Below are 114,277 nucleotides of genomic sequence, written 5' to 3'. Positions count from 1 at the left end.
GTCAGTCGGGGACGTGGACGGTGTGCCGGCGCTGCCAGCGCAGCCGGACGCGGGTGCCGCGGTAGGCGGTGACGTCCTCGGCGGAGGTGTCGAGGTTCTGCTGGAGCGCGGTGAGCCGGCCGCCGCCGTCCAGGTCGACGAGGAAGCGGGTGGCGTCGCCGAGGTAGACCACCTCGGCGACGGTGCCGAGGGCGCTGACGTGCCCTTCCGCATCCGGGTCGGCGGTCTCGGCGCCGTCGTCGAGGACCCGGATCTTCTCCGGGCGGACGCTGTGGGTGCCGCTCTCGCCGAGCACGCGCAGGGCGGTCTCGCCGGTGAGCAGGTTGGAGGTGCCGACGAAGGAGGCGACGAACCGGGTCTCGGGGCGTTCGTAGATCTCGGCGGGGGTGCCGACCTGTTCGATGCGGCCCTGGTGGAAGACGGCGACGCGGTCGCTCATGGTCAGGGCCTCCTCCTGGTCGTGGGTGACGAAGACGAAGGTGATGCCGACCTCGCGTTGCAGGGCCTTGAGTTCGATCTGCATCTGCTCGCGCAGTTTGAGGTCGAGGGCGCCGAGGGGTTCGTCGAGGAGCAGGACGCGGGGGCGTCCGACGAGGGCGCGGGCGAGGGCGACGCGCTGGCGCTGGCCGCCGGAGAGCTGGGAGGGGCGGCGGGTGCCGTAGCCGTCGAGGCGGACCTCGGTGAGGGCCTTGCGGGCGCGGACCAGGCGTTCGGCCTTGGGGACGCCGCGGACCTTGAGGGAGTAGGCGACGTTCTGTTCGACGCTCATGTGCGGGAACAGGGCGTAGTCCTGGAAGACGGTGTGCACGTCGCGTTCGAAGGGGGCGCGGCGGGTGACGTCCTGCCCGGCGAGTTCGATCGTGCCCGAGGTGGGGGTCTCGAAGCCGGCGATCAGGCGGAGCACGGTGGTCTTGCCGGAGCCGGACGGGCCGAGCATGGAGAAGAACTCGCCGTCGTGGATCTCCAGGTCGACGCCGGACACGGCGCTCGTGTCGCCGAACGACTTCCGCAGATCCCGCAACCGGATCGCGCTGGCCTCCATGGGCGGGAACCTCTCTGCCGTTCTCGTGCGTTGCACCTGGTGACCGGAAAGATATGAAGTCATAGTTCACAGCTCAAGACCCTTCCGAGGTAAAGGTTGGGTCAACGCATAGGGTGGTGGGCCGTGAGACAGCACCAGACGGCGGGCGGCGCCCGAAAGGCCGTCTTCGCCCCCGTGGACGGCGGGGCCCGGGTCGACGCCGTGGTCCGCCGGATCGGCGACGCCATCGAGCTCGGCCTGCTCTCGGACGGCGAGCAGCTGCCGGGCGAGACCGAACTGGCCGGACAGCTCGGGGTGTCCACGGTGACCCTGCGGGAGGCGCTGATGGCGCTGCGCCAGCAGGGGTTGGTGGTCACCCGCCGGGGCCGGGGCGGCGGCAGCTTCGTCTCCTCCCCCGAAGTGCCCGACCGGGAGCGGCTCCTGGCGCGGCTGCGCGGCTGGAGCCCCGAGGAGCTGCGCGACCTCGGCGACCACTGGGCCGCTCTGTCCGGCACCGCCGCCGACCTCGCCGCGCAGCGCACCGAGGACCACGACCTCGACCAGCTCCGCCGGACCACCGAGGAACTGCGCGGGGCGCCGGACGCGGCGGCGCGCAGCCGGGTGTACGGCCGCTTCCACGTGGAGCTGGCCGCCGCCGCCCAGTCGGCCCGGCTCACCCGCGAACAGGTGGCGCTGCAGACGGAGATCGGGGCGCTGCTCTGCCTTGTGCTGGGCGACGACGAATATCGTGAAGAGGTGGCGGACCGTCACCGGTCCGTAATCTCGGCCGTGCAGGATGGGGCGCACACATCGGCCAGGGAGCTGGCCGAGCGGTGCGTACGGGACTCGACGGCACGGCTCATCGCCCTGCGGCTGGCCCTGTAGCCGCGCCGCGCCCGCTCCCCCGTCCGCCGGAGGGCACCATGAGCCGCGGCACCGTCCCCTCCGGTCCGGCGGCGGCCACGCTCGACGCCGCCGAGGAGTACGTGGCCGCACGGGTCGGTCACGCCCTGGAGGCGGTGTTCGACGCCGTCGCGGCGACCCGCGCCGACACGGCCGCGCTGCTGGCCCGGGTGGCCGCCGAGGGCCGCCGGCCGGTGACCGCTGACCTGGCCGCGCTCCGCCCCGGACTCCATCTGCGGCTGGCCCGGCAGGAGCTGGTCTCCGGTGTCGGGTTCGTGGCCGCGCCCGGCGTGCTGGCCGACGTCCCGGCGTGGCTGGAGTGGTGGCAGAGCGACGCCTACGGGGACGTACGGCCGCTCCTCCTCGACCTGGACCCGCGCACCTCGGCGTACTCCGACTACACGCACTGGGACTGGTTCGCGCTGCCCCGGGAGACCGGGCGGCGGGCGGTGGCCGGGCCGTACGTCGACTACCTCTGCTCGGACGAGTACAGCCTCACGCTGTCCGCGCCGGTGGAGGTCGGCGGCCGGTTCCTGGGCGTGGCCGCGGCGGACGTGTACCTGCGGCACTTCGAGACCGCCGCGCTGCCGCTGCTGCGCGAGCTGTCGGGACCCGCGCGGCTGGTCAACGCCCGCGGCCGGGTGGCGGCCTCGGCGGACCCGGCCCGGCTGGCCGGTTCGCTGGACAGGGGGCCGGACTTCGCGGCGGTCCTGGAGAGCGGGCGGCCGGGAACGTCCGGCGGGCTGCGGCTGGTGCCGTGCCGGGGCGTGCCGCTGGTGCTGGTGGTGGCGGGCGGCTGAGACGGGCTGAGACGACGGGGCCGGGGCGGGACCTCGCCGGCGTCCGGCCCGGCGCCGTCGGCGACCTGAACGCCGACGGTGCCGGGTCAGCCTTCGGGGGCCGGGACGACGGCGAGATGGGCGCCCAGCCCGCCGGGCCGCCGGGAGCGGCGCGGGGCGGGGGGGCGGGGGACGGCGCGCAGCACCAGGGTGTAACGCGCGTAGCCCATGTCCTGGAGGGTCTTGGGGGTTTCGCCGACGACCCGGCACTCGGTGGCGCCCAGCAGCGGGTCCGGGTGCAGCAGCGGCCGGACGGCTCCGTCGAGCTGCGCGCCGTCCTCGCCGACCGCGCGCAGCCAGTGCGGCAGGCCCTGCCGGAAGGCGGCCTCCATGATGGGGTCCTGGGCGATCTCCCGGCGGACCGCCTGGAGTTCGTGGTCGTGGCCGTACCGCTCCAGGGCGGTTTTGAACTGCGCCAGCAGCGGCAGGCACCAGCCCGCCTCGTGGGCGCCGAGAACCGTTCCGGCATCCGGGTGGAACAGGACGAAACGCAGGAAGTTGTCCCCGGGCATCGCGGTGGGATGCGGGGCGACCGCCCGGAAAAGTGTCTCGAACGCGCCGTTGGCCAGCACCACGTCCCAGCGGTGGTCCACCACCAGCGACGGGAAGGGGACGGAGTCCAGCAGGAGCGCGTAGTCCTGGAGGTACGCCTGGGCCTCAAGGCCTTCGGGGACGGGGCGCGGCGCCGGCCGCCGCCCACCTGCCTGATATGCCATCGGGAGGTCACCCCTCTTGCCTATGCGGCCTTCTCGCGGCGATGTGATCCTGCTGCCCCACCCTGAGTCATGTCAACTATCGTGGCATTTCATGCCTGTTGACGTCCGAAATTGGCCACAGTTGTGGCGAGACCTGGATGTGAGTTCGAACGACCCGCTAATCTCCGGGGGGTCGTGCGGGTGCCGGGACGTTCACGGCGCAGCTTGTGAGAAGCCCCTGATTCCCCTGAGAGACGTAGGAGTTCTGTCGGTGACGGATGGCTACGAGGATCCGGGCGCCACGGCGACCGCCCAGCTGCCGGCCGCCGTCGCCCGCGTCTCCGCACTCGCCGACCGGCTCGGCGTCCCGCACGCCGAGGTCCTCCACGTCGGACGGCTATCGCACGCCTGCGGTGTTCCTGAGCCCGTGGTCCGGGCCCTGCTGACCGGCCGCCCGGCGGGCGAGCCCGACGTCCAGGCCCGCTTCCTGCAACGCCTGGACCTGCTGCGCCGCACCCGGCTCAAGCCGAACGGCCGCAAGCACACCCAGCAGGAGATCGCCGACGGCGCCGGCATGTCCCGGCAGCAGGCGGGCGCCCTCATCAACGGTGACCGGCGGCCGACCATGGAGCACTGCGACGCCCTGCAGCGCTACTTCCGCGTGCACGCGGGATTCCTCACGGCCGAGGATCCCGAGGCCCTCGCCGGCGCCCTGCAGCGGGTGGAGCAGGAGCTGCTGCAGAAGCTGGCCGACCGGGAGCGGGCCGCGGCAGAGGCCGCCGAGGACCCGCTGGAGCGGCTGCTGCAGGACCACGGGGTGCGCGGCATCGCCTGGCGGGCCGCCCAGCTTCCCACCGACCAGCACCGGGACAAGGTCGCGGAGTGGCTGGACATGCTCCTGGAAAGCGTCAAGCGGCCCGAGTCGTGAGCCGAGAGTCGTGACCCGAGGGAGGAAAGTGGGCATCGGCAGGGACATGCGCCGGCTGAGCGGTGAGCTGGTCGGGGGACTCACCCTGCCCACGCCCGCGCCGCCGCAGGAACTGTACCGGGCGCTGTGCGACGCGCTGGGCCGCCGCCGCGGCCGCCCCGTCCAGTTCCGTACGGCCGTCTTCCCGCCCGGCACGGCCAGCGGGCTGTGGCTGGACCTGGCCGACCGCGACCTGGTCGTCGTCGAGGAACGCACCGTTCCCGACCACCAGTTGGTGATCCTCGGTCACGAGCTGTGGCACATGCACGCCGAGCACTGCGGCCATGACGTGGACGGGGTCGGGGTGGCCGCGCGGCTCCTCGGCACTGCCACCGGCACCGGCACCGACGCGGGCACCGAGGCGGACCAGGCCGCGCTCCAGGCCGCCGTCCAGCGGGTGGCCGCCCGTACCCGCTTCGACCGCGCCGAGGAACGGGACGCGGAGACCTTCGGGCTGCTGCTGGCCAGCAAGTGCCGCACCTGGCTCGCGGGTTCGGCGCTGCGCGGGCCGGTACGGCGGCACGACGTGGCGGGCCGCATCGAGGCGTCGCTGGGCTACCTGGGGAAGTGAGTCCGGCCCGGCCGCACGTCCGCTGAGTGGGCGAACCGGGGTGTGGCCGGACGGCGTTGTCAGTGGTGACCGGCAAGCTGGGGGGTGCGCACCGCACACCCGGTGAGCCCGCGCCGTCCGGGCGCGTGACCACGACGACCGACGGGGAGAGCCGACCGATGCACACCGCCGTACTGACCGACCGTGAACGCGCCGCCGTCCAGGCCTATCTGCGGCTGCTGCACACCGTGCGCGCGGCCTTCGACGGCCCGCCCGACGCCCCGCGCCCGTTCGTGGTGCCGCCGGCCGTGCTCGCCGAGGCCGAGCAGGCACTGACCGGAGCCGGACTGGCCGGCAACGAGGAGGCGTTCTTCCGGCTGCTGCACGACTGGTGCCCACCCACCTGAGCCGGGCGCGGCGCGTCAGGGGTGCGGCACGACCACGGCCGAGGTCAGCATGCCGTGCCCCACGCTCCAGCGGCCCTCGAAGACCTGCAGCCGCCGCCCGCCGACCTCCGGACCGGGGACCAGGAGGCGGGCGCGCAGGATGCCGTGCGGCCGTTCACCGGGCTCCGGGACGAGCTCTATGTCGGCCTCCGTGAAGTCCAGCCACTTCCCGGTGAGGGGGAACCACGCCTTGTAGACGGATTCCTTGGCGCTGAACAGCAGCCGGTCCCAGTGCACGCCGGGCCGGTCGGCCGCGAGCACGGCGAGCCGCTGCCGCTCCGCGGGCAGCAGCACGGCCTCGCCGACCCCCTCGGGGAGCGCGGCGTGCGGTTCGGCGTCGATGCCGAGGGCGGCCAGGTCGGTGGCGCGGACCAGCGCGGCGGCGCAGTACCCCTCGCAGTGGGTCATGCTGCCGACCAGCCCGTCCGGCCAGCGCGGGGCGCCCCGCTCGCCGCTCACCACGGGCTGCGGCGGGACTCCCAGCTTCTCCATGGCATCGCGGGCGCAGGCGCGCACGGCGGCGAACTCGCGGCGGCGCTTGGGCACGGCCCGGGCGACCAGCGCCGCCTCCTCGGGGTAGAGCGGGGCCTCGCGGATCGCTTCGTCACCGAGCATCTCCACGGCCACCACCGACTCCGGGAGCAGCTCCTCGATCACCGGTTCCGACCTCCATCGGCAGAATGCGGCGCAGCCGGCCCGGGTCTCCGGAACGCTTGCGCCACTCGCGGGGATATCCCACGGAGACCTCTTCGAAGCGGACCCCGTCGAGCCAGGTGGTCCGGGGGATGTGCAGATGACCGTAGACCATGGTGGTGACACGGAACCGGCGGTGCCAGTCGGCGGTGCGGGTGGTGCCGCACCACATGGCGAACTCCGGGTACCAGAGCACGTCGGTGGGGTGCCGGTCCAGCGGGTAGTGCCCGGCCAGCACGGTCGGCAGCTCCTCCGGCAGTTCGGCGAGCCGACGTTCGGTCTCCTCGACCCGGGCCCGGCACCAGTCCTCGCGGGTCGGATAGGGGTCGGGGTGCAGCAGGTACTCGTCGTTGCAGACGATGCCGGTGCCGTGCGCGTAGGCGAGGCCCTCCTCCTTGGTGGCGCAGCCGGCCGGCAGGAAGGAGTAGTCGTACAGCAGGAAGAGCGGTGCCACGGCGACCGGGCCGCCGGGGCCCTCCCAGACCGGGTACGGGTCCTCGGGGGTGACCACGCCCAGCTCCCGGCAGAGGCCGACGAGGTGCTCGTAGCGGGCGACTCCGCGCAGCGTGACCGGGTCCTTGGGGTGGGTCCACAGGTCGTGGTTGCCGGGCGCCCACAGCACCTTGCGGAAGCGGCCGGCGAAGGTCTCCAGCACCCAGCGGATGTCCGCGACGGTCTCCGCGACGTCACCGGCCACGATCAGCCAGTCCTCGTCCGACTCCGGACGCATCTTCTCGACGAGCTCGCGGTTCTCCGGGTACGAGATGTGCAGGTCGCTGATGGCCAGCAGCTGCCCGGCACCGGCCGTGGACTCCACCCCGTACCCCTTCCGATCATGTCGTCGGCACCCACCACAACACATTTCGGGTGCCGGGAACAAGAGCGCCCGGCCGGGCGCGGCGCCGGGTTTCGGGCCGTCAAGGAAACCGGCGCGGACGGTGCAGGAAAACGCGCGTGGACAGCACGGGGAAATCCGTAACACTCGCGTTGCACGCGGGGCCCCTTGAAAGCCGTATGATCCCCCCAACACCACCGCCACGAACTTCCCTTCGCCCAGGGCGGTTTGGTGTCCCTCCAACCACCCTGCCCGGGCACGGGCCCGCTGAGCCCTGCCCGAAAACCCCGAAAGGCGGCATTAATGCGCTCTCGCGTACGCGTCTGGCTCAACCGCACGTACGCGGAGAACGTGTTCTTCATGGATCAGCTGCGGAGAAATCCCAGCGACCGGGCGGTCGAGATCCATGCGACGCACGGTGACGCCGACTCCCCCGTGCTGGCCGCCGCCGACACCGCCGACCTGGAGCCTGCGGGCCTGTCCCCGGCCGGCTACGTCGAGTACGCCCTCGACCAGTGCCAGCGCCGTGGCATCGATGTCTTCGTGCCCCGGCTGCACCAGTCGGCCATCGTGGCCCACCGGAGCGACTTCGAGGCGATCGGTACGGCCCTGCTGGCGCCGACGCCGGAGGCGACCGCCGTCTTCGAGGACAAGGCGACCGCGTACGAGGCGGTGAGCTCGGTGGGCGTCCCGGTGCCGCCGTGGTCGCGGGTCCGCACGGCGGACGAACTGGTCGCCGCCGTCGAGGAGTTGGAGGCCGGTGGGCACAAGGCCTGCTTCAAGCCGGCCGCTGGTGCGGGTGGCGTGGGTTTCCGCGTGATCACGCGCGCCCCCTTCTCGCTCTTTCACCTCAACGGGTTCCCCGGGCCGTACGTCCAGTTCGACCTGGTCGTGGACGCGCTGCGCCGCGCGGACCAGCCGGTGGACTGGCTGGTGATGCCGCGTCTGGAGGAGCCGGAGGTGTCCGTCGATTGCCTCACCGGGCCCGACAACCAGGTCCGGCTGGCCGTGGGCCGCACCAAGAAGGGCCGCCGGCGCGGGTTCACCCTCGACGACCAGTGGCTGAAGCCGGCGCGGATCATCGCCGAGGGCTTCGGGCTGCACTACCTGTCCAACATCCAGTTCCGGATGTACGGCGACCAGCCGGTGCTGCTCGACGTCAACACGCGGCCGGCGGGCGGGCTGCACCAGCTGTCGCTCTGCGGGATCAACGCGCCGTGGGCGGCCGTGCAGTTGGCGCTGGGCGAGGACCCCGGGGTGATCGAGCCGCCGTTCCTGGGGCAGGACTACGCGGTGGTGTCCGGGCCGAAGCCTGTACTGCCGTCGGTTCCCGTGCAGCGGGAGGACGCCGACGTGGTGCTGGCGCCGGCGTTGCCCGTGGAAGTGGAGTCGGTTGACGCTGCGGCTGCGGTGTTGCCGCTCTAGGTTGTCGGCCGGGTGCGGCGCCTTCGTGGTTGCTCGCGCAGTCCCCGCGCCCCTACGTAATTCACCTCACCGGTATGGACCAATTCACGTCCGTCTCCTTGACACGTGGATTGGTCCATACCAACTTGGTTGCGCACCCCCCTGCACCTTCGTGCAACTCCCGAACACCCCCATTCCTTCAGGGAGATCGCGTGCGCAACTCGCTCAGACGTTCCAGACGTCGGATACTCGCCCTGCTCGGGTCCGCCGCTCTCGCGCTCGCCGGGGCCATCGCGCTGCCCGGCACCGCGCAGGCGGCCAACGTCCTGTCCAACCCCGGCTTCGAGTCGGGGAGTCTGTCGCCGTGGTCCTGCTCCGGGAACCTCGGCTCCGTCGTGTCCTCGCCCGTGCACGGCGGCTCGAAGGCACTCGCGGGTGCCGCGAGCGCCAGTGACAACGCGCAGTGCACGCAGACCGTCGCCGTGCAGCCCAACACGACGTACTCGCTCAGCGGCTGGGTCCGCGGCTCGTACGTCTACCTCGGGGTGACCGGCGGGGCGTCGACCTGGACCACCTCGGCGTCCCAGTACAGCCAGCTGACGGTCTCCTTCACCACCGGGGCCTCGCAGACCAGCGCCCAGATCTACGTCCACGGGTGGTACGCCCAGGGGACGTACTACGCCGACGACATCAGCCTCGACGGGCCCGGCGGCAGCTCGGACACCCAGGCGCCCACCGCGCCGACGAACCTGACCTCCACCGGGAAGACCTCGTCGAGCGTGTCCCTGTCGTGGTCGGCCGCGACCGACAACGTCGGGGTGGCGGCGTACGACGTCTACCGCGGATCGACCCTGGCGACGAGCGTCTCGGGGACCTCCGCCACGGTGAGCGGACTGTCGGCCAGTACGGCGTACACGTTCACGGTGAAGGCGCGGGACGCGGCCGGGAACGTGTCGGCGGCCTCCAACTCCGTGTCGGTGACGACGAGCGCCGGCAGCGGCGGCGGGACCGGCTTCAAGCAGGCCGCGCCCTACCTCTACGAGGGCTGGGGCGACCCGCCGAACCCGACGACCGTGATGAACGCGACCGGCATCAAGAACTTCACCATGGCCTTCGTCCTCGACTCGGGCGGCTGCACCCCGGCCTGGGACGGCAGCCGGGCGCTGACCGGCGGCGCCGACCAGACCGCGGTCAACCAGATCCGGGCGGCCGGCGGTGACGTCACCCCGTCGTTCGGCGGCTGGCAGGGCAGCAAGCTCGGCGCCAACTGCTCCTCGGCGAGCGCGCTGGCCGGGGCGATCCAGAAGGTGATCGACGCCTACGGTCTCAAGTCCGTGGACATGGACATCGAGAACACGGACGAGTTCGAGAACGAGGCCGTGCAGGCAAAAATCCTGACCGCCCTGAAGACGGTCAAGGCCAACAACGCCGGCCTGAAGACGATCGTCACCTTCGGGACGTCCACCACCGGTCCGACGTACTACGGCAACCGGCTCATCGAGCAGGCCCAGTCGATCGGCGCCGACATCGACGTCTTCACGATCATGCCGTTCGACTTCGGCGGCGGCTCCGACATGTACGGCAACACCGTGGCCGCGGCCGAGGGGCTGAAGACCAAGCTGAAGTCCACGTTCGGCTGGGACGACGCGACGGCGTACGCGCACATCGGGATCTCCGGCATGAACGGACTGTCCGACCAGCAGGAGAACACCACTCCGGCGATCTGGACGCAGATCCGCGACTGGGGGAACTCGCACCACATCGCCCGGCTCGCCTTCTGGGCGGCGAACCGGGACCGCGGCTGCGCGGGCGGCGGCGTGGTGAGCAACTGCTCCGGGATCAGCCAGAGCGACTGGCAGTTCACCTCGATCACGGCCGGCTTCACCGGCTGAGCGACCGGGATCAGCGGCGTGGGGGCTATCCGACCGGGTACCCCCACGCCTTCGCTATCTCCGCGAGGCGGGGCGGGAGCTCGGCGGTGGGGTCGGCCTGGCGGGCGGCCTGGATGCGACCGGACTTGATCTCGTTGCTCCAGTCGCCGAGCTTGGGCCGGAAGGTGCCGTGGTCCTGGGTGCCGTAGTCGAGCATCCCGCTCTCCCAGGGGACGCCGAGGTACGCGCACAGGCCGCGGGTGACCTGCTCCGGCTCGGAGGTCAGGTCCTCGTACGTGATCACATGGGCGTCGGGGAGCTGCTGCCGGGCCTCCTCCAGCTTCTCGGCGTAGCCGAGGACCTCGCCGTGGATCTGGCTGAGATCCGGTTCGGCGCGGCGGCTGATCAGGGACTGGATGACCGCGCCGGGGTGGCGCAGCAGCAGGACGAACCGGGCGTCGGGCCAACATCGGTGCAGCCGTGGCCAGATGAGGGTGTTCGGCGGGGTCTTGTCGACGATGACGTCCTTGCCGCTGCGGCTGAGTTCGAGGTGCAGCACCCGGTCCCACAGGACGTGCTCCAGCTCGTCCTTGTCCAGGGCGAGTTCCGCCATGGCGTCGGCCGTGAAGTCCCGCGACATGCGGACGTGGACCGTGCGCAGGTGCATCTCGTGCGGGGCGCGGATACGGCTGTGGCTGTTGAGCAGGACCCGCAGCAGCGTGGAGCCGGAGCGCACCGAGGACAGCACGAAGACGGGCTTCTCCACCAGGCGCGGGGCACGTGGGGCCACGTAGGCCTCGGTGACCGGCTTGACCGCGGGCTGGGTGGGGATGGCGTCCAGGGTCTTGCGCGGCGGGCTCACCGCCTGCGCCATGAGCCGGCCCCGGCGCTTCAGCCCCTTGGCGATCGCTGACATTCGCGGGTCTCGCACGGTGATGCCTTTCTGTCGTCCCTGCCGTCCCGCATCCCAGGGGTGTCAGGCGAACTCAAGGTGTCCAGGAGGGAAACCGGCAGGTTCACGGCGACCCGAAAAGCCGCCGTGACCAGCCTACTTACCCTTCTCTTAATTCTTCATATAAGAAATCCAGACTTATAGCCCGAAACGGGTCAGAACCGCCCGGATCCGCGGTACAGCGCCAGCTCCCCGTCCAGTTCGACGGCGAGCACGGTGGCGTACGGGTCGAGGTCGGCCGCGGCCGGCGGGTCGATCCACAGCACGCCGACCGCCTCGTGCAGCCCGCCGGTCACCCGGTGGCCGAGCTCGGTGCCGGTGCCGAGGACGGTGACCCTGTTCACCCCGCTCGCCAGGCCCCGGACGCCGATCTCGGCGCGCGGGACGTCGAACAGGGTGAGGTAGAGGGTGCGCCGGTCGGCGGAGAGGGTGCTCGGGCCGTAGTGGTGCCCGGCCGGCAGGCCGCGCCCGGTCCCGTAGACCGCCTCCGCGTGCCTGCAGATCCACTCCCCCAGCCCCTCCAGGCGCTCCACCTGCGGCTGCGGGATGGTGCCGTCCTCCATGGGACCGACGTCGAGGAGCAGGTTGCCGCCGCCCCCGATGGTCTCGGTGAAGTAGCGGATCAGCTGGGTGAGGGACTTGTGGTTGTGGTCGTGGTGCTGGTATCCCCACGAGTCGTTGATCGTGAGGCACAGCTCCCACGGACCGTCCGGCGGCACGACGGGGGCACCCTGCTCCGGGGTCGCGTAGTCCCCTTCGCCGAGCATCCGCGCGTTGAAGACGACGTGCGGGACGTAGGAGCGGATCAGCGCGGCGAGTTCGGGGATCCGCCACTGCTCCTCGCTGCGGTCCCACTCCCCGTCGAACCACATCAGGTCCGGCCGGAAGCGGGAGGCCAGCTCCGTCATCTGGCCGTCCCGGTAGGCGATGAAGCGTTCCCAGGCGGCCAGGTCCTCGTGCTCGGCGGCCACCTCGGAGTAGCGGTTGTCCTCCAGCTCCGGCGGCCGGCCCGGCTTGCGGGTGGAGGCGTAGTCGGGGTGGTTCCAGTCGGAGTGCGAGTAGTAGAGGCCGACCTTGAGACCCTTCTCGCGCAGGGCCTCGGCGTAGGGGCCGAGGTAGTCCTTGCCGAGGTTGAGGTCGCCGTACTCCGTGTCCCAGAGGGCCACACCGTCGTGGTGACGGCTGGTGAGCACGGCGTACCGGGCGCCGGCGCGGGCGAACAGGTCCGCCCACGCCTTCGGGTCGTACTTGGCGCCGGTGAAGCGGCCCAGCTGGGACATGTACTGGTCGTGCGGCACGATGTCGTCGTAGAAGGACCAGGACTCCTGGACCCCGTCCACGGCGTAGATGCCCCAGTGCACGAAGATCCCCAGCTTGGCGTCGGTGAACCAGGGTTGCATGGCCATCCGGTCAGCTCCTCTGCAGCCGCAGGGTGAGGATCTGGAAGGGGCGCAGCGCCACGGAGACGGTGTCGCCGTCCACGTCGGCGTCGGCGTCCTCCAGGGGGCGCTCCAGGAGGTCGGTGACCTGGGCGCCGGCCAGCGGGAAGCCGGTGCGCAGGACGCCCTGGGCACGGCCGCCCCGGGACTCGTAGAGGCGGACCACGACATCGCCGGAGCCGTCGTCCGCGAGCTTGAGGGCCTCGACGGTCACGCCCTCGCCGTCCACGGCGACGACCGGCCGCGGCTCGCCCGCCGCGTCGGCCACCCGCAGCGGGAGGTTGAGCGCGTAGCCCTCGGCGACGGCGTCCCCGATGGTGGCGCCGGGCAGCAGCGAGTACGTGATGCGGTGGCGGCCCTGGTCGGCGCCCGGGTCCGGGATGCGCGGGGCGCGCACCAGGGAGAGCCGGACCGTGGTGGTCGTGCCGCCGTCCTCGCGGACCGTGCGGGAGACGTCGTGACCGTACGTGGAGTCGTTGAGGACGGCGACGCCGTAGCCGGGCTCCCCGACGTGCACCCAGCGGTGGCCGGAGACCTCGAAGCGGGCCGCCTCCCAGCTGGTGTTGGTGTGCGTGGGCCGCTGGACGTGGCCGAACTGGATCTCGGCGGAGGAGTGCGCGGCGCGGACGTCCACCGGGAAGCCGGCCTTGAGGAACTTCTCGGCCTCGTGCCAGTCGATGTCCGTCTCGAAGTCGATCCGGGGGCTGCCGGCGCGCACGGTGACCGTCTGGGTGATCGTCGAGCCGTTGCCGAACGGGCGCGTGATCCGGATCGAGCCGAGCAGCGGGTCCGCGTCGGCGACCGTGATCTCCGAGGGGTCCAGGAGGTCGGTGTAGCGGTTCCTGTAGTGCTTGTCGACGTCCCAGGCGTCCCAGTAGTTCGGGAGGTCGGTGTGCAGGCGGAGCAGGTTGCCCTGCCCGGCGAGGACCTCGCGGTTCGCGCGGAGGTCGTACACCGACGACAGGGTGCCGTCTTCGGCGATCTCCACCCGGACGAGCCCGTTGTCGAGGACGCGGCCCTCGACCGTCACCGGCTGCGGGGCCTCGGCGGCGGCCGTCAGCGGCGCGCTGCCGCCCGCGGGGACCTCGACGTACACCGGAGTGCCCGCGGCGTCCCGGACGACCTCCGCACGGCCGTAGGGGCTGGTGTTGAAGACACGGGCCGCGCCGCCGCCCAAGGCGGTGACCGCCTCGGTGGTGAGCGCCTCCAGCTCCCCGGCGACGCGGGCGTACTCGGCCTCGGCCTCGCGGTGCACCCAGGCGATCGAGGAGCCGGGCAGGATGTCGTGGAACTGGTGCAGCAGGACCGTCTTCCAGAGCCGGTCGAGCTTCTCGTGCGGGTAGCTGTAGCCGGGCGCGTGCAGGGCGGCCGTGGTCGCCCACAGCTCGGCCTCGCGCAGCCTGTGCTCGCTGCGCCGGTTGCCCTGCTTGGTGCGGGCCTGCGAGGTGTAGGTGGCGCGGTGCAGCTCCAGGTAGAGCTCGCCGACCCAGACCGGGGCGTCCTCGTACTCGGCGCGGGCCTTGGCGAAGAAGGCGTCCGGATGCTCGACCTCGACCTTCGCGGAGCCCTCCAGGTCCTTCAGGCGGCGGGCCCGCTCCATGATCTCGCGGGTGGGGCCGCCACCGCCGTCGCCCCAGCCGAACGGGGCCAGCGAGCGGGTGGCGCCGCCCTTCTCGGCGTAGTTGCGGACCGCGCGGGACATCTCCTCGCCGCTGAAGCGGGCGTTGTAGGTGTCGACGGGCGGGAAGTGCGTGAAGATGCGGGTGCCGTCGATGCCCTCCCACCAGAAGGTGTGGTGGGGGAACTTGTTGGTCTGGTTCCAGGAGATCTTCTGGGTGAGGAACCAGTCGTTGCCGGCGAGCTTGGCGATCTGCGGGTAGGCCGCGTTGTAGCCGAAGGAGTCCGGCAGCCACACGCCCTTGGTCTCGACCCCGAAGTGGTCCATGAAGAACCGCTTGCCGTGCACGAACTGGCGGGCGACCGCCTCGCCGCCCGGCAGGTTGCCGTCCGACTCCACCCACATGCCGCCGACCGGCGCCCACTGGCCCTTCTTGACCGACTCCTGGATCCGGGCCCAGACCTGCGGGTAGTTGTCGCGCACCCACTCGTACTGCTGGGCCTGCGAGCAGGCGAAGACGAACTCGTCGTACTCCTCGGCGAGCGAGGTGACGTTGGAGAAGGTCCGGGACGTCTTGCGCTTGGTCTCGCGGATCGGCCAGAGCCAGGCCGAGTCGATGTGCGCGTGGCCGACCCCGGAGATGCGGTGGGCGCTGGCGTGCGCGGGCTTGGCGAGGGCCGGCTTCAGGGCCTCGCGGACGGCGGCGGCCGACCCGGAGATGTCGTCCAGGTCGAGCAGGTCCATCGCGTGGTCGAGGGCGTGCGCGATCTCGTGGCGGCGGGGGTCGTGCTCGCCCAGCTCCAGCATCAGCTCGCGCAGCACCTGGATGTCCAGGTCGAGGTGCCAGACGTCCTCGTCGAGGACGGCGATGTCGGCGCGCTTGAACGTGTAGAGCGGCTGGTCGCCCGCGGTCAGCACGTCGCCGAGGGGCGTGGGCTCGCGGAAGTCGTTGGCGAGGATGTCGGGGTTGGAGGCGGCCTCGACCAGGTAGTCGATCACCTCGCCGCCGGTGGCCGGGTTCGCGATCCGTACGTACTGGTTGAGCGGGTTGACCGCCTTCAGCGGGGTGCCGTCGGTCAGGTGGACCAGGGCCTCGGCCTGGTTGCCGGGCCAGTCGCCGACGAAGCCGAGGTCGATGACGGCCTCGACACGGCGGCCCGCGAACTCCTCGGGCACCCGGCCGTGCATCCGGAACCAGGTGGTGCCCCAGGGCGGGCCCCACGGAGTGTCCATCGCGAACGGCTCGTACGCGGCGGCCGCGGCCTCCTCGAAGGGCACCGGCTCCCCGGGGGCCTGCCAGGCGGACACCTCGAAGGGGACGGTGGCCGCGTAGACCGCAGGCCTGATGCGCTGGTTCTGGAGGCGCTCTACGCGCTCCTCGATCCGGCGGCGTTCGTCGTGCATGGAAGTCTCCAGAAGAAGGATGGAAAGCGCTTTCCGGGCGGCTGGCTACTTAAGATACGCGAGGCCCGGGTGGACCTCGGTGTACCCCTCCACCAGCCGGCGGGCCACGTTGACCGAGTCGACCAGCGGGTGCAGCGCGAACGCCTTCACGGCCGTCGTACGGGAGCCGGACTCCGCGGCGGCGAGCACCTCGCGCTCGACCGCCTTGACCGCGCAGACGAGGCCGGTGGCGTGGTCGGGCAGCGGGGCGACGGCGACCGGGTGGGCGCCGTTGGCGTCGACCAGGCAGGGCACCTCGATGACGGCCTCGCCGTCGAGGACCGAGAGGGTGGAGCGGTTGCGGACGTTGAGGATCAGGGTGGTGCGCTCGTCGCGGGCGATGGCCCGCATCAGGGCGAGGGCGACCTTCTCGTAGCCGCCGGAGAGGTCGTCGGCGTCGCGTTCGCCGGCGCCGGCCGTCTCGCGGTTCTCGGACATGTAGGTGGCCTCGCGCTCGGCGCGGGTGCGGCCCCAGGTCTCCAGGGCCCTGGCACCCGGGTCGGTGACCGCCTCGTAGAAGTGCGCCTGCTGGTCGCGCAGGAAGGCGCCGCGGGTCTTCTCGGCCTGCTGGTAGGCGCGGACGGCCTCGCGGTTGAAGTAGTAGTAGTGCAGGTACTCGTTGGGGATGGCGCCGAGGGACTGGAGCCAGTCGACGCCGAAGAGCTTGCCCTCCTCGAAGGAGCCGAGCAGGTCGGGGTCGGCGAGCAGGCGCGGGAGCTCGTCGCGGCCCTCGATGTGCAGGCCGCGGACCCAGCCGAGGTGGTTGAGGCCGACGTAGTCGATCCAGGCCTCCTTCGGGTTCCCGCCGAGCACCCGGGCGATCCGGCGGCCGAGCCCCACCGGGGAGTCGCAGATGCCGATGACGCGGTCGCCGAGGTGGCGGGACATGGCCTCGGTGACCAGGCCCGCGGGGTTGGTGAAGTTGATGACCCAGGCGTCGGGGGCGAGCCGCGCGACCCGCCGGGCGATGTCGACGGCGACCGGCACGGTCCGCAGGCCGTAGGCGATACCGCCGGCGCCGACCGTCTCCTGGCCGAGGACGCCCTCGGCGAGGGCCACCCGCTCGTCGTTCGCCCTGCCCTCCAGGCCGCCGACCCGGATCGCCGAGAAGACGAAGTCGGCGCCGGTGAGGGCCTCGTCCAGGTCGGTCGTGGCGGTCACGGCGGGGGCGTCCGGGACGCCCGCCGCCTGTTCGGCCAGGACCCGGGCGACCGCGGACAGCCGGCCGGCGTCGAGATCGTGCAGCACGACCTCGGTGACCCGCCCCTCGGCCCGGTCCGTCAGCAGTGCGCCGTACACCAGCGGCACGCGGAACCCGCCGCCGCCCAGAATCGTCAGTTTCACGCTTCAGCCTTTCCTGCCAGGACCACCTCGACACCGGCCTCCTCAAGGGCGGCTCGGGTCGCCGGATCCACCGGCGCGTTGGTCACCACCATGTCCAGGTCCCCGGGACCGCAGACCTTCGCCATGCCCGTGCCCGGGAACTTGGCGGCATCGGCGAGCAGCACGACCTTGTCGCTCGCCCCGATCATGGCGCGCTTGACCGGCACCTCCACGACCGTCGTGTCCATCACCTGCCCGCCCGGCCGCACCCCGCTGGTGCCGAGGAACAGCCAGTCGGCGTGCAGCTGGCGCAGGTTGTCCTCGGTGAGGAACCCGACCAGCGAGCGGTACTCGCGGCGCAGCATGCCGCCGAGCAGCACCAGCTCGATGCCCTCGTCGTCGGCCAGTTCCTCGTAGACGACGAGGTTGCTGGTGATGACGGTGAGGCGGCGGCCGTGCAGTTGGCGGGCGAGCCGGAAGGCGGTGGTGCCGATGTCGAGCAGCACCGACTGGCCGTCCTCGACCAGTGCCGCCGCACGTGCGGCTATCGCGTCCTTCTCGGCCACGCGCACCTCGGCGACCTCGGCGAAGGGCTGATCGCCCTCGTCGGCGACGGCGCCGCCGTGGACACGTGTGAGCAGCCCGTCCTCCTCCAGCTTGACCAGGTCGCGCCGGATGGTGGCCGGACTCACGCTCAGCTGCTCGGAGAGGTCGGTCACAGAAGCGGGGCCACCGGCGCGCAGGGCCCGCAGGATGAGTTGGTGTCGTCGTTCTGCCAGCACGCGGCGAACACTACTCGTCATCTTCAATCAAATCCATGCTCAGTTCTGCTCGGGTATTGACCAATCTCTCCGAGCGGCGCACGATTCCCGTCATCGAAAATGACGAGTTTTGACGAGAGGCTGCGCACGTGGACGACGACAGGCCCGATGTGCTGCTGACCGGACTGCTCTTCTACGACCTCGTCCTCACGGGGCTGGGCAAACCGCCGACACCCGGCGAGGAGATCTGGACGGCCGGCATGGGCTGCGGCCCCGGCGGCATCGCCAACCTCGCGGTGGCCGCGGCCCGTTTCGGCCTGCGCACCTCGCTGGCCACGGTCTTCGGGGACGACTTCTACGGCGAGTACTGCCGGGACGTCCTGTGCGACCAGGAGGACATCGACCTCTCGCTCTCCCGCACCGCGGACGGCTGGCCCACCCCCGTCACCGTCTCGCTCGCCGCCGGCCACGACCGGGCCCTCGTCACCCACGGCCAGGAACCCCCGTACTCACAGGACGCGCTGATGGGCGACCCGCCCGAGGCGCGCACCGCGCTCGTGCACATCGAGGCCGAGCCGCGCGAGTGGATCGCCAAGGCGGCCGCGGGCGGCACCCACGTCTACGCCGACGTCGGCTGGGACCCCACCCAGGAGTGGTCCCGCGACCTCCTCGACCAGCTCGCCCTGTGCCACGCCTTCCTCCCCAACGAGACCGAGGCGATGGCCTACACCCGCACCGACAGTGCCGTCGCGGCCCTCGGCACGCTCGCGGAGCTGGTGCCGGTGGCGGTCGTCACCCGGGGCGGGGACGGTGCGGTCGCCGTCGACCAGACCACCGGCGAGTACGCCGAGGTCCCGGCCCTCGCCGTCGACGTCCTGGACGCCACGGGCGCCGGGGACGTGTTCGGGGCGAGCTTCGTCACCGCCTCCCTCGGCGGCTGGCCGCTGGCCGAGCGGCTGCGGTTCGCCGTCCTGGCGGCCGGTCTCTCCGTACAGCACCACGGCGGCGCCCTCGCGGCCCCCGGCTGGTACGGCGTCGACCGCTGGTGGCGCTCGCTGACCGACCCCGAACTGAAGAAGACCTACGGCTTCCTCGCCGACCGGCTGCCGGCGGACACGGGCCCCCCGGTGCACCACGCCCCGGTCACCCCGCCCGCCCGCCACCTCTGACCCGCACCCGCACCCGATCCACTCTGACCCGCACCCGCACCCGATCCACCGCCCGGCACCCCGCGGCCCGACGCCCCACAGCCCCCACGATCCACAGCACCAACGCCCCTCAGTACCACGAACAGGAACAACAGGAGTGACCCGTGGACCTTTCACGTAGAGGCTTCCTCCAGGCCGCCGCGCTCACCGCGGCCGCGTCCGGCCTGACCGTCGCATGCGGCGGCTCCGGATCGGGCGGTACCAAGAACGGCAAGAACCTCACCCTGTGGTACTGGGGCGGTGCGCTCAGCGACAAGGTGGTCGCGGAGGCGAAGACCCACTTCGCCGGCGCGGTCAAGCTGACCGCCTCGTCCATCGGCGGCGACTTCAAGCAGAAGCTCACCACCACCCTCGCCGCGGGCGGCTCCTCCGTGCCCGACATCACCGGCATCAAGGGCGAGGACATGGCGTCCTTCCTGCCCAACGCCTCCCGCTTCCTCGACCTGAACGACCTGGGCTTCAAGAAGATCTCCTCGCAGTACCTGGGCTGGAAGACCAAGCTCGCCCAGACCAGCGACGGCAAGCAGATCGGCTTCCCGATCGACATCGGCCCGACCGCGCTCTTCTACCGCGAGGACCTGTTCGCCAAGGCCGGCGTGGCCACCGACCCCGACAAGGTCGCCGCCCTGGTCACGACCTGGGACGACTACTTCACGCTCGGCACCGAGCTGCAGAAGAAGAACCCCGGAAGCTACCTGGTCAACAACATCAGCTCCGTCTTCAACATCGCGGTCGGCCAGGGCACCCAGCGGTTCATCGACAAGAACAACCACTTCATCGGCGACCAGGACCACATCCGCAGCGCGTGGACCACGGCCGTCCGGCCCTACACCCTGGGCATCGACGCCAAGATCAACGACAACAGCTGGAACGCCGCCGTCGGCAAGAACCTCCTCACCGAGCTCGGTGCGGCCTGGCACGCGCTGGACATCGAGCAGGCCGCGCCGCAGACCAAGGGCAAGTGGCGGGTCTGCGCGAACCCGGTGGGACCGGCCAACCAGGGCGGCTCCTACCTGGCGCTGCCCAGGCAGTGCCGCAACCCCGAGGAAGCCTTCAAGATCATCAGCTGGATCCTCAGCCCCACCAACGACGCCCGCGGCTTCACCGACGCCGCGATCTTCCCGGCCGCCCCGGCCGCGTACGCCATGCCGGCCATGACCGGCCCGGACGCCTTCTTCGGCGGCCAGAAGATCATCGACGTCTTCGGCCCGGCCGCCAAGGCCATCCCGGACAGCTACGAGGCGCCGGCCGACGCCGCCGTCATGGCCCCGTACCTGACGGAGCTGACCAACATCGAGGCCAAGGGCAAGAAGCCCGACGACGCCTGGAACGACGCGGTCAGCCAGGCCAAGCAGATCGCCCGGCGCCAGGGGGTGAACTGAGGTGACGTCACCTCCGGTCACCGGTCCGGCCGCGGTGCCCGAGCACCGCGGCCGGCCGGGCCCGGCCCGGTTCCGCCCGCGGCGCGCCACGCCCGCCGGCACCACCGTCCGGCCCAGGCGGCGCGGGCCGCTGTCGTACTGGCGGCAGTACCTCGCGATCTCGCCGTTCTACCTGGTCTTCGCCGCGTTCTCCTTCTTCCCGGTCTTCTATTCGCTGTACCTGGCCTTCCAGCGCTGGGACGGGCTCGGCGACATGCAGTTCGTGGGTCTGCAGCAGTTCCGCTTCCTGTGGTCGGACCCGGTCTTCTGGCTGTCGATCCGCAACACCCTGGTGATCTGGGTGCTGTCCACCGTGCCCACCCTGCTGGGCGCCCTGGTGCTGGCGACGCTGCTGCACTCGGTGCGCCGCTTCAAGGGCTTCTACCGGATCGCCCTCTACCTGCCGAACGTCACCTCGATCGTCGCGGTGGCGATCTTCTTCGGCGCGGTGTTCAGCAACAACTTCGGCCTGGTCAACGCGATCCTGGGCACGGTCGGCATCTCACCGGTGCCGTGGCTGAGCAACCCGTGGCTGATCAAGGTGGTCATCTCGCTGCTGATGACCTGGATGTGGACCGGCTACAACATGATCATCTACCTGGCCGGTCTGCAGGCGATACCGGCCTCGATCTACGAGGCGGCGAAGGTCGACGGCGCCGGCCCGGTCCGCACGTTCTTCCAGATCACCATCCCGATCATGCGGCCGATCATCCTGTTCACCGTCATCATCTCGACCATCAACGGCCTGCAGAGCTTCAGCGAACCCCAGGTGCTGTTCGCCAGCAACGCCGCCAACGCGAACCTCGGCGGCCCCGGACAGGCCGGTCTGACCACGCTGCTGTACTTCTACCAGTCGGCCTTCCTCAACAACGACTACGGCTATGGCGCGGCCATCGTGTGGGCCTTCTTCCTGCTGATCATCGTCCTCGTCGCCGTCAACTGGCGCATCACCCAACGAGGGAGGAAGCCGTGACCACAGCCGACACCACGGCCGTCCCGCCGGCCGACCCGACGCGGCCGGCCCCGCGCGCGCGGCGGCTGCGCCGCCCCAGGGGCCTGACCGCGCACATCGTCCTCATGGTGGCCGTCCTGCTCTCGGTCTTCCCGTTCGCGTGGACGATCGTCATGGCGACCAACACCACCCAGGACATCTACAAGAGCCCGCCGAAGTTCACCTTCGGCTCCCACCTGCTGGAGAACATCCGGCACGTGCTGAACACCATCGATTTCTTCGGGTCGATGCTCAACACGGTCATCGTCGCGACCGTCACCACCGTCCTGGTGCTGTTCATCGACTCACTGGCGGCGTTCACCTTCGCCAAGTTCGACTTCCCCGGCCGCAAGGTGCTCTTCGGCACGCTGCTGCTGTTCATGATGCTGCCGCTGCAACTGGCGATCCTGCCGCAGTTCATCCTCATGTCGAACATCGGCTGGGTCGGCATGCTCAAGGCACTGGTCCCGCCCGCCCTGGCCAACGCCTTCGGCATCTTCTGGCTGCGCCAGTACATCGAGAACGGCGTGCCCGACGAACTCCTCGACGCCGCGCGGATCGACGGCGCCGGGTTCTTCCGCCAGTACTGGAACATCGCGCTGCCGATGATCAGGCCCGCACTGTCCTTCCTCGCCATCTACGCCTTCGTCGGCGCCTGGAACGACTACGTCTGGCCGCTCATCGTGCTCACCAACCCCGACCACGTGACCCTCCAGGTGGAGCTCGCCCAGCTCAACGTCGGCCACACCACCGACTACAGCATGGTCATGGCCGGGGTGCTGATGGCCTCCCTGCCGCTGGTGCTGGTCTTCGCCATCTTCGCCCGCGGCTTCATCGCGGGCGCCACCGAGGGCGCGGTCCAGGGCACCTGACCCGCGCGGGCCGGTCCGGCCCGCGCGGCACGCGCGAGACAGAGGAGGGCTCCGGTGCGGGACATCGGCCGGGACGGCAGGGTGCTCGTGGTGGGCATGGACGGGCTGCGCCACGACCGGCTGACCCGGCCCGATGCCCGCGCGCCCGTCCTGCACGGCCTCATGGCGGCGGGCGCCCACGGCACCAGCCTGCTGCCGTACGGTGAGGCGGACGGCCAGGCCGGCGCCGGGCCGTCGACGAGCATGGCCTACACCGACTCCGGCCCCGGCTGGTCGAGCGTGCTGACCGGGGTGTGGCCCGACCGGCACGGCGTGACCGGCAACGACTTCGCCGGCGCCGACTACACCCGCCACCCCGACTTCCTCAGCCGCGCGGCCACCGCCCGCCCCGGCCTGCGCACCGCCGCCGCGGTGTCCTGGCCGGAGCTGGTCCACCGCGGCACCCTCGGCCCCGCCATCGGCCGCCGGGTCCATTTCGACGGCGAGACCGACGGCTACGCGACCGCGGACGACCTGGTCGCCCGCACCGCCGCCCGCTGGCTCACCGAGCACGACCCGCACCTGGTGTTCGTGTACTTCGGCGCCACCGACGAGGCCGGCCACGCCACCGGCCCGCTCTCCCCCGCCTACGACGCCGCCCTGCTCGCCCAGGACACCCACCTCGGGCAGCTGCTGGCGGCGATCGAAGCCCGCCGCTCCGGCGAGCGGTGGACCGTACTCGTCACCACCGACCACGGGCACCTCGACACCGGCGGCCACGGCGGCGACACGGACGCGGAGCGCGAGGTGTTCGTCATCCTCGCCGAGCCCGGCGCGCCGGGCGGCGCCCTCCTCGACACCCCCCGCCTCGTCGACATCGCCCCCACCGTCCTGGACCGGGTCGGCATCCCCGTCGACCCCGCCTGGGGCTGGGCAGGACGCGTCCTGCCCGGACCCGCCACGCCACCCACGTCAGCAGAGAAGTGAGCCATCCGCCGATGAACGGTCCGTCGATCCCCGGGCCCCGGTCCGCCGATCCCCTGATCGCCCTCCGCCCCTGGGAGGCCCCCGAGGTGACCTCCTGGGGGCGCCTCCCCATGAACGCCGTCGACCGGCGCACCGGAGCACTCCCCCTGGACGGCGACTGGCGCTTCCGGCTGCTGCCCACTCCGGACGCGCCGGTCGGCGGCTCCTGGTCCACGGCGCACGTCCCGGGCGCCTGGACCGTGCAGGACACCGGCGACCTGCCCCAGTACACGAACGTCACCATGCCGTTCCGCGAGTTCCCGCCGCACTCCCCCGCCGGCAACCCGACCGGGGTCTACGAGCGCGACCTGGACGTGCCCGCCGAGTGGGCCGGGCGCCGGATCGTGCTGCAGGTCGGCGCCGCCGAGAGCGTGCTCCTCGTGCACGTAGACGGGCGGCCGGTGGGCGTCTCCAAGGACTCGCACCTGGCGGCCGAGTTCGACCTGACCGACGCCGTCCGCCCCGGCGCGCGGTCGGTCCTCAGGCTCACCGTCGTCAAGTGGTCCGACGCCACGCACATCGAGGACCAGGACCACTGGTGGCACGGCGGGATCACCCGTTCCGTGCTGCTGTACGCGACCGACCCGTTCCGGCTCGCGGACGTGACCGTCCGGGCCCGGCGGGACGGCGAGCTGCGCGTGGACTGCCAGGTGCGCAACACCGCGGGCGACGGGGCGCTGCCCGGCGGGTGGTACGTCACCGCGGACCTGGACGGCGAACCGCTCGCGCAGGACGCCGAGTTCGACCGGCTCAACACCGAGGACGACCGGGTCTCCGACTTCCTCGGCGAGGCCCGCATCCGCGCCGTCGTGCCCGAGGTGCGCACCTGGAACGCGGAGCAGCCCGAGCTGTACGGGCTGACCGTCCGGCTGCACCGCGCCGACGGCACGGTCGCCGACACCTCGTACCACCGCGTCGGCTTCCGGGACGTCGAGATCACCGGCCGGGACCTGCTCGTCAACGGCGAGCGGGTGTTCGTCCGGGGCGTGAACCGGCACGACTTCCACCCGCTGACCGGGCGGACGGTGTCGTACGACGACATGCGCGCCGACCTGGTGGTGCTGAAGCGGTTCGGGTTCAACGCGATCCGCACCTCGCACTACCCGAACGACCCGGCCCTGTACGACCTCGCCGACGAACTGGGCTTCTACGTCGTCGACGAGGCGGACATCGAGTCCCACGACCACGCCCACGAGATCGCCGACGACCCGCGCTACCTGAACGCCTTCGTGGACCGCGTCTCACGCATGGTGCTGCGCGACAAGAACCACCCCTCGGTCATCATCTGGTCGCTGGGCAACGAGTCCGACTACGGCGCCAACCACGACGCGGCGGCCGGCTGGGTGCGGCGGCACGACCCGACCCGGCCGATCCAGTACGAGGGGGCGGCCAAGCGCGGCTGGGCCGACCCGGACGTGGCCTCCGACATCGCCTGCCCGATGTACGCGCCACTGGAGGACTGTGTCGCCCACGCCCTGTCCGGGGAGCAGACCAAGCCGCTGATCCAGTGCGAGTACTCCCACGCGATGGGCAACAGCAACGGCACGCTGGCCGACCACTGGGCCGCCATCGAGTCCACTCCGGGGCTTCAGGGCGGGTTCATCTGGGAGTTCTGGGACCACGGAATTCTCCAGCGGGTGAGCGACGGAAGACCGGTCGGGCGCACGGGCGCCGGACTGTACGACAACGGTGTCGCCGCGCCCGGCCACCGCTGGGCGTACGGCGGCGACTTCGGCGAGGCCCTGCACGACGGGGCGTTCGTCGCGGACGGCATCGTCTTCCCCGACCGCACCCCCAAGCCCGCCATGTACGAGCACCGGGAGATCGCGGCGCCGGTCCGCATCCGGTGCTTCCGGCACGAGGGCATCGTGCTCGCCAACCACCAGCACTTCCGGGGCTTCGACTGGCTGACCGGCACCTGGGAGCTGGCGCTGGCCGACGGCCGTACCCTGACCGGCCCGGCCGAGCTGCCCGAGCTGTGCCCCGGTGAGACGGCGGCCGTACCGCTGCCGTTCGAGGTGCCGGCGGACGGCGGTGAGGCGTGGCTGACGCTGCGGGTGACGGTCGCCGAGGACCAGGCGTGGGCACCGGCCGGTACCGAGATCTGCGCGCCGCAGATCCGGCTCCGGGCGGCGGACCCGCTCGGGCCGCCGGTGCCGTCGGGCCCGGCCGTCGAGGTGGACGGCGAGGGGCTGCTGCGGCACCCGCTGCTGACCGCGGCACCGGCGCTGTCGCTGTGGCGGGCGCCCACCGACAACGACGAGCTGGGCGGGACGGCGCCGCGCTGGCGCGCCTGGGGCCTGGACCGGCTGGTGCGCAAGGTGGTCTCGGTGCGCCGGGCCGGCGCCCGGGTGACCGTGCTCGCGGAGTACGCCGGCACGGTCGGGGTGGTACGGCACCGGCAGGAGTTCACGCCGGTCGAGGGCGGGGTCCGGGTCGACGAGTCGGCCGAGCTGCCCGAGGAGTTCGCGGACGTGGCCCGGGTCGGCTCGGTCTTCGAGACGGTGGCCGGGCTCGATCTGCTGGAGTGGTTCGGTCAGGGTCCCTGGGAGTCGTACCCCGACCGCGCCGCCGGAGCCCCGGTCGGCCACCACTCCCTCCCGGTGGACGCGCTGTTCACCCCGTATCTGCGGCCCCAGGAGAGCGGCGGCCGGCACGGTGTACGGCGGTTCACGCTGTCGGCGCCGGACGCCACCGGACTCGCGGTCGAGCTGGACGAACCCCGCCAGGTATCCGTCAGCCGCTACCGCGCCGAGGACCTCACCGCCGTCGCGCACCACGACGAGCTCGTGCCGCGGGCCGGCTGCGTGGTCCACATCGACGCCGCGCACCGGGGCCTCGGTACGGCGTCGTGCGGCCCCGACACCTTCCCCTCCTACCTCGTCGCACCGGGCCTCCACCGCTGGAGCTGGACCCTGCGCGTCCTCTGAGATCCGTACTGCCGAGATCCGTCTGCCGAGATCCCCCCACGCCCTTCGCCGTCACTTCCGCTTACCCACGGAGCACACGTGTGTACTTCGCATGACCACCCTCAGGGCGAGGCCGCGCAGGCCGGAGCCGGACGCCGCAGTTTCCTGCGCGCGACCGCACTGCTCGGCGCCGCCGCCACCGCCGGGGTCGCGCTGCCCGCCGTCGCCGAGGCGTCCTCCGGCTCCGGCCGGCGGCCCGACCCGGACAGCCGGCGCTTCACCCTCGCGGTGATGCCCGACACCCAGTACCTCTTCGACGGGCCGAGCATCAACCCGGCGCCCATCGAGGCCTCGCTGCGCTACCTGCTGGAGCACGGCGGCGAGTCCGACGACAACATCGTCTTCCTGTCCCACCTCGGCGACCTCACCCAGAACGGGGCGGCGGAGGAGTTCGCCGCGATCGGCAAGGCGTTCGAGATCCTCGACCGGCGCGGGGTCGGCTACAGCGTGCTGGCCGGCAACCACGACATCAGGTCCTCCACGGACGACCAGCGCGGCGCCACGCCGTACCTGGACGTCTTCGGCCCGCAGCGCTTCAAGGACAAGCCGACGTTCGGCGGGGCCTCCGCGGACGGCTACAACACCTACCACTTGTTCAAGGCTGCCGGACGCGAGTGGCTCGTGCTGGCGCTGGACTGGCGGCTGTCGGCCAAGGGGTACGCCTGGGCGAAGGACGTCATCGCCGCGCACCCGAAGGCGCCGGTCATCCTCACCACCCACGAACTGGTCGTGGACGACGACGAACTGTCGTCGTACGGGCAGCAGCTGTGGGACCAGCTGGTCGACGAGCACGACCAGATCTTCCTCACCCTCAACGGCCACTACTGGCCGGCCCGCCGCGCGACCCGCAAGAACGCGGCCGGCAACGACGTGCACCTGCACCTGACGAACTACCAGAACCGGTACTTCGGCGGCGCGGCGATGATCCGCCTCTACCACTTCGACCTGGACCGCGACGTCATCGACGTGGAGACGGTCTCGCCGTGGATCCTCGGCCGGGCCAAGAAGGGCCTGAACGAGCTGGAGCGGCAGGAGATGGAGCTGAGCGGCGACGGGGACCGCTTCTCCGTCGACATCGACTTCGCGGCCCGCTTCGAGGGCTTCGCCCCGGTGCCGGTCCGCCCGGCGCGGCCCGCCGCGCAGCTGCTGGTCCGGGGCACGGCCGCCTACTGGCGGTTCGACTCGGCGGTCTCCGGCACGGTCCGCGACCTGTCCGGCAACGGCAACGACCTCACCGTGGTCTCGGTGGGCGGCGGCACCCTCGGCTGGTCGGCGGACCACCACCCGGACCAGCCGGGCCACGGCAGCCTGGAGTTCACCGGCTACAAGTCGCCGCTCAAGGGCGCCTACCTGCGGACCGTCGACGGCGCGCCGCTCAACTCGGCGACCTTCAAGGACGGTTACACCATCGAGGCGTTCTACCGGCTGCCCGCCGACTGGAACTCCTCGCACAACGCCTGGTCCGGACTGGTCAGCCGCACCGGCCGCAACGGCTCGGTCGGCACCGTCACCGACGACCCGGACGAGCCGCTCGCCACGCTCTCCCTCTCCGACGGGCCGGGCCCGCAGTGGGCCGTCCACCCGCTCAACCAGCAGCAGCTGGCCACCAACTGGGGCGACGAGACCGACCCGGAGATCTGGTGGCACGTCGCCGTCGTCAATGACGGCAAGCACACCACGATGTACGTGCAGGGCTGCCCGGTGGCCCGCAACCCGCACGCCGCCGCGGTCGGCATCGCCTCGTCCGGCAAGCCCTGGCTGCTCGGCGGCTACGAGTACGCCGACAAGATCGACCAGATCCTGTACGGCCGCCTCGGCGACGTCCGGATCGTCTCCCGGGCCCTGCCCGTCTCCTCCTTCATGACCCACTGAGCCCCGTTACGAGGATCATCTTCATGACCGAGCAACAGCTCCCCACCTGGGCCGACCCTGCCGTCTCCCCCGCCGACCTGGACGCCCAGGGCGTGTCGAGGCGCGGACTCCTGCGCCGCGCGGGCCTGTTCGGCGCCGCGTTCGCGCTCGGGTCGGCGGCGACCCCGGCCCTCGCCGCGTCCGGGCGCGGCCTGGGCGGCGAGGACCCGCGCCTCGCCTACCTGGTCGGCGACCACCACGTGCACTCCGTGTACAGCCACGACGCCAAGTACACGTTCTCCCAGCAGGCCCGGGCCGCCGCCAAGTACGGCCTGGACTGGATGGTGTTCAACGAGCACTCCAACTTCGGGCACGCCTACTACGGCGCGAAGATGGAGCACGCGGAGATCCTCAAGGCGCGTGCCGAGAACCCGCGCCAGCTGATCTTCCAGGGCCTGGAGTGGTACATCCCGGCCGCCGAGCACTGCACGGTGTTCGCCGCGCCGGGACCGCACGAGACCGACCTGCTCACGCAGTTCGAGCTGGCCTACGACGGCAAGCTCCTCGGCTACACCGAGGGCTCGGCCGGCGCCACGGACACCGCCCGCAACGAGGCGCACGCCGTCAAGGCCATCCAGTGGCTGGCCGAGCAGCGCCGCACCGGCTACGTCGACGACGTCCTCGTCCTCGCCAACCACCCGCTGCGGCTCGGCATCGACTCCCCGCACGAGATACGCAACTGGCGGGACGCAGGGTGGGGTGGCGGGAACGAGGAGGCCGCCGAGATCATGATCGGCATGGAGGGCGCGCCCGGCGCCCAGGGTGCCGCGATCCCCGGCTGGGGCAGCGCGACCGCGATCCGCGGCGAGTACCAGAACAGCCGGTCGGCCCAGTCCTGGGCGGGCTTCCCCGCGGGCGCCTACGTCACGTACGGCGGTTTCGACTGGGCGACCGCAACGGTCGGCGGCCTGTGGGACGCGATGCTGTCGGAGGGCAGGCTCTTCACGATCACCACCAACTCCGACAACCACCGCACGGTCTTCGACACCTGGAAGAACGGCGACTGGCCGGCCGGGCAGAACTTCGACAACACCGGCAAGCTGCCCGACCCGGTCAACACCGACACCACGCAGCCCGGTTCCGACTTCTGGCCCGGCGAGTTCAGCCGCACCCACGTCGGCGTGACCGGGTACGGCTACCGCGCGGTGATGGCGGGCCTGCGCGCGGGCCGGGTCTGGCTGGACCACGGCCACCTGCTGGACGGCCTCGACGTCCGGCTGAAGCGGGACTGCGACCACGGCCGGGGCGTCACCCTCGGCGGACGGCTGCGGGTCCGCAAGGGCGAGCGCCTCACCCTCGAGGTGACGGTGACGAGCGCGTCGAGGGCCAACACCCACGGCGTCCTGCCCCAGTTGGCGCACGTCGACGTCATCCGGGGCGCGGTGCGCGGCCCGGTCGCCGACCGCGACGCCTGGCAGGCGCCCGACACCAGGGTCGTCCGGACGCAGGACGTCTCCGGCCGCAAGGGCACGTACACGCTCCGCTTCCCGGTCACCGCGGGCGACGAGTCGTTCTACGTCCGGCTGCGCGGCAGCGACGGCAAGCGCAACGGCACGGGCTACCTGGGCGCGTCGATCGACCCGCACGGCCCGATCCCGCACGAGCCGGGCAACGGCGACCCGTGGGCGGACACCTGGTTCTACTCGAACCCGGTCTTCGTGGACGTGGTGAACTGAGCTGAGTGAAGCGCCCCCTCAGGGGCGCGGGGAACTGCGCGACCGGCCCCCACCGGTCCGCAGTTCCCCACTACGCATAGAACCGCGACAGGCTCTGCAGCACAGCCGCGGGCTTGGTCCCGCCCTCGATCTCGATCGTCCCGTCGACGGCGATCTGTACGCCGCCCGGCACGTCCTCGACCTCCGCGAGCCGGGCGGCCAGCCGGATGCGGGAGCCGACCTTCACCGGGGACGGGAAACGCACCTTGTTCAGGCCGTAGTTGACCTTCGTGGTGACGCCCTGGACGTCGAGGAGTCCGGTGAACAGGGGGATGAACAGGGACAGGGTGAGGTAGCCGTGCGCGATCGGGGCGCCGAACGGGCCGTCGGCCGCGCGCTCCGGGTCGACGTGGATCCACTGGTGGTCGCCGGTCGCGTCGGCGAAGGTGTCGATGCGGTCCTGGGTGACCTCGATCCAGTCGCTGCTGCCCAGGTCGCTGCCCGCGAGCTTCTTCAGTTCGTCGAGGCCGTTGACGGTGATGCCCATGGGGTTCCGTTCCTTACTGGTTGCCGTAGCGCTTGCGCACCCGGGACTTGAGGAGCTTTCCGGAGGCGGTGCGCGGGAGTTCGTCGGCGAGCACCACCGATTTGGGGAGCTTGTACTTGGCGAGCCGCCCGGCCAGCGAGGCGAGCACCTCGTCGGGGTCGAGGGCGGTGCCCTCGCGGGGCACGACCACCGCGCGCGGCACCTCGCCCCACTTGTCGTCCGGTACGCCGATCACCGCGCACTCCGCGATGCCGGGGTGGGCGAGGAGCAGGTCCTCGATCTCGGCGGGATAGACGTTCTCGCCCCCGGAGATGATCATGTCCTTGATGCGGTCGACGACGAAGACGTAGCCGTCCTCGTCGACCGTGGCCGCGTCCCCGCTGCGGAACCAGCCGTCCGCGAAGGAGGCCGCGGTCTCCTCCGGCAGGCCCCAGTAGCCGGGCATGACATGGGGTCCGCGGACCGTGATCTCGCCGGGCTCGCCGACCTGGACCGGGGTCAGGTCGGGCCGGACGACCCGTACGTCGCTGAAGAAGTGCGGCACGCCGGCCGAGCCCGCCTTGCTGATCGCGTGCTCGGCGTCGAGGAACAGCGTGCCGGGGGACGCCTCCGTCATGCCGTAGCCCTGGAGGAAGGTCAGGCCGCGCTCCTGGTACGCGGCGATCAGGGGCGTCGGGACCGGGGAGCCGCCGCAGGTCAGGATGCGGAGGGAGGACAGGTCCGCGTCGGCCCAGCGCGGGTGCCGGGCCACCTGCTCGAACATCGTCGGGACGCCGAACATGAAGGTGATCCGGTGTCGTTCGATCAGGTCGAGGGTCGCCTCCGGGTCGAAGGCCTCGACCAGGACGCAGGTGCCGCCCTTCAGGAGGACCGGCAGCGTCAGCATGTTCAGGCCGGCGGTGTGGAACAGCGGGGCCGAGACGAGCGCGCGTTCGTCGGCGATCAGGTCGGTGTCGACCAGGACGTTGACGGCGTTCCAGGTCAGGTTGGCGTGGGTGAGCATGGCGCCCTTGGGGCGGCCGGTCGTCCCCGAGGTGTACATGATGATGCAGGTGTCGTCGGGGGCGACCGGTTCGTCGATCGGGTCGTCGGACGCGGCCGACAGCAGCTCCTCGTAACTCGGGCCGACCTCGACGTACGTCCGGACGTCGGTGGTGCCGGGCAGGCCGGCGACGAGGCCGGCGTGCGAGGGTCCGTAGAGGAGGGCCCTGGCGCCGGAGTCGCCGAGCTGGTAGGCGATCTCGGGGCCGGCCAGGCGGGTGTTGAGGGGGACGAAGACCGCGCCGAGGACGCCGGCCGCGAACAGGGTCTCCAGGTAGGCGGGGTGGTTGGGGCCGAGGTAGGCGACGCGGTCGCCGCGGCGGATGCCCAGGGCGCGCAGGGCGTGGGCCAGCCGGGTGGTGCGGGCGTGCAGGGCGCCGTAGTCGGTCGACTGCCCGCCGGAGATCAGTGCCGTGCGGTGCGGGGTCTTGCGGGCCCGGCGTGCGGGCCATGACCCCAGTCCCTCGTTGCGCATCTGCGGCCCCTTATGGCTTGGTCAGCCCGAGCAGTCGGGCGGCGTTCTCCTTGAGGATCTTCGGCCGGACCTCGTCCTTGATCGGCAGCTTCGCGAAGTCGGCGAGCCACCGGTCGGGGGTGAGGACGGGGAAGTCGGAGCCGAACAGGACCTTGTCCTTGAGCAGCGTGTTGGCGTACTGCACCAGCTGCGGCGGGAAGTACTTCGGGGACCAGCCGGACAGGTCGATGTGCACGCCCGGCTTGTGGGTGGCGACGGCGAGGGCCTCGTCCTGCCAGGGGAACGACGGGTGCGCCAGGATGATCTTCAGGTGCGGGAAGTCGGCCGCCACGTCGTCCACGTGCAGCGGGTTGCTGTACTTCAGCCGGATCCCGCCGCCGCCCGGGACGCCGGCGCCGATGCCGGTCTGGCCGGTGTGGAAGAGGGCGATGGCGCCGGTCTCCTCGATCACCTCGTAGAGGCCGTAGGCCACCGCGCGGTCGTTCGGGAAGAACCCCTGGATGCTGGGGTGGAACTTGAAGCCCTTCACCCCGTACTCCTCGACCAGGCGGCGGGCCTGCCGTACCCCCGCCTTCCCCCGGAAGGGGTCGATCGAGGCGAAGGGGATCAGCACGTCCGCGTTGGCCGCGGCGGCCTCCGCGACCTCCTCGTTCGGTACCGGCACGGTGCCGGTGGCGGACTCGGCGTCCACCGTGAAGATCACGGCGGCCATGTCCCGCTCCCGGTAGTAGGCGGCCGTCTCCTCGATGGTCGGCTTCCGCTTCCCCTCGACCTTGAAGTAGGCGGCGGAGGCGTCGTGCAGGTCGTCGTCGAGGGAGGAGTGCCCGCGGGAGGAGACCTCGGCGTGCGTGTGGACGTCGATCGCGGTGAGGGCCTCGATGTCCATCACGCCTCCGGGAGCTTGGGCGCCGGGATGCCGACCGTCTGGAGTTCGGCGCCGACCGAGGTGGGGAAGGCGTCGGCCAGGGTGTCGGGGGTCCAGCCGCCGTCGGCGTAGGCCGCCCGGATCTCCTGGGGGTGCGACCAGAGTGCCACCTTGTCGCCGCCGATGCCGATGGCCTGGCCGGTGATCGAGCGGGCGGCCTCGGAGGCCAGGAAGGGGACGAGGGCCGCGCAGTCCTCGGGGGTGCCGAAGCCCTCGCCCTTGCGCAGGAAGCCGGGGAGCGGTTCGCCGTTCTTCATGGCCTCGATGTACGGCGCGAAGGCGGGGATGGTCTCGGTCATGGCGGTGGCGGCCACCGGGACGATCGCGTTGACGGTGATGCCCGCCCGGCCCAGCTCCATCGACCAGGTGCGGGCCATGGCGGCGATGCCGGCCTTGGCGGCGGCGTAGTTGGTCTGGCCGAAGTTGCCGCGCTGCCCGGCCGGGGAGCCGACCAGGATCAGGGTGCCGCCCTCGCCCTGCTCGCGCATCCGGACGGCGGCGGCGCGGGCGCAGGTGAAGGTGCCCTTGAGGTGGGTGGTGACGACGGCGTCGAAGTCGTCGTCGGTCATCTTCCACAGCACCTTGTCGCGCAGGATGCCCGCGTTGGTGACCAGGACGTCGAGGCGGCCGAACTCCTCGACGGCCCGGTTCACGAGCCGGTCCGCGGCCTCGGCGGTGCCGACCGGGACCACCTCGGCGACGGCGGTGCCGCCGGCCTCGGCGATGGACTTCACGGCCTGTTCGGCGACGGTCTCGTCCACGTCGTTGACGACCACCGAGGCGCCGTGGGCGGCGAGGGCGTGGGCATAGGCGAGGCCGAGGCCCCGGCCGCTGCCGGTGACGACGGCGGCCTTGCCGGTGAGATCGATGGTGGGCACGGTCGGTCCCTTCGCAGACGACGACGGTGGCCCTGGGCCACCTGCGGCTTTCGAGATCGAAGCTAAGAGCAATAATTGTTGTCGTCAATAGTTGTTGTCATCCTACGGGTGCCTCATGCTGGAATCTGTGCGACAGACCGCCCCGTCGCCGGGGCCCGGACCAGGGAGCCCGCCATCACCCGCCAGCACACCGAGAACCCGACCTCGATCGACGCGGACGAGCCGTGGATGCGCGGGCTGCACGCGGACACGGGCTACCTGCTGTACCGCCTGGGGCTGCGCTCGGGGCAGTTGTTCAACACGTTCCTGCAGGAGTCGGGGCTGCGGCTGCGCCACTACGCGGTGCTGCGTTTCCTCGCCGGCTCCGAGGGCTCGCTCCAGCGGGAGCTGAGCGCCCGGCTCGGCTACGACCCGAGCGCGATCGTCGGCCTGGTCGACGACCTGGAGAAGCTGGGCTTCGCCGAGCGGCGCCCCTCCCCCGACGACCGCCGCAGCCGGATCGTGGTGCTCACCGGGGCCGGCCGGGCGTTTTTGCGGGACACCGACGAGGCCGGCCAGCGGGTGACGAACGAACTGCTGAGCCCGCTGGACCCCGCCGAGCGGGCGACGCTCCACGCCCTGCTGCTGCGCGTCGCCGACCGGCCGTGACCACGGCCGCCCGCTCCGCGCCCGACCGGCTGCTCGCGGTGCTGGCCGCCTTCGACCACGGGCATCCGGCGCTCAGCCTCACGGACATCAGCCGCCGGGCCGGGCTCACCCTCACCACCGCGCACCGCCTGGTCGGCGCGCTCACCGCGTGGGGCGCGCTGGAACGGGACACGGACGGCTTCTACCACGTGGGACTGCGGCTGTGGGAACTGGCCGCGCTGGCGCCGCGCGGTCTCGCCCTGCGCCAGGTCGCGCTGCCCTACCTGGAGGACCTGTACGAGGCGACGCACGAGAACGTGCAGCTGGCGGTGCGGGACGGGTCGGACGTCGTCTACATCGAGTGGCTGTCGGGGCGTTCGGCGGTGGGCGTGCACATCCGGGTGGGCGCCCGCTGGCCGCTCCACGCGACCGGGGTGGGGCTCGCCCTGCTCGCGCACGAGACGCCCGGCTTCCAGCAGGACTACTGCGCGGGCCGGTTGACGTCCTTCACGCCGTACACCGTCACGGATCCGGACCGGTTGCGCCGCTCGCTGGCCGAGGTCCGGCGTACCGGTGCCGCGGTGAGCAGCCGGCAGGTCACCGACGACGCGCTGTCGGTGGCGGCTCCGGTGCGCGGGGCGACGGGACAGGTGGTCGCGGCGGTCTCGGTGGTGGTGCCCGAGGCCGACGCCCAGGTGCCGGTGCTGGTCCCGGCGGTGCGGCTGGCGGCCCGCGGGATCTCCCGGGCGCTGGGCTGGCAGCCGGACCGGACGGCGGGGCGGCCCGTGTAGCGTGTCCCGGTGACGACGAGCGAGGTGTACCGGGAACTGGGCGAGGCCGCCTGGACGTGGGTGCTGGGACAGGTGCGGGAGGACGAGGGTCCCTGGCTGCCGGAGACGGTGCCGGTGGAGGACACCGGGGAGCCGGCGCCCGACGAGGACCGGGACTCGCTGTACTCGGGGATCGCCGGACTCGCCCCGGTGCTGGCGGAGATCGCGCGGTACCGGCCGCTGAGCGGGCCCGAGCAGACACTGGCCGCCGGGATCGTGAACCGCCTGTCGGCGCAGGCCCCCGTCGTGACCGAGCCCTCGCTCTACCTCGGCCTGGCGGGCCACGCCACCGCGCTGCGGCTCCTCGCGCCGGGCAGCGAGGCGGCCGCGCTGCGGCGGCTGGCCGAGCTCGCGACCCCCGAGGGCTGGCGGACCACGACCGCGTTCGTGCCGGACTCCGACGCGCCCCTGAGCGACATCATCATGGGCGTCGCGGGCGTGGTCATGACGGCGGTCTGGGCGGGCGGCGAGTACGCGGAGCAGCTCGCGACGACCGGCGGCGAGGCCCTGCTGGCGATGGCCGACCGCACGGCGGCGGGCCTGGACTGGGGGATCTCGCCGGGCAGCGAGTCGCGGTGCCCGAACTACTCGCACGGCGCGGCCGGGGTGGGCGCCGCCCTGGCGGTGGCGGGCGCGGCGACGCACCGCGAGGACTTCGTCGCGGCCGCCGTGGACGCGGCCCGCCACGTCCTGTCCGTGGGCTCGCTCGCGGACGGCGGGTTCGTCGTCCCGCACACGATCCCGCCGTCGAAGCGGGAGGTGGAACCGGTGACGTACACCTGGTGCCACGGTCCGGCGGGCACCTCGCACCTGTTCACGGCGCTCGCCCACGCGGGCGTCCCCGAGGTGGCGGGGCATGCCGTCGGGGAGCTGCGGCAGCGCTGCCTGACCTCGATCCTCGCCTCGGGGCTCCCGGAGCGGCTGCGCCCCGGGTTCTGGGACAACGACGGCCGCTGCTGCGGGACGGCAGGCGTCGGGGACGTCCTCCTCGACGCGGCACAGGACCTCGCGGGCACCCCGGGGGCGGACCCGCTGGTGCGTGCCGCGGTACGGATGGGCGACGCGCTCGTGGAACGGGCGGTCAGGGACGCGGCGGGCGCCCGCTGGCGCTTCGTGGAGTACCGCATCGAGTCCCCGCTGCTGCCGCCGGGCACGTCGTGGATGCAGGGTGCGGCGGGTGTCGCGGCCTACCTGCTGCGCCTCGCCCGCTACCTCGACAGCGGCCCGGACGCCCCGGTCGTGGACCGCCCGGACCAGTGGTGGGCGGTCCCGGCGCGGGTGCGCGGCGAGGGGCCGGCCCCGGTCAGCTGACCGCCGCCGTCGCCGTGTAGGTCACCTCGTCGTCCCCGTGGTGGGCGGTGCCGCGGCAGGTGAGCGTCGTGGTGGTGGAGACCCGGGGGCGGGTGACACGCCAGTGGACCGTGAGGCGTTCGCCGGGGTCCAGGCGGGGCGCGGTGGCGGCGTCCCGGGCGTGGGCGGTCCAGCCGCTCGGGGTGTCGAGGGCGAGCCGGGCGGCGTTCCAGGGGCGGGCGGAGCCGTTGGCGAGCGTGGCGGTCACCGTGAACTCCGTTCCCCCGCCGCCGACTTCGAGGGTCACGCCGAACGGCTTGCGGGGGTAGGCCGGTGCCCATGACGCGTGCATCAGCTTCACCAGGGCGTCCGCACGGGCCGGCCGGGCGGCGGCCAGGTCGTGCTCCTCGCCGGGGTCCCGGGCCAGGTCGTACAGCTCCACGTCCCACTGGTCGTCCGGGGCGCGGCGGTTCTGGCCGGGTGCGAACCGGATCGCCTTGAGGTCGCCCTGCCGCAGGGCCTCGGAGAGCCGGTCGCCGCGGCCGTGGTCCGCGGCGTTCTGGCGGGCGGTGACGCCGTCGTGGTTGCGGTAGAAGTAGAGGCTGTCGTGGCGGGCGGGATCGGCGGAGCCGCGCAGGAGCGGGGCGATGGAGAGGCCGTCGACGTCCGCGGGGGCGGGCGCGCCCGCGAGCTCGGCGAGGGTGGGCAGCAGGTCGGTGAGCGGGGTGGGCCGGTCGGTGGTGCCGGCCTTGACGTGCCGCGGGGACCAGGCGATGAACGGGACGCGGATGCCGCCCTCGTACAGGTTCCGCTTGTAGCCGCGCAGCGGGCCGTTGCCGTCGAAGAGGTCGGGGTCGGTGCCCGCCTCCTCGTGCGGGCCGTTGTCGCTGGTGATCAGGACCACGGTGGTGTCGGCGAGGCCGAGCGCGGTGAGCTTGTCGGTGACGTCGCCGACGAGGGTGTCGAAGGTGGTGACCTGCGCCGCGTGCCGCTTGTTCGGCCCGGTCCAGGGGCGGTCGGCGTACGCGCCGACGTGCGGGTCCTTGCTGGGGGCGTGCGGCACGGTCGGGGCGAGGTAGAGCAGGAACGGCTCGTCGCGGTGGGTCTGGAGGAAGCCCAGGGCGCGTTCGGAGATGAGGTCGGGGGCGTAGACCTTCTGGGCGCCGGCCTGGTTGGCCGGGATCTCGTCGCGGGTGCCGTTGTGCCACAGGTACTCGGGGAAGTAGTCGTGGGCGTGGTGGTGGGTGAGGTAGCCGTAGAACTCCTCGAAACCACGGGCGTTGGGGTGGCTCGGCTGGTCCGGGGCGTTGGGGCCGAAGCCCCACTTGCCGATCAGGCCGGTGCGGTAGCCGAGCGCCCTGAGCGCCTCGGCGAACGTGAAGTCCTTCTCGGTGAGGGCGCCCTGGCCGCCGGGTCCCCAGGGGTTGGTGCGGATGGTCGCGTGTCCGCCGTGCAGGCCGGTGAGCAGCGAGCAGCGGGAGGGCGCGCACACCGGGGCGGGGGCGTAGGCCTGGGTGAAGCGCAGGCCCTCGGCGGCGAGGGTGTCCATGCGCGGGGTGTGCATCAGCTGCTGGCCGTAGGCGCCGACCTCGCCGTAGCCCAGGTCGTCGGCGAGGATCACGACGAAGTTGAGCCGGTCGGACGGGTGCTGCGCGGCCGGTGCCGCCACGGCGGGTTTGACGGTGTGCCGGGGCTGCGCGGCGGCCGGCTGTGCCGCGTCCCCGTCCTCGCACCCGGTGACCGCCGCGAGCGCGACGGGCGCGGCGGCGGCCCCGGTGAGGAAGCGGCGGCGACTGGGCATACGGTCCCCCGGTGTGACGGCGGCACATGGTCCTGGACCGATGGTGATCGCAGTCGTCCGTCCAGGACCATGCACACGCTGTGAACGCTCTGTTTCGACTCGTGAGAGGGAATTCCGGGGTCGGAGGTTCCCGCTCCGCGACGTCAGAATGATCACAGACGGGCGGGGACCGCGGTCACCTGGGTGCCGGTTCGGGTGCCCCCGTGCGGGGCACGGGCGTGTCGTCCTCCAGGGGGTGGGCGTACCGGCGGAAGCCGGGGACGTGCTCGGCCCGGCGCAGGGCGCCCCGGTAGAGGACCATGCCGTGCGCCGAGGTGCCGTCGTCGCGCCGGCAGACCAGGGGGATCCGGCGGGCGTCCCCCTCGTCGGTGACGAACAGGGCCACGTGCCCGTCGGCCGCGAGCAGGCTCATGCCGTGCCGCCCGGCGGCTCGGCGGCGAACAGCCGGCCGTACCCGGTGATCCCGTGGGCCGTGCCGGCCGCTCCGGCCAGGTGCAGGGCGTGCCAGAACAGGACCTGGTTGGCGGTCAGGACCGCGAAGCCCAGCTCCTGTTCCAGGGCGTCGACGACGCCCACCGCGCGGATGCCGTTGCCGGCCACGAGGACGGCGTCGGGCCGGTGCCCGGCGACCGTGGTGCGGATCCACTCGGAGAGCGCCCCGGGGGTGATCAGCTTCTGGTTGCTGGGCAGCCCGCACGGGCCGTGGTGGACGACGTCGAATCCCTGTTCGGTGAAGTAGTCGGCGCCGAGCCCGGAGAGCCGGTCGTCGAACCACGGCGGGTTGACGAGGGCGATCCGGCGGGTGGCGAGCGCGGTGAAGCCGGCCACGGCCGCCGTCGTGGTGCCGGTCAGCGGCAGCCCGCGGGTGACCCTGGCGAGCCGGGCGAACAGGTCCTTCTCGCCGGCCGCGCCGAGGACGTAGGCGGAGCTGGTGAAGCCCAGCGCGATCGCGTCCAGCGGGGCGGCGGCCAGCAGTTCCACCGCGTCGTCGATGTGCGGCGGCTCCACGAAGGCCCGCACCGGGTCGTGCGGGATCTTCGGGTCCATCTCGCCGCCGGCCCGCATCGCGCCGAAGTGGACGCGCGAGCCGTGCACGAACACGTCCTCGGGCGCGATCGCCTGGAACTCCGACTCCGGGCCGACGTCCGCGTGCGGTACGACCAGGCCGATGCGCGCCCGCGCCTCCCAGCCGTCCTGCTGCGCTCGGATGGTGCTCATCTCCGTGTCTCCTCGTGGTCCGGGGGGCGGGGGTGGTCGGGCCGCATCAGGCGGAGGCCTCGGCGGCCAGCGAGCCGCCGCGGACCGTGCCGGTGCCGTCGGCGTTCAGGAAGCCGGGGTGCTTGCGGCGCATGTTCGCCATCACGAACGCGTAGGGAACGTCGTCGAAGCCGCCGTGGTCGGTCAGGAACTCCATGCTCTGCCGGCCCTGGTCGTCGAAGGGGTGGTGCAGGCTGTCGGCGGTGCCGTCGAACTCCAGCGGCTTCATCCCGTACAGCCGGCACAGGATCTTGTTGAAGACCGGCGTGGCCTTGACCCACCTGCCGTCCAGGTGGACCGAGTTGAGGCCGTGGAAGAAGACGTCCCCGCCGATGTGGGCGCGCAGCCGGTCGGAGGCGAGGTGGTTGCGCACGTCGCCGTAGTGGACGCGGGCGGGAATGCCCACGGCCCGGCAGGCCCCCGCGTACAGCGCCGACTTGTGCAGGCAGAAGCCCTTGCGGGTGGCCGCGGTGTGGCTGGCGCGCAGGCCCTGCTCGGACAGGTCGGCGCCGTACACCTCGTAGAAGACGTCGTCGCGGACCGCGTGGTAGAGCTCGACGGCCAGCCGGCGCTTGTCCGCGCCGCGGTCGGAGACCGCCTCGTCGACGAAGGTCTGGACGGCCTCGCTCTCGTGGTCGAGGAAGTCGGTGGGCGCGGTGAGCCGGCGCAGGTCGTCCGGGGTGAGTACGTCCATGGTGGACCCTTTCGTCAGCTCCCGGCTCACAGGCCCAGGAGGGAGGCGATGCGGTTGCGCTGGATCTCGCTGGTGCCGGAGTAGACGGTGCCGCCGACCGCGTTGCGCACGTCCCGTTCGATGCCGGTGGCGGTGAGGTAGCCCTGGCCGCCGAAGATCTGGACGGCGTCGAGCGCGGTGCGCTTGTTGGCCTCGCTGACCACGGTCTTGGTGGCGGCGACGTCGATCGCGGCGTCCTGGCCCGCCGCCACCTTGGCGCCGGTGTCGGTGAGCCACTTGCGGGCCGTCTCCACCGCGATCTTCATGTCCGCGACCTTGTGCGAGACGCCCTGGAAGGCGCCGATCGGCTCGCCGAACTGGCGGCGGGACTTCGCGTACCTGACGACGCGCTCCAGCCGGTGTTCCATCTCGCCGAGCGTGAGGGAGAACGAGAAGAGGATCTCCCGCTTCATCACGTGGTCGAGGACCAGGAAGCCGGCGCCCTCCTGGCCGATGCGCCGGGTGGCGGGCACCCGCAGCCCCTCGAAGGTCACCTCGCTCAGCGGGGAGGTGCGCAGCCCCATCTTGCCGAGCGGCTCGCCGACCCGGAGGCCGGGGGTGTCCCGCTCGACCAGGAAGACGCTCAGGCCGAACGGGCCGGGCCTGCCGGTGCGTACGTACAGCAGGAACAGGTCGGCGATCGGGGCGTTGGTGATCAACGTCTTGCCGCCGTCGATGACGTAGTCGTCGCCGTCCCGGGTCGCGGTGGTGGAGATGTTCAGGGCGTCGGAGCCGTTGCCCGGCTCCGTGATGGCGTGCGCGGTGATCAGCTCGCCCGTGACGATCCGGGGCAGGAAGCGGTCCTTGAGCTCCTCGGAGCCGAACGCCTGCAGCGGGACGCCGACGCTGACGATCTGTGTGGAGGCGGAGAAACCGAGGCCCGCGTCGCGGCAGGTGTGCCCGAGGCCCTCCAGGGCGCGCATCGTGTCGGCCAGGGTGCCGCCGCGGCCGCCGTACCGCGTCTCGAACGGGACGGTGAGCAGTCCGGAGCGCCGGATCGTCTTCCACTTCTCCCAGGGGAACTCCGCCCGGGCGTCCCACTCCTCGACGTCGTGGTTGAGTTCGTCCGCCCAGGGGGCGACGAGGGTGTACGGGTCCGGTCCGGTGTCGGTGCCGGTGGTCCGCGGTGCGGACGGTGCGGGTGTCATGCGTTGTGCTGCCTTCCGGTACGTCGCTGGTCGGGGCCGGGGCCCGCGCCGCCGCCGGCGGGACGGGCCCCGGGTCGCGGAACTCAGTACTGGGAGAAGCCGTCGGGAGACAGCGTGTGCTTCTCGTCGCCGCGCAGGGCCGGACTGAACACGGATATGAGTCTCAGGTCCTCGTAGTCGGAGGCCACGAGATAGTGCGCGTCGTTCTCGTCGAGGGCGTAGATGGTGCCTTCGGCGATCTTGTAGCGTTCGCCGGACGCGGTGACGACCTCGCCGGAACCGCCCGTGCAGTAGCAGGCCTCCAGGTGGCGGCGGTACTGCAGGGCGCTCGTGGTGCCCTTGCGGACCAGCGTCTCGCACACGGTGAAGCCCATGCCGTCGGCCTCGGTGAGCAGGCGGTGGCTGGTGCCGTTGCCCCACTCGACGGCGGCGAGCTCGCTGGTGCTGCGGACGATCATTGCTGTCTCCTTGGGTGTGAGGGGTGCTTCCGGAGGATCTTTTGACGGCGCTCCGGGGGGATTCCGGGTTTTCCGCGGAAATCCGGAACCGGGTTCAGGCGGCGGTCTTCGTCGCGGTCTCGACGAATGCCGAAATGGCGCCGATGCTGCGGAAGTTGTCCGGGGTCAGCGGAATGTCGTCGATCGGGATCGAATAGGTCCGGGAGAGGTGCGAAACGATCCGGACCACGCCCAGGCTGTCGACCACTCCGTTGTCGATGAGGTCGAACTCGGCGGTCAGGTCTTCCGTGTCCTCTCCGTCGAGGAACTCGGCGACGACATAGCCGCGAATTTCGTCCGCCAGGGTGGTCATGCGGGATTTCCCTTCTGTCGTGCTGCCTTGATGAGGTTGCGGTCGGGTTTCCCGGTGGACGTGCGCGGCAGCGGGGCGTCGCCCACGTGCACCGAGGACGGGATGGCGTGGCGGGGCAGGCGCTCGGCGCTGTGCGAGCGCAGCCGCAGCGAGGTGAGCGTGGTGCCGGGCCGCCGCGTCACCTGGGCGTGCAGCCGGTAGCCGGCCTCCGGGTCGGGGATCGCCACCACGGCGGCCTCGGCGACCTCGGGGTGCGCCGCCAGGACGTTCTCGACCTCCTGCACGTTGGTCCGCACCCCGCGGACCTTGACCTGGAAGTCGGTGCGCCCCTGCAGCCAGTGCAGGCCGTCGGCGTCCCGGGTGACGAGGTCGCCGGTGCGGTAGAAGACCTCGTCGCCGCCGTCGGGGGCGGGCACGAACACCCCTTCGTTGCGGGAGCGTTGCAGGTAGCCGGCGGTCTGGAACGGTGTGGTCACGAGGAGTTCACCGGTGCCGGGGCCGTCGAGGACCCGGCCCTCGCCGTCCAGCAGCAGGGCCCGCACCCCGGGCAGCGGCCGGCCGATGGGGGTGCGCTCGCCGGCGGTCGCCGGGTCGGCTTCGTGGCCGAAGCTGTCGTTCGTCTCGGTGCACCCGAAGACGTTGTGGAAGCCGGCGCCGGGGAAGGCCGTGCCGAGCTGCCGCAGCAGTGTCTGCGGCAGCGCGTCGCCGGTGAAGATCACCGTGCGGACCGCCGGATGCACGGCACCGTCCTGGACGAGCAGCCGGTGCAGCATCGGCACGCCCTGGACGAAGGTGACCTCGTGCCGGGCGAGCAGGTCCTGCAGGTGGCGGGCGTCCGCGCTGGACTCCTGCTCGACGAGGACGGTCCGGGCGCCCAGCCGCAGGGCGGTCCACACGTCGAGCAGGGAGAGGTCGAAGTTCAGCGGTGCGTAACTGAGCAGCGTGTCCTGCTCGGTGAGGCCGAACCGGCCGGTCGCCCAGTCGGCGAACCGGTCGAAGCCGTCGCCGGGGACGGGCACGATCTTCGGCGTACCGGTGGAGCCGGAGGTGGTGAGCAGCAGGGGTGCGGCCGCGGGGTCCACGGCGTCGAAGTCCCGGGCGGCCTGCTCGTCGGGCGTGACCGGGGCGGTGTCGAGCACCCCCTGCTCGTCGACGGTCAGTGTCCGGGAGCACCGGGCCTGCGCGGCGAGCTCCGCACGGGCGGCGGGGCCCAGCTCGGGCGAGGGCGCCAGGACCGCGTGGCCGGCCCTGAAGGCGCCGATGACCAGGGCGATCGTCTCCGGCGTCTTGTGTGCGGGCACGCACAGCGGCTGCCGCCGGTCGAGGCCGAGTCCCTCCAGGGCGGCGGCCAGGTCCTCGGCGAGGCCGACCAGCTCGCGGTAGGTCACCCGGCGCCCGCCGCGGACCAGGGCCACCTGGTCGGGCCGGCGCCGGGCGTGCGCTTCGAGCGCGTCGAAAAGGCGTGGTGATGGCATAGTTTCCCCCACTTCGTGCACCTGTCCATGTGACAGCGACATGCCCAGGGGGGTGACGGCGCCAGAGTCGCGCCCAAGAACCCGCGGAGCCCGGCAGCCATCAGCTCGGCCGGCTCCGCATCACTCCCCCGTGATCGATCCGCGACTAACCGTACATGCGATGCATGCAGAGTCAAGCATGTAAATGGGCCCGGCATCAGTGATGCACATCACCGGTCATCGCGCATATGAGAGCGTCAAGTTTGCTTGATGAACTATGTGTTTCAGACCGTTGAAACGGCTTTCGCCGAGGTGTCGCAACGCTTAAGGAAAGGTGCGCCGCACGCAGCCGGGAGTTCACCCGCGCACCGGCCGCCGGAAGCGCGAACGCCGAAAGCCGTCCCGGAGGACGGCTTTCGGCAGGCGGTTCCCGGCGGGTTCCGTCCGGGCGGGGCCGGACGGTGCGGCGACGGGGCTCAGAGGGCGCTGCGCAGCGCCTGGACGGTACCGGCCAGCTCAGCGGTGCCGCCGGCGGTGTTCAGCGCCGCACTGAGGACCTCGGAGTAGGTACCGCGGGCGTCGGTGTAGCGCCGCCTGCCGTCGTCGGTGATGACGGCGTAGACGCCGCGCTTGTCGTCGGGACACAGGTCCCGCAGCGCGAAGCCGGCCGCGAAGAGCCGGCCCACCAGGCGCGTCACCGAGCTCTGCCCGAGCCCGACCTTGTCGGCGAGTTCCTGCATGCGCAGCTCGCCGTCCTTGGCCTGCACGAGACACTCCAGGGCCCGGAACTCGGACAGGCCTATGCCGTGCCGGCGCTGCAGGGCCTGGGTGAGCTGGCGCTCCACGTGCGCGTGCAGGGCGAGGACCCTCCCCCACATGGCCTGGTCGGACGAGGCGGCCGACGCATAGGTGATCGTGGTCGTCATGGGCAGCTCCCTCTCAGGCGGCGCGTTGACAACAAGATACATGTTCATGCAAGCTTTAGCCGTTCGCTCGATCCGTCCAGTGGATCTTGCGCAGGCGAAAAACATGCACGTACAAACAACTATCGAGGGTCTCATGCCCGGCACCAACGCGTCCAAGGGCTCAGCCCGTCCGTTGTGCTCCGGCTCCACATGTCCATCCGAGTCGAGGAGCGACGATGTCACCCACCGAGATCCCGGAGAGCGAGCTGGCCGAGTACGCCCGTGAGGCGGTACGGATCAGCCGCGAACACGTCGCCGAGGGCGGTATCCCGTTCTCCGGTGTGGTGGTCAACGACGGCCAGGTCCTCGGCACCGGCTTCAACCGGGTGCACGAGGACAGCGACCCCACCGCCCACGCGGAGGTGGTCGCGCTGCGCGCCGCCGCCGCCAAACACGGGCTGCACGCCACCGCCGGGGCCACACTGATCGCCTCCGGCGAACCGTGCGCCCTGTGCTACATGGCGTCGCTGTACTTCCGGGTCGGCCACATCGTCCACGTGGCCGACCGCAGGACGGCCGCCCGGTACGGCTTCGACTACTCCGGGTCGTACTCGGTCTTCGCCGAGGACCCGGCGGACTGGCAGATCAAGGTCACCTCGCTGCGGCTCCCGGAAGGGACGCAGCCGTTCGAAGAATTCCTCGCCCGCAACCGGAGGCGGCTGTGACCGGCACGGAAACCAGCAGGGTCGGCATCAAGGTCTGGTCGGACTACGTCTGTCCGTTCTGCATGCTGGCCGAGGGCCCGCTGCACGAGGCGACCCACGACCTCGACGTCGAGATCGAGTGGATGCCGTTCGAACTGCGGCCCCACCCCACCCCGACGCTGCGGCCGGAGGACGAGTACCTGCCCGCGATCTGGGCCCGCTCGGTCTATCCGATGGCCCGCCGGATGAACGTGGACATCACCCTGCCCACGGTTTCACCGCAGCCGTACACCCGGCTGGCGTTCGAGGGCTACCGGTACGCGGCCGAGCACGGCAGGGGCGCGGAGTACACCCCGCGGGTGCTGCGGGCCTTCTTCCAGGAGAACCGGGACATCGGCAGGCTGGACGTGCTCGCCGCCGTCGCCTCCGAACTGGGCCTGGACGAAGCCGCTTTCACGGCGGCGCTGACGGACGGGACCTACACCGAGTCCCACCGGGCGGCGCTGCGGACCGCCGCGGCGTACCGCGTCTCCGTCGTGCCCACGCTCGTCATCGGCGAGAGCCACCGCATCGAGGGCGTGCCCACCGCGGCCCAGGTCCGCAAGGCCGTGCTCGACACCCAGGCCGAACAGGCCGTCGCCCGCGGTGCCGCCTGCGGCATCGACGGCTGCTGAACCGACGACTGCTGAACCGACGGCTGCAGACGGACCGCCGTCCGGCCCGGCAGCGGGTTCCCGGCAGCCGGCCGCACCACCACCTCACGTCCCGGCGGACCACCGCTCGGTCGCGCCCATCGAACGAAAGGAAAGCCCATGCAGTGGCTCTACCTCGCCATCGCGGACATCTTCGAGATCACCGTGGCCATCGCGGCCGGCAAGGCCGAAGGCTTCAAGAACCGCAAGTGGACCGTCGTGACCCTGCTCAGCGGTGCGATCGGGACCTACTTCCTCAGCAAGGCCCTGCTGACCTTCAACGTCGGTGTCGGCTACGCCATCTGGACGTCCGTCGCCGGCGTGGGCATCACCCTGCTCGGCGCAGCCGTCTTCGGCCAGCGCCTGGACTGGCGCAAGGCCCTCGGCATCGCCGTGATCATCACCGGGGTCGTCGGCCTGCAGCTCAGCGGTGCCGCCTGAGGAACCCCGCCGCCGCCCGCCCCCCCGTTTCCGTGAAAGGACGCACTCCCATGCCCAACACCGGCCGCTCCTCAGCCAACGCCTGGCTCGTACTTCTCCTCGCCGGAGGGTTCGAGGTCGGCTACGCGCTCTCCGTCGGCGGCAGCCACGGCTTCACCCGCCTGACGTGGTCGCTGGTCGCCGTCGTGTTCTTCCTGCTGACGCTCTGGGCGCTGAGCGTCTCCCTGCGCACCATCGACGTCGGTATCGGCTACGCCGTCTGGGCCGGGATCGGGTCGGCCGGCGCGGCACTGCTGAGCCCCGTCTTCTTCGACGAGTCGCTCACCCCGGTCCAGGCCCTGTGGCTGGGCGTCATCATCGTCGGGGTGGTGTGGCTCAAGCTCGCCGACCGGCCGCAGGACACCCCGGAGCCCCTCGACACCGTTCAGGACACCCGCACGACCGACGCCCGGCTGCAGGAGACGCAGGGCGCGGAGCGCTGACGGGGCGCCGGGCAGGTTCCGGGCCGTCGCCGCCGACGAGCGGCGACGGCCCGCGGCCGCGCGGCCGCCGCCCCGGGCCTCCGGCCGCTCAGGAGGCCAGCCCCGCCCGCAGCCGCCGGTCGCGCGGGGCATGGGTGCGGTCGAGGCGGGCGTCGAGGAGCCGCCGTGCCGCCTCGCAACGCCCGTCCGCCACCAGGGTGTACAGCAGGGTCTCCTCCACCACCTCCCGCTGGGCCGCGCTGCCACCGACCCGGCGCAGCACCGGCAGCAGCGCGTCGAGCCCCCGGGCAGCCTCCTGGAAACGCTCCTCGACGAGCGCCGCGAACGCCTCGCACAGCGGGGCGATCACCTCGCGCTGCACGTCGTCGGCGCCGGCGGCGTGATCGCGCAGCCGGCGCAGCGCGGCCAGGTCCCCGGCGGCGGTGAGGGCGACGGCCGCGTGCAGGGCGGTGAACGCGGTCTGCGGCCGCTCCAGCACGTCGCGCTGCACCGCCTCCAGCACCCCGGCGACCGGGAAGTCGCCCTGCCAGCTGCCGCTCACCCGGGCCCGCCACAGCAGCGACCCGGAGTCGACCAGGGCCCGTACCCCGCTCACCACCCGGCCCGGCGCGAGCTGTGCGAACCACCGCCTGCGGACGGCATCCGGGTCGTCGAGGGCGAGTTCGTGCAGGGCGATGTGCCAGGAGAAGTGGGCTCGGTGCACCGCCCCCCGGCCGCGTCCGGACACCCAGCCGTCGAGCCAGTCCCGGCCCGCCTCGTGCGCCCCGGACTCGTAGTGGACGTGCGCCAGGGCGTGCACCGCGTGCCCGGAGGCCGGTTCGGCGGCCAGCGCGCGGTGGGCCAGTTCGCCCGCCTCGTGCAGCCGACCCTGCTCCTGGCGCAGGAAGGCCAGCAGCGAGGTGTGGAACCAGTGCCCGTCGTACGCGGGCGAGGTCAGGTCGAGCAGCCTGAGGGCGTCGTCGTCCTGCAGGTCGCTGACCCCGGAGAAGGCGATGGTCGGCACGGCCGCCGCGAGCGCCAGCGCGTCGCCCCGGTGCGCGCGCAGGTGCCGTACGAGTGCCTCGTCGCCGTCGTCACCGGTCACCCGGCGGGTGATCACGTCCACGAAGGATCGCTCGCGTTCGTCCGCGCGTTCGCGGGCGCTGCGCTGGGCGTCGGCGAGGGCGCGGGGCACGTCGACGGCGGCGGCGCACTCGTGGCCGAGCAGGGCGAGGGCCGCGTGGCCGAGGGCGAAGCCGGGGTCCAGGGCGACCGCGCGGGCGAAGGCGTCCTCGGCACCGGAGCGCACCTTGAGGACCCGGTCCAGGCCGCTGCGGTAGGCGGTGGCCGCCTCGGCGTGCGTGGACAGCGGCAGCCCCTGACCGTCCACCGGCCGCCGCGAGCCCCGCCGGCGCGCCGGGAGCGGCAGCAGCCGCTGGGCCAGCTCGGCCGCCTGGACGCGGATCTCGGGGATCGCCGTGGTCTCCCACAACTCGCCCCGGCGCGGGGCACCGAGGGTGTACAGGGGGCCGGCGATGCCGTCCCGGGTGTCGGCGAGCTGTCCGTCGTGGGTGGCCACGCCCATGCCCAGCGGGCCGGGGGCGGCCAGACCGGCGGCGAACAGGGCCCGCCACAGGGGGGCGTCGAGGCGGCGCCCCGGGCCGGTGCAGTCCACCACCCAACCGGCTTGCAGCACCTGCCCGTCGGACAACTCGACGGCCAGCGGGCCGGCTTCGGTCTCCGTGGCGCGCAGCACCGTGCCGGTGTGGACGTGCAGGCGCCGCGCGGTGCGGGCACGGGAGACGTGTTCGGCGGTGGCGGGGGCCATGCGGTGGCGGTGGGTGTTCCACAGCGCGCCCTCGCGGGCCAGGAACTCCTCGCGCTCCTCGGGGGTGAGGCTGCGCCAGAGCCGGGCGGTGTGCGGGCGGAGGCTGTCCAGGCCGGGGCGCCAGTCGCCGTGGGTGCGCACCGAACGGCTCACATGGCGGTAGACCGCGCGCCGGAGCCGGCCGAGCGAGGTGTCGTCCAGGCCGTCGGGGGCGGGCATCGCGCCCGCCGGGCCGAGGGCGTGCGGCTGGGGCAGCAGCCCGCTGCGGGAGAGCGCGTGCACGGTGCGGCCGGGGCGGTCGAGGGTGAGGGCGAGGTCGACGGCGGTCAGGCCGGTGCCCACCAGGAGCACGTCGTCGGGGCTGTCCCGTACCCGGTCCAGGGCCTCCGGCGCCCACGGGTTGCCGACGAAGCGGGGCGAGGAGCGCAGGGCGGGCGGGGCCCAGCCGGCGCTCGCCCCGGCGGGGCCGGTGGCGAGGACCGCGCTGTCCACCGCCAGGGGTCCCCCGTCGGCGAGGTGGAGTTCCACCCGGCCGTCGGGGGTGCCGGTACAGCTCTCCGCGAGGGTGCGCAGCCGGCGCACGGCGACCGTGCCGTGGGCGCGGACGACGGCCTGGCCGAGGGTGTCGGCGAGGTAGGCGCCGAAGCGGTAACGGGTGGCGAAGTCGGCGCCGGTGACGGCGGGTTCACCGTGCCGGCAGAGCCAGCGGACGAAGTGCCCGGGGTCGTCGGGGTAGGCGCTCATGTTTCCCGCGGGCACGTTGAGCCGGTGCCGGGGGTCGCGGGTGGCGTAGGCGGTGCCGCGGCCCGCCTCCGGGGCCGGGTCGATCAGGACGAGGTCGAGCGGAGTCCGGCGGCGGTGCGCCGTCTCGCAGAGCTGGACGGCGGTGAGGGTGCCCGCCGCGCCTGCTCCCACGATGGCCACGGTGTGCCGCTTGCGGACGTCAGTCACGGAATACCTCCGGCGGGTCGGCTTACTGCTTCTGCACTGTTCCGAACTGTTCCGAACTATTCCGATCGGACAGGTGGGGAAGCCAGGCCGGGCAGGTGATCTCACGGGAAACTCAGGCCGCCGGTCGGGCGTTCATACTCTGTTCACGATCGGCGGGCGGGACAACCCGGGTTCCGGCCGACTCGCCCCGGTCCGCAGCGGATTGCCCGTGACCGCGCAGGGTGGTCTGCGGGCTCCTCATCGGAATCTCAGCGGGCACCCCCGTGATTCAAAGGAACCACCCATACAACCGACGCAGGATGCCCTGACACAGGTGGACAAGTCAGGAAGGCGTGTCGTGGGCGTCCAGCACATATCGAACGGGTCCGGACGGCAGCCGGGGAAGTGGTCCCGGCGCGGGATCCTCGCGGTTCTCGGCGCGGTGCCCGCGGGGGCGGCGCTGGCCGGATGCAGTTCCTCCGCGGACGCCTCGGCCGGCACCGGCGGCAAGGGTGCCACGGCCTCCGTGAAGTCCGCGACCAAGAAGGCGACGATCACGGTCACGCCCGTCTCCGGCACCACGAAGGCCGACTTCACCACCCCGGTCGAGGTCACGGTGGCCGACGGCACGCTGGCCTCGGTGACCGTCGCGGGCAACGACGGGTCGGCCCTCGCGGGGACCTTCAACGACGCGAAGACGAAGTGGACGTCGGCGAAGAACCCCTTCTCCGGCACGAAGTACACCGTGACGGCGAAGGCGCAGGGCGCGGCCGACGAGACCGTGGCCACCTTCACCACGAAGTCCCCCGGCGAGACGTTCATCGGCTACTTCACGCCGGAGGCGGACTCCACGTCCGGCGTCGGCATGCCGGTGTCGATCAACTTCACGCATGCGGTCGCGGACCGGGCGGCGGTGCAGAAAGCGATCACGGTGACCGCCGAGCCGGAGGTCGAGATCGTCGGGCACTGGTTCAGCGACACCCGGCTCGACTTCCGCCCGGAGACGTACTGGGCGAAGGGCACCAAGATCACGCTGAGCCTCGAACTGAAGGACGTGGAGGGCTCGGACGGCGTCTACGGCGTCCAGTCGAAGGACGTCACCTTCCACATCGGCCGCGAGCAGATCAGCACCGTCGACCTGTCCACCAAGGAGATGGTGGTCAAGCGGGACGGCGCCACCCTGGCCACCTACCCCGTCTCGGGCGGCAACGCCCAGCACACCACCTGGTCCGGGATCATGGTGATCAGCGAGCGGTTCAAGCAGACCCGGATGGAGTCCTCCACGGTCGGTCTCGGCGACGAGTACGACATCTCCGACGTCCCGCACGCCCAGCGCCTGACCACCTCCGGCACCTTCGTGCACGGCAACTACTGGGCGTCCACCTCGGTCTTCGGCCACGAGAACACCAGCCACGGCTGCGTGGGCCTGCACGACGCCAAGGGCGCGAGCGACTCCTCGGTGGCCGGCTACAAGTTCTACGACAGCTCGATCCTCGGCGACGTGGTGATCGTCAAGAACTCCGGCGAGAAGACCGTCGAGGCCTCCAACGGCCTCAACGGCTGGAACCTGTCCTGGGCGGACTGGAAGGCGGGCAGCGCGGTCTGAGGCTTGCCCCGCAACGCCTGGCCGCAGTTGGGACGCCCCCGCTCGAAGATGGTATTCAGGCAGGCGGCAGTGGCTGCGGTCGGGCAGACGTGGTGATGCCGGGGACCGTCCGACAGGGCGCCGACCCGTCGAAATCCTGTACCTCGCCGTCGGCTGCGATGGCAGTAGGAGCTCGTCTCGTTCGGGCCTGCCTCCGTCTGTCGGCGGCCACCGACAGGCGTGCCTGTCAGGGGTCGGCGTGCCTCGGCATACGATGCCGGGATGCACGGAGACAGCCCACGGCGTGCTCGCGCCCTCCTGATCAACGGCACCGTCGGTGTGGGCAAGACAACCGTCGCCGCAGCGGTGGGTGGCCTTCTCGCCGAGGCCGGAGTCCCCCATGCTGTGCTCGACCTTGACTGGCTGAGCCAGTCGTGGCCGCCTCCTCCAGGTGACCGATTCAACTTCGGGATGCTGCTGCGGAACCTGCGCAGCACCGCCGCCAACTACCTTGATGCGGGAGCCACACGCCTGGTACTCGCCGGCGTGGTCGAGGAACACGACGAGCGCAAGCAGCTGGCCGATGCCGTGGGCGTCGATCTCACGGTGTGCCGGCTGAGGGCCGAACTGCCGGTCATTCACGAGCGTCTGGCCCACCGCCACGACAGCGAGCCCGAAGCACTGCGATGGCACCTTGACCGGTCCGCTGAACTGGACAGCATCCTCAGTCGGTCCATGGTCCACGATTTCACCGTGGACACCACCACCGGCTCCGTCCCCGCCGTCGCTGCATCCGTGCTCCAGGCAGCCGGCTGGCAGTGACCACGAGGCCGCCGGTCCGTTCCGTCGGGGACCTCCCGGTACGGGGCGAGCGCGCTCGGCTCCCGCCGTGCTCCGCAAGCTGGAGGCAGGGCTCGCGGTGATCGGGGACGTCCGGTTCCTGCGGGGGTACCAGGTCCTGCTCGTGGACGATCCGTCGGTGCAACGGCTCGCGGAGCTTCCGAAGGACAGGCGGCTGGCATTACCTTCGGGAAGTAATCGGTTCGCGCCCCGTTGCAGCCGCGTTCTACGCTGCGCGCCATGGCAAAGGCACCCGTTCTCACCCCCCGGGCGGACGACTTCCCCCGCTGGTACCAGGACCTGGTCGGCAAGGCCGAACTGGCTGACAACGGGCCGGTGCGCGGCACCATGGTCATCCGACCGTACGGCTACGGCCTGTGGGAGCGGATGCAGCAGGAACTCGACGCCCGGATCAAGGCGGCCGGCGCCCAGAACGCGTACTTCCCCCTGTTCATCCCGCAGTCGTACCTGACCAAGGAAGCCGAGCACGTCGAGGGCTTCGCGCCCGAGCTGGCCGTCGTCACCCACGGTGGCGGCAAGGAGCTGGAAGAGCCCGTCGTCGTCCGCCCCACCTCCGAGACGATCGTCAACGACTACTTCTCCAAGTGGGTGCAGAGCTACCGCGACCTGCCCCTGCTGATCAACCAGTGGGCGAACGTGGTCCGCTGGGAACTCCGGCCGCGCGTGTTCCTTCGTACGACGGAGTTCCTGTGGCAGGAAGGCCATACGGCACACGCCACCTACGAGGACGCCCGGGACTACGCCGCGCGCATCCACCGGGAGGTGTACGCCGACTTCCTGGAGAACGTCCTCGCCATGGACGTCGTACCGGGCCGCAAGACGGTCAGGGAGCGGTTCGCCGGCGCGATCAACACGCTCACCCTGGAGGGCATGATGGGTGACGGCAAGGCCCTCCAGATGACGACCAGTCACGAACTGGGCCAGAACTTCGCCAAGGCGTTCGCGACGCGGTACCTGTCGAAGGACGGCCGCGAAGAGTACGTCTGGCAGACGTCCTGGGGTTCCACGACCCGGATGGTCGGCGCACTGGTGATGATGCACGGCGACGACGACGGCCTCCGCGTCCCGCCGCGTCTGGCCCCGGTCCAGGTGGTCGTCGTGGCCGTCAAGGGCGACGACGCGGTCCTGGCGACGGTCCGTGAGATCGGGGACCGGCTGAGGACGGCCGGCATCCGGGTACACGTCGACGACCGCGTCGACACACCCTTCGGCCGCCGCGCGGTCGACTGGGAGCTCAAGGGGGTCCCGGTACGCATCGAGGTCGGACCGCGCGACGTGCGGAGCGGTACGGCCGTACTGGTCCGCCGCGTGGCGGGAAGCAGGGAGCCGACGCCGACCGGGGCACTGTCCGAGCTCCTGCCCAAGGTCCTGGAGGACGACCAGGCGCTTCTGCTGGCGCAGTCCCGTGCGCGGCGCGAGGACCGCACCGTCGAGGTGACCACGGTCGAGGAGGCCGCGGAGGCGGCGAGCACCGGCTGGGCGCGCATCGCCTGGGAGACGCTGGGTCTGGAGGGCGAGGCGAGGCTCGCCGCACAGGGAGTGACCGTGCGGTGTCTGGTCGCCGCGGACGGTTCCGTTCCCGAGCGCGACGACCAGCCGGGGAACGTCGCTGTCGTGGCACGCGCCTACTGACCCCGGCAGTTCGACGGCACCGTGGTGACGCGCTGGTCGTCGGCCTGCCCGGTCGCCCGGCGAGCGACTTCACCACCTGAACTCGGTTGAGAAACAAGGAGATTCCTTGCTTTAACTCTTGACGGCCGCAGGCACGGAGAGCACATTGGGCCCACTTTGAGAGCGCTCTCAACCGGCCCGGCCGCTCCGGGCGCTCCCGGAGACCCACCCGCGCACCCCCTCCGTACCCGAGAGGCACCCCCATGAGTGAAACCTCCGGTATATCCCCTGCGGACCACAGACGGCGGCGCCCGCTGCGCCGTGCCCTGCTCGCCGCGCTCGCCACCATGGGCCTGGCGGTGGCGGCCGCCACGACCGCCGCGCTCCCCGCCAACGCCTCGGCCCCCTCCGTCCCGTCCGGCTGGAGCCAGGTCTTCCTCGACGACTTCAACGGCTCGGCCGGCACCGGCGTCAGCACCTCCAACTGGCAGTACGACACCGGGACTTCCTATCCCGGAGGCGCCGCCAACTGGGGCACCGGCGAGGTCGAGACGATGACGTCGTCCACCACCAACGTCGCCCTGGACGGCAGCGGCAACCTGAAGATCACGCCGGTGCGGGACGCGGCCGGCAACTGGACGTCGGGCCGGATCGAGACCACCCGCACCGACTTCCAGCCCCCGGCCGGCGGCAAGCTGCGGGTCGAGGCCCGCATCCAGATGCCGAACGTCACCGGCACCGCCGCCTACGGCTACTGGCCCGCGTTCTGGATGCTGGGCGCGCCCTACCGGGGCAACTACCAGAACTGGCCGAGCGTCGGCGAGCTGGACATCATGGAGAACGTGCAGGGCCTGAACAAGGTCTGGGCGACCATGCACTGCGGCACCAACCCCGGCGGCCCCTGCAACGAGACGACGGGCCTGGGCAATTCGACGGCCTGCCCCAACACCACCTGCCAGTCCGGCTTCCACACCTACACCATGGAGTGGGACCGCTCGGTGAGCCCCGAGGCGATCCGCTTCTACGTCGACGGCGTCAACTACCAGACGGTGACGTCCAGTCAGGTCGACGCCACCACCTGGGCGAACGCCACCAACCACGGCTTCTTCGTGATCCTGAACGTGGCGATGGGCGGCGGCTTCCCGGACGCCTTCGGCGGCGGTCCGACCAGCGCCACCGAGTCCGGCCACCCGATGGTCGTGGACTACGTCCAGGTGCTGTCGGCCAGTGGGAGCGGTACCACCACCCCGCCGACCGGCAACCGTGACGCGTACAGCGCCATCCAGGCGGAGTCCTACGACAGCCAGTCCGGTGTCACCGCCGAGACCACCACCGACACCGGCGGCGGCCAGGACATCGGGTACGTGGCCAACGGCGACTGGGCGCTCTACAAGGGCGTCGATTTCGGCTCCACGGCCGCCACCCAGTTCTACGCCCGGGTGGCGAGCGGCGCGGCCGCCGGGGTGAGCGGCCAGGTCCAGGTCCGCCTCGACAGCCCCTCCAACTCCCCCGTCGGCAGCTTCTCGGTCGCCAACACCGGCGGCTGGCAGACCTGGACGACCGTCCCGGCCAACATCAGCTCGGTGACGGGCACCCACGACGTCTACCTGACCTTCAGCAGCGGCCAGTCGGCGGACTTCGTGAACGTGAACTGGTTCGACTTCGGCCACTGACGGCCGAGGGGTCCACGCGGCGCCGGAGGGGTCTCCCTCCGGCGCCGTCGCCGTGTCAGCGCAGCTCCGCCCGGAACGCCACCGGTGTCTGCCCGGTGTGCAGGTGGAAGAACTTGGAGAAGTTCGCCGCGTCCGGGAAGCCGACCGCCGCGCCGACCCGGCCGATCGGCAGGTCGGTGTGGGCGAGGAGGCGCTTGGCCTCCAGGACGACCCGCTTGTCGATGAAGCCCTTGGGGGTCTCCCCCGTGGCGGCGCGGACCGCGCGGACCAGGGTGCGGCGGGAGTAACCGAGGCTGTCGGCGTAGGCGCTGACGCTGTGATTTGCGGCGAAGTCCTTCTCCACCGCGTCCCGGAACAGGGTGAAGGTCGTGTCGGCCTGGCGGCGGGCCGCCTCCGCCGAGGTGGCCGCGAGATGGGCGAGGCGCAGGAGAGACGCCGTCAGGGAGTGCCGCAGCACCGAGGTGTGCAGGCTCAGGGGGAGGGTTTGGGTGTCCTCGTACTCGCGTTGCAGATGGGCGAGCGAGGCCTGGAGCGCGGCGAGTTGCGGGGCGTCGGGGCGCAGCAGGGGCGGCAGGTCGTAGCGGTAGAGGCCGGTCGCCTCGACGGTGGCGCGCGGCAGGAATCCGGGCTGCATGGTCAGGACGGTTCCGCGGTACTCGCAGGTCCGCGAGAAGCGGTGCACCTGGCCGGGGCGGATCCACAGCAGGTCGCCGGCGTGTGCCTCGTACTCGGCGAAGTCGATCATGTGGCGGACGGGGCCCCCGGTGAAGAGCATGACCACGTGGAAGTCGATGCGGTGGACGCGCTCAAGGGGGGCGTCGGCGTGCCACAGGCGTTCCGTCCCCATCGGGCCGACCTGGATGCCGACGCCGCCGACGCTCAGATCCACCGGGAAGGGGAAGGTCCTGATTCCGTCACCGTCGGCCGCCCCGTCGGGCGTTCTGTCCGCCATGTCCTTCTCGTGCCGTCCCTGTCGAAGATCCGTGTCCCACTTTCACCACAGGCTGACACACCCCGACCTTCCCTCCCAAAAGTCAGACTTTTACTTTTGAACGCGTCAGGTCAGCCAGAACGCTTCGAACGAGGACTTCTTGAAGATGAGCACGCAGACATCGGTAGGCGTCGACGACGGCTTCGAGTGGACCGACCTCGACCGGCGGGCCGTGGACACGGCGCGCCTTCTCGCGGCCGACGCGGTACAGCAGGTCGGCAACGGGCACCCCGGCACCGCGATGAGCCTGGCCCCGGCCGCGTACACGATCTTTCAGAAGGTGATGCGCCACGACCCGGCCGACCCCGAGTGGACGGGCCGGGACCGTTTCGTCCTCTCCCCCGGGCACACCTCGCTCACCCTCTACACCCAGCTGTTCCTCGCCGGGTACGAGCTGGAGCTGGAGGACCTCAAGGCCTTCCGGACGCACGGGTCGAAGACGCCGGGCCACCCGGAGTACGGGCACACGGCCGGCGTCGAGACCACCACCGGGCCGCTCGGCCAGGGCGTCGCCAACGCCGTCGGGATGGCCATGGCCGCCCGCTACGAGCGCGGTCTCTTCGACCCCGAGGCCGCCGAGGGCGCCTCCCCCTTCGACCACACCATCTGGGCGATCGTCTCCGACGGCGACCTGGAGGAGGGCGTCTCGGCCGAGGCCTCCTCGATGGCCGGCCACCAGAAGCTCGGCAACCTGGTCTTCGTCTACGACGACAACCACATCTCCATCGAGGGCGACACCGCGACCGCCTTCTCCGAGGACGTCCTCAAGCGGTACGAGGCCTACGGCTGGCACACCCAGCGCATCGAGCCGACCGCCGAGGGCGACGTCGACGTGCACGCCCTGCACGCGGCCCTGAAGGCGGCCCAGGCGGAGACCGAGCGGCCGTCCATCATCGCCATGCGCACGATCATCGCCTGGCCGGCCCCGAACGCCCGGAACACCGAGGCCTCCCACGGCTCCGCGCTCGGCGCCGACGAGGTCGCCGCCACCAAGCGCGTCCTCGGCTTCGACCCGGAGCGGAGTTTCCAGGTCGACGCCGACGTGCTGGCGCACACCCACCGGGCCCTGGACCGGGGCGCCGAGGCGCACGCGGCCTGGGACAAGCGCATCGCCGAGTGGCGGACCGGGAACGCGGAGCACGCGCGGCTCTTCGACCGGGTCGTGGCCGGCCAGCTCCCCGAGGGCTGGGAGTCCGAGATCCCGGTCTTCGAGGAGGGCAAGGCGGTCGCCACCCGCGCCGCCTCCGGCAAGGTCCTCCAGGCGCTCGGCCCGGTGCTGCCCGAGCTGTGGGGCGGCTCCGCCGACCTCGCGGGCTCCAACAACACCACCATCGACAAGACCTCCTCCTTCCTGCCGAAGGGCAACCCGCTGCCCGAGGCCGACCCGTACGGCCGTACCGTCCACTTCGGCATCCGCGAGTTCTCGATGGCAGCCGAGATGAACGGCATCGCCCTGCACGGCAACACCCGGATCTACGGCGGCACCTTCCTGGTCTTCTCCGACTACATGCGCAACGCCGTCCGCATGTCGGCGCTCATGCAGCTCCCGGTGACGTACGTCTGGACGCACGACTCGATCGGCCTCGGCGAGGACGGCCCGACCCACCAGCCGGTCGAGCACCTGGCCGCGCTGCGCGCCATCCCGGGCCTGAACGTCGTCCGCCCGGCCGACGCCAACGAGACCGCGGCGGCCTGGGCCGAGATCCTGAAGAGGCACGCCACCCACCCGGCCCCGCACGGGCTCGCGCTGACCCGCCAGGGCGTGCCGACGTACGCGCCGAACCCGGACGCGGCCAAGGGCGGCTATGTGCTGCGCGAGTCGTCGACCGAGACCCCGGAGGTGGTCCTGATCGCCACCGGTTCCGAGGTGCACCTCGCCGTCGAGGCGCGCGACCTCCTGGAGGCCGAGGGGATCGGCACCCGGGTGGTGTCGATGCCGTCCGTGGAGTGGTTCGAGGAGCAGCCCCGCGAGTACCGCGAGAGCGTCCTGCCGCCGGCCGTCAGGGCGCGGGTCGCCGTGGAGGCCGGGATCGGCCTGACCTGGTACCGCTTCGTGGGCGACGCCGGCCGGATCGTCTCCCTGGAGCACTTCGGCGCCTCCGCCGACGCGAAGACCCTGTTCGCCGAGTTCGGCTTCACCGCCGAGCACGTGGCCGCGGCGGCCCGCGAGTCCCGCACGGCCGCCCGTACCGCCTGATTCGCCAGCCAGAAACAGTTCAGTAGAGGAAGATGATCACTGTGACCGAAGCAACCGCCACCGCGGGAGCACTGAAGCGCCTCTCCGACGAGGGCGTCTCGATCTGGCTGGACGACCTGTCGCGCAAGCGGATCAGCACCGGCAACCTCGCCGAGCTCGTCGCAGAGAAGAACGTCGTGGGCGTGACCACGAACCCGTCGATCTTCGAGGCCGCCATCGGCTCCGGCGAGGGGTACGAGGAGCAGCTGGCCGACCTGGCCGTGCGGGGGGTCACGGTCGAGGAGGCCGTGCGGATGATGACGACGCAGGACGTGCGGGCCGCGGCCGATATCCTGCATTCTGTATACGATGTGTCACATGGCACAGACGGCCGGGTCTCCATCGAGGTCGACCCCCGCCTCGCCCACCGCACCGCCGCCACCGTCGCCGAGGCCAAGCAGCTCTTCTGGCTGGTCGACCGCCCCAACGTGATGATCAAGATCCCGGCGACGAAGGCCGGCCTCCCGGCGATCACCGCGGTCGTCGCCGAGGGCATCAGCGTCAACGTCACGCTGATCTTCTCCCTGGAGCGCTACCGCGAGGTCATGGCCGCCTACCTGGCCGGTCTGGAGCAGGCCGCCGCCAAGGGCCTGGACCTCGCCACGATCCACTCCGTGGCCTCCTTCTTCGTCTCCCGCGTCGACAGCGAGATCGACAAGCGGCTGACCGCCATCGACACGGACGAGGCGCTCGCGCTGAAGGGCCGGGCGGCGCTGGCCAACGCGCGGCTCGCCTACGAGGCGTACGAGCAGGTCTTCGCCGGCGAGCGCTGGGCGGCCCTGTCCGCGGCCGGTGCCCACAGGCAGCGCCCCCTGTGGGCGTCCACCGGTGTGAAGGACCCGGCGTACAAGGACACTCTCTACGTCGACGAGCTGGTGGCCCCTGGGACCGTCAACACGATGCCGGAGGCGACGCTGAACGCGACCGCCGACCACGGTGACATCCACGGCGACACGGTGACCGGCGGCTACGCCCAGGCCCGCGCGGACCTGGCGGCCGTCGAGAAGCTCGGCATCTCCTACGACGAGGTGGTGGGCAGGCTGGAGGACGAGGGCGTCGCCAAGTTCGAGGTGGCCTGGCAGGAGCTGCTGGACGCCGTCGCGAAGTCCCTGGACAGCAAGGGAGTTGAGGCGTAATGAGCGAGACCGCCAAGGAGGTGCGGGTGCCGGTGGTGCCCGCCGCCGACTGGGACAACCCGCTGCGCGACGAGCGCGACCGGCGACTGCCCAGGGTCGCGGGCCCGTCGGGCCTGGTCATCTTCGGGGTGACCGGTGACCTGTCGCGCAAGAAGCTGATGCCGGCGATCTACGACCTGGCCAACCGCGGTCTGCTGCCACCGGGCTTCTCGCTCGTCGGCTTCGCCCGCCGGGACTGGGAGGACCAGGACTTCGCGCAGGTCGTCCACGACGCGGTGCGCGAGCACGCCCGGACCCCGTTCCAGGAGGAGGTCTGGCAGCAGCTGGCCGAGGGCATGCGGTTCATCCCCGGCGACTTCGACGACGACACGGCGTTCAAGCAGCTGAAGGCGGCCGTCGACGAGCTGGACGGCTCCCGGGGCACCGGCGGCAACTTCGCGTTCTACCTCTCGGTGCCGCCGAAGTTCTTCCCGAAGGTCGTACGGCAGCTGAAGAAGGTCGGCCTGGCCACCCCGCCGCCCGGGGCCTGGCGGCGGGCGGTCATCGAGAAGCCGTTCGGCCACGACCTCAAGTCGGCGCAGGACCTGAACGCGGTCGTGCACGACGTGTTCGATCCGGACCAGGTGTTCCGCATCGACCACTACCTGGGCAAGGAGACCGTCCAGAACATCCTGGCGCTGCGCTTCGCCAACCAGATGTACGAGCCGATCTGGAACCGGTCCTACGTCGACCACGTGCAGATCACCATGGCCGAGGACATCGGCATCGGCGGCCGGGCGGGGTACTACGACGGCATCGGCTCGGCCCGTGACGTCATCCAGAACCACCTGCTGCAGCTCATGGCCCTCACCGCGATGGAGGAGCCGATCGCGTTCGACGCGGACGCGCTGCTCACCGAGAAGCTGAAGGTCCTGAAGTCGGTGCGGCTGCCGGAGGACCTGGGCCGGCACACCGTGCGCGGGCAGTACGCCGAGGGCTGGCAGGGCGGCGAGAAGGTGATCGGCTACCTCGAAGAGGACGGCATCGACCCGAAGTCGAAGACCGACACCTTCGCGGCCGTCAAGCTGGGCATCGACAACCGCCGCTGGGCGGGCGTCCCCTTCTACCTGCGCACCGGCAAGCGGCTGGGCCGCCGGGTCACCGAGATCGCGGTGGTCTTCAAGCGGGCCCCGCACTCCCCCTTCGACTCCACGGCCACCGAGGAGCTCGGCGCGAACGCGATCGTCATCCGCGTCCAGCCCGACGAGGGCATGACGGTCCGGTTCGGCTCCAAGGTGCCGGGCACCTCGATGGAGATCCGGGACGTGACGATGGACTTCGCGTACGGCGAGTCGTTCACGGAGTCCAGCCCGGAGGCGTACGAGCGGCTCATCCTGGACGTGCTGCTCGGCGACGCCAATTTGTTCCCTCGTCACCAGGAAGTGGAAGAGTCCTGGAAGATCCTCGACCCGATCGAGACGTACTGGGCAAAGCATGGTAAGCCCGCACAGTACGAGTCCGGCAGCTGGGGACCGCAGGAAGCCGACGAGATGCTCGCACGAGACGGACGGAGCTGGCGCAGGCCATGAAGATCGACCTGACCGACACCACGGCAAGCAAGATCAACAAGGCGCTGGTGCAGGGGCGCCGCGCCATCGGCACACCCGCCGTGGGCATGGTCCTGACGATGGTGATCGTCACGGACGAGGAGAACGCCTACGACTCGATCAAGGCGGCCGAGGAGGCCTCGCACGAGCACCCCTCGCGCACCCTGGTCGTCATCAAGCGGCACGCCCGCACCCTGCGCGACCGCACCACCTCCCGCCTCGACGCGGAGGTCCGGGTCGGCTCCGAGGCCGGCACCGGCGAGACGGTCGTGCTGCGGACGTACGGCGAGGTCTCCGACCACGCCGACTCGGTGGTGCTGCCGCTGCTGCTGCCGGACGCCCCGGTGGTCGTGTGGTGGCCGGTGGAGGCCCCGGAGACACCGTCCAAGGACCCCCTCGGCGCGCTCGCCCAGCGCCGGATCACCGACCTGTACGCGGTCGAGCGGCCGATGCAGGTCCTGGAGTCCCGCGCCCGCACCTACGCGCCCGGCGACACCGACCTGGCCTGGACCCGGCTCACCCTGTGGCGGTCCATGCTGGCCGCCGCCCTCGACCAGGCCCGGGTCGACGTGACCTCGGCGGCCGTCGAGGCCGAGGCGGACAACCCCAGCGCCGAACTCCTCGCCCGCTGGCTGGAGGCGCGGCTGAAGGTCAAGGTGGACCGCGTGGTCTCGCCCGGCCCGGTGGTCACGGCCGTACGGCTCGGCACCGCCAACGGCGAGATCCGCATCGACCGCCCCGAGGGCCCCCTCGCGAGCCTGACCCTGCCGGGCCAGCCGCCGCGCACCCTCGCCCTGAAGGTCCGCCCCACCTCCGAACTCATCGCCGAGGAGCTCCGCCGCCTCGACGCCGACGAGATGTACGCCGTCGCCCTGCGGGGCGAGGGCACCAAGGAGACCGTCTCCCATGCCTGACACCCCCGAGCTCACCCGGCGGCCCGAGTGGGCCGCCCTGGAGGACCACCGGGCCGAGGGACAGCCCGTCCTGCGTGAGCTGTTCGCGGCCGACCCGGCGCGCGCCGAGCGGTACGTCGTACGGGTCGGCGACCTGCACATCGACTACAGCAAGCACCTGATCACGGACGAGACCCTCGCCCTGCTCCAGGAACTGGCCACCGCCACCGACGTGTTCGGGCTGCGGGACGCCATGTTCCGGGGCGAGAAGATCAACATCACCGAGAAGCGTGCGGTGCTGCACACCGCGCTGCGCGCCCCGCGCGACGCGGTGGTCGAGGTCGACGGGGTGAACGTCGTCCCGGCCGTGCACGCCGTGCTCGACAAGATGGGCGCCTTCGCCGACCGGGTCCGCTCGGGCGAGTGGACCGGCCACACCGGCAGGCGGATCAGGAACGTCGTCAACATCGGCATCGGCGGCTCGGACCTGGGCCCTGCGATGGCCTACGAGGCCCTGCGGGCGTTCACCGCACGGGAGTTGACCTTCCGGTTCGTGTCCAACGTGGACGGCGCCGACCTGCACGAGGCGACCCGCGGCCTGGACCCGGCGGAGACGCTGTTCATCGTCGCGTCCAAGACGTTCACCACGATCGAGACGATCACCAACGCGACCTCGGCCCGCACCTGGCTCCTCGACGGTCTCGGGGGCGACGAGAAGGCGGTGGCCAAGCACTTCGTCGCCCTGTCCACGAACGCCGGGAAGGTGACGGAGTTCGGTATCGACCCGGACAACATGTTCGAGTTCTGGGACTGGGTCGGCGGCCGCTACTCCTACGACTCCGCGATCGGCCTCTCGCTGATGATCGCCGTCGGCCCGGACCGCTTCCGCGAGATGCTGGACGGCTTCCACCTGGTCGACGAGCACTTCCGCACCGCCCCCGCCGAGGCCAACGCGCCGCTGCTGCTGGGCCTGCTGGGTGTCTGGTACGGCAACTTCTTCGACGCCCAGTCGCACGCGGTGCTGCCGTACAGCCACTACCTCTCCAAGTTCACCGCCTACCTCCAGCAGCTGGACATGGAGTCCAACGGCAAGTCGGTGGACCGCGAAGGCCGGCCGGTGCAGTGGCAGACCGGCCCGGTGGTGTGGGGCACGCCCGGCACCAACGGCCAGCACGCGTACTACCAGTTGATCCACCAGGGCACCAAGCTGATCCCGGCGGACTTCATCGGCTTCGCCGTGCCGGTCGCCGAGCTGAGCGGTGAACTCAAGGCGCAGCACGACCTGCTGATGGCGAACTTCTTCGCCCAGACCCAGGCACTGGCCTTCGGCAAGACGGCTCAGGAGGTCCGCGCGGAGGGCGTCGCCGAGGAGCAGGTGGCACACCGCACCTTCAAGGGCAACCACCCCACGACCACCGTCCTGGCCCGCGAGCTGACCCCGTCGGTCCTCGGCCAGCTCGTCGCCCTCTACGAGCACAAGGTCTTCGTGCAAGGCGCGATCTGGAACATCGACTCCTTCGACCAGTGGGGCGTCGAGCTCGGCAAGGTGCTCGCCAAGCGCATCGAGCCCGCCCTGACCGAGGGCGCCGACGTGCCCGGCCTCGACCCGTCCACCACCGCCCTCGTCTCGACGTACCGCACGCTCAAGGAAGTGAACTGACATGCAGCTCGGACTGATCGGCCTCGGCAAGATGGGCGGCAACATGCGCGAGCGGATCCGCCGCGCCGGCCACACCGTCATCGGCTACGACCGCAACCCCGACGTCTCCGACGTCAAGAACCTGGAAGAACTGGTCGAGAAGCTCGACGCCCCGCGCGTGGTGTGGGTGATGGTCCCGGCAGGCCACGCCACCCAGTCCGTCGTCGACGAACTCAAGGACCTGCTGTCCGAGGGCGACACCGTGGTCGACGGCGGCAACTCCCGCTGGACGGACGACGAGAAGCACGCCGCCGAACTCGGCATCAAGGGCATCGGCTTCGTCGACGCCGGTGTCTCCGGCGGCGTGTGGGGCCTGCAGAACGGCTACGCCCTGATGGTCGGCGGCGACAAGCAGCACGTCGAGCGGCTGCACCCGATCTTCGAGGCGCTCAAGCCGGAGGGCCCCTACGGCTATGTCCACGCCGGCAAGGTCGGCGCCGGGCACTTCTCCAAGATGGTCCACAACGGCATCGAGTACGCCATGATGCAGGCGTACGCCGAGGGCTGGGAGCTCCTGGAGAAGGTCAAGTCCGTGGACAACGTCCGCGAGGTCTTCCGCTCCTGGCAGGACGGCACCGTCATCCGCTCCTGGCTGCTCGACCTCGCGGTCAACGCCCTGGACGACGACGAGCACCTGGACAAGCTGAAGGGCTTCGCGCAGGACTCCGGCGAAGGCCGCTGGACGGTCGAGGCGGCCATCGACAACGCGGTGCCGCTGCCGGCGATCACGGCGTCCCTCTTCGCCCGGTTCGCGTCCCGCCAGGACGACTCCCCGCAGATGAAGATGATCGCGGCGCTGCGCAACCAGTTCGGCGGCCACGCCGTCGAGTCGAAGTAGGTGTGCCGTGGGGGACCTCCTCCTGGTCCGCCACGGTGAGACGGAGTGGAGCAGGTCGGGCCAGCACACCAGCTGGACCGACCTGCCCCTCACCCAGCACGGCGAGGAACAGGCCAAGTCCCTCGCCCCGCTCCTCACCGACCGGACCTACGCACTGGCACTGGCCAGCCCGCTGGACCGCGCGATACGCACCGCCGAACTGGCCGGTCTGACCGGGGTGGTACCAGACCCCGACCTGCACGAATGGGACTACGGCGGCTACGAGGGCGTCACCACGGTGGAGATCCACCGCTCCCGCCCCGACTGGTACCTGTGGACCGACGGCGTCCCGCCGGGCCCGGAAGGCCATCCCGGGGAGTCGCCGGAGCAGATCGGCGAGCGGGCCGACCGGGTGCTCAGGAAGATCGAGACTGCGCTCAACAGCGGCACGGGTGACGTGGTCCTGGTGGCCCACGCCCATTTCCTGCGCGTGCTGACCGCCCGCCGCCTGGGGCTGCCGCCCGCCGAGGGCCGGCTGTTCCAGCTGGCGACCGGGACGGTCAGCCGGCTCTCCACCGAGCACGGGTGGCCCGTGATCGCCGAGTGGAACAAGCAGCCGTAAGAGGCCTCGCGACGGCCCGTCAGTGACAACTGACGGGCCGTTTCGGCGTATTGGCCACCGGTACCCGTCACGCAAGTTTCTACGGCCCATTTCCTAACCCCTTGTCGAAAGTCCCGCGAAGCCCATAGCCTGACGCCGCGCCGGTGCCGTCGTACGCCCCGGCCCGGCCGTGACGGGATGGGAGGGGCAGCCGCGTGAAGCGCACATCGCGTGACATCCGCACCGCGAACCGCTACGAGGTGCTGCGCCAGATCATCGCCCGCTCCCCCACCTCCCGGCAGACGCTGGCCGCCGCCACCGGACTGAGCCTCGCCACGGTCGCGACCCTCGTCGGCGAGCTGCTCGACCTCCGGATGATCACCGAGGTCGGCTTCGAGGACTCGGCCGGCGGTCGCCCCCGCGGACTGGTGGCCGTCAACTCCGCGGGCGGCGCGCTGATCGGTGTCGACATGGCGGAGACGTACGTCCGGGTGGAGCTGTTCGACCTGGGGCTGAACGTGCTGGCCCGCGCGGTGGAGGACATGCGCCCCGGGGAGAGCCGGCCCGAGCAGGTGGTGGGTCAGGTGGCCACGGCCGTCGGCTCGGTGGTCGCCCAGGCCGGCGTCGAGGGCGCCCGGGTACTGGGCGTCGGGGTGAGCGTGCCGGGCCAGGTGGACCGGGCCACCGGCATCGCCGAGTACGCGCCCAACTGGGACTGGCACGACGTGCCGTTGCTCGGCCTGCTCTCCGAACACATCGCCTACCCCCTGCACCTGGACAACCCGTTGCGGGCGAGCGCGGTGGCCGAGCTGTGGTTCGGGGCCGCGCGCGGGCGTGAGGACGCCGTGGTGGTGAACCTCGGGACCGGGGTCGGCGCCGGACTGGTCCTGGGCGGCGGGCTGTACCGGGGCGTGAGCAACAGCGCCGGGGAGTGGGGGCACACGACGCTCGTGCTGGACGGGCGGCTGTGCCACTGCGGCAACCACGGCTGCGTCGAGACGTACGTCGGCGCCCCCGGCATCATGCTCAACCTGCGCGAACTCAGCCCCCGCTCCACGCTGTTGCACCCCGAGGACCAGACGGCGACGATCGACGCGCTGGCCGACGGGGTGGCCGCGGGCGATCCGGTGGCCGCCAAGGTGGTCCGCGACACCGCCCGTTACCTGGGCGCGGGCATCGCGGACCTGGTGAACCTGTACAACCCCGAAGTGGTCGTGCTCAGCAGCTGGGTCGCCAGGAGGCTGGGCGCACCGCTGCTCGACGAGGTGCGCGAGGCCGTCCGGCGGCACGCGCTGCGGCGGCCGTTCGCCGCCGCCGAGATCGTCCTCTCCCCCGTCCCCACCGACCCGGTCTGCCTGGGCGCGGCCACGTTCGCCCTGGAGGGCGCCCTGCAGGCAGTGGGGCAGCGGCCCCCGAGACGCACCACCGGGCCCGCAAGGAGCCGTACCGCACCACCTTCATGACGACGGAAGGGATGCACGTGTCACACCCGCACCGCAAGAGATCGGTCCTCCTGACGGCCGCAGCCGCACTGGCCGTCGCCGGACCCCTGATATCCGCCCCGCCCGCCTCGGCCGCCACCGCTGCCGCCGCCGCCGAGGTCTCCCCGCACGCCGCCCAGACCATCGACGACATCGGCGCCTCGGGCGCCTGGTGGGTCAACGACCTCCAGCACTTCTCCCCCAAGGTCCAGGCCCGGGTGGCGAAACTGCTCTTCTCCAAGCAGGGCCTGGACCTCAGCTCGTACCGCTACAACATCGGCGGGGGCGGGGCCGCGGTCACCACCCCGGCACGGGCCGCCGAGGACTTCCTGGCCTCCGACGGCTCGTACGACTGGAGCAGGGACAAGGGCGGCCGGACGTTCCTCACCTACGCGGCGAAGTACGGCGTCGAGGACCTGATCGGCTTCGTCAACAGCGCGCCCGCCCAGTGGACCACCAACGGGCAGAGCTGCGGCGGGCAGTTGAAGCCGGAGGACGAGAGCGCCTACGCGAACTACATCGCCGACGTCACCGACCATTTCGCCCGCCAGGGCGTGGAACTGGACCACATCAGCCCCTTCAACGAGCCGGACAACGACTTCGGTTCGTGCGGCCAGGAGGGCATGCAGGTCACCGTCGACCAACGCGACGACATCGTGCGGGCGTTGGGCGCCGAGCAGCGGGCCCGGCACCAGAGGACCTCGGTCATCGCCGACGAGTCCAGCCAGACCACGCAGTTCGTCTCCGAACTCCCGCAGTGGATCTCGCAGCCGGACACCGCGCAGTACGTGTCCGCGCTGGCCCACCACACGTACAACAACCCCGACGACGGCCAGCTCGGCAACGTCTACGAGACCTCGCGGACGGTCGGCCAGAAGTCCTGGGCCAGCGAGATCTGCTGCTTCGGCAAGGGCTCCACGGGCTGGAACCAGGAGTACGACCCGTCCATCGACAACGCCCTGCTGATGTCCCGGATCATCTACAAGGACTTCGCGAGCGCCCACGACTCGGCCTTCCAGTGGTGGGTGGCGCTGGCCAGCGGCTACGGCACCGACCCGTACGCGAAGAACGACGTCGGCTGGAACGACGGCCTGGTCTACTACGACCCCGACTTCGCGACGAACGGCAACCAGACGCTGTACTTCACCAAGCGGTACTACGCGCTCGGCCAGTACAGCAAGTTCGTGAAACCGGGCTCGGTCGCGCACAACGTGACCGGGGCGCCGGACGGGGTCGAGGTGTCGGCCTACGACAGCGGCGGCAAGTGGGTGGTCGTGGTCAACAACCACAACACCACGGACACCCCGCTGAGTCTGCACTTCAACAACGCGGCACCGGCGAAGGCCAGGCAGGCGGTACGCACGTCGGCCACCGAGGACTGGGCCGACGTCGCGAAACCGTCGGTGACCGCGGGGACGGTGTCCGCCACCCTCGCCGCCCGCTCCATCACGACGTACGTCTTCGACCAGAAGGGCCACGGCACGTCGGCCGTCACCGGCGCGCTGGCCGGCAGGCAGTCCGGCAAGTGCCTGACGGCGGACGCCTCCGGGGCCGCGATCGCCACCTGCACGGGCGCCGCGGACCAGTCCTGGTCATACCGGGCCGACGGCACCCTGAAGGGCCCGAACGGCTATCTGACGGCCGCCGGTTCCGGCCTGACGGCCACCGCGGGCCCGGCCGGTGACGCGAGCGGGCGCTGGCTGCTGAACGCCAACGGGCAGATCCTCAGCGAGGCGTCCGGCAAGTGCCTCGACGTCAGCGGGCAGGCCACCGCCGACGGCAGCAAGGTGATCCTCTACAGCTGCAACGGCGGCGCCAACGAGGCCTGGACCAGGCAGTAACCGCCCGCCTCGGCGCAGACCGAGGGCCGCCGGCCACCCCCCTGACCCGGCGGCCCTCAACTCGCCCTGCCCGCTGCACTGTTCGTCATCCCGAACCGGGTGCAACGTTTCACGCAGACTTCGTCCAACCTCTTGCCGAAGCATTAGCCGAAGGTTAACGTCCCGCTCCGCGACGCATTTTCAGCCATCTGGTTTCCGAGGTCCCACGGGCCGTAGAGGCACCGCCGCACTCGACAGACAAGGACGTCAGCATGTCGGCACTCAGCAACAACAACTGGTCCCGCCGGTCTCTCTTCCGGGCGGCCGCGGGCATGGCCGCCGCCGGCACGCTGGCCGCGTGCGGCAGCAACAACGGCAGAGGCGGCGGGAGCGGGTCGGGGACGCAGCTCACCCAGTACTTCCACGCCTACGGCGAGGCGGGCACCGAGCAGGCCCTCAAGCGCTACGCGGCGGCGTACAAGAAGGCCGACGTCAGCACCAACTGGATCACCGGCAACAACTTCGAGTCCGCGCTCTTCGCGGCCCTGCTCACCAAGAAGGCGCCCGACGTCTTCGAGTTCCACCCGCAGCTGCAGCTCGTCAAGAGCGGCCAGGTGGCGGACCTGAGCGACATCATCGACCCGGTCAAGGACGACTTCAACCCGAACGACATCAAGTCCCACACGGTCGACGGGAAGATCTACGGGATCCGGATGATCGACGACCCGCAGTTCTTCTACTACCGCAAGTCGATGCTGGAGAAGGCCAAGGTCGAGGTGCCCACCACCCTCGACGAGCTGGTCGAGGCCGCCGCCAAGCTGACCACCAGCAAGGTCAAGGGCGCCTTCCTCGGCAACGACTTCAGCGCGATCCAGAACCCCATCATCTGGTCCGCCGGCGCCGACACCATCGACGACAAGAACCAGATCGCCTACCACACGGACGGCGTCGTCGAGGGGCTGAAGACCCTCCGGAAGCTGTTCACCAGCGGCAACGTACTGCTCGACGCCCCGACCGACTTCTGGGACCCGTCCTCGCTCAACCAGGGCCTGTGTGCCATCCAGTGGGGCGGCATGTGGTCCATGCCGGCCATGCAGAAGGCCCTCGGCGACGACCTCGGTATCTTCCCGTTCCCGAAGATCGGCAGCGCCGGCAAGCTGTCCGTCTACAACGGCGGCTGGTCGATCTTCGTGAACGCCAAGGGCAACAACGTCGACGCGGCCAAGGAGTACGTCAAGTGGCTGTGGATCGACCAGAAGCAGTACCAGGAGGACTGGGCGACCTCGTACGGCTTCCACATCCCGCCGCGCACCTCGATCGCCAGCGGGGCTACCAAGCTCAAGTCCGGCCTGGCCGCCGAGGGCGTGAAGCTCTTCACCGACTACGGCCACTTCGACAACATCGCCTACGACCAGACCATGCAGACCGCGTTCGCCGAGGTGATCGCCTCCTCCGTCCGAAAGAACGGCAACCCCGAGGCCGCGCTCGACACCTGCGACAAGAAGGTCAACGTCGAGCTCAAGAAGCTGTTCGGATAGGCCCCCGGGAAGACCACGACATGTCGACCACCACCACACGCGGGGTCGCCCGGCCCGCCCCGGCCAAGGCCTCCCCGGCCCGGCCGCGGCGGGGCCTGCGGGGCAACCCGACCGTGAACTTCTGGCTCTTCACCGGGCCCTTCCTCATCGGCCTGGCGATCTTCGTCTTCGTGCCGATCGGCTGGAGCGTCTGGCTCAGCTTCTTCGACGCCCGCTACACCGTCACGCCGAGCCATTTCATCGGCTTCGACAACTACAAGCAGATCCTGACCAACAGTGAGTTCCCCGACTCGCTGGTGACGTTCACCGTGTTCGCCGCGTTCATCGTGCCGACCACCTGGGCGCTGTCGCTCGGGCTCGCGCTGCTCGTGAACCAGCTGCGGTTCATGCGGGCGTTCTTCCGGTCGGTGTTCTTCCTGCCGACCGCCGTCTCCTACGTGGCGGCCGCCCTGATCTGGAAGATGTCCATCTTCAGCGGTGTCCGCTTCGGACTCGCGAACACGGTCATCGGCTGGTTCGGCGCCGACACCGTCGCCTGGATGTCCGACCCCACTCCGCCCTGGTACTGGCTGGTCATCGTGACCCTGCGGCTGTGGATCCAGTCCGGCTTCTACATGATCCTGTTCCTGGCAGCGCTCCAGAACATCCCCGGCGAGCTGTACGAGGCCGCCGCCATCGACGGCGCCAAGCGGGGCTGGCAGACCTTCCGGTACATCACGCTGCCCCAGCTGCGGGCCACGTCCACCGCGGTGATCCTGCTCCTGCTCATCGCCGCCTACCAGGCGTTCGACGAGTTCTTCAACATCGTGGGGCAGAAGGCGACCTGGGCGCAGACACCGCTCATGGAGCTCTACAAGACGGCCCTCGGCACCAGCCAGGACTACGGCGCGGGCAGCGCCGGCGCGGTCATCCTGTCGCTGCTCATCTGCCTGGTCACCCTGGTCCAGGGCAAGTTCATGGGATTCGGAAGGGGGGAGGAGTCCAAGTGACCACCACCACGCCCCAGGTCGGCAAGCGACGCAGGAAGGGCGGGGGCGTCCTCGGCAACACGGGGCTGTACGTCGCCGTCGGCATCGCCGCCCTGCTCTTCCTGATCCCCTTCTACCTGATCCTCCGCAACGCCCTCTCCACGGACCTGGAGATCACCGGCGAGAACTGGAAGGTGCTGCCCTCCTTCCAGTGGGGCAACATCAGCGAGCTGTTCAGCGATCCCACGGTCGACTTCGGCACGTCCATGGTGAACTCGCTGGTCGTCGCCGTCCTGACCACGAGCGGCACGCTCCTCGTGTGCTCCCTGGCCGGCTACGGCCTGGCCCGCATCCCCTACCGGCACGCCAACAAGGTCTTCTACGCGGTCCTGGCGACCCTGATGGTCCCCACCGCCGTCACCTTCGTGCCCAGCTTCGTGCTGGTCTCGTCCCTCGGCTGGGTGGACACCTACCGCGGACTCATCATCCCCGGCCTGTTCAGTGGTTTCACCTGCTTCCTTTTCCGGCAGTACTTCCTCGGATTCCCGAAGGAGCTGGAGGAGGCGGCACGCGTGGACGGGCTCGGCTACTGGGGCGCGTACTGGCGGATCGTCGTACCCAACTCACTGAACTTCTTCGCGGCGATCGCCACGATCACGTTCATCAGCGCCTGGAACTCCTTCCTGTGGCCGCTCGTCATCGGCCAGGACCCGAGCTCCTGGACCGTCCAGATCGCGCTCTCCTCCTTCATGACCAACCAGACCGTCAACTTCCACCTGATCTTCATGGCCACCGCCATCTCCATCCTGCCCCTGGTGTTCGTGTTCCTCTTCCTCCAGCGCTGGCTGGTGCAGGGGATCGCGCAGACCGGTATCAAGGGCTGACGCCGCACTCTCACGACCTGGAGACCGATGTCTTTCCGCAACTCCACGGCCACCGACTACGTCGAGGACGTCTCCCCGGGCTCGGGCGCCCTGCCGCCCCGCGCCTGGTATCCAGCGTCGGACGCCACGGCACTGTCGCTGAACGGCAGTTGGCGCTTCCGGCTGTCGCCGACGGCGGATGCCGAGGACGACGCGTTCGCCGAGCCGGGGTACGACGCCGGCGGCTGGGCGGAGGTATCGGTCCCGGGGCACTGGGTGCTCCAGGGCCACGGCGCACCCGCCTACACGAACCACCTCTACCCGTTCCCGGTCGACCCGCCCCGGGTGCCGACCGAGAACCCCACCGGTGACCACCTGCGGTTCTTCGACCTGCCGGCGGGCTGGGACGGCACGGCCGGCGGGGCGGTCCTCCGCTTCGACGGGGTCGAGTCCTGCGCCCGGGTGTGGCTGAACGGCACGGACATCGGCGAGTTCAAGGGCTCCCGGCTGCCGCACGAGTTCGCGGTCGGCCAGCTGTTGAAGCCGGCCGGCAACGTGCTGGCCGTCCGGGTCCACCAGTGGTCCGCCGGTTCCTACCTGGAGGACCAGGACCAGTGGTGGCTGCCCGGCATCTTCCGTGACGTCACCCTGCTGCACCGCCCGCCGGGCGCGGCCCTCGACTTCTTCGTGCACGCCTCCTACGACCACACCACCGGCCAGGGCACCCTGCGCGTCGACTCCGATGTCGACGGGCGGGTGTCCGTGCCCGCCCTGGACATCGATGTCGCCACCGGCGAGGCGGTGACCGTCCCGGTCGAGGCGTGGACGGCCGAGACCCCGAGGCTGTACGACGCGGTGCTGGCCACCGAGGGCGAGCGGGTGCCGCTGCGGATCGGCTTCCGGACCGTGGAGCTGGCCGACGGCCTGATCAAGGTCAACGGGAAGGCGGTCCTCTTCAAGGGCGTCAACCGGCACGAGTGGCACCCTGAGCGGGGCCGGGCGCTCGACCAGGAGACCATGCTCGCGGACGTGCTGCTGATGAAGCGGCACAACATCAACGCGGTCCGCACCTCCCACTACCCGCCGCACCCGGCCTTCCTCGACCTGTGCGACGAGTACGGCCTGTGGGTGATCGACGAGTGCGACCTGGAGACCCACGGCTTCACCGAGCAGGCCTGGCGGGACAACCCGGTCGACGACGACCGCTGGACCCCGGCGCTGCTGGACCGGGCGGCCCGGATGGTCGAGCGGGACAAGAACCACCCGTCGGTGGTGATCTGGTCGCTGGGCAACGAAGCCGGCACCGGGCGGGGCCTGACCGCGATGGCCGAGTGGATCCACGGCCGGGACGCGTCGCGGCTCGTGCACTACGAGGGTGACATCGACTGCCGTGACACGGACGTCTATTCACGGATGTACGCGGACCACGCCGAGGTCGAGCGGATCGGCCGCGAGCTGGACGGCGGCACGCACAAGCGCCGTCGACTCCCCTTCATCCTCTGCGAGTACGGCCACGCCATGGGCAACGGCCCCGGCGGGCTCGCCGACTACCAGCGGATCTTCGAGTCGTACGACCGGCTGCAGGGCGGCTTCATCTGGGAGTGGATCGACCACGGCATCAAGGACGACCGCTACGAGTACGCCTACGGCGGCGACTTCGGCGAGGAACTGCACGACGGGAACTTCGTCTGCGACGGCCTGGTCTTCCCCGACCGGCGGCCCTCCCCCGGTCTCGTCGAGTACAAGAAGGTGATCGAGCCGGTCGGCGTCGAAGGTGACGGCACCACCGTCCGGATCACCAACAAGCAGGACTTCGCCGACCTGTCCGCGCTGGCCTTCGAGTGGTCGTACCAGGTCGACGGCGAGACGGTCGAGGCCGGCACGCTGGCCGTGCCGGCCCTGGCGGCCGGCGAGTCGGCGGAGGTGAAGCTGCCGGAGCCGCCTGCCGTCCCGGGCGGCGGCGAGGCGCGGTGGACGGTACGGGCGCTGCTGGCGGCCGGGACCGCGTGGGGGCCCGCAGGGCATGTCGTCGCCTGGGGCCAGATCCCAGTCTCGGCACGGCAGTCGCCGTCCGTCGCCGCGAGTGCCGCCCCGGTGTCCGGCGCGGGTCGGATCACTCTCGGCCCGGCGGCCTTCGACGCCCGCAGCGGCGCGCTGCTGAGCATCGGTTCGGTGGACGTGACCGCCCTGCGGCTGGACGTGTGGCGGGCGACCACGGACAACGACGACGGCGCCGCCTGGCAGAGCGACATCCGCTACGCCGCGCTGTGGCGGAAGTTCGGTCTGCACCGCATGCGGCACCGCCTGGACGCGGTGGAGACGGACGGCGACGCGCTCACCGTGCGCACCCGGGTGGCGCCGGCCGCCTGGGAGTTCGGCCTGGCCACGGTCTACCGATGGACCTCGGACGGCGACCGGCTGGGGCTCACGGTCTCCGTGACCCCGGACGGCGACTGGACGGTGCCGCTGCCCCGGCTCGGCATCCGGTTCGGCATCCCGGCGGCCGACCGGGTGCGCTGGTTCGGCGGCGGACCCGAGGAGGCGTACCCGGACACCAGGTCGGCCGCGTTGGTCGGCCGTTGGGAGTCGACGGTGGACGGCCTCCAGACCCCGTACGTCCGCCCGCAGGAGAACGGCGCCCGCGCGGACGTCCGTTGGGCGGAGATCGGCGGGCTGCGGATCGAGGGCGACCCGGAGTTCTGGTTCACGGCCCGCCGCTGGACCACCGAGCAGCTGGACGCGGCGGCCCACCGCACCGACCTGGTCGCCGGAGACACCGTGTGGGTCAACCTGGACCACGGCCAGCACGGCATCGGTTCGCAGTCCTGCGGTCCCGGCGTCCTGCCGCCGTACCAACTGCACGCGGAGCCATCCGAGTTCACCTTCGTGTTCACGGACGTCGGCTGACCCGCACCGCTCCCCGGGGGCCCCGGACCGCGCGCGGTCCGGGGCCTCCGTCCGCTCAGCGCCGGTGGCCGGCAGCCCCGCAGCGGTACAGGGTGTAGCGGGCGACATGGACCGGCGCGCAGTGGTCCATGGCCCAGCGGACCAGGGTCCGGCCGGGGGTCCTCGCGCCCCGGGCGCGGTGGGTGAGGTCGGCCGCGGAGAGCAGGACGTAGCGGAGCCGACCGGTGTCGATCAGGTGGTGGAAGGTGCCGGGCGCGGGGTAGGGCACACGGGCGGTGAAGCCGCCGAGCGGGAGGATGGCGGCGTTGTCCGAGAGGATGTACGGCGCCGCCATCTGCCAGCGGGGCACCGCGGCCAGGTAGCGGGCGCCGTCGCGGTGGGCGGTGAGGTAGGCGAGGACGCGCCGTTGGGCCGGGTCCAGGGCGGCGGCGCCGTTGCTGGTGGCGATGCTGCCCGGACCGATCCGGCCGAACCCGCCGGGCTGGTTGTAGCGCAGCGAGGTCGCGGACACGGACCAGACCGTGGGGACGACCAGGACCGCGGCGAGGGCGACGGCCAGGGCGGTCCGGCGCGGGCGTGACCCGCCGACGGCGAAGAGCACCAGGGCCGGCAGGGCGAGGACCGCGGCGACACCGACCGACCAGGTGAAGAAGCGCGGGTAGTACAGGGTGAGGGCCGCGCACCAGCCGACGTTGACGGCGAGGACCGCGCACAGCACGCTCCGGTGCCGCACCCGGGTCACGGCCACGGCGGCCAGGGCCGACAGGCCGACCGCCACCACGCCCATGTAGTAGGTGTGTCCGGTCACGCTGCCGAAGCTGAAGACCAGGAAGAACGTCACCAGCCAGACGCCCCACAGCAGGTATCCGGCCAGGAAGGGATCGGTGCGCCGCGGGCGCCGGCGCCACAGGCCGTACAGGCCGGCGGCAAGGCCCAGCGCCGCCAGCGGGTACAGCCAGCCCGTCTGGCTGGCCAGTCCGGGGCTGAACATCTTCCAGACGCTCTCCCCCATCCCGGCCGGGGCCCTGCCGTGCGTCCGGCCGGCGACGATGCTGCCGGTGCCGGCCGCGTCGACGCCCAGTGCCTGGAAGCGGGTCAGGAAGTTGTAGCCGACGACCAGGGCGACCGGCGAGTTGTCGGTGGTGCCGTCGAGGTAGGGGCGGGCGACGGCCGGGGTGAGGCCGGCGGCCAGCATCCAGGACAGGGACACCGTCAGCATGACCGCCCCGGACACGGCGAGATCCCGGACACGGCGGCGCAGCGTGGTCGGAGCGGCCACCAGATAGGTCACGGCCAGGGCGGGCAGCACCGCCCAGGCCTCCAGCATCTTGCACTGGAAGGCCACCCCGACCCAGACGCCCGCCAGGACGAGGGTGCGCAGCCGGGCGCGGGCGGTGGCCCGCTGGGTGGCCTCGGCGGCCAGCAGCAACAGCAGGACGAACGGCGCGTCCTCGGTGACCGAACGGCCGAGGCCCACGGTCACCGGGGTGAGCGTGAGGAAGGCGGCGGCCAGCAGTCCGGCCGCTACGCCGGCCCAGCGCCGTACCACCACGTGCAGCAGGACCACCGAGGCCACGCCCTCCAGGGCCTGCGGGACGACCAGGGACCACGGGTGGAAACCGAGGACCAGCGCCGACAGGGCCTGCGGCCACAGGAAGCCGGGCAGCTTGTCCAGGGTGATGGAGTTGCCCGGGTCGAAGGAGCCGTAGAGGAAGGCGACCGGGTTGTCGGTCATGCTGCGGACGGCGCTCGCGTAGAAGGTGTGGTACGCGCTGTGCCAGATGCCCCAGAAGTCGAGCAGCGCGGCGACGGTGGCGATGCCGGCGAGGATCGGGCGTTCGTAGCGCCGGGTACGGCTCCACGCCGGGGACGGCGGGGGTGGCGGCTCCTCGACACGGTCGATCGGCTCGGCGCTGACAGGGCTCGGCATCGCGGACGGCCTCCAGGACTCCCGGTATCCAGGACTTCCAGAACGCCCTGGATTTCTACGGCCTCTAGGACGACTGGATCTCGACGAACGTCACATCCGGAATGCCAAGGAACATTCGGGATGTTCGTGAGTATCGGTCGTGGAAGCCGTAAGGATCCTGAACCCTGCCGGTGTCTCACCGGCCTCTCACTGCACGCTCACCCGGCGCCGGTTCAGCGGGCGGGCCGACCGGCGTGCTGGGCGGCGAGGCGCACCGGGGCGTTCTGGGCGCCGTATCCGCGGTATCCGGGATCCCGCTCGACCAGTTCGAGGAACACCCGGTCGACCGTCCGCGTGTAGCAGTGCCGGAAGACACCGCCCGCGTCCCGGTCGTAGAGGATGCCGAGGTCGCGGTAGGTGTCCAGCTCGCCGTCGGCGAACTCGTACCGGGCGGCGAGGTCGTCGTGGTAGTTGGCGGGGATGGGCAGCAGACCGCCGCCGGCCGCCCGGAAGGCGCGGGCGGCGGCGACCACGTCCGGGACGGCGAGGGCGATGTGCTGGGCGTGCAGGGTGTCGTCGGCCGGGGCCGCGCCGACGCCGAGGACGATCCGGACGCTGCCGTCGGCGTTGGTGACGGCGCGGGAGCGCAGCAGCCCGTAGGGGTCGGCGACGTCGACGCTCTCCTGGGGGTGCAGGCCGAGGACGCTGCGGTGGAAGAGGGTCGCCTCGTCGTACTGGTGCCAGGGCTGGGTGAGCGCGAGGTGGTCGAGGCGCGCCGGGCCGGGCACCGGCTCGTGCGGCACCTCGATGAAGTCGGCCCGCCAGTCCGGGAGTTCGGGGGCGTGGCCGGTGGCGCAGAAGAACAGTTCGGTGCCGTCGGGGGCGGCGACCGCGTCGAGCGGGGCGTCCTCGGGGGCGCGGCGGCGGGGCAGCACGGGGGCGAGCAGGGCCTCGGCACGGCGGGCGGCGGCCCGCGGGTCCGGTGACTCCAGCCCGATCGCGGCGAGCCCGGTGCCGTCGCGGCGGGCGGCGGGACCGGTGTTGACCAGGATCCGGGCCTCGCCGTGCTCCCACAGATCGACCGGCTTGCTCCGATGACGCGCGGTCCGCGCAAAGCCGAGAGCTCCGAGCAGCGCCGAGACCGGTTCGGCGTCCGGCGTGACGAGTTCGGCGAAGGCGACTCCCGTCGGTACGACCGGAGCGGGCAGCTCCCCGACCCCGACGGCCTCTTGCAGCACCAGGAGCGAACGGTGCGCGTCGACAGCGGTCGGCCCGGCCTCGGCCTGCCGGAAGACGTCGTTGAAGACCTCCAGGGAGAGCGGTCCGTCGTACCCGGTGCGCAGCACGTGCCGCACGAGCCCTGCGACGTCGAACCCGCCCTGTCCGGGGAAACACCGGTAGTGCCGGCTCCACTGGAGCACGTCCATGGCGAGCATCGGGGCGTCGGCCAGCTGGAGGAAGAAGATCTTCGCTCCGGGGATGTCCTCGATGGCCTTGGGATCGGACCCGCGGGAGAGGATGTGGAAGCTGTCGAGGCAGGTGCCGAGGGCGGGGCGCCCGGCCGCCTCGACGATCCGCCAGGCGTGGTCGTAGGTACTGACGTGCCGCCCCCAGGCGAGTGCCTCGTAGGCGACGCGGATGTCGAAGTCCGCCGCCAGGTCCGCGAGTTGAGCCAACTGTCCGGCGGCGAGATCGTCGTCGTCGATCGCGAGCGGGGAGACGGAGGAGCAGACGAGGACGGTGTCGGCGCCCAGTTCCCGCATGAGCTCGAACTTGTGCCGGGCGCGCCGCAGATTGCGCGCGAACTCGTCGTCGGGGACGGCTTCGATGTCCCGCATGGGCTGATAGAGGTCGACGGTGAGCCCCAGATCGGTGCACCGAGCCCGTATCTCACGGGGCGAGAGCGGGCTGGCCAGCAGATCGTTCTCGAAGATCTCCACACCGTCGAATCCGGCCCGCGAGGCGGCGGTGAGCTTCTCGGTCAGTGACCCACTGAGCGAGACGGTGGCAATGGAAGTACGCATGACCTTTTTCCTCACCTGCACTACAGCGCTCCGTCAGGGGCGCTGGGGGTACCCCCGGCCGAAGGCTGGGGGAGGAACTGCGCGACCAGCCACAGCCGGCCCGACCCGTCACACAACCTGCCCCGCCGAGCTCTCGGCCAGCTCCTCGATATCGGCCAGCATCCGAGCAACGTCCGGCTCCCTCCCCGTGAACAACCGAAACGCATCCGCAGCCTGGAACACGGCCATCCCGCCCCCGTCCAGCACCGCACACCCCAACGCCCGAGCGGTCCGCACCAGCTCCGTCTCCAACGGCCGGTACACCACCTCGGCCACCCACAGCCCGGGATGCAGCAACTCCGCAGGCACCGGCAGCCCCGGATGCGCGGCCATCCCGGTGGGCGTCGCGTGCACGAGCCCGTCGGCGCCCGCGAGCAGCTCCGGCAACCGGTCCGGCGTCGCGGCGACCGCCCGCCCCTCGCCGAAGTGCCGGTTCAGCGAGCCCGCGAGATCGACGGCCCGGTCGGCGAGCGCGTCCACGACCGTGACCCGCTCGGCCCCCAGCGTGAGCGTCGCGTGCGCGACGGCGGCTCCGGCGCCCCCGGCACCGAGCTGCACGACGCTCTCCAGCGGAGCGTCCCGCAGCCCTCGCGCGAACGACGCCGCGAACCCGGTCACGTCCGTGTTGTGGCCGACGGCCCTCCCGCCGGTCTCGAAGACCACCGTGTTGACGGCGCCGAGCGCCTCGGCCTGCGGGGAGAGGGCGTCCAGGTGCTCGATGACCAGCTGCTTGCAGGGGTGCGTGATGTTCAGCCCGTCGAAGCCGAGATCACGTGCCGCCCGCACCAGCTCCCCCACGGCCTCCGGCGGAACGCCGACCGCGTCGATGTCGATCAGCCGGTACAGGTACCGCAGCCCCTGCCGGCCGGCCTCGCGCTCGTGCAGGGCGGGGCTGAGCGACGGGCCGATACCGGCACCGATCAGTCCGACGAGATACGAGTCCTTGGCCACGTGGCCCTCCAGAGCGGCATCACAAACACTAATGTACGAACTAGTACGTTAGCTATACACCGAAGCCGACGGCAGCGGAAGACCTCGCCGACAACACCTCCCGTCCGGGCTTCTAGAATCTCCGCACCGGCCTCCCCCGTGAAGGAACCCGACAGGAACCGGATAGGAACCCGATGACCAGCGTCGACGAACCGGCACAGACCAACGGACGGCTCCGTGACGCCGCCCGCACCCAGGCCGAGATCCTCGACGTGGCCACCCAGGAGTTCGCCCGTGCCGGGTACGACGGGGCCCGCGTCGACGAGATCGCGGCCCGCACCCGCACCACGAAGCGGATGATCTACTACTACTTCGGCGGCAAGGAGCAGCTGTTCACGGCGGTCCTGGAGCGCGCGTACGGCGTGATCCGCGAGGCCGAGCAGCAGCTGGACGTCGAGCACCTGGACCCGGTCGCGGCGATCCGCCGGCTGGCCGAGCTGACCTTCGACCACCACGAGCTGCACCCGGACTTCATCCGGCTGGTCAGCATCGAGAACATCCACGGCGCCGAGCACATCGCGGCCTCCGAGAAGCTCGGCAGGATCGGCTCGCCGGCCCTGGAGGTGATCCGCCGGATCCTGGCCGCCGGGCAGGAGTCCGGCCTGTTCACGGCGGACGTGGACGCCGTCGACCTGCACGCGATGATCAGCTCGTTCTGCTTCTTCCGGGTGGCGAACCGGGCGACCTTCGGCGCCCTCTTCGGCCGCGACCTGGTGGACCCGGCGCGGCGTGCGCACTACCGGGCGATGCTCGGCGACATGGTGATCGCCTACCTCACCGCGGAGCGGACGGCGGACTGACCTCGTACCGGAGTGTCCGGCACGACCTCTTGACACCGGGGAAACGCGAGCGCAACATCCGTACCCATCGCGACTAACTACCCAGTGGGTTAATTAGCACCCGGCCCCTGGTCCGCCGACCCCGTCATCCCTGGGAACCGGCCTTCTCCCCAGCCGCTCACTCCGCCTACGTTGGAGTTCCCCGAAGGAGCACCGCCGTGTCCGTCCCCGCCCAGCCCGCCGCCACCGCCGTACCACCCGGTGGCCAGCCGAGGAAGGCCGCCCTGGCCGCCTGGATCGGCAGCGCCCTGGAGTACTACGACTTCTTCATCTACGGCAGCGCCGCCGCGCTGATCTTCCCGAAGGTCTTCTTCGACGATTCGGACCCGGCCACCGCGACCCTGCTCTCCCTGGCCACGTTCGGTGTCGCCTACGCGGCCCGGCCGGTCGGCGCGCTGTTCCTCGGGCACTTCGGGGACCGGGTCGGCCGCAAGAAGATCATGGTCTTCACGCTGCTGCTGATGGGCCTGTCGACGTTCCTGATCGGCTGTCTGCCGACCCGCGCCCAGGTGGGCGGCCTCGCCCCGGTCCTGCTGGTGCTGTGCCGGGTGCTGCAGGGCATCTCGGCCGCCGGCGAGCAGGCCAGCGCCAGTTCCATGAGCCTCGAACACTCACCGCCGAACCGGCGCGGCTTCTTCACCAGCTTCACCCTCGGCGGCACCCAGGGCGGTCAGCTGATCGCCACCCTCGTCTTCATCGCGGTCTCCCAGCTGCCCGAGGACCAGCTGATGTCCTGGGGCTGGCGGGTGCCGTTCTGGCTGAGCATCGCGGTCGCCGTGGCCGGCTGGTTCATCCGGCGCAAACTCCAGGAGACCCCGGCCTTCGCCCAGCAGGCGGCGAGCGAGGGCGTGGTACGGCTGCCGCTGGCGACGCTGCTGCGGCACCACTGGGCGGATGTGCTGCGGGTGATCTGCGGCGCGCTGATCGCCTCGGTGAGCACGATCTTCACGGTGTGGGCGCTGGCCTACGCGACCAGCGACTCGGTCGGCATGTCCAAGACGTCGATGCTCTGGGTGGGTGCGCTGGCGAACCTGGTGGCGCTGGGCGCGATCCCGGCGTGGGCGACGCTGTCGGACCGGATCGGCCGCCGGCCCGTGTACCTGATCGGTGCGGTGGGCAGCGCGGTGGCGATGTTCGGCTACCTGTGGGCGATCTCCACCGGCTCGTACCCGCTGATCATGCTCCTCGGGGTCGTCGCCTTCGGTGTCGTCTACAGCGCGGCGAACGGTGTCTGGCCGTCCTTCTACGGCGAGATGTTCTCGACCCGGGTGCGGCTGTCGGGCATGGCGATCGGCACCCAGATCGGGTTCGCGGTGGCCGGGTTCGCGGTGACCTTCGCGGCGCAGATCGCGGGTCCGGGCGGCGACGACTGGTCGGCGGTGGCGCTGTTCACGGCCGCGCTGTGCGTGCCGCCGGTGATCGCCGCGCTGTCCGCCCGCGAGACCCACACGGTGCCCACGGAGGACCTCGGGTCCCGCACCCCCCGCGAGGCGTCCCGTCCGGAGACCGTGACGGCCTGAGCCCTCGTCCGATGTGCGATTCCGGCACACGTCCGTCCGGGCCGACACCCGGGCGGACCGTCGCCGTCCTGCTGGAAGGAGATTTGGTCCCACGCCGTTCATACCCTGGACATGAGCGATGACCTGCGGGGATGCCCTTGAGTGCGACCGTGGGGCGTAGGCGGCACCGTGTCCGACATCCTTGAACAACGGCGGGGAACCGATGAGCCCGAGCACAGCTGACCGTCCCGAGCAGACCGTCGCCGAAAGCGACGCCGACACCGCGGCCGGAGTCAAACCGCTCCTGGACGCCCCACAGAACGCCGCGGCGGGCGTCGCGATGTGGATCTTCGTGGTCGGCCCGCTGATCGGCCTGGTCGTCGCGGTACCGCTGCTGTGGGGGCGGGGCCTGTCGGCACTGGACGTCACCATGGCCGTGATCGCCTACCTCGTGTCCGGCTTCGGCCTCACGGTCGGCTACCACCGCCTCTTCACGCACCGCTCGTTCAAGGCGAAGCGGGGCCTGCGGATCGCGCTGGCCGTCGCGGGTTCGCTGGGGGTGGAGGGCTCGCCGGTGCAGTGGGTGGCCAACCACCGCCGCCACCATGCCTTCGCCGACCGCGAGGGCGACCCGCACTCGCCCTGGCGCTTCGGCACCGACACGCGCGCGCTCCTCAAGGGGCTGCTGCACGCCCACATCGGCTGGATGCTCAAGCGCGAGCTGAGCAACCGGGCGAGGTTCGCGCCGGACATCGACGCCGACCGCGACCTGCGGATCGTCGGCCGGCTCTTCGGCCCGCTGACCGTCGTCTCGCTCCTCGCCCCCGCGCTGGTCGGCGGGCTCGTCACCGGCACCTGGGCCGGTGCGCTGACCGGGTTCTTCTGGGCCGGCGTGATGCGGATGGCCCTGCTGCACCACGTCACCTGGTCGGTGAACTCGGTCTGCCACGTCGCGGGCAGGCGCCCGTTCGCCAGCCGGGACAAGGCCACCAACTTCTGGCCGCTGGCCCTGCTGTCCTTCGGCGAGAGCTGGCACAACTCGCATCACGCCGACCCCACGGGCGCGCGCCACGGAGTGCTGCCGGGCCAGATCGACCCGTCGGCCCGTCTGATCCGGATCTTCGAGAAGCTGGGCTGGGCCCACGACGTCCGCTGGCCGAGCCCGGACCGGCTCAGCACCCGCCTGCTGCCCGAGCCGGCCGGCCGCCAGGAGTCGGCGGCCTGACGGCTTCCCGGACAGCGCGTCACCCGCCGCTGACGGCGCGTCACCCGCGCGAAGGACGACGAGGACCCCGTGCCCGGCGAGAGCGCCGGGCACGGGGTCCTCACGCACCGCGTGGCTCACCGGACTTACGCGGACTCAGCCGGACACCAGCAGCTCCGTCCAGTCCTCCGCCACCCGCTCCAGCGAGAACCCCTCCCGCACCTGTTCGCGGGCCGCCGCCCCGGCGGACCGCCAGTCCTCCTGCTCGGCGAGCCCGGCGATGGCGTCGGCCATCGCCTGCGGGGTGTCGTGGATCCAGCGCCGGTCGTAGATCTCGTCGGCGCCCGGCCACGGCAGCAGCGCGGGTACGGCGCCGGAGGCCATGCCCTCGGCCGGGGAGAGGTGGAAGCTCTCGTCGTCGCTGGTGGACAGGACGTGGCCGATGCGGCGCAGCCAGTTGGGGACGTCCGGGCCGAACTGGTCGAAGACGACGGCCCCTTCGAGGAGCGGTGAGGTCTGCATGCGACGCAGGATCGCGTCGTAGTGCGCACGTTCCTCGGGCTTGTTCCAGATCCACCAGTACTCCCACGGCGGCTTGGACTTGACCGAGAGGTGCCAGCGCCGGTCGCGGGCGCGGAGTGCTTCGAGGACGTCGAGGCCGAGGTCGAGGCGTTTGCGGCTGGGAGCGATGCCGATCATGCCGAGGCGGTGGCGGGCGCCGGGCGCCTTGGGCCGGTCGAGCTGGTCGACGTCGACCCAGTTGCCGATCGTGGTGATCTTCGCGGCGGGCCAGCCGGTGCGGTCCCGGGTCGCGCGCGCATAGTAGGGGCTGACGCACACCACCCGGTCGACGGCGTCGATGTCGACCTGGCGCGGGTATCCGGCGTCGAGTTCGAAGCGGTGCAGGCGCACGACGAGCCGGCTGCCGCGCCGCTTGTGGCGGCTGTACCAGACGGCCGCCGGGCCGCACCACTCGACGACCACCACGTCGGCCCAGGCGGCGAGTTCGCGGCTGGCGGCCGCGTCGTGCCGGGCGAGTGCGGGCCAGGCGTCGATCCGGACGTCGAGGCCGGGCAGCGCGCGGAGGTGGTCGAGGAGGCGGGTGAGGAACTTCAGGTCGTGCCCTGCGACGCCGACCCGCAGCGGGCGGGTCCGGGTGGCGACGGCGGCGGGTGCGGCGGGGAAGGCGCGGTCGAGGTGGCCGCGCCAGCGGGCCGCCGCGGCCTCCATGGTGTACTCCCGGGCGGCCGCGGCGCACCGGTCGGCGGCGAGGTGCCGGGCCGCGGTGTCGCGTACGGCGAGGCCGACGGCGTCCGCAGCGTCCGCGAGGGTGGCGGTGCCCGGTACGAACAGGGGGTAGTCGGCGCCGAGCAGGGCCTCGTGGGCGGGGGTGCGGTTGAGTACCACGGGCAGGCCGAGGGAGCCGAACTCCAGCACCTTGGTGGAGAGTTCGAGGCTGGCGTCGAGGGAGGCGTCGCGCCAGCCGAGGCCGAGGTCGCAGTCGGCGGCCAGGCGCATGGCCTCCTCGCGCGGCACACCGCCGTGGTGGACGACCTCGGGGGTGGTGCGCAGCGCCTCGGCCATCGCGGTGTCGAAGCCGGGATGGCCCGCATCCTTGTGGATCTTGTCGCCGACGGCGTGCAGTTCGGTCTTGATCCCGCGTTCGGCGAGCATCGCGGGCAGCCGCGTCATGGGCAGGGTGTTCCAGCGGGGCGCGAACTTGCCGGTGTAGACGAGGCGTACGGGATCGTGCAGGCCGCCCCGGGCCGGGACCGGGAAGGCGGGCTCGGGCACCGCGGGCGGGCAGAGCACGGACCGGCCGCAGGCCTCCGGCACCCAGGCCTCCAGGAAGCAGCGCAACTCCTCTGTCTGGCACAGGAGTTGGCGGGAGGCGGCGGCGATGCGGGCGAGGTCGGCGCGGGCCTCCTCGGTCATGTCGGCCGGGGACTGCGGGATGTCGGTGAGGTAGGCCCAGATCCGGCCGTCGAAGGCGCCGTCGCCGACGATCTGTTTGACCAGCCGGCGGCCGCGCAGCACCAGCAGGTCGCAGGGCTCCTCCGCGTCCAGCCGGGCGAGCAGCTGCGAGGCCTGGAAGGGCGAGAGCGGGTGCGCGCCCTGCCCGGGGACGAGGTGTTCCTCGTACGGCCGGACCACGGTGACCCCGGGCAGGCCGGCCAGTGGGTCGGTCAACCGGCCCGCCTCGACCGGGGCCTTGAGGACGAGGCGGGTCCGGCAGCCCGCGCGGGACAGTGCCTGGACCGTCGACTGGGCCCAGACGGCGGAGCCGTCGATGAGGTTGAGGTCCACGTCGCCGTAGACGAGCGCCCTGAGGGTGCGGGTCATGACGGTTCCTTTCCACGCACGGCGAACAGGCGGTGCCCGGCCCGCGACCAGGTGTCCGGCGGGGTGCCGGTGTCGAGGAGGGACCGGCGCACGAGCAGCGGTTTCAGGGCCGGTACGAAGGCGTAGTCGTCGGCGGCGGGGGTGTGGCCCACCGCGTCGGCGCCCGAGAACTCCTGGGCGCAGAGCAGGTCGAGGAGGAGGGTGTCCGGGCGGTCCTCGGTCAGGTCCGTCCAGTCGGCGACCCAGGGCGCGGTGGGCGGTCCGGCGTGCACGGCGACCGAGGCGGCGGTGAGTTCGTCGAGGGCGAGGCCCGCCGGGTCGGCGACGACCACCTCGGCCGGCCGGTGCAGCTGGCCGAGGGCCTGGGCGACGAGCCGGGCCACGTCGGTGGTGTCCCGGGGCGCGGCGAGGACGGCGATGCGGCGTTCCGCAAGGGGGTCGGGGCCGCCGGTGAGGGCGGCGAGCCGGGCCAGCCGGATGCGGGTGCTGTCCTGGAGGAAGACGTCCCGGAGCCGGTCCCGGCCGTCGGTGACCGGGTCGAGGCGGAAGAGCGCCGTGCCGGTGTCGCCGTCGAGGACGGTGTCCCAGGGCAGCAGGGACAGGCCGGGGGCGGACGACGCCGGGCCGTCCCGCCACAGCACCGCGGCGCGGCCCAGCCCCCTTGCCTGGCCGACCAGTTCGGCGAGGCGCCGGTCCAGGTCGGGGGCGAGTCCGGTGCCGGTGAGCGACCAGGGGCCTGCCTGGGCCGCGCACGCGCTCAGCTGGACGAGGAAGACGTCGGGGTCGGTGCGCTCGACCAGCAGCCGTCCGTCGTGCGGCAGCACCCGGCTGACCACGGCGTCCGCCGCGAAGTCCCGGGCGGTGCCGTCGGTGAGCACACCGGTGATCACCAGCCGGTCGCGGGGTGCCACGGACAGGGCTCGGTGGGCGAGGTGGAAGCGGTCGTCGGCCTGCGGCTCCGGCGCGGGGGCGGCGGCCGCGGTCCGGGGGCCGGCGGGGCTGTCGCCCTTGGCCTTCCGCTGCCGCCACAGCCCGTACAGCTCGCCCGGCAGCCGGGCCGCGCGGCGCTTCGGCGACCGGGCCGCCGACACCAGGGCCTTGCCTACCCGCAGCGAGGTGGAGCCCTCCAGCATGGCCACCCGCGCCTCCAGCACGCCGGTCCGCTCGCGGGCCCGGCGCAGCGCGGCGGAGAGCTGGTCCTTGTCCCGGACGGCGGCGGCGAGCCGTTCGGCGAGGCCGTCCTCGCGGGCGGTCGCCAGGGCGCGCGCGGTCTCCTCGGCGGCCCGCTCCAGGTCGATCAGGCGGGCCCGCTGGGAGCGGGAGACGAAGTCGGCGAGGACGTACTCGTCGGCGATCCTGAGGGCGGTGGCGAAGCCGTCGGCCGGCAGCGGGTGGCCGAACCAGTCGTGCGGCGGCAGGAGTTCCTCGGTGCACGCGAACACCGCACCGGAGTGCAGGTGGGTGTAGCCGAGCGAGGCCGCGTGCAGCACCTGGCAGCGGTGCGCCACCAGGGAGTCGAGGAGCCGGTGGTAGGGCAGGTCGGTGCCGGGGTGGCCGAAGACGATCAGGCCGCGGCCGCCGGGGCGCATCCGTTCCAGTGCGGCGAGGCAGTCCCCCTCGGCGCCGTGCAGGGCGGGGTCGGGGCCGTAGCAGAGGAGCATCAGCTCCCCCTCGCCGACGGGTTCCTGGTGCCGCCGCAGCTCGACGCCGGGCGGCAGGTGCAGATAGGGGTCGAGACGCAGGCCGCCGCTCGTCGCGTCCACGACCGAGGTCACGTCGTCCAGGTGCGGGTGGAGCAGATCGGTCAGGCGCATCAGCGGGTCCTTGTGAAGACATGGAAGCCGACCCGGTTCTCGCGGAAGCCGTAGCGCCGGAAGAGGGTGTGGCTCAGGCCCAGGGGACCGAGTTCCTCGCGGTAGGCGGCGAGCGGGCGGTGCAGGATGTAGTCGCCGCGCGGGACGGACTCGTGGTTGTTCTCGTCGGTGACGATCAGCCGGCCGGTGATCCGGACGAGCGAGGCGAGGTTGCGCAGGCCCGCCGCCCACTGCGCGTCGTCCAGGACGTGGAAGAGGACGTCCACGCACATCACCACGTCGTAGAGCCAGGGGCTGCGCCACTCGTCGAGGCCGGCGACGGCGTAGCGGGGGCCGCCGCCCTCGGTCCTGGCGTGGGCGACGGCCGCCTCGCTGGCGTCGAAGGCGTCGACGTGGTGGCCGCAGCGGGCCAGCGCGCGGGCGAAGTGCCCCTTGCCGCAGCCCGCGTCGAGGACGAAGAGCGGGGAGGCGGGGCTGGACAGGTCGCCGATCAGGGTGAGGAGCTGGCCGAGCCGGATCGCGTAGAAGATCTCGTTGCCGGGCCGGTCCAGGCCGATGTGGCCGCCGGAGGCGAGGTCGTCGCGTTCGCGGTGCCGGGTGTCCCAGTAGGTGAGGGGGGCTTCGGGGTAGGTGCGGGTGGCGTCGGTCATGGCGCTCCAGCCACTCGGTGGTCATGGCGTTCCAGCCACTCGGTGAGCACGCGGGCGATCCGGGGGCCGGCCTTGCCGTCCCACAGCGGCGGTCCCTCGGGGTCGGCCGCCGGCTGCCCGTCGAGGACCTTGCGCAGGGCGGGCACCAGTTCGCCGTGCCGGACCAGGCGGTTGGTGCCATGGGTGACGGTGACCGGGCGTTCGGTCGTGGTGCGCAGTGTCAGGCAGGGCACGCCGAGCACGGTGGTCTCCTCCTGGACGCCGCCCGAGTCGGTGATCACGACGGCGGCGCCGCGGACCAGGCCCATGAACTCGACGTAGCCGAGCGGTTCGAGGAGGTGGATGCCGGGCGCGTCGGCGAGGCCCGCCTTGCGCAGCGCCGCCCGGCCGCGCGGGTGCAGGGGCACGGCGAGGTCGAGGTGGCCGGCGGCCTCGGTGAGGGCGCGGGCGGCGGCCGCGGCGGCCTCGGGGTCGTCGACGTTGGCCGGGCGGTGCAGGGTGACCACGCCGTACCGCTCGGGCAGGGCGTGGGCGGCGCGGGCGGCGGCCGGGTCGAAATGCTCCAGATGGGTGAGCAGGGTGTCGATCATCGGGTTGCCGACGAAGTGCACCCGGCCCGGGTCGACGCCCTCGCGGGCGAGGTGGCCGACGGCTTCCGGGCTGGTCACGAAGAGCAGCTCGGCGAGCTGGTCGACCAGGCGCCGGTTGACCTCCTCCGGCATCGCCATGTCGAAGCTGCGCAGGCCCGCCTCGACATGGGCGACCGGGATGCCCAGCTTGGCGGCGACCAGGGCCGCGGCCAGGGTGGAGTTCACGTCGCCGTAGACGACGACCAGGGCCGGGGCGCGGGCCAGCAGCTCGCCCTCCAGGGCCACCAGCAGGTCGGCGGTCTGCCGGGCGTGGCTGCCGGAGCCGACGCCGAGGTCGGTGTCCGGGGCGGGCAGGCCCAGCTCCCGGAAGAAGACGTGCGACATCCGTTCGTCGTAGTGCTGACCGGTGTGCACCAGGACCTGGTCGTGCCCGGCCGCGCGCAGGGCGGCGACCACGGGCGCGGCCTTCACGAAGTTCGGCCTGGTCCCGACGACATGGAGTACGCGGCCGTTCATGTCGTACGTTCTCCGCTCTGTCGGCCTACCTTGGCGACATGGCCCGACGTCCGTCCCGGCACCAGCCGCGTCGTATCCCCCGTGCACTCAGCTTGGCCGCATCCGTCGCCTGGGGCGAGTTGCGGCACGACCCCGTCCGGGCCGCGCTGCTCTCGGTACGGCTGCTGCCGGGGCGGGTGCGGCGCGGGCTGGGACCCGTCGAGCGGCGGCTGGCCGGCCGGGCCCGTTCGGCCGGGCCCACCGCCGTCCCGTCCGCCGCCCGGGTCGCGGCGCCCGCCGGGCGGGCGGTGCGGCCCGAGCCGGGCCGGGTGCTGCATCTGGTCACCAACGGGCTGCCGTTCAGGCACGCCGGCTACACCGTGCGCACCCAGGCGCTCGCCGAGGCCCAGCGGGCCGCCGGGCTCGATCCGCACGTGGTGACCCGGATCGGGTTCCCGGTGGCGCAGGGCGTCCTGGACGCCCGTCCGCTGCAGATCGTGAACGGGGTGCCGCAGCACCGGCTGCTGCCGTACGGGCTGCCGTACGGCCAGGGGGCGGTGCTGGCCCGCAACGCCGAGCTGGCCGGACGTCTGGTGGAGCGGCTGCGGCCCGCCGTGCTGCACGCGGCCACCGACCACGGCAACGGGCGGGTGGCGCTGGCCCTGCGCGAGACCTACGGGCTGCCGGTGGTGTACGAGGTGCGGGGTTTCCTGGAGGAGACCTGGCTGACCCAGGCGCCCGGCCGCAGTGCGGACGACCCGTCGTACCGGGCCCGGCGCGCCCTGGAGACGTACTGCATGCGCGGGGCCGATCTGGTGCTGACGCTGGGCGCGGCGATGAAGGCCGAGATCGTGGCCCGCGGGGTGCCCGGGGAGCGGGTCCTGATCGTGCCCAACGCGGTGGACGACGCCTTCCTCGCCCCGCCGCCGGACGGGGCGGGACTGCGCGCCCGGCTCGGCATCGCGGCGGACGACTTCGTGGTGGGCACCGTGAGCAGCCTTACTCCACACGAGGGAATCGGCACATTGCTCCATGCGGGTGCCGAACTGCGCCGCCGGGGGGTCCCGCTGCGGCTGCTGATCGTCGGCGACGGGCCCGAGCGCGGCAGGCTCGAGGCGCTCGCCGGACGGCTCGGTCTCGGCGACGGTGCCGCCCTGTTCACCGGCCGCGTGCCGCACCGCCAAGTGCGCGCCTACCACGCGGTTCTGGACGTCTTCGCGGTGCCGCGCACCGACGAACGGGTCTGCCATCTGGTCACCCCACTCAAGCCGGTCGAAGCGATGGCGAGCGGTATCCCCGTGGCGGCCAGTGATCTCACAGCCCTACGAGAACTGGTGAAAGACGAAGTGAACGGACGGCTAATCCCTCCTGAATCTCCGCAGGCTTGGGCAGAAGCTCTCGAAGTATTGCTCTACAGTCGAAAAAGGCGGCATGAATGGGGAGCATCCGCCCACGCGCTGGTGGCGCGTGAACGCACCTGGAAAAGGGTCGCTGCCACGACCCGAGAGGCGTACCGCGCTCTTGGATGTGTCTGAGACCCCGCGCCCGGCACCACTCACCGTCCGGGCCCTTCGGATCCATACGGCGTCTCCATCCGGCGTCTGCCGATGCTGCCGTCGAGGGCGGAGTGAATCCCTATGCAGGTCGAAAAGGCCGTACCGCTCGGGGAATCGAGCGCATCGCTCGGGGACGAGGAACAGACCGACAGTTTCGAACTGGCCGTCATCGGGCTCGGCTACGTCGGGCTCCCGCTCGCGCGGGAGGCGTCGCTGGTCGGCCTGAGAGTGGCCGGGCTCGACCTCGACCCACGGGTCGTGGAGGGCCTCAACGCCGGGCACTCCCATGTGGACGACGTCTCCGACGAGGACGTCGCCCGGATGCGGGCGGCCGGGTTCACCGCGTACACCGACGACAAGTGCCTGGCCCGGGCGCAGACCGTGGTGATCTGCGTGCCGACCCCGCTCAGCGAGGACGGCGGCCCCGATCTGAGCGCGGTGACCTCCGCCGCGCGGGCGGTGGCGGGCCGGCTGCGCCGCGGACGGCTGGTCGTCCTGGAGTCGACCACCTATCCGGGCACCACCGAGGAGATCGTCAGACCGCTCCTGGAGGAGTCCGGGCTGCGGGCCGGCGACGACTTCGCGCTGGCCTTCTCCCCGGAGCGCATCGACCCCGGCAACACCACCCACGGGCTGCGCCAGACACCCAAGGTGGTCGGCGGCTGCACCCCGGCGTGCGCGGCGAAGGCCGCCGCCTTCTACGGCAAGCTCGTCGACACGGTGGTGCAGGCGAAGGGCACCCGCGAGGCCGAGATGGCCAAGCTCCTGGAGAACACCTACCGGCACGTCAACATCGCGCTGGTCAACGAACTGGCCATCCTCTGCCGTGAGTTGCACGTCGACGTGTGGGACGCGATCCGCTGCGCGGGCACCAAGCCGTTCGGTTTCCAGCCCTTCCGGCCGAGCGCCGGGGTGGGCGGGCACTGCATCCCGATCGACCCCAACTACCTGTCCTACAAGGTGCGTTCGATCGGCTACGAGTTCCGGTTCGTGGAACTCGCCCGGGAGATCAACGCGCACATGCCGGAGTACGTCGTCCGGCGCGCCCAGGACCTGCTCAACCACGAGGGCCTCGCGCTGCACGGCTCCCGGGTGCTGCTCCTCGGCGTCACCTACAAGCCGGACGTCGCCGACCAGCGCGAGGCGCCGGCGGTGCCGGTGGCCCGGCTGCTGCGGGAGCGGGAGGCCGAGATCGCCTTCCACGACCCGTTCGTACCGGCCTGGTTCGTGGACGGGGAGGCCGTGCCGCGGGTCACCGACGTCATGGCCGCGGTGCGCTCGCACGACCTGACGATCCTGCTCCAGGACCACTCCGCGTACGACCTCCCGGCCCTCGGCGACGAGGCCCGCCTGCTCTTCGACACCCGGGGGCGGATCTTCCGGCCCGGTGTCGAGGTGCTGTAGCCGACCTGTGGAGCAACTCCCCTTCCGTGGCTCGGAGTCGAAGGACTCCGGGCCGCGGAGTCGAAAGGCGCTCAGATGCGGATACTCGTCGTCACCGTCGTCCACCACCCCGAGGACGCGCGCATCCTGCACCGGCAGATCACTGCGTTGCGGGACCGCGGACACCATGTCGTCTACGCGGCGCCGTTCTCGGCCCGCGAGGTACGGCCCCGCCCGGACCTCGAAGGCATCGACCTGCCCCGGGCCGCGGGCCGCAGCCGCCGCGCGGCCGTCGGCGCGGCCCGGAACCTGCTGGCCCGGCGCGGCCACGAGGCGGACCTGATCCTGCTCCACGACCCGGAGCTGCTGCTGGCCCTCCCCGGCACCCTGCGCCGCTGGCGGCGGTCCGGGACCGGTCCGGTGGTCGTCTGGGACGTCCACGAGGACACCGCCGCCGCGCTCGCCATGAAGCGCTGGGTGCCCGGACCGCTGCGGCCACCGCTGCGGCTCGGCGTCCGCGCGGCCGAACGGCTGGCGGAGCGCCATCTGCGGCTGCTGCTCGCCGAGGACGCCTACCAGGAACGGTTCCGCCGCACCCACCCGGTGGTGCCGAACTTCACCACCGCCCCGGTCGAGGCACCGGAGCCGCCGGGCACCGAACGGGTCGTCTACGTCGGCCACCTGTCACGGGCGCGCGGCGCACTGGACCTGATAGCGACGGCCCGGCTGCTGGGCCCCGGCCCGCGCGTCGAGGTGGCCGGCGCGGCCGACCCCGACGTCCGGGACGCGCTCACGGCCGCCGACCGGGACGGCGTCCTGCGCTGGCACGGCTTCCTGCCCAACGACCGCGCGCTCGCCCTGTTCCCGGGCGCCCTGGCCGGCCTTTCGCTCCTGCACGACCAGCCCAACTACCGCCATTCCCGGCCCACCAAGGTCGTCGAGTACATGGCCCACGGGGTGCCCGTCATCACCACGCCCACCCCGCTGGCCGCGGACATGGTGGAGCGGCACGGCTGCGGGATCGTCGTCCCGTACGAGGATCCGCGGGCGGCGGCGGAGGCGATCCGCAGGCTGAGCGCCGACGCGGTCCTGCGTCACACCGCGGCCCAGCGTGGCCGCGAGGCGGCCCTCACCCACTTCAACTGGCCGGACAAGGCGGCCGAGTTCACGCAGTGGCTGGAGGCCTGGGTGCGGGAGGAGAGCGGTCCTAGGCGCGCGGGTGACGCGGCTCGTACAAGGCGACCTCGCCTCCGCCCGGCAACCGGAGGCCCGTCACCCGGCCCCAGGCCGCGACCTGGACGGGTCGGCTGAACTCGACGCCCTTGGCGGTGAGTTCCGCGACCGTCTCGTCCAGGTCGTCGCACATCAGCATCAGTTCGTGCGACGGTTCGCCGTCGGCCGGATGGCAGGCCACCTCGGCCGGCGGCAGCCGGAAGACCAGCCAGCCGTGCCCGACGTCGACGTGCGGCCACTCCAGCACGTCCCGCAGGAAGGCCCGGTCCGCCTCGGCGTCCCGCGTGTAGATCACCACATGCGCCCCATTGATCACGCGCGGAGGCTAGCCCCGGGAGGGCCGGGCGGCAAGGACCCGCCGCCACGCGTCGGACCAGCCGCCCCCGCCACGCGCTACGTGTTGGACCAGCCCCGCTCGCAGAGCACCAGCCGGTATCCGTCCGGGTCCTCTACGGTGACCCCCCACCGCTCCCAGTACGGGTTCGGCGAGGGCACCCGCTTGCCGCCGTGCTCCTCCAGCCGGGCCACCAGGTCCTCCGGCACCGGCCCGTCGACGTAGATCACCAGCAGGTCCTCCTCGGTAGGCCGGGGCGCCACCGGCCCGGCGGGCTCGTGCACCAGTTCCAGATGCCAGTCCGCGTCCGGCCAGCCCATCATCAGGAGGTCGTGCTCGCCGGGTTCGGGACCGCCCTCGGCCCGCCACACCACACCGAGCCCGAGCCCCCGCACCCAGAACCGCTCGGCTGCCGCCAGGTCCCGGGAGGGCCGGGCGATCCGGATGTGACTACGGCCGTTGACGGGCATCGTGACCTCTTCCTGAGCTGCCGTTCCCTCTTCGGCAGCCTAGGTGTCCGCCGCTCGCGCGGCCATCGGCCGATCGCCCTGCGTCACAGGTCCTAGGCCCGTCAGGCGCGCGGCACGCCGTACGCCCGCGCCACCCGCAGCCGCAGCACCAGCCGCCTGTCGCGGACCATCGCGGCGCGGTAGTCGTCCCAGTCGGGGTGCTCGCCGCGGACGTCTCGGTAGAGGCGGATCAGCTCCTCGACGGTCGCGTCGTAGGGGTCCTCGGCCACCGGCGACAGCTCCGCGGTGCCCTCGGCGACGGTGTAGGCCCACCGGTCCGGGCTGGTGACGTGGTACGAGGCACGGGGGTCGCGGCGCAGGTTGCGGGTCTTGGCCCGGCCGTCGGTGACCGACACGCGCACGGTCCGCTCGTCGGGGTAGTAGGCGTGGTTGACGTTGGACAGCTGGGGGCGTCCGTCGCTCTTGAGGGTGATCAGCACCCCGTCGTGTCCTTCGGCGAGCAGCTTCAGAAGAGCGTCCTGGGTCATGTCGGGGGAACCTCTCCGCGTCCGTCGTGCATTCCCGTCACCGCCTGCGCGCCGTTCCCGAACGTGTCCCGGCCGTCGCACGCCGGGGCCTCGCCGAGGCCGCCGGGCCACGATACGGCGCGCCGGGCGCACAAGTCGCCGCGCCGCCCCGGTCGTGCCCGGAGTCGGGGCGGGACATCGCGGGCAGGTAGGAACTGATGAACCATCATGACCTGCCGTTCGGCGCGGGCCCCCGGCCGTGGCCGCGCCGTACGCCGGGTTCGGGCCGGCAGGCGCAGGTTTCGGCTCGGAAACGGTGGCGGTGGCGCGTCCGCTTCCCGGTGCCTCTTCTATAGCGTCCGTCACACCACACGCGGATGAGCGGGACCGTTCCCCTGTTCCTGCGCGACGATGAGGTCCGAGGTCGGACCGCACCGCGGACGACACGACCCGAGGAGAGCGATGGCACAGCTGCGACAGGAAGTCGACCCCGGTGAGGTGGGGCTGGACGTGAAGGCGCTGGACCGCCTCGACCAGCACTTCGCCCACTACGTCGACGAAGGGCGGCTGCCCGGTTACCTGGTGGCCGTGGCGCGCGGCGGCCGGGTCGCCCACCTCACCGCCCAGGGCCACCGCGACCTCGCGGCCGGACTGCCGGTCGAACCGGACACCATCTGGCGGATCTACTCCATGACCAAGCCGGTCACCGCGGTCGCCGTGCTGCTGCTGGCGGAGGACGGGCTGCTGTCGCTGGACGACCCGGTCGACCGTTTCGTGCCGGAGTTCGCCGCCCCGCGGGTGCATGTCTCGGGTGCGGGCGACGACATGGTGACCCGGCCGGCCGACGGGCCGATCCGGATCCGTCATCTGCTCACCCACACCGCCGGGTTGACCTTCGCCTTCTACCACACGCACCCCGTGGACGCCTGCTACCGCGAGGCGGGCCTGGAGTTCTCGGTGCCGTCGGGCGCGGACCTCGCCGAGGCGATGGCGGTGTACGCCCGGATGCCGCTCCAGTTCGAGCCGGGCACCCAGTGGAACTACTCCGTCGGCTTCAACGTGCTCAGCCGGGTCGTCGAGGTGGCCTCCGGACAGCGGCTCGACGAGTTCTTCGCGGAACGGATCTTCCGTCCGCTCGGCATGCCGGACGCGGGCCTGCACATCGTGCCCGAACAGGCCGACCGGCTCTCGGAGTTGTACGGCGAGACCGAGGGCGGCGGCATCGAGGCGATCCCGGGCCTGCCGTTGCGCGGCCGCCCCCGCTTCCTGTCCGGCAGCGGCGGCCTCGCGGCGACGGCGTACGACTACCACCGGTTCATGGAGATGCTGCGCCGGGGCGGCGAACTGGACGGCGTCCGGCTGCTGTCCCCCGCCTCGGTCGGGCTGCTCGCCGCCAACCACCTGCCCGGCGGGGCCGATCTGCGGGCCCACGGCGCCCCGGTCCACCAGGAACCGGGCAACGACGGGCTCGGCTTCGGTCTCGGCGTCTCCGTGGTGATCGACCCGGACCGCACCCTCTCCCCGAGCAGCCGCGGCGCCTACGGCTGGACCGGCGCGGCCACCACCGCGTTCTGGGTCGACCCCGCCCACGACCTGACCGTCCAGTTCCACACGCAGGTCCGGCCGAAGAGCCTGAAGATCTTCCCGGACCTGCGCCGGCTGGTCCACGAGGCGATCCAGGACTGAGCGCCGTCGGGCCTCGCGGACCCAGGCATCAGACCAGGTTGGCCTCCGGGCGCGGAGCGTCGGCCGCGAACCGGCCGGCGCCGAGCGGGCCGACGTCCAGGAAGGGCGCGCGGCCCAGGTAGAGGTCGCGGACCACCTCGCCGACGGCGGGTGCCTGCAGGAAGCCGTGGCCGGAGAACCCGGTGGCGTACAGGAACCGGGAGACCGAGGGCGCCTCGCCGATCAGGGCGTTGTGGTCGGGGGTGTTCTCGTACAGGCCCGCCCAGCCGCCGGTGCGGCGCAGGTCGAGCAGGGCCGGGGCCCGGCGTTCCATCGCCGCGTACAGGCGCGGGATCCAGCGGTCGTGGGTGTCGGTGGCGAAGCCCGGCCGTTCGTCGGGGTCGGACATGCCGAGCAGCAGTCCCGGGCCCTCGGCGTGGAAGTACAGGCTGGTGGTGAAGTCGATGGTCATGGGGAGCGTCGGCGGCAGTCCCGGGACCGGCTCGGTGACCGCGATCTGGCGGCGCAGCGGCTGCACCGGTAAGTCGACGCCCGCCATCGCGCCGACCGCCCGCGACCAGGCGCCGGCCGCGCAGATCACCGTGTCGGTGGCGATCCGGCCGAGGGTGGTGTGCACGGCGGTGAGGTACCCGCCGTCCCGTTCGATGCCGGTGACCTCGGTGTGGCGCAGGACGCGGGCGCCGTGGGCGCGGGCGGCGGCCGCGTAGCCGTGCACGACGGACTCGGGGGTGCAGTGGCCGTCGTCCGGGGAGTAGGCGGCGGCCAGCAGTCCGTCGGTGGTGATCAGCGGGGAGAGCCGGGCCGCCTCTTTCGGGGTGAGCATCCGGCTGGGCACGCCGAGGTGGTTCTGCAGCCGGACGCCCGCCTCGAAGGAGGCGACCTCCTCGGGGGTGGAGAGGAGGAACAGGTAGCCGACGCGGTGCAGCCCGATGTCGTACCCGGTCTCCTCGCCGAAGCGGGCGAAGGCCTCCAGGCTGCGCGCGCCCAGCTGGATGTTGAGCTCGTCGGAGAACTGGGCGCGCACTCCGCCCGCTGCCTTCGAGGTGGATCCGGCGGCGAGTTCGTCGCGTTCGACGAGGACGACGTCGCGGACGCCCGCCCTCGCGAGATGGCAGGCGATGCTGGTCCCCATCACCCCGCCGCCGATGATCACGACCTGGGCCCGAAGATTCACGCGTGTACCTCCTGTCGGTCTCCCCCGATCCTTCCCCGGGGGACCGCCCGGTACCTCAGGACCAGTGCGCCACCGCGTCCAGGTGGGGCAGCACGTGGTCGAGACGCTCGCGCTTCGTCCGGAGGTAGGTGATGTTGTTCTCGCACGGCTCGATCAGCAGCGGGACCGTTTCAGCAACGTCGATGCCGTGCTGTTCCAACGACTCGCGCTTGCGCGGGTTGTTGGACATCAGGCGTACCGAACGCACCCCGAGGTCGCTCAGGATGCCGGCGGCGACCCCGTAGTCGCGGGCGTCGACGGGCAGTCCGAGCGCGAGGTTGGCCTCGACCGTGTCCAGGCCCTCCGCCTGCAGCGCCATCGCGCGCAGCTTGCCGAGCAGGCCGATGCCGCGGCCCTCATGTCCGCGCAGGTAGACGACGATGCCGCTGCCTTCGGTGACGACCGCGCGCAGCGCGGCGGCCAGCTGGTCACCGCACTCGCAGTGCTGGGAGCCGAACGCGTCGCCGGTCAGGCACTCTGAGTGCAGCCGGGTCAGCACCCGGTCGCTGTCGATGTCCCCGTAGACCAGGGCGACTTGCTCGTCGCCGCGGTCGTGGTCCAGGTAGCCGATCGCCTGGAATTTCCCGTACACGGTGGGCAGCGGTGCATTCACGACGCGTTCCACGCCCGAACGCCGTGGGGACTTCTTGCCGAGTACGCCGATGTTCTCTGTCATGATCTGATTCCTAAGAGGAGACGAAAGGCCGTGAAATGACGAATGGTTCGGGCGCGCGTACGGCGGCATACGGGTTGTTGCCGGCGGACACTACGGAAGAGGTACGGACCAGGGGGGCGGGCGTTTCAACACAGGTCGCCGTCCTTCCCGTGGGGAGCTTCGAACAGCACGGCCCCTACCTCCCGCTCGCGACGGACACCCTCGTCGCCTGTGCCGTCGCGCGGGAGATCGCCGCCGCATACCCGGTGCACCTCCTCCCTCCGGTGACGGTCTCCTGCTCGCACGAGCACGCCGCTTGGCCGGGGACCGTCAGCATCTCCGCGGTGACGCTGCACGCGGTGGTGAACGACATCGCGGACTCGCTGCGCCGCTCGGGCGTCGAGGCACTGGTCGTGGTCAACGGCCACGGCGGCAACTACGTGCTCGGCAACGTCGTGCAGGAGGCGTCCGCGCGGGGCGAGCGGCTGGCGCTGTACCCGGCCGCGGAGGACTGGGAGGCGGCCCTGGAGCGGGCCGGGGTGGAGACCTCGGCGCTCTCCGACATGCATGCCGGAGAAATCGAGACCTCCATTCTGCTGCACGCTCATCCCGAATTGGTCCGCCCTGGATACGAGTCTGCCGATTTCACCGCTGACGACCGTCGTCATCTCCTCACCCTGGGAATGTCCGCCTATACCGAGTCGGGCGTCGTCGGCCGCCCCTCCCTGGGGTCGGCGGAAAAGGGGAAGGAACTCCTGTCGAGCCTCGCGGATTCCTTCGGCGCGGTTTTCGAACTGCTCGCCGCCGGGCGGGAGTAGCGCAGCCCGGCGTACCAGCGGACGACCAGGACCACCAGGCCCGGCAGGGCCGCCACGAAGCTGAGGACGCCGTAGACGACGGCGGTGGCGAGCCCGCTGTCCGCGCCGAGGCCGGCCGCGGCGAACGCCCAGGCGGTGACGCCCTCCCGGGGGCCCCAGCCGCCGACGTTCAGCGGCAGGCCCATGGCGACCAGGGCGAGGACGGAGATCGGGACGAGCACCGCCACGGAGGCGGCCGAGCCGGCGACCCGGGCGGCCACCACGAACATCCCGACGTGCCCGGCGAGGATGACCGCCGAGGAGAGGGCGACGCCCGGTGCGTTGCGCCGCGACAGCAGCGCGCGGCGGGCCTCGCCGAGGGTGGCGCGCAGGGCGCCGGCGCGCTTGCCCGGGGCCTTGTTCATGCGCAGGGCGACCACGATGGCGCACGCGCCGGCCAGCCCGGCCGCCGCCAGCGGGGCGAAGCTGCGCACCTCGGCGCGGACCGGCGAGGGCAGGATCAGCAGTGCGCCCGCGCCGAACACCGTCAACGCGATCTGTCCCGCGGTGCGTTCGAGGACGACGGCGCGGACCCCGCGTCCGATGTCGCCCTCGCTCTGCCCGTGCCGGACCGCGCGGTGCACGTCGCCGAGGACTCCGCCGGGCAGGGCCGCGTTCAGGAACAGCGCCCGGTAGTAGTCGCCGACGGCGGGCCCGAGCGGCAGCCGGAGGCCGAGGCTGCGGGCCACCAGCTGCCAGCGCCAGGCGCTCAGTACGGTCGTGACCGCGCCGATCACCAGACCCGCGACCAGCGTCGGGGTGTCGATGCGGCGCAGCCCGTCGAGGAAGACGCCGGTGCCGAGCCGCCACAGCAGCACGGCGATGATGGCGGCTCCGGCGACGGTGCCCAGGTGGGTGCGGAGGGCGCGGAGGTTGAGGCGCCGGGGCACGGCGAGCGGAGCGACGGGCGCGGTCTCCCGGACCAGGGTGGGAGTGCTCATGAGGTGCCTCCGGTCGGCCGGGCGAGCGCGAGCAGGTCACTGTGGTGCACGACGACCCGCAGTTCACCGGCCGCGTTGGCGGCGAGCCGCTCGGCCAGGTAGGCGTCGGCCCGTTCGGCCAGTTCGGGGCGCTCCTCGACGGCCGCGCCGACCCAGCCGCGCAGCCACTGCTCGGTGAGCGCCTTCTCGTCGGGGCCGAGCCGCCACGCGCTGGGGTGCACCTTCACGGTGGCGCCCCGGTCGGAGAACGCCTCGCAGGCGGCGGTGACGGAGTCCGGGCCGAGCAGGCCGCCGCGCCGCTGGTGCGCGTTGAACGCCTCGGTGAGTTCCGCGTCCAGCGGGTGGGCGGGGCTCAGTTCGACCCGTCCGGCGACCGAGAGGGTGAGCAGCGCGGGGCAGCCGGCCCCGGTGCAGGCCTCGGCGAGGATGTCGACCTCCTCCCGGGTGAGGACGTCCAGGAGCGCGGACGCGGTCACCAGGGAGGCGCCGATCAGCGCGTCGGGGGTGAGCCGGGCGACGTCGCCGCGCCTGGTCTCGACGGTGACCCGGCTGCCGTCGGCGGCGGCGCGGGGCGAGGCGACGGCGGCGAAGTGCAGCAGGTAGGGGTCGCGGTCGTGCAGGATCCAGTGCTGGGGGCCGTCGAGGCGGGGCGCGAGCCAGCGGCCCATCGATCCGGTGCCGCAGCCCAGGTCGTGCACGACGGTCCCCGCCTTGCCCGGCATGTTGGCCAGCCGGATCCGCAGCGGGTCCAGCAGGTCGTGCGCGCGGGCGGCGGCGTCCGCGCTCTCCCGCAGCTCCAGCCACTCGGGGGCGTATCGCGGCGGCTCCTCGGGCCCGGTCTCGCGCAGCCGTACGGTGGCCCGTTCGCCCGGACGGACGACGGGACCGGCCCCGGGTATCACCTCGGAGGGCGTCTGTTCGCGTTCTCGTCCCACACCCGCATCCGTAACATCCGTCGGTCCCGGCTGCGCGGGTATCGCGCCGACCGGAGCAGTGGTCGTGGTCTCGCTGGTCATGCCGCCCTCCGGGGTTCGTCAGGGAGCCGCAGCAGGACTCCGGCGAGGCTGCGGGCGGTGGCCGCCCAGCCGTCGAGCGCCGCCCGCCGGCCGCGCGCGGCGGCCTTGAGGCGGCGGCGTACGTCCGCCTCGCCGAACCAGCCGCGCAGTTCGACGGCGAGCGCGGCGGGGTCCTCCGGCGGCACGAGGATGCCGGGCACCCCGCCGTCGGGGGCGCGGCCGACCGCTTCCGGCAGGCCGCCGACGTCGGTGGCGAGCACCGGGATGCCGCGGGCGAGGGCCTCGGTGACGGCCATGCCGTAGGTCTCGGCGTACGAGGTGAGGACCATCAGGTCGGCGGCCGCGTAACTGGCGTCCAGGTCGGCGCCGGCGCGCGGGCCCGCGAGGTGCAGGCGGTCCGTCAGCCCATGCTCCGCGATCAGCGACCGCAGGTGGGCGACGTACTCGGGAGCCGTGTCGAGACCGCCGACGCAGGTGCAGGTCCAGGGCAGGTCCCGGACGGTCGCGAGCGCCTCGACGAGCCGGTGCTGGCCCTTGCGCGGGGTGACGGCGGCGACGCACAGCAGGTGCGAGACGCCGTCGGTGCCGCCGGCCAGCGGGGCGATGTCGGCGCCCGGCGCGGCCACGTGCACCCGTTCGGGTGCCAGGCCGTGGTGCGAGACCAGCCGTCGTACCGCCCAGTCGCTGGTCGCGATCACGGCCGGTACGGCGCGCAGCACCGTCCGCTCGCGGGCGTCCAGGTCGGCGGCGACGGCCGGGTCGAGGCCGGTCTCGGCGCCGAGCGGGAGGTGTACGAGGACGGCGAGCCGCAGCCGCTCGGTCTCCGGTACGACGATCTCCGGGACCCCGCAGGCCACCAGGCCGTCGAGGAGGACGACGGTGCCGTCGGGCAGCTCCCGCAGGGTGCGGGCGAGGGCGTCGCGGGCGGCGGTGTCGGGGCGCGGCCAGGAGCCGGGCGCAGCGTGCCTGGTGACCTGCCAGCCGAAGCCGGGCAGGTCCAGGCAGACCCGCCGGTCGTAGGCGTTGCCGCCGCTGGGGCTGGCCGGGTCGTCGACGCCGCCCGGCATGACGAAGTGCACGTTGCGCAGGGACATGGGGAGGATCCCGATGCTCGCCGTAGCCTTGCTGTCGGTGGTGGCCGCGCGCTGCGCGGGCACGTAGGTGAGGGCCGACGGGCGGCCGATGGCCATGTCGGTCACAGGGCACGCTCGTAACTCGCCCAGGCGACGTGCGACTCGTGGAGGGTGACGGTCAGCCCGCCGAGGCCCCGGGCGCCCTCGCCGAGCGCGCCTTTCTCGATGCGCTCGGCGAGCCGGTCGGCGATGACCTTCGCGAGGAACTCCGTGGAGGTGTTGATCCCGGCGAAGTCGGGCTCGTTGTCCAGGTTTCTGTAGTTCAGCTCGCTGACCACGGCGCCGAGTTCCTGGGTGGCAAGACCGATGTCGACGACGATGTTGTCGTCGTCCAGCTGCTCACGGCGGAAGGTGGCGTCCACCAGGAACGTGGCGCCGTGCAGTCGCTGCGCGGGCCCGAACACCTCGCCGCGGAAGCTGTGGGCGATCATGATGTGATCGCGGACGGTGATGCTGAACAACGGACGACCCTCCAGGTGCGGCGCGTCTGGTCCCCCGGCGGATCCCTGCCGGGGGATGCCCTTAATACGGCTCTTGGCTTCCCCGCGTTCAGTCCACTCTCACTCTTTTCTCAGGTCAGGACCTCTTGGGGGCCCGCAGTGGACGTTATTGGACGTTCCGTCAGCCGTTGTCGCCGTAGCGGACCCGGTGGCAGAGGGCCGGAAGCTCCCCGGAGGCGAGCCTCGGGAGCACCTCGGGCAGCTCCTCGAACGCGCTCTCCCCGGTGATGAGGGCGTCCAGCGCCGGGTCGGCCAGCAGGTCCAGGGCCAGGGCGAGCCGGTCGGCGTAGGTGCGGCCGGCGCGGGCGGCCGGGGAGACGGTGCCGACCTGGCTGCTGCGCACGGTGAGCCGGCGGGAGTGGAAGGCCTCGCCGAGCGGGAGGGCGATGCGCCGGTCGCCGTACCAGCTCAGGTCGAGGACCGTGCCCTCCGGCGCGAGGAGTTCCAGCGCGCGGCCGAGGCCCTGTTCGGTGGCGCTGGCGTGCACGACCAGGTCGCACTCTCCCAGGGCGTCCTCGGGGGCCGCGAAGTCCACGCCGAGGGCCTCGGCGGTCTTGGCACGGGCCGGGTCGGCGTCCACGAGCTGGAGCCGTACGCCGGGGAAGCGGGCGAGCAGGGCGGCGACCGAGCAGCCGACCATGCCGCCGCCGATGACCGCGATCCGGTCGCCGAGCAGCGGCGCCGCGTCCCAGAGGGCGTTCACGGCGGTCTCGACCGTGCCCGCGAGTACCGCACGTGCCGGGGGTACCCGCTCCGGTACCACCGTCACCGCGCTCACCGGGACGACGTAGTGCGTCTGATGCGGATACAGACAGAAGACCGTACGCCCGAGCAGCCCGTCGGGGCCCTGCTCGACCACGCCGACGCTGAGGTAGCCGTACTTGACCGGACCGGGGAAGTCGCCCTCCTGGAACGGCGCCCGCATCACGGCGTGCTGGCTCTCCGGCACCCCGCCCCGGAACACCAGTGTCTCCGTGCCCCGGCTGACCCCCGAGTACAGCGCACGCACGAGGACCTCGCCCTCGCCGGGCTCCGCGAGGGTGACGTCACGCAGCTCTCCGTGGCCCGGGGAGCGGAGCCAGAACGCGCGGGCCGAGGAGTTCATCGGAATCCTCCTGAACGATCGGGAAGTGGTTCACGTACGGAGTTGTGCACAGCGAGAAGTGCACAGGCCGCGCACAGTACGCGGCGTTGATCGACTCTGTCACTCGGCCGGAGGACGTGCGGTGGCCCTGAACAACACTTACGAAGCCAGGCTGGTCCAGCAGGAGACCGCTGTGGGAGCGGGCGTACAGGTCCTGTTGCTGGCCCTGCTCGGGACGGCGATCGGCATGGGGCCGGCCGGCTGGCTGACGGGTCTCGCGTTCGCGATAGCCACCTGGGCGGTGCTCTCCCGGGCCCTGCACCGCACCCGGCCGCGCTCCTTCGGTCCCGCCAACCGGGTGACCCTCGGCCGGGCGATCCTGGTCGGCGGCGTGACCGCCCTGGTCGCCGACTCCTTCGAGAGCTCCCCGCCGGTCACCCTGCTGGTCGGCCTGACGGCCGTGGCCCTGATCCTCGACGGCGTCGACGGCAAGGTGGCCCGCAAGACCGGTACGTCGACCGCGCTGGGCGCCCGCTTCGACATGGAGGTCGACGCGTTCCTGATCCTGGTGCTGAGCGTGTACGTGTCCACGCAGCTCGGGCCCTGGGTCCTGCTGATCGGCGGGATGCGCTACGCGTTCGTCGCGGCCGCGAAGTTCGCGCCCTGGCTCAACGCCCCGCTGCCGCACTCCATGGCCCGCAAGACGGTCGCCGCGATGCAGGGCATCTGCCTGTTGCTGGCCGGCGCGGACCTGCTGCCGTACCTGGCCAACCTGGGCGTGGTGCTGCTGGCGCTCGGCTCCCTGGTGTGGTCCTTCGGCCGGGACGTGGTGTGGCTGTGGCGCAACGCGCGGCCGGCCGCGGCGGCCGGGACCGTGGCGACGATGGCGGGGACCGGGACGGAGGCCGACCTCGAAGCCGAGCTGGAGGCCGGGATCGGAGCCGAGATCGAGATCGAGGTCGGCGCTGGAGCCGGGGCCGGATCCGGGGCACGGGAGCTGGCCGCGGTGCGGTAAGTCGGGGACAACGCAGCACGAGGGGCCCGGACCGGGGGATGGTCCGGGCCCCTCGTTTTGCCTACGGCCGTTGGCCTACGGGTGTTGGCCAACACTCGCTGGTCAACACCCGTAGGCCTGCGGGCGTTGACCTACGGGCGATTGCCAACGCCCGTAGGCCTGCGAGTGTTGACCTACAGGCGTTGGCCCACCAGTGTTGGCCCACCAGTGTTGGCCCACCGGTGTTGGCCCACCGGTGTTGGCCTACGACCGCGCGCCCCGCGTCCGTACGACGGCGAACGCGGCCGCCGCCAGGCCCAGCACTCCGACGATGAGGCCCGCGATGCCGAGGCCGCGGGCGGTGGAGTCGCTGGAGTCGGCAGCCGTGGTGGTCGCCTTGCCGCTGCTCTTCGTGGCCGGTGCGGCCGACGCGGCGGAGTCGTCGCCCGCGGCGGTCAGCTTGAGCGTCGGCGCCGGGTTCTCCGGCTCGTCGTCGCCGCTCTGCGCCTCCTCGATCCAGCGGACGACCTTGCCGTCGGAGTAGGTCTGCAGGGTCTTGAAGGTCAGCTGGTCGGTGTCCTCGGGCAGCTGGCCGAAGGCGACGTCGAAGTCCTCGAACTGGTCGGCGCCGATCTTGCCGCCGGTCCAGGTGATCTCAGAGGCGGCCTCGGTGATGGTGCCGTCGTCGGTCTTCACGGGCGTCTTGAGCTTGGTGGTGGTCACCTTCGCGGTCCAGCCGTCGTGCGGGGTGACGAGGACGCCCAGGACCGGGTGGTCGGTGGGCAGGTAGACCTGGACCTTGGTGGTGGAGGCGGTGTCCTCCTCGTTGGGCACGCGGAAGGTCAGCACGCCGTCGGTGGCGCCCTTGGCGTAGCTCTCGGGGTGGACGGTGACGTGCGCGGCGGCGATACCGGCGGCGGCCAGGACCGACGCGGAGGCCAGCGCGGTGACGGTGGCGGCGCGGCGCAGGGTGCGGCGGGTTGCAGACATGGCGGACATGAGTGAGTCGATCTCCGTACGAGTGAAGTCTGTTAGAGGTTCTTGCGGGTGTTAGACCGGGTACGGGATCGGGTTCGGTGGGCCGCGCCGGCTCACCGCGTGCCGCAGCGCGAGCAGCGGACGGGGCCGTATCGGGGCGGCCGGGGCCAGGCGGGGGCCGCCGGCCGGGGCGGGCAGCGGGGCGTCGTGCCACCAGGCGGCCAGACCGGGGACGAGCGCGGCGGTCCGCCTCAGCAGCGACCACAGCGCGGCCTCACCGCGCCGCAGCCACCAGGAGGCGACGAGCGCGGCGACGACATGGGCGAGGGTGGCGTGCGCGGTCAGGACGTGGATGTGGGGGTGCTGCTGCGCCACACCGCGCATCCCCGGCATATGCGCCATACCGGTCATAACCTGACCGTGCATGCGCATGTGGGCCATGGGCACGGCGGGCGCGGAAGCGGCCGGAGTGAGCGCGCGGGCCGCGCCGAAGCCGAAGTGCAGACCGGCCTGGGTGAGCAGCATGCCGATGCCGATCTCCGGCAGCCCGCGCTCGCGCCCCGCGAGGGCCCGCCCCAGGACGAACACGGCCACGAACCCGGCCGCGTCGGCCCACAGCGGCGGCATGTCGCCCATGGCGAGCCCGTGCCCGGCGGCAGCCAGCAGCACGCACACCGCGGCGAACACCGCGGCACGCAGGCTCCGTACCGCCGGTGACGCACTCATGGTGAGCGATCCTCCCACGATGGGTGGATACGGGAGGCACGGACGCCCCGTTCACTCATGGCTGGGTGTTTCCCGTGCGTGGGCCGTGGTCTGCTGTGAGCGCGGTCCGCGATCTTCGCCCCGACGCAGCGAATGCATCGCTCGAACGCGTGAACGCTCTGACGGGCACCGCGAGGATCAGGCCTCGGCCGCGAACGCCACGAACTCCGTCCAACCGTCACGGCACACGGCGAAGTGCGGTCGGGACACGTCCTTGGAGTCCCGTACGCAGACGGCCCGCTCGGTGACAGCGACCTCGATGCAGTCGTCTCCCTGGCTACCGCTGTGGCTGGACTTGAACCAGGCGAGTTCCGTCGTGCTCATAGTTCTCCTCGCAGTCGCTCCAACAAGCCCTGCGATTCTTTGGGGTTGAGGGCCTGCGAGCGCAGTGTGTCATAGCGCTGCTGGAGGAGGCTCACCTCTTTCACGTCACCGATCAGCCGCCCGTTCTGCTGCCCTTCCGAATACGCGAAGCGCCGCCCCTCCGGCGTCTCAAGAAGTCGAACCGGTCCGTCCAGACACGCGTGCAACCCCGCCGCCAACGGCACGATCTGCAGCGTCACGTTGCGCAGAGCGGCCCGCTCCAGCACATGGTCGTACATCTCGCGCATCAGCTCCGCGCCCCCGAACCGCCGCAGGAAGACGTGCTCCTCGACGATGAAGCTGAACGGCACCGTCGGCCGCCCGAACAGCATGCGCTGCCGCTTCATCCGCACGTCGAGCAGGTTCTCCAGCCCCTCGTCGGTGACCACCGGAATGGTGCCGTCGAACACGGCCCGCGCGTATCCGTCCGACTGCAGCAGCCCCGGCACCAGCCGGCACTCGTACGTGCAGAGGCTGACCGCGATCCGCTCCAGCCGGGCCCACTGCCGGAACCAGACCGCCAACCCCTTGTCGCCCCGCGTCAGGAACTGGGCCGCCTTCCGTAACGCCCCGGTGTTGCCCAGCACTTCCTCGGCCCGCTCCACCAACGCCCGGTCCGGCATCCGCCTTCCCAGCTCCACGGACGCGACCGTGTGCTTGGAGTACCGCACCAGTTCGGCGAACTCGGACCTGCTGTACCCGGCGTGCTCCCGCAGGGCATGGACGACGGCCCCGAAGGTCCGCAGGCTGTCGGAGGGATCGGGCTCCCGCTCCACCTCACAGCCCGTCAGGTCGTCGCCGTCACTCTCGTCCACACCGTTCGTCATACGCGGCCACCTCCAGGCACGTGCGCGCTCCGCTCCCCACGCTCAACTCACCCAGAGTGACGGCAAGATCCACGTACGGTCCACGTATTGCCCTCGTACGCCGACGCAGCGTACGCATCACGCACCTGGAAGGGTGCGTCGTCGTCGCTCACGCGTATGCCGGTCGAACGTGCGGTGGGCGCGGTACTCCCCTGGTCCGCGCCCACCGCGGTGTGTGTCAGGCCGCCCGGCGGGCCTGTCCCCGGTGGTCGCGGATGATGTCCGCGTACCGGTGGCCGCTGCCCTTGATCGTGCGGACCTGGGTGCGGTAGTCGACGTGGACCAGCCCGAACCGCTTGTCGTAGCCGTACGCCCACTCGAAGTTGTCCAGCAGCGACCAGGCGAAGTAGCCGGCCAGCGGGGCCCCCTTGCGGGCCGCCGAGGCGCAGGCCGCGAGGTGGCCGACCAGGTACGCCTGGCGCTCGGGGTCGTCGACGGTGCCGTCGGGACGGACCACGTCCGGGTAGGCGGAGCCGTTCTCGGTGACGTAGATCTTGCGGGCGCCGTACTCCTCGGTGAGGCGCAGCAGCAGCGTCTCGATGCCGCTCGCGTCGATCTCCCAGTCCATGCCGGTGCGCGGGACGCCGGGGCGGTAGACGGAACGGGCGTGGGGCGCGGGGCCGTCCGGGTCGTTCTCGACATAGGCCGGGAAGTAGTAGTTCAGGCCCAGCCAGTCGAGCGGGGTGGCGATGGTCTCCAGGTCGCCGGGGCGCTCGGGGAGTTCGACGCCGTAGGTCTCGACCATGTCGGCCGGGAAGCCGCGGCCGTGCACCGGGTCCAGCCACCAGCGGTTGACGTGCCCGTCGTGGCGGCGGACGGCGGCCTCGTCCTCGGGGCGGTCCGAGGCGGCGAACACCGTGGAGAGGTTGTTCACGATGCCGACCTCGGCGCCGGGCGCGGCGGCGCGGATCGCCTGGGCGGCCAGGCCGTGGCCGAGGAGCAGGTGGTAGGAGGCCCGGACGGCGGCCGTGAGGTCGGTCCAGCCGGGGGCCATCTTGCCCTCCAGGTGGCCGATCCAGGCGGAGCAGGAAGGCTCGTTGAGGGTGGTCCAGTGCTTGACCCGGTCACCGAGGCGTTCGGCGACCACGGAGGCGTACGCGGCGAAGTGCTCCGCGGTCGCCCGCTCGGGCCAGCCGCCCCGGTCCTGGAGGGCCTGCGGCAGGTCCCAGTGGTAGAGGGTGACCGACGGGGTGATGCCGGCCGCCAGCAGGGCGTCGATCAACTCGTCGTAGAAGTCGAGGCCCTTGGCGTTGACCGGGCCGTCCCCGGCGGGCCGCACGCGCGGCCAGGCGACGGACAGCCGGTAGGCGTTGGCGCCCAGTTGCCGCATCAGGTCGACGTCCTCGCGCCAGCGGTGGTAGTGGTCGCACGCGACGTCGCCGTTGTCGTCGTTGTCGATCTTCCCCGGGGTGTGCGAGAAGGTGTCCCAGATGGAGGGTGCACGGCCGTCCTCGGCGACGGCTCCCTCGATCTGGTACGCCGCGGTTGCCGTGCCCCACAGGAAGTCGTGCGGGAGGGCGGCGAGATCGATGGTCACGAAATTCCCTTCGGAACTGCGGAGTTCACTTGACGGCGCCGGCGGTCAGCCCGGCGACGAGGTAGCGCTGGAGGAGCAGGAAGCCGGCCACGACGGGAACGCTGACCACGAGCGAGGCGGCCATGATCTGGTTCCAGTACACGTTGTTGAGCGTGGAGTAGCCCTGGAGGCCGACGGCCAGGGTGCGGGTGGTGTCGTTGGTCATCACCGACGCGAACAGCACCTCGCCCCACGCGGTCATGAAGGCGTAGACGGCGACCGCGACGATGCCGGGGATCGCGGCGGGTACGACGATCCGCAGCAGCGCGCCGAGCGGCCCGCAGCCGTCCACCAGCGCCGCCTCGTCCAGGTCCCGCGGCACCGAGTCGAAGTACCCGATCAGCATCCAGATCGAGAACGGCAGCGAGAACGTCAGGTAGGTGAGGATCAGGCCGCCGCGGGAGCCGAACAGGGCGATGCCGGTGGCGTTGCCGATGTTGACGTACAGGAGGAACAGCGGGAGCAGGAAGAGGATGCCCGGGAACATCTGCGTGGACAGCACGGTGACCGTGAAGACGCGCTTGCCGCGGAACTCGTAGCGGCTCACCGCGTAGGCGGCGAACACCGCGACGACGACCGAGCAGACCGTCGCCGCGACCGACACGATCAGCGAGTTCACGAAGTACCGGGCGAGCGGGATCGTCGACCAGATGTCGATGTACGGGCGGATCGTCAGCCCGCTCGGCAGCCAGCGGAACTTGCCGGTGACGTCCGCGAGGGGCTTGAGCGAGCTGGAGATCATCACGTACACGGGGACCAGCACGAACCCGGTGAGCAGCGTGAGGAAGATCCGCCGGGACCAGAGGAAGGACCGTGGCGGGGCCATGGGCGAGCTAGACATCCGAGGTCCTCCGTCCGCGCGAGGTGAACACCAGGTACACGCCGGTCACCACCAGCAGGAAGAGCAGCAGGAGCACGGACATGGCCGAGCCGGTGCCGAAGTTCCAGGTGACGAAGGAGGCCTGGTAGATGTGGACCGAGATGAGGTCGGCGGCCTCCGGGGCGGACCTGCCGAACAGCACGAACGGCGTGTTGAAGTCGTTGAACGTCCACAGGAACAGGACCAGGATCAGCACCTGGTTGACCGGGCGCAGCGACGGCAGGGTGATCCGGCGGATCTGCTGCCACATGCCGGCGCCGTCCAGGGCGGCCGCCTCGTACAGCTCCCGCGGGATGTTCTGGAGGCCGGCCATCACGATCAGGAAGGCGAACGGCCAGCCCTTCCACACCGACACGGTGAGCAGGGCGTAGAAGCTGTTGTCGCCGATCAGCCAGAAGGACGGCTTGTCGGTGAGGTGCAGCTGGTCGTGCAGGACGTGGTTCACCAGGCCGTTGTCGTGCTGGAACATGAACACCCAGGTGATGACGGCCGCGTAGACGGGCAGCGCGTACGGCACCAGGAACAGGGCGCGCAGCAGGCCGCGCCCCTTGAAGGTGTCCTGCATGAACACCGCAGCCGCGGTGCCGATCAGCCAGCACAGGCCGACGGAGAGCAGGGTGAAGCCGACGGTGACGAAGAACGAGTGCAACAGGGCTTTGCCGACGGGGGCGTTGAACTCGACCGACAGTTTGTAGTTGTCGAACCCGGCCCACGGGGCGGTGGTCCAGTCGCGGATGTAGAACTGGGTGAGCTCCTTGAAGCTCATCACGACGCCGATGACCATCGGGATGAGGTGGACGAGGAGTTCGAGCAGCAGGGCGGGCAGGAGCAGCAGGTAGGGCAGTCCGATGCGGCGGATCCGCCCGGGGCGGCGGCCCGAGCCGCCCGCCGCCCCGGGGGAGTTCACCCGCGCCGGTTCTTGCACAGCGGTGGTGGTGGTCGTCATGGTGCTCAGGCCGCCGGCATCTGCTGCTGGGCCTTCTCCAGCTCGGCCTTGACGGTGTCGGTGGTGATGGCGCGGCCGGCGGCGGCGTCGGCGAACAGGTTCTTCACCGCCGTACCGACCGTGGTCTCGAACTGCGACTCCGCCGCCACCTGGGGCAGCGCCGCGGCGCTGGTGGCGAGGGTGGTCTTCAGGACGGAGTTGGCCGGCGTGCCGAAGGCCGCGTCCTCCTGGGCGGTCTTGACCGGCGGGATGGTGCTGTAGGCGGTGTTGAGGGTCTTCTGCTCGGCGTCGCTGGTCATGAACTTCACGAACTTGGTGGCGCCGTCGAGGTTCTTGGTGTTCTTGAAGACCGCCAGGTTGATGCCGGCGACCATCGAGTTGACCTGGGTGCCGGTGCCGGGGGTGCCGGACTGCACGGGCACCGGGGCGATGCCGTAGTCGCTGTCGCTCATACCCTGCGACTTGAGGTTGGAGGAGGCCGACTGCCACAGCAGCATGGCCAGCTTGCCCTTGGCGAAGTCGCTGACCGACTGGTTCTGCGCGTACTCGGCGTCACCGGTCGGGATGACCTTGTCCTTGGCCATCAGGTCGACGTACTGCTTGACCGCGGCGACGACGTTGTCGTCGGTGAAGTCGGGCTTGCCGTCGGCGGTGAAGAAGTCGGCGCCGTGCTGCTTGGCGAAGACGAAGACGTGGTGGATGTTCTCCGAGACGTTGCCGCCCTCGGCGCCCAGCACCGACTTGCCCTTGGCCGATATCTTCTTGCCGTCGGCGATCAGCTCGTCCCAGGTGGCCGGGGGCTGGGCGATGCCGGCGTCGGCGAAGATCTTCTTGTTGTAGTAGAGCGCGTACGCCATCGAGTACAGCGGGACGGCCGCCGGGTCCTTGCCCTCGGCGCCCGTGGAGCCGAGCGCGGAGTCGACGAAGCGGTCCTTGCCGCCGATCTTGTCGAAGTTCTTGGCGTCCCAGGGCAGCAGCGCGCCGGTCGCCTGCAGCGAGGCGCTCCAGGTGTTGCCGATGTTCAGCACGTCGGGGCCCTGGCCCGAGGTGGTCGCGGTCAGGATCCGGTTGAGCAGGTCCGACCAGGGCACGACCTCCAGCTTGACCTTGATGCCGGTCTGCTTCTGGAACTTGTCGAGTTCCGGCTGGAGGACCTGCTTGTCGACCTCGATGCTCGCACCCTGGTTGGAGGCCCAGTAGGTGAGCGTCTTCGGGGAGTCGTTGGACCCGCCGCCGGTGGACGAACCGCCACCGCAGGCCGTGGCCGCGAGGGCGAGAGACATGGTGACGGCGCCTACGGCCGCGGCTCGGATGCTGCGCATGGCTCCAGCTGTGCCTTTCCGGGAGTCGAGAACCCCGAGAGGGCTTCGCGAAGGCCGGCGCCCGCGAGTGCGGACGTTTGGACCGACGTTCGGCTTCCGAAGCCCCTCATGGCTTAATTTAGGACGTGAGTTAATCCCCCGAAGACTAGCTCGTCAAGGGATCCGGCACGGGTATCCGTGCAGGCGGGCCGGGGAACAGCCGGTTCCGCGGCGGTGGTACGCCCACCCCGACGGCGTGACCTGGGCCGAAGCGGGGTGACCTGCGCGGAGAGGAGGCCGATGCCGTTCCACAACGGTTGTGTTTCGACGGGGCGTTGGGGACGGGGCGCCGCTTACGGCGGTGGAGGGGGCGGCGGCACGCTCCCGCTCGCCAACGGCGGCATGGGGCCGCCACCCACGGCGGCAAGCGGGCCGTCACCGGGATGCCCGGAGGATGCCCCGGCGTTCACGCCGGGGAGGAGTCCGGTTTCCCGCGGAGCGGGGCAGGAGAAGCCGGATCGCCGCCGGGCGATCCCGCGGCCGCCCGGGGAGCGGCGAGGGCGGCCTCCAGGAGGTGGAAGATCTCGGAGTTGAGGGACCGCCGGTCCGCGGCGGCTTGGGCGGTCACCCGTTCGTGTAGGTCGGCCGGGATCCGGAGTGAGAAACGAATCATGACGCTACGGTGACATCATGACGACGCTGATGGAGACCGACGGGGCTGGGTGCGCCCGGTACACCTACCGTCTGCGTGTGTCATCGACCGCCCGTACCGCGCTGGAGGCGGAATGGGACCGGTGCCGGTGGATCTGGAACGAGTGTGTCGCCAAGTCGAAGGCCACCCACGTGCACAACAAGACCACGCAGGAGAAGGGGGAGAAGCGGACCTGCGGCCCGGCGCAGCTCGACAAGATACTGACCGAGGCGCGGGCGCGTACGCCGTGGCTGCGCGAGGGCAGCTCGGTGCCGCAGCAGCAGCTGATCCGGGACTTCGGCAAGTCCCGCGCCAAGGCGCACAAGGACATCCAAGAACGCCTGCCTCAGCGGCAGCGGGCCGGTATGCCGGGGTGGAAGAAGAAACGCGACGCCTTGCCGACGCTGAACTACACCCGGCGCGGGTTCCGGCTGAAGGACGGCCGCCTGCATCTGGCGGGCGGGATCGTGCTGAGCGTGGTGTGGTCGCGCGGTCTGTCGGCCGAACCCTCCTCGGTGCGCGTGTACCGGGACAGCGTCGGTCACTGGTACTGCTCGTTCGTGATCACCGCCGAGGTACGACCGCTGCCCCGAACCGGCCGGGTGCTCGGCGTGGACTGGGGCGTTAAGGAGACCGCGACCACCACCTCCGACGCCCACGACCTCCCACACCCCCAGCACGGCCGCAAGGCCCAGACCAGGCTGACCCGGTACGACCGGATGATGGCCCGCCGTCGGCCGAAGAAGGGGCAAGCCGCCTCGAAGGGCTACCGCGAGGCGAAGAAGTGGCGGGCGAAGGCCTACGCGAAGATCGCCCGGCAGCGGCAGGACACCGCACGCAAGTGGGCGAAGAAGGCCGTCACCGACCACGACGCCATCGCGGTCGAGGACTTCCGCCCGAAGTTCCTCGCCAGGTCCTCGATGGCGCGTAAGGCGGCGGACGCCGCGATCGGCGCGACGAAGAGGGCCCTGACCGAGATGGGCCGCAAGCACGGACGCGACATCCGTCTTGTGCATCCCGCGCACACCACCATGGACTGCGCATCGTGCGGAGCGAGAACCAAGCACGCACTGCCGCTGTCCGAGCGCACCTACACCTGCACCGCGTGCGGAGCGGTCT

The 114,277-nt window shown here is 71.7% G+C and carries 98 protein-coding genes and 1 pseudogene (1 of these 99 running past the window's edge); 49 read left to right on the top strand and 50 right to left on the bottom strand.

Annotated elements, in window-relative coordinates; translation table 11 throughout:
* Position 1: 1 nt before the first annotated feature.
* The gene (locus ACIQVL_RS42315; protein WP_403440461.1) at positions 2-1,042 is read right to left on the bottom strand and encodes an ABC transporter ATP-binding protein; all 1,041 of its coding nucleotides are present in this window, start codon (positions 1,040-1,042) and stop codon (positions 2-4) included.
* A gap of 123 nt (positions 1,043-1,165) precedes the next feature.
* On the opposite strand from ACIQVL_RS42315, the gene ACIQVL_RS42310 reads away from it, so the two are divergent.
* Positions 1,166-1,906 carry a FadR/GntR family transcriptional regulator gene (locus ACIQVL_RS42310; protein WP_403440458.1) on the top strand — a complete coding sequence of 247 codons (741 nt, stop codon included), beginning with the start codon at positions 1,166-1,168 and terminating at the stop codon, positions 1,904-1,906.
* A 38-nt stretch (positions 1,907-1,944) separates the two neighbouring features.
* Positions 1,945-2,724, top strand: coding sequence for a cache domain-containing protein (locus ACIQVL_RS42305; protein WP_403478130.1), 780 nt, complete (start codon positions 1,945-1,947; stop codon positions 2,722-2,724).
* An 86-nt stretch (positions 2,725-2,810) separates the two neighbouring features.
* Here ACIQVL_RS42305 and ACIQVL_RS42300 read toward each other — a convergent pair whose 3' ends face one another.
* Entirely contained in the window at positions 2,811-3,479 is a 669-nt protein-coding gene (locus tag ACIQVL_RS42300; RefSeq protein ID WP_403478129.1) for a hypothetical protein, read from the bottom strand.
* A 250-nt stretch (positions 3,480-3,729) separates the two neighbouring features.
* Between ACIQVL_RS42300 and ACIQVL_RS42295 the strand changes: the two genes are divergently transcribed.
* From ACIQVL_RS42295 to ACIQVL_RS42285, 3 genes are all read left to right on the top strand, one after another.
* Positions 3,730-4,386, top strand: coding sequence for a helix-turn-helix domain-containing protein (locus ACIQVL_RS42295; protein WP_403440452.1), 657 nt, complete (start codon positions 3,730-3,732; stop codon positions 4,384-4,386).
* A gap of 46 nt (positions 4,387-4,432) precedes the next feature.
* The gene (locus tag ACIQVL_RS42290; RefSeq protein ID WP_403440563.1) at positions 4,433-4,996 is read left to right on the top strand and encodes a toxin-antitoxin system, toxin component; all 564 of its coding nucleotides are present in this window, start codon (positions 4,433-4,435) and stop codon (positions 4,994-4,996) included.
* 158 nt (positions 4,997-5,154) lie between these two features.
* Entirely contained in the window at positions 5,155-5,382 is a 228-nt protein-coding gene (locus tag ACIQVL_RS42285) for a hypothetical protein (RefSeq protein WP_403440561.1), read from the top strand.
* A gap of 15 nt (positions 5,383-5,397) precedes the next feature.
* Here ACIQVL_RS42285 and ACIQVL_RS42280 read toward each other — a convergent pair whose 3' ends face one another.
* The gene (locus ACIQVL_RS42280; RefSeq protein WP_403440450.1) at positions 5,398-6,078 is read right to left on the bottom strand and encodes a 4'-phosphopantetheinyl transferase; all 681 of its coding nucleotides are present in this window, start codon (positions 6,076-6,078) and stop codon (positions 5,398-5,400) included.
* Positions 6,026-6,931 (bottom strand): metallophosphoesterase family protein, encoded by a 906-nt coding sequence (locus ACIQVL_RS42275; protein ID WP_403440447.1) that lies wholly within the window; start codon positions 6,929-6,931, stop codon positions 6,026-6,028. Before ACIQVL_RS42275 ends, ACIQVL_RS42280 begins: the two co-directional genes overlap by 53 nt.
* 321 nt (positions 6,932-7,252) lie before the next feature.
* Between ACIQVL_RS42275 and ACIQVL_RS42270 the strand changes: the two genes are divergently transcribed.
* Both ACIQVL_RS42270 and ACIQVL_RS42265 read left to right on the top strand, forming a co-directional pair.
* Entirely contained in the window at positions 7,253-8,374 is a 1,122-nt protein-coding gene (locus tag ACIQVL_RS42270; RefSeq protein ID WP_403440444.1) for an ATP-grasp domain-containing protein, read from the top strand.
* Between the two features lie 191 nt (positions 8,375-8,565).
* Complete coding sequence (locus ACIQVL_RS42265) at positions 8,566-10,245, top strand: carbohydrate binding domain-containing protein (protein WP_403440441.1); 1,680 nt, start codon at positions 8,566-8,568, stop codon at positions 10,243-10,245.
* 25 nt (positions 10,246-10,270) lie between these two features.
* On the opposite strand, the gene ACIQVL_RS42260 is transcribed toward ACIQVL_RS42265, so the two are convergent.
* The 5 genes from ACIQVL_RS42260 to ACIQVL_RS42240 form a co-directional block, all read right to left on the bottom strand.
* On the bottom strand, positions 10,271-11,140 hold the full coding sequence (locus ACIQVL_RS42260) for a sulfotransferase family protein (RefSeq protein ID WP_403440439.1): 870 nt from the start codon (positions 11,138-11,140) through the stop codon (positions 10,271-10,273).
* Between the two features lie 191 nt (positions 11,141-11,331).
* A complete protein-coding gene (locus ACIQVL_RS42255) occupies positions 11,332-12,582 on the bottom strand; it encodes an alpha-L-fucosidase (RefSeq protein ID WP_403478128.1) in 1,251 nt (416 codons plus the stop codon).
* Positions 12,583-12,586: 4 nt separating this feature from the next.
* Entirely contained in the window at positions 12,587-15,637 is a 3,051-nt protein-coding gene (locus ACIQVL_RS42250; protein WP_403478127.1) for an alpha-mannosidase, read from the bottom strand.
* 45 nt (positions 15,638-15,682) lie between these two features.
* Entirely contained in the window at positions 15,683-17,020 is a 1,338-nt protein-coding gene (locus ACIQVL_RS42245) for a 6-phospho-beta-glucosidase (protein ID WP_403478126.1), read from the bottom strand.
* A complete protein-coding gene (locus tag ACIQVL_RS42240; RefSeq protein WP_366361530.1) occupies positions 17,017-17,781 on the bottom strand; it encodes a DeoR/GlpR family DNA-binding transcription regulator in 765 nt (254 codons plus the stop codon). The genes ACIQVL_RS42245 and ACIQVL_RS42240 overlap by 4 nt, the downstream gene beginning before the upstream one ends.
* Before the next feature lie 128 nt (positions 17,782-17,909).
* Between ACIQVL_RS42240 and ACIQVL_RS42235 the strand changes: the two genes are divergently transcribed.
* The 8 genes from ACIQVL_RS42235 (at position 17,910) to ACIQVL_RS42200 (ending at position 29,813) form a co-directional block, all read left to right on the top strand.
* Positions 17,910-18,929 (top strand): carbohydrate kinase family protein, encoded by a 1,020-nt coding sequence (locus tag ACIQVL_RS42235; protein WP_403440429.1) that lies wholly within the window; start codon positions 17,910-17,912, stop codon positions 18,927-18,929.
* Between the two features lie 143 nt (positions 18,930-19,072).
* Complete coding sequence (locus ACIQVL_RS42230) at positions 19,073-20,350, top strand: ABC transporter substrate-binding protein (protein WP_403440426.1); 1,278 nt, start codon at positions 19,073-19,075, stop codon at positions 20,348-20,350.
* 34 nt (positions 20,351-20,384) lie between these two features.
* Positions 20,385-21,362 (top strand): carbohydrate ABC transporter permease, encoded by a 978-nt coding sequence (locus ACIQVL_RS42225; RefSeq protein ID WP_403440558.1) that lies wholly within the window; start codon positions 20,385-20,387, stop codon positions 21,360-21,362.
* Between the two features lie 104 nt (positions 21,363-21,466).
* A complete protein-coding gene (locus tag ACIQVL_RS42220) occupies positions 21,467-22,252 on the top strand; it encodes a carbohydrate ABC transporter permease (RefSeq protein ID WP_403440556.1) in 786 nt (261 codons plus the stop codon).
* Between the two features lie 96 nt (positions 22,253-22,348).
* Positions 22,349-23,218: an alkaline phosphatase family protein gene (locus tag ACIQVL_RS42215; RefSeq protein ID WP_403478144.1), complete on the top strand. Its 870-nt coding sequence runs from the start codon at positions 22,349-22,351 to the stop codon at positions 23,216-23,218.
* 11 nt (positions 23,219-23,229) lie between these two features.
* Positions 23,230-26,187 carry a glycoside hydrolase family 2 TIM barrel-domain containing protein gene (locus tag ACIQVL_RS42210; protein WP_403478125.1) on the top strand — a complete coding sequence of 986 codons (2,958 nt, stop codon included), beginning with the start codon at positions 23,230-23,232 and terminating at the stop codon, positions 26,185-26,187.
* 78 nt (positions 26,188-26,265) lie between these two features.
* Complete coding sequence (locus tag ACIQVL_RS42205; RefSeq protein ID WP_403478124.1) at positions 26,266-28,098, top strand: LamG-like jellyroll fold domain-containing protein; 1,833 nt, start codon at positions 26,266-26,268, stop codon at positions 28,096-28,098.
* A 23-nt stretch (positions 28,099-28,121) separates the two neighbouring features.
* Positions 28,122-29,813 carry a histidinol-phosphatase gene (locus tag ACIQVL_RS42200; RefSeq protein ID WP_403478123.1) on the top strand — a complete coding sequence of 564 codons (1,692 nt, stop codon included), beginning with the start codon at positions 28,122-28,124 and terminating at the stop codon, positions 29,811-29,813.
* Positions 29,814-29,883: 70 nt separating this feature from the next.
* Here ACIQVL_RS42200 and ACIQVL_RS42195 read toward each other — a convergent pair whose 3' ends face one another.
* From ACIQVL_RS42195 to ACIQVL_RS42180, 4 genes are read right to left on the bottom strand one after another with little or no spacing between them, the layout of a single operon-like run.
* Positions 29,884-30,339, bottom strand: a complete 456-nt coding sequence (locus ACIQVL_RS42195; protein ID WP_403478122.1) for a MaoC family dehydratase — start codon at positions 30,337-30,339, stop codon at positions 29,884-29,886.
* 13 nt (positions 30,340-30,352) lie between these two features.
* Positions 30,353-31,855 carry a long-chain fatty acid--CoA ligase gene (locus ACIQVL_RS42190; protein ID WP_403478121.1) on the bottom strand — a complete coding sequence of 501 codons (1,503 nt, stop codon included), beginning with the start codon at positions 31,853-31,855 and terminating at the stop codon, positions 30,353-30,355.
* Between the two features lie 10 nt (positions 31,856-31,865).
* Positions 31,866-32,741: an amidohydrolase family protein gene (locus ACIQVL_RS42185; RefSeq protein WP_403478120.1), complete on the bottom strand. Its 876-nt coding sequence runs from the start codon at positions 32,739-32,741 to the stop codon at positions 31,866-31,868.
* Positions 32,741-33,658: an SDR family NAD(P)-dependent oxidoreductase gene (locus tag ACIQVL_RS42180; RefSeq protein WP_403440408.1), complete on the bottom strand. Its 918-nt coding sequence runs from the start codon at positions 33,656-33,658 to the stop codon at positions 32,741-32,743. The genes ACIQVL_RS42185 and ACIQVL_RS42180 overlap by 1 nt, the downstream gene beginning before the upstream one ends.
* A 228-nt stretch (positions 33,659-33,886) precedes the next feature.
* On the opposite strand from ACIQVL_RS42180, the gene ACIQVL_RS42175 reads away from it, so the two are divergent.
* Genes ACIQVL_RS42175 through ACIQVL_RS42165 form a run of 3 tightly spaced genes read left to right on the top strand, consistent with a single transcriptional unit; the run spans position 33,887 to position 36,426 of the window.
* The gene (locus ACIQVL_RS42175; protein ID WP_403440551.1) at positions 33,887-34,306 is read left to right on the top strand and encodes a MarR family winged helix-turn-helix transcriptional regulator; all 420 of its coding nucleotides are present in this window, start codon (positions 33,887-33,889) and stop codon (positions 34,304-34,306) included.
* Entirely contained in the window at positions 34,303-35,076 is a 774-nt protein-coding gene (locus ACIQVL_RS42170; RefSeq protein WP_403440405.1) for an IclR family transcriptional regulator, read from the top strand. Before ACIQVL_RS42175 ends, ACIQVL_RS42170 begins: the two co-directional genes overlap by 4 nt.
* A 9-nt stretch (positions 35,077-35,085) precedes the next feature.
* Positions 35,086-36,426 carry a lanthionine synthetase LanC family protein gene (locus ACIQVL_RS42165; protein WP_403478119.1) on the top strand — a complete coding sequence of 447 codons (1,341 nt, stop codon included), beginning with the start codon at positions 35,086-35,088 and terminating at the stop codon, positions 36,424-36,426.
* Here ACIQVL_RS42165 and ACIQVL_RS42160 read toward each other — a convergent pair.
* The 9 genes from ACIQVL_RS42160 to ACIQVL_RS42120 form a co-directional block, all read right to left on the bottom strand.
* Positions 36,419-38,206 carry a sulfatase-like hydrolase/transferase gene (locus ACIQVL_RS42160; protein WP_403440400.1) on the bottom strand — a complete coding sequence of 596 codons (1,788 nt, stop codon included), beginning with the start codon at positions 38,204-38,206 and terminating at the stop codon, positions 36,419-36,421. The two genes, ACIQVL_RS42165 and ACIQVL_RS42160, sit on opposite strands and share 8 nt — an antisense overlap.
* 175 nt (positions 38,207-38,381) lie before the next feature.
* On the bottom strand, positions 38,382-38,618 hold the full coding sequence (locus ACIQVL_RS42155; RefSeq protein WP_403440397.1) for a DUF6253 family protein: 237 nt from the start codon (positions 38,616-38,618) through the stop codon (positions 38,382-38,384).
* Entirely contained in the window at positions 38,615-39,424 is an 810-nt protein-coding gene (locus ACIQVL_RS42150; RefSeq protein WP_403440394.1) for a maleate cis-trans isomerase, read from the bottom strand. Before ACIQVL_RS42150 ends, ACIQVL_RS42155 begins: the two co-directional genes overlap by 4 nt.
* A gap of 46 nt (positions 39,425-39,470) precedes the next feature.
* Positions 39,471-40,157, bottom strand: a complete 687-nt coding sequence (locus ACIQVL_RS42145; protein ID WP_403478118.1) for a transglutaminase family protein — start codon at positions 40,155-40,157, stop codon at positions 39,471-39,473.
* A 26-nt stretch (positions 40,158-40,183) separates the two neighbouring features.
* Positions 40,184-41,344, bottom strand: coding sequence for an acyl-CoA dehydrogenase family protein (locus ACIQVL_RS42140; RefSeq protein ID WP_403478117.1), 1,161 nt, complete (start codon positions 41,342-41,344; stop codon positions 40,184-40,186).
* Positions 41,345-41,427: 83 nt separating this feature from the next.
* Positions 41,428-41,802, bottom strand: coding sequence for an ectoine synthase (locus ACIQVL_RS42135; protein WP_403440387.1), 375 nt, complete (start codon positions 41,800-41,802; stop codon positions 41,428-41,430).
* A 94-nt stretch (positions 41,803-41,896) separates the two neighbouring features.
* Positions 41,897-42,154 carry an acyl carrier protein gene (locus tag ACIQVL_RS42130; RefSeq protein ID WP_403440385.1) on the bottom strand — a complete coding sequence of 86 codons (258 nt, stop codon included), beginning with the start codon at positions 42,152-42,154 and terminating at the stop codon, positions 41,897-41,899.
* Positions 42,151-43,629 (bottom strand): AMP-binding protein, encoded by a 1,479-nt coding sequence (locus ACIQVL_RS42125; protein ID WP_403478116.1) that lies wholly within the window; start codon positions 43,627-43,629, stop codon positions 42,151-42,153. The genes ACIQVL_RS42130 and ACIQVL_RS42125 overlap by 4 nt, the downstream gene beginning before the upstream one ends.
* A gap of 455 nt (positions 43,630-44,084) precedes the next feature.
* Complete coding sequence (locus ACIQVL_RS42120; protein WP_403440381.1) at positions 44,085-44,534, bottom strand: MarR family winged helix-turn-helix transcriptional regulator; 450 nt, start codon at positions 44,532-44,534, stop codon at positions 44,085-44,087.
* 215 nt (positions 44,535-44,749) lie between these two features.
* On the opposite strand from ACIQVL_RS42120, the gene ACIQVL_RS42115 reads away from it, so the two are divergent.
* The 4 genes from ACIQVL_RS42115 (at position 44,750) to ACIQVL_RS42100 (ending at position 46,832) form a co-directional block, all read left to right on the top strand.
* Positions 44,750-45,238, top strand: a complete 489-nt coding sequence (locus tag ACIQVL_RS42115; RefSeq protein ID WP_403478115.1) for a nucleoside deaminase — start codon at positions 44,750-44,752, stop codon at positions 45,236-45,238.
* Positions 45,235-45,891, top strand: coding sequence for a DsbA family protein (locus tag ACIQVL_RS42110; protein WP_403478114.1), 657 nt, complete (start codon positions 45,235-45,237; stop codon positions 45,889-45,891). Before ACIQVL_RS42115 ends, ACIQVL_RS42110 begins: the two co-directional genes overlap by 4 nt.
* Positions 45,892-46,029: 138 nt before the next feature.
* Entirely contained in the window at positions 46,030-46,350 is a 321-nt protein-coding gene (locus tag ACIQVL_RS42105) for an SMR family transporter (protein WP_351716761.1), read from the top strand.
* Positions 46,351-46,400: 50 nt separating this feature from the next.
* Positions 46,401-46,832 carry a DMT family transporter gene (locus ACIQVL_RS42100; RefSeq protein WP_403440373.1) on the top strand — a complete coding sequence of 144 codons (432 nt, stop codon included), beginning with the start codon at positions 46,401-46,403 and terminating at the stop codon, positions 46,830-46,832.
* 88 nt (positions 46,833-46,920) lie between these two features.
* Here the strand turns inward: ACIQVL_RS42100 and ACIQVL_RS42095 are convergent, their stop codons facing one another.
* The gene (locus ACIQVL_RS42095) at positions 46,921-49,590 is read right to left on the bottom strand and encodes an FAD/NAD(P)-binding protein (RefSeq protein WP_403478113.1); all 2,670 of its coding nucleotides are present in this window, start codon (positions 49,588-49,590) and stop codon (positions 46,921-46,923) included.
* A gap of 337 nt (positions 49,591-49,927) precedes the next feature.
* Between ACIQVL_RS42095 and ACIQVL_RS42090 the strand changes: the two genes are divergently transcribed.
* The 4 genes from ACIQVL_RS42090 (at position 49,928) to ACIQVL_RS42075 (ending at position 55,299) form a co-directional block, all read left to right on the top strand.
* Entirely contained in the window at positions 49,928-51,175 is a 1,248-nt protein-coding gene (locus ACIQVL_RS42090; protein WP_403478112.1) for an Ig-like domain-containing protein, read from the top strand.
* 261 nt (positions 51,176-51,436) lie between these two features.
* Positions 51,437-51,976, top strand: coding sequence for an AAA family ATPase (locus tag ACIQVL_RS42085; protein WP_403440365.1), 540 nt, complete (start codon positions 51,437-51,439; stop codon positions 51,974-51,976).
* 258 nt (positions 51,977-52,234) lie between these two features.
* Positions 52,235-53,647 (top strand): proline--tRNA ligase, encoded by a 1,413-nt coding sequence (gene proS, locus ACIQVL_RS42080; RefSeq protein ID WP_403478111.1) that lies wholly within the window; start codon positions 52,235-52,237, stop codon positions 53,645-53,647.
* Positions 53,648-53,889: 242 nt separating this feature from the next.
* Positions 53,890-55,299 carry a glycoside hydrolase family 16 protein gene (locus ACIQVL_RS42075; protein WP_403440361.1) on the top strand — a complete coding sequence of 470 codons (1,410 nt, stop codon included), beginning with the start codon at positions 53,890-53,892 and terminating at the stop codon, positions 55,297-55,299.
* Between the two features lie 55 nt (positions 55,300-55,354).
* Here ACIQVL_RS42075 and ACIQVL_RS42070 read toward each other — a convergent pair whose 3' ends face one another.
* Complete coding sequence (locus ACIQVL_RS42070) at positions 55,355-56,251, bottom strand: helix-turn-helix domain-containing protein (protein ID WP_403478110.1); 897 nt, start codon at positions 56,249-56,251, stop codon at positions 55,355-55,357.
* A 145-nt stretch (positions 56,252-56,396) separates the two neighbouring features.
* Between ACIQVL_RS42070 and tkt the strand changes: the two genes are divergently transcribed.
* From tkt to ACIQVL_RS42005, 13 genes are all read left to right on the top strand, one after another.
* Positions 56,397-58,487 (top strand): transketolase, encoded by a 2,091-nt coding sequence (tkt, locus tag ACIQVL_RS42065; protein ID WP_403478109.1) that lies wholly within the window; start codon positions 56,397-56,399, stop codon positions 58,485-58,487.
* Between the two features lie 32 nt (positions 58,488-58,519).
* Entirely contained in the window at positions 58,520-59,662 is a 1,143-nt protein-coding gene (tal, locus tag ACIQVL_RS42060) for a transaldolase (protein WP_403478108.1), read from the top strand.
* Positions 59,662-61,230 carry a glucose-6-phosphate dehydrogenase gene (gene zwf / locus ACIQVL_RS42055; RefSeq protein WP_403440351.1) on the top strand — a complete coding sequence of 523 codons (1,569 nt, stop codon included), beginning with the start codon at positions 59,662-59,664 and terminating at the stop codon, positions 61,228-61,230. Before tal ends, zwf begins: the two co-directional genes overlap by 1 nt.
* Positions 61,227-62,162: a glucose-6-phosphate dehydrogenase assembly protein OpcA gene (opcA, locus tag ACIQVL_RS42050; RefSeq protein ID WP_403440348.1), complete on the top strand. Its 936-nt coding sequence runs from the start codon at positions 61,227-61,229 to the stop codon at positions 62,160-62,162. The genes zwf and opcA overlap by 4 nt, the downstream gene beginning before the upstream one ends.
* Positions 62,155-63,801 (top strand): glucose-6-phosphate isomerase, encoded by a 1,647-nt coding sequence (gene pgi, locus ACIQVL_RS42045; RefSeq protein WP_403478107.1) that lies wholly within the window; start codon positions 62,155-62,157, stop codon positions 63,799-63,801. The genes opcA and pgi overlap by 8 nt, the downstream gene beginning before the upstream one ends.
* A gap of 1 nt (position 63,802) precedes the next feature.
* Positions 63,803-64,678, top strand: coding sequence for a phosphogluconate dehydrogenase (NAD(+)-dependent, decarboxylating) (gene gnd / locus ACIQVL_RS42040; RefSeq protein WP_403440343.1), 876 nt, complete (start codon positions 63,803-63,805; stop codon positions 64,676-64,678).
* Positions 64,679-64,685: 7 nt separating this feature from the next.
* Positions 64,686-65,279 (top strand): histidine phosphatase family protein, encoded by a 594-nt coding sequence (locus ACIQVL_RS42035; protein WP_403440341.1) that lies wholly within the window; start codon positions 64,686-64,688, stop codon positions 65,277-65,279.
* A 194-nt stretch (positions 65,280-65,473) separates the two neighbouring features.
* Entirely contained in the window at positions 65,474-66,721 is a 1,248-nt protein-coding gene (locus ACIQVL_RS42030) for an ROK family protein (RefSeq protein WP_403478106.1), read from the top strand.
* 11 nt (positions 66,722-66,732) lie between these two features.
* Positions 66,733-68,580, top strand: a complete 1,848-nt coding sequence (locus tag ACIQVL_RS42025) for a glycoside hydrolase (protein ID WP_403478105.1) — start codon at positions 66,733-66,735, stop codon at positions 68,578-68,580.
* Positions 68,581-68,831: 251 nt separating this feature from the next.
* Positions 68,832-70,097, top strand: a complete 1,266-nt coding sequence (locus ACIQVL_RS42020) for an ABC transporter substrate-binding protein (RefSeq protein WP_403440332.1) — start codon at positions 68,832-68,834, stop codon at positions 70,095-70,097.
* 20 nt (positions 70,098-70,117) lie between these two features.
* Positions 70,118-71,086 (top strand): carbohydrate ABC transporter permease, encoded by a 969-nt coding sequence (locus ACIQVL_RS42015; protein ID WP_403478104.1) that lies wholly within the window; start codon positions 70,118-70,120, stop codon positions 71,084-71,086.
* The gene (locus ACIQVL_RS42010; protein ID WP_403440326.1) at positions 71,083-71,949 is read left to right on the top strand and encodes a carbohydrate ABC transporter permease; all 867 of its coding nucleotides are present in this window, start codon (positions 71,083-71,085) and stop codon (positions 71,947-71,949) included. The genes ACIQVL_RS42015 and ACIQVL_RS42010 overlap by 4 nt, the downstream gene beginning before the upstream one ends.
* A gap of 27 nt (positions 71,950-71,976) precedes the next feature.
* Positions 71,977-74,835, top strand: coding sequence for a glycoside hydrolase family 2 TIM barrel-domain containing protein (locus tag ACIQVL_RS42005; protein ID WP_403478103.1), 2,859 nt, complete (start codon positions 71,977-71,979; stop codon positions 74,833-74,835).
* 55 nt (positions 74,836-74,890) lie between these two features.
* On the opposite strand, the gene ACIQVL_RS42000 is transcribed toward ACIQVL_RS42005, so the two are convergent.
* The 3 genes from ACIQVL_RS42000 to ACIQVL_RS41990 form a co-directional block, all read right to left on the bottom strand.
* Positions 74,891-76,765, bottom strand: coding sequence for an ArnT family glycosyltransferase (locus ACIQVL_RS42000; RefSeq protein ID WP_403440321.1), 1,875 nt, complete (start codon positions 76,763-76,765; stop codon positions 74,891-74,893).
* 212 nt (positions 76,766-76,977) lie between these two features.
* The gene (locus tag ACIQVL_RS41995) at positions 76,978-78,768 is read right to left on the bottom strand and encodes a bifunctional sugar phosphate isomerase/epimerase/4-hydroxyphenylpyruvate dioxygenase family protein (RefSeq protein WP_403440318.1); all 1,791 of its coding nucleotides are present in this window, start codon (positions 78,766-78,768) and stop codon (positions 76,978-76,980) included.
* Between the two features lie 108 nt (positions 78,769-78,876).
* Positions 78,877-79,758, bottom strand: a complete 882-nt coding sequence (locus tag ACIQVL_RS41990; protein WP_403440315.1) for a shikimate dehydrogenase — start codon at positions 79,756-79,758, stop codon at positions 78,877-78,879.
* Positions 79,759-79,931: 173 nt separating this feature from the next.
* On the opposite strand from ACIQVL_RS41990, the gene ACIQVL_RS41985 reads away from it, so the two are divergent.
* The 3 genes from ACIQVL_RS41985 (at position 79,932) to ACIQVL_RS41975 (ending at position 83,360) form a co-directional block, all read left to right on the top strand.
* Complete coding sequence (locus ACIQVL_RS41985; RefSeq protein ID WP_403440312.1) at positions 79,932-80,597, top strand: TetR/AcrR family transcriptional regulator; 666 nt, start codon at positions 79,932-79,934, stop codon at positions 80,595-80,597.
* 197 nt (positions 80,598-80,794) lie between these two features.
* Positions 80,795-82,156 (top strand): MFS transporter, encoded by a 1,362-nt coding sequence (locus ACIQVL_RS41980; protein WP_403440309.1) that lies wholly within the window; start codon positions 80,795-80,797, stop codon positions 82,154-82,156.
* 202 nt (positions 82,157-82,358) lie between these two features.
* The gene (locus tag ACIQVL_RS41975; protein ID WP_403440306.1) at positions 82,359-83,360 is read left to right on the top strand and encodes an acyl-CoA desaturase; all 1,002 of its coding nucleotides are present in this window, start codon (positions 82,359-82,361) and stop codon (positions 83,358-83,360) included.
* A gap of 135 nt (positions 83,361-83,495) precedes the next feature.
* On the opposite strand, the gene ACIQVL_RS41970 is transcribed toward ACIQVL_RS41975, so the two are convergent.
* From ACIQVL_RS41970 to wecB, 4 genes are read right to left on the bottom strand one after another with little or no spacing between them, the layout of a single operon-like run.
* Positions 83,496-85,682, bottom strand: coding sequence for a glycosyltransferase (locus ACIQVL_RS41970; protein WP_403478102.1), 2,187 nt, complete (start codon positions 85,680-85,682; stop codon positions 83,496-83,498).
* Positions 85,679-87,496 (bottom strand): hypothetical protein, encoded by a 1,818-nt coding sequence (locus ACIQVL_RS41965; RefSeq protein ID WP_403440301.1) that lies wholly within the window; start codon positions 87,494-87,496, stop codon positions 85,679-85,681. Before ACIQVL_RS41965 ends, ACIQVL_RS41970 begins: the two co-directional genes overlap by 4 nt.
* Entirely contained in the window at positions 87,496-88,146 is a 651-nt protein-coding gene (locus tag ACIQVL_RS41960) for a class I SAM-dependent methyltransferase (protein WP_403478101.1), read from the bottom strand. Before ACIQVL_RS41960 ends, ACIQVL_RS41965 begins: the two co-directional genes overlap by 1 nt.
* On the bottom strand, positions 88,143-89,252 hold the full coding sequence (wecB, locus tag ACIQVL_RS41955; RefSeq protein WP_403440296.1) for a non-hydrolyzing UDP-N-acetylglucosamine 2-epimerase: 1,110 nt from the start codon (positions 89,250-89,252) through the stop codon (positions 88,143-88,145). The genes ACIQVL_RS41960 and wecB overlap by 4 nt, the downstream gene beginning before the upstream one ends.
* 38 nt (positions 89,253-89,290) lie before the next feature.
* On the opposite strand from wecB, the gene ACIQVL_RS41950 reads away from it, so the two are divergent.
* The 3 genes from ACIQVL_RS41950 (at position 89,291) to ACIQVL_RS41940 (ending at position 93,481) form a co-directional block, all read left to right on the top strand.
* A complete protein-coding gene (locus tag ACIQVL_RS41950) occupies positions 89,291-90,766 on the top strand; it encodes a glycosyltransferase family 4 protein (RefSeq protein ID WP_403440293.1) in 1,476 nt (491 codons plus the stop codon).
* 102 nt (positions 90,767-90,868) lie between these two features.
* Positions 90,869-92,191, top strand: a complete 1,323-nt coding sequence (locus ACIQVL_RS41945) for a nucleotide sugar dehydrogenase (RefSeq protein WP_403440291.1) — start codon at positions 90,869-90,871, stop codon at positions 92,189-92,191.
* Between the two features lie 75 nt (positions 92,192-92,266).
* Positions 92,267-93,481 carry a glycosyltransferase gene (locus ACIQVL_RS41940; RefSeq protein WP_403440288.1) on the top strand — a complete coding sequence of 405 codons (1,215 nt, stop codon included), beginning with the start codon at positions 92,267-92,269 and terminating at the stop codon, positions 93,479-93,481.
* On the opposite strand, the gene ACIQVL_RS41935 is transcribed toward ACIQVL_RS41940, so the two are convergent.
* From ACIQVL_RS41935 to ACIQVL_RS41925, 3 genes are all read right to left on the bottom strand, one after another.
* The gene (locus ACIQVL_RS41935) at positions 93,378-93,719 is read right to left on the bottom strand and encodes a VOC family protein (protein ID WP_403440285.1); all 342 of its coding nucleotides are present in this window, start codon (positions 93,717-93,719) and stop codon (positions 93,378-93,380) included. The genes ACIQVL_RS41940 and ACIQVL_RS41935 overlap by 104 nt on opposite strands.
* 77 nt (positions 93,720-93,796) lie before the next feature.
* Positions 93,797-94,207, bottom strand: coding sequence for a VOC family protein (locus ACIQVL_RS41930; protein WP_403440283.1), 411 nt, complete (start codon positions 94,205-94,207; stop codon positions 93,797-93,799).
* A 101-nt stretch (positions 94,208-94,308) separates the two neighbouring features.
* Positions 94,309-94,734, bottom strand: coding sequence for a PPOX class F420-dependent oxidoreductase (locus tag ACIQVL_RS41925; RefSeq protein WP_403440280.1), 426 nt, complete (start codon positions 94,732-94,734; stop codon positions 94,309-94,311).
* A 441-nt stretch (positions 94,735-95,175) separates the two neighbouring features.
* Here ACIQVL_RS41925 and ACIQVL_RS41920 point away from each other — a divergent pair, with 441 nt between their 5' ends.
* The gene (locus tag ACIQVL_RS41920) at positions 95,176-96,399 is read left to right on the top strand and encodes a serine hydrolase domain-containing protein (protein ID WP_403440277.1); all 1,224 of its coding nucleotides are present in this window, start codon (positions 95,176-95,178) and stop codon (positions 96,397-96,399) included.
* Positions 96,400-96,427: 28 nt separating this feature from the next.
* Here ACIQVL_RS41920 and ACIQVL_RS41915 read toward each other — a convergent pair whose 3' ends face one another.
* Both ACIQVL_RS41915 and ribA read right to left on the bottom strand, forming a co-directional pair.
* Positions 96,428-97,573 carry an NAD(P)/FAD-dependent oxidoreductase gene (locus ACIQVL_RS41915; protein ID WP_403440275.1) on the bottom strand — a complete coding sequence of 382 codons (1,146 nt, stop codon included), beginning with the start codon at positions 97,571-97,573 and terminating at the stop codon, positions 96,428-96,430.
* 55 nt (positions 97,574-97,628) lie between these two features.
* Entirely contained in the window at positions 97,629-98,288 is a 660-nt protein-coding gene (ribA, locus tag ACIQVL_RS41910) for a GTP cyclohydrolase II (protein WP_403440272.1), read from the bottom strand.
* Between the two features lie 35 nt (positions 98,289-98,323).
* Between ribA and ACIQVL_RS41905 the strand changes: the two genes are divergently transcribed.
* Positions 98,324-99,085 carry a creatininase family protein gene (locus tag ACIQVL_RS41905; protein WP_403440271.1) on the top strand — a complete coding sequence of 254 codons (762 nt, stop codon included), beginning with the start codon at positions 98,324-98,326 and terminating at the stop codon, positions 99,083-99,085.
* Between the two features lie 98 nt (positions 99,086-99,183).
* Here ACIQVL_RS41905 and ACIQVL_RS41900 read toward each other — a convergent pair.
* The 5 genes and pseudogenes from ACIQVL_RS41900 to ACIQVL_RS41880 all read right to left on the bottom strand — a co-directional run.
* A pseudogene (locus ACIQVL_RS41900) lies at positions 99,184-100,065 on the bottom strand (YbhN family protein); the annotation flags it as partial.
* On the bottom strand, positions 100,062-101,081 hold the full coding sequence (locus ACIQVL_RS41895) for a trans-aconitate methyltransferase (RefSeq protein WP_403478100.1): 1,020 nt from the start codon (positions 101,079-101,081) through the stop codon (positions 100,062-100,064). The pseudogene ACIQVL_RS41900 and the gene ACIQVL_RS41895, both read right to left, overlap by 4 nt.
* On the bottom strand, positions 101,078-102,271 hold the full coding sequence (locus tag ACIQVL_RS41890; RefSeq protein WP_403440548.1) for a glycosyltransferase family 4 protein: 1,194 nt from the start codon (positions 102,269-102,271) through the stop codon (positions 101,078-101,080). The genes ACIQVL_RS41895 and ACIQVL_RS41890 overlap by 4 nt, the downstream gene beginning before the upstream one ends.
* Positions 102,272-102,276: 5 nt before the next feature.
* On the bottom strand, positions 102,277-102,675 hold the full coding sequence (locus tag ACIQVL_RS41885) for a 6-pyruvoyl trahydropterin synthase family protein (RefSeq protein WP_403440265.1): 399 nt from the start codon (positions 102,673-102,675) through the stop codon (positions 102,277-102,279).
* 160 nt (positions 102,676-102,835) lie between these two features.
* The gene (locus ACIQVL_RS41880; RefSeq protein WP_403440262.1) at positions 102,836-103,819 is read right to left on the bottom strand and encodes a dehydrogenase; all 984 of its coding nucleotides are present in this window, start codon (positions 103,817-103,819) and stop codon (positions 102,836-102,838) included.
* A 121-nt stretch (positions 103,820-103,940) separates the two neighbouring features.
* Here ACIQVL_RS41880 and ACIQVL_RS41875 point away from each other — a divergent pair, with 121 nt between their 5' ends.
* Positions 103,941-104,813, top strand: coding sequence for a CDP-alcohol phosphatidyltransferase family protein (locus ACIQVL_RS41875; protein WP_403478099.1), 873 nt, complete (start codon positions 103,941-103,943; stop codon positions 104,811-104,813).
* Positions 104,814-105,056: 243 nt separating this feature from the next.
* Here ACIQVL_RS41875 and ACIQVL_RS41870 read toward each other — a convergent pair whose 3' ends face one another.
* From ACIQVL_RS41870 to ACIQVL_RS41830, 9 genes are all read right to left on the bottom strand, one after another.
* Positions 105,057-105,782, bottom strand: a complete 726-nt coding sequence (locus ACIQVL_RS41870; RefSeq protein WP_403478098.1) for a YcnI family protein — start codon at positions 105,780-105,782, stop codon at positions 105,057-105,059.
* A gap of 60 nt (positions 105,783-105,842) precedes the next feature.
* Positions 105,843-106,496, bottom strand: a complete 654-nt coding sequence (locus ACIQVL_RS41865) for a hypothetical protein (RefSeq protein WP_403478097.1) — start codon at positions 106,494-106,496, stop codon at positions 105,843-105,845.
* A 177-nt stretch (positions 106,497-106,673) separates the two neighbouring features.
* Positions 106,674-106,859 carry a DUF397 domain-containing protein gene (locus ACIQVL_RS41860; RefSeq protein ID WP_403478096.1) on the bottom strand — a complete coding sequence of 62 codons (186 nt, stop codon included), beginning with the start codon at positions 106,857-106,859 and terminating at the stop codon, positions 106,674-106,676.
* Positions 106,856-107,725, bottom strand: a complete 870-nt coding sequence (locus tag ACIQVL_RS41855) for a Scr1 family TA system antitoxin-like transcriptional regulator (protein WP_403478095.1) — start codon at positions 107,723-107,725, stop codon at positions 106,856-106,858. The genes ACIQVL_RS41860 and ACIQVL_RS41855 overlap by 4 nt, the downstream gene beginning before the upstream one ends.
* 217 nt (positions 107,726-107,942) lie before the next feature.
* Positions 107,943-109,301 carry a GH1 family beta-glucosidase gene (locus ACIQVL_RS41850; RefSeq protein WP_403478094.1) on the bottom strand — a complete coding sequence of 453 codons (1,359 nt, stop codon included), beginning with the start codon at positions 109,299-109,301 and terminating at the stop codon, positions 107,943-107,945.
* A 25-nt stretch (positions 109,302-109,326) separates the two neighbouring features.
* A complete protein-coding gene (locus ACIQVL_RS41845) occupies positions 109,327-110,166 on the bottom strand; it encodes a carbohydrate ABC transporter permease (protein ID WP_403438015.1) in 840 nt (279 codons plus the stop codon).
* A gap of 7 nt (positions 110,167-110,173) precedes the next feature.
* Positions 110,174-111,166 carry a carbohydrate ABC transporter permease gene (locus ACIQVL_RS41840; RefSeq protein WP_403437978.1) on the bottom strand — a complete coding sequence of 331 codons (993 nt, stop codon included), beginning with the start codon at positions 111,164-111,166 and terminating at the stop codon, positions 110,174-110,176.
* A 5-nt stretch (positions 111,167-111,171) separates the two neighbouring features.
* On the bottom strand, positions 111,172-112,488 hold the full coding sequence (locus ACIQVL_RS41835; protein ID WP_403437975.1) for an ABC transporter substrate-binding protein: 1,317 nt from the start codon (positions 112,486-112,488) through the stop codon (positions 111,172-111,174).
* 445 nt (positions 112,489-112,933) lie between these two features.
* Positions 112,934-113,140 carry an Arc family DNA-binding protein gene (locus ACIQVL_RS41830; protein ID WP_393815553.1) on the bottom strand — a complete coding sequence of 69 codons (207 nt, stop codon included), beginning with the start codon at positions 113,138-113,140 and terminating at the stop codon, positions 112,934-112,936.
* A gap of 17 nt (positions 113,141-113,157) precedes the next feature.
* Here ACIQVL_RS41830 and ACIQVL_RS41825 point away from each other — a divergent pair, with 17 nt between their 5' ends.
* Positions 113,158-114,277: the 5' portion of an RNA-guided endonuclease InsQ/TnpB family protein gene (locus ACIQVL_RS41825; protein WP_403478093.1), read on the top strand. It continues 110 nt past the right edge of the window; 1,120 of the gene's 1,230 nt are visible here — the first part of the coding sequence; it begins with the start codon at positions 113,158-113,160; its stop codon lies off the right edge, out of view.

The sequence above is a fragment of the Streptomyces sp. NPDC090499 genome (assembly GCF_044769305.1).
Taxonomy (GTDB): domain Bacteria; phylum Actinomycetota; class Actinomycetes; order Streptomycetales; family Streptomycetaceae; genus Streptomyces.
This window is presented reverse-complemented; position numbering and strand designations above follow the sequence as displayed.

What these genes read in the sequence shown, in the direction of transcription:
- ACIQVL_RS41925 (WP_403440280.1), bottom strand. Translation starts at nt 94,734, where the DNA reads ATGACCCAGGACGCTCTTCTGAAGCTGCTCGCCGAAGGACACGACGGG.
- ribA (WP_403440272.1), bottom strand. Translation starts at nt 98,288, where the DNA reads ATGACAGAGAACATCGGCGTACTCGGCAAGAAGTCCCCACGGCGTTCG.
- ACIQVL_RS41975 (WP_403440306.1), top strand. Translation starts at nt 82,359, where the DNA reads ATGAGCCCGAGCACAGCTGACCGTCCCGAGCAGACCGTCGCCGAAAGC.
- ACIQVL_RS41940 (WP_403440288.1), top strand. Translation starts at nt 92,267, where the DNA reads ATGCGGATACTCGTCGTCACCGTCGTCCACCACCCCGAGGACGCGCGC.
- ACIQVL_RS42160 (WP_403440400.1), bottom strand. Translation starts at nt 38,206, where the DNA reads ATGCCCAGTCGCCGCCGCTTCCTCACCGGGGCCGCCGCCGCGCCCGTC.
- ACIQVL_RS42255 (WP_403478128.1), bottom strand. Translation starts at nt 12,582, where the DNA reads ATGGCCATGCAACCCTGGTTCACCGACGCCAAGCTGGGGATCTTCGTG.
- ACIQVL_RS42220 (WP_403440556.1), top strand. Translation starts at nt 21,467, where the DNA reads ATGGTGGCCGTCCTGCTCTCGGTCTTCCCGTTCGCGTGGACGATCGTC.
- ACIQVL_RS42190 (WP_403478121.1), bottom strand. Translation starts at nt 31,855, where the DNA reads ATGCGCAACGAGGGACTGGGGTCATGGCCCGCACGCCGGGCCCGCAAG.
- ACIQVL_RS41860 (WP_403478096.1), bottom strand. Translation starts at nt 106,859, where the DNA reads ATGAGCACGACGGAACTCGCCTGGTTCAAGTCCAGCCACAGCGGTAGC.
- ACIQVL_RS42140 (WP_403478117.1), bottom strand. Translation starts at nt 41,344, where the DNA reads ATGACACCCGCACCGTCCGCACCGCGGACCACCGGCACCGACACCGGA.
- ACIQVL_RS42250 (WP_403478127.1), bottom strand. Translation starts at nt 15,637, where the DNA reads ATGCACGACGAACGCCGCCGGATCGAGGAGCGCGTAGAGCGCCTCCAG.
- ACIQVL_RS42015 (WP_403478104.1), top strand. Translation starts at nt 70,118, where the DNA reads ATGTCGACCACCACCACACGCGGGGTCGCCCGGCCCGCCCCGGCCAAG.
- ACIQVL_RS42185 (WP_403478120.1), bottom strand. Translation starts at nt 32,741, where the DNA reads ATGGACATCGAGGCCCTCACCGCGATCGACGTCCACACGCACGCCGAG.
- ACIQVL_RS41905 (WP_403440271.1), top strand. Translation starts at nt 98,324, where the DNA reads ATGACGAATGGTTCGGGCGCGCGTACGGCGGCATACGGGTTGTTGCCG.
- ACIQVL_RS41985 (WP_403440312.1), top strand. Translation starts at nt 79,932, where the DNA reads ATGACCAGCGTCGACGAACCGGCACAGACCAACGGACGGCTCCGTGAC.
- gnd (WP_403440343.1), top strand. Translation starts at nt 63,803, where the DNA reads ATGCAGCTCGGACTGATCGGCCTCGGCAAGATGGGCGGCAACATGCGC.
- ACIQVL_RS42070 (WP_403478110.1), bottom strand. Translation starts at nt 56,251, where the DNA reads ATGGCGGACAGAACGCCCGACGGGGCGGCCGACGGTGACGGAATCAGG.
- ACIQVL_RS41880 (WP_403440262.1), bottom strand. Translation starts at nt 103,819, where the DNA reads ATGAACTCCTCGGCCCGCGCGTTCTGGCTCCGCTCCCCGGGCCACGGA.
- ACIQVL_RS42300 (WP_403478129.1), bottom strand. Translation starts at nt 3,479, where the DNA reads ATGGCATATCAGGCAGGTGGGCGGCGGCCGGCGCCGCGCCCCGTCCCC.
- ACIQVL_RS42120 (WP_403440381.1), bottom strand. Translation starts at nt 44,534, where the DNA reads ATGACGACCACGATCACCTATGCGTCGGCCGCCTCGTCCGACCAGGCC.
- ACIQVL_RS41840 (WP_403437978.1), bottom strand. Translation starts at nt 111,166, where the DNA reads ATGACGACCACCACCACCGCTGTGCAAGAACCGGCGCGGGTGAACTCC.
- ACIQVL_RS41895 (WP_403478100.1), bottom strand. Translation starts at nt 101,081, where the DNA reads ATGACCAGCGAGACCACGACCACTGCTCCGGTCGGCGCGATACCCGCG.
- ACIQVL_RS42210 (WP_403478125.1), top strand. Translation starts at nt 23,230, where the DNA reads ATGAACGGTCCGTCGATCCCCGGGCCCCGGTCCGCCGATCCCCTGATC.
- ACIQVL_RS41970 (WP_403478102.1), bottom strand. Translation starts at nt 85,682, where the DNA reads ATGACCCGCACCCTCAGGGCGCTCGTCTACGGCGACGTGGACCTCAAC.
- pgi (WP_403478107.1), top strand. Translation starts at nt 62,155, where the DNA reads ATGCCTGACACCCCCGAGCTCACCCGGCGGCCCGAGTGGGCCGCCCTG.
- ACIQVL_RS41870 (WP_403478098.1), bottom strand. Translation starts at nt 105,782, where the DNA reads ATGTCTGCAACCCGCCGCACCCTGCGCCGCGCCGCCACCGTCACCGCG.
- ACIQVL_RS42135 (WP_403440387.1), bottom strand. Translation starts at nt 41,802, where the DNA reads ATGATCGTCCGCAGCACCAGCGAGCTCGCCGCCGTCGAGTGGGGCAAC.
- ACIQVL_RS42260 (WP_403440439.1), bottom strand. Translation starts at nt 11,140, where the DNA reads ATGTCAGCGATCGCCAAGGGGCTGAAGCGCCGGGGCCGGCTCATGGCG.
- ACIQVL_RS41965 (WP_403440301.1), bottom strand. Translation starts at nt 87,496, where the DNA reads ATGCGCCTGACCGATCTGCTCCACCCGCACCTGGACGACGTGACCTCG.
- ACIQVL_RS41830 (WP_393815553.1), bottom strand. Translation starts at nt 113,140, where the DNA reads ATGATTCGTTTCTCACTCCGGATCCCGGCCGACCTACACGAACGGGTG.
- ACIQVL_RS42150 (WP_403440394.1), bottom strand. Translation starts at nt 39,424, where the DNA reads ATGAGCACCATCCGAGCGCAGCAGGACGGCTGGGAGGCGCGGGCGCGC.
- ACIQVL_RS42315 (WP_403440461.1), bottom strand. Translation starts at nt 1,042, where the DNA reads ATGGAGGCCAGCGCGATCCGGTTGCGGGATCTGCGGAAGTCGTTCGGC.
- ACIQVL_RS41945 (WP_403440291.1), top strand. Translation starts at nt 90,869, where the DNA reads ATGCAGGTCGAAAAGGCCGTACCGCTCGGGGAATCGAGCGCATCGCTC.
- proS (WP_403478111.1), top strand. Translation starts at nt 52,235, where the DNA reads ATGGCAAAGGCACCCGTTCTCACCCCCCGGGCGGACGACTTCCCCCGC.
- ACIQVL_RS41865 (WP_403478097.1), bottom strand. Translation starts at nt 106,496, where the DNA reads ATGAGTGCGTCACCGGCGGTACGGAGCCTGCGTGCCGCGGTGTTCGCC.
- ACIQVL_RS42000 (WP_403440321.1), bottom strand. Translation starts at nt 76,765, where the DNA reads ATGCCGAGCCCTGTCAGCGCCGAGCCGATCGACCGTGTCGAGGAGCCG.
- wecB (WP_403440296.1), bottom strand. Translation starts at nt 89,252, where the DNA reads ATGAACGGCCGCGTACTCCATGTCGTCGGGACCAGGCCGAACTTCGTG.
- ACIQVL_RS41995 (WP_403440318.1), bottom strand. Translation starts at nt 78,768, where the DNA reads ATGCGTACTTCCATTGCCACCGTCTCGCTCAGTGGGTCACTGACCGAG.
- ACIQVL_RS42305 (WP_403478130.1), top strand. Translation starts at nt 1,945, where the DNA reads ATGAGCCGCGGCACCGTCCCCTCCGGTCCGGCGGCGGCCACGCTCGAC.
- ACIQVL_RS42285 (WP_403440561.1), top strand. Translation starts at nt 5,155, where the DNA reads ATGCACACCGCCGTACTGACCGACCGTGAACGCGCCGCCGTCCAGGCC.
- ACIQVL_RS42175 (WP_403440551.1), top strand. Translation starts at nt 33,887, where the DNA reads ATGCGCGGGCTGCACGCGGACACGGGCTACCTGCTGTACCGCCTGGGG.
- opcA (WP_403440348.1), top strand. Translation starts at nt 61,227, where the DNA reads ATGAAGATCGACCTGACCGACACCACGGCAAGCAAGATCAACAAGGCG.
- ACIQVL_RS41890 (WP_403440548.1), bottom strand. Translation starts at nt 102,271, where the DNA reads ATGGCCATCGGCCGCCCGTCGGCCCTCACCTACGTGCCCGCGCAGCGC.
- ACIQVL_RS42200 (WP_403478123.1), top strand. Translation starts at nt 28,122, where the DNA reads ATGACCGAGCAACAGCTCCCCACCTGGGCCGACCCTGCCGTCTCCCCC.
- ACIQVL_RS42025 (WP_403478105.1), top strand. Translation starts at nt 66,733, where the DNA reads ATGCACGTGTCACACCCGCACCGCAAGAGATCGGTCCTCCTGACGGCC.
- ACIQVL_RS42100 (WP_403440373.1), top strand. Translation starts at nt 46,401, where the DNA reads ATGCCCAACACCGGCCGCTCCTCAGCCAACGCCTGGCTCGTACTTCTC.
- ACIQVL_RS42145 (WP_403478118.1), bottom strand. Translation starts at nt 40,157, where the DNA reads ATGGACGTACTCACCCCGGACGACCTGCGCCGGCTCACCGCGCCCACC.
- zwf (WP_403440351.1), top strand. Translation starts at nt 59,662, where the DNA reads ATGAGCGAGACCGCCAAGGAGGTGCGGGTGCCGGTGGTGCCCGCCGCC.
- ACIQVL_RS42105 (WP_351716761.1), top strand. Translation starts at nt 46,030, where the DNA reads ATGCAGTGGCTCTACCTCGCCATCGCGGACATCTTCGAGATCACCGTG.
- ACIQVL_RS41930 (WP_403440283.1), bottom strand. Translation starts at nt 94,207, where the DNA reads ATGCCCGTCAACGGCCGTAGTCACATCCGGATCGCCCGGCCCTCCCGG.
- ACIQVL_RS42005 (WP_403478103.1), top strand. Translation starts at nt 71,977, where the DNA reads ATGTCTTTCCGCAACTCCACGGCCACCGACTACGTCGAGGACGTCTCC.
- ACIQVL_RS41960 (WP_403478101.1), bottom strand. Translation starts at nt 88,146, where the DNA reads ATGACCGACGCCACCCGCACCTACCCCGAAGCCCCCCTCACCTACTGG.
- ACIQVL_RS42215 (WP_403478144.1), top strand. Translation starts at nt 22,349, where the DNA reads ATGGACGGGCTGCGCCACGACCGGCTGACCCGGCCCGATGCCCGCGCG.
- ACIQVL_RS41845 (WP_403438015.1), bottom strand. Translation starts at nt 110,166, where the DNA reads ATGGCCCCGCCACGGTCCTTCCTCTGGTCCCGGCGGATCTTCCTCACG.
- ACIQVL_RS42075 (WP_403440361.1), top strand. Translation starts at nt 53,890, where the DNA reads ATGAGTGAAACCTCCGGTATATCCCCTGCGGACCACAGACGGCGGCGC.
- tal (WP_403478108.1), top strand. Translation starts at nt 58,520, where the DNA reads ATGATCACTGTGACCGAAGCAACCGCCACCGCGGGAGCACTGAAGCGC.
- ACIQVL_RS41855 (WP_403478095.1), bottom strand. Translation starts at nt 107,725, where the DNA reads ATGACGAACGGTGTGGACGAGAGTGACGGCGACGACCTGACGGGCTGT.
- ACIQVL_RS42020 (WP_403440332.1), top strand. Translation starts at nt 68,832, where the DNA reads ATGTCGGCACTCAGCAACAACAACTGGTCCCGCCGGTCTCTCTTCCGG.
- ACIQVL_RS41950 (WP_403440293.1), top strand. Translation starts at nt 89,291, where the DNA reads ATGGCCCGACGTCCGTCCCGGCACCAGCCGCGTCGTATCCCCCGTGCA.
- ACIQVL_RS41835 (WP_403437975.1), bottom strand. Translation starts at nt 112,488, where the DNA reads ATGCGCAGCATCCGAGCCGCGGCCGTAGGCGCCGTCACCATGTCTCTC.
- ACIQVL_RS42270 (WP_403440444.1), top strand. Translation starts at nt 7,253, where the DNA reads ATGCGCTCTCGCGTACGCGTCTGGCTCAACCGCACGTACGCGGAGAAC.
- ACIQVL_RS42290 (WP_403440563.1), top strand. Translation starts at nt 4,433, where the DNA reads ATGCGCCGGCTGAGCGGTGAGCTGGTCGGGGGACTCACCCTGCCCACG.
- tkt (WP_403478109.1), top strand. Translation starts at nt 56,397, where the DNA reads ATGAGCACGCAGACATCGGTAGGCGTCGACGACGGCTTCGAGTGGACC.
- ACIQVL_RS42155 (WP_403440397.1), bottom strand. Translation starts at nt 38,618, where the DNA reads ATGAGCCTGCTCGCGGCCGACGGGCACGTGGCCCTGTTCGTCACCGAC.
- ACIQVL_RS42115 (WP_403478115.1), top strand. Translation starts at nt 44,750, where the DNA reads ATGTCACCCACCGAGATCCCGGAGAGCGAGCTGGCCGAGTACGCCCGT.
- ACIQVL_RS42085 (WP_403440365.1), top strand. Translation starts at nt 51,437, where the DNA reads ATGCACGGAGACAGCCCACGGCGTGCTCGCGCCCTCCTGATCAACGGC.
- ACIQVL_RS42195 (WP_403478122.1), bottom strand. Translation starts at nt 30,339, where the DNA reads ATGGGCATCACCGTCAACGGCCTCGACGAACTGAAGAAGCTCGCGGGC.
- ACIQVL_RS42125 (WP_403478116.1), bottom strand. Translation starts at nt 43,629, where the DNA reads ATGCCATCACCACGCCTTTTCGACGCGCTCGAAGCGCACGCCCGGCGC.
- ACIQVL_RS42130 (WP_403440385.1), bottom strand. Translation starts at nt 42,154, where the DNA reads ATGACCACCCTGGCGGACGAAATTCGCGGCTATGTCGTCGCCGAGTTC.
- ACIQVL_RS41920 (WP_403440277.1), top strand. Translation starts at nt 95,176, where the DNA reads ATGGCACAGCTGCGACAGGAAGTCGACCCCGGTGAGGTGGGGCTGGAC.